Source organism: Aneurinibacillus sp. Ricciae_BoGa-3 (assembly GCF_028421645.1).
Classification (GTDB): domain Bacteria; phylum Bacillota; class Bacilli; order Aneurinibacillales; family Aneurinibacillaceae; genus Aneurinibacillus_B.
In genome coordinates this window covers 560001-675343 of the sequence record NZ_CP116887.1, presented here as the reverse complement: position 1 = coordinate 675343, position 115343 = coordinate 560001, and the positions used below count along the sequence as shown (strand labels likewise).

Annotated in this window: 106 protein-coding genes, 16 tRNA genes, 1 rRNA gene, 4 pseudogenes and 2 riboswitches (2 of these 129 cut by a window edge); of the genes and pseudogenes, 31 read left to right on the top strand and 96 right to left on the bottom strand. The window is 45.2% G+C overall.

The window, feature by feature from the left end:
• Positions 1 to 93, top strand: the 3' end of a protein-coding gene (locus tag PP175_RS03595) for a hypothetical protein (protein ID WP_272441478.1). 171 nt of this gene lie to the left of the window's left edge; 93 of the gene's 264 nt are visible here — the last part of the coding sequence; its start codon lies beyond the left edge, outside the window; its stop codon occupies positions 91 to 93.
• A gap of 585 nt (positions 94 to 678) precedes the next feature.
• On the opposite strand, the pseudogene PP175_RS03590 reads toward PP175_RS03595, so the two are convergent.
• Positions 679 to 1947: pseudogene (locus PP175_RS03590) on the bottom strand (IS110 family transposase).
• 487 nt (positions 1948 to 2434) lie between these two features.
• Here PP175_RS03590 and PP175_RS03585 point away from each other — a divergent pair.
• Positions 2435 to 2635, top strand: coding sequence for a cold-shock protein (locus PP175_RS03585; protein WP_272441477.1), 201 nt, complete (start codon positions 2435 to 2437; stop codon positions 2633 to 2635).
• 547 nt (positions 2636 to 3182) lie between these two features.
• Here the strand turns inward: PP175_RS03585 and PP175_RS03580 are convergent.
• From PP175_RS03580 to PP175_RS03555, 6 genes are all read right to left on the bottom strand, one after another.
• Positions 3183 to 4052, bottom strand: coding sequence for an SDR family oxidoreductase (locus tag PP175_RS03580; protein WP_272441476.1), 870 nt, complete (start codon positions 4050 to 4052; stop codon positions 3183 to 3185).
• A gap of 190 nt (positions 4053 to 4242) precedes the next feature.
• Positions 4243 to 4659, bottom strand: a complete 417-nt coding sequence (locus tag PP175_RS03575) for an Rrf2 family transcriptional regulator (RefSeq protein WP_272441475.1) — start codon at positions 4657 to 4659, stop codon at positions 4243 to 4245.
• Between the two features lie 89 nt (positions 4660 to 4748).
• Complete coding sequence (locus tag PP175_RS03570; RefSeq protein ID WP_272441474.1) at positions 4749 to 5381, bottom strand: MFS transporter; 633 nt, start codon at positions 5379 to 5381, stop codon at positions 4749 to 4751.
• 40 nt (positions 5382 to 5421) lie between these two features.
• Complete coding sequence (locus tag PP175_RS03565; RefSeq protein ID WP_272441473.1) at positions 5422 to 6183, bottom strand: SDR family NAD(P)-dependent oxidoreductase; 762 nt, start codon at positions 6181 to 6183, stop codon at positions 5422 to 5424.
• A gap of 157 nt (positions 6184 to 6340) precedes the next feature.
• A complete protein-coding gene (locus PP175_RS03560) occupies positions 6341 to 6754 on the bottom strand; it encodes a MarR family winged helix-turn-helix transcriptional regulator (protein ID WP_272443170.1) in 414 nt (137 codons plus the stop codon).
• Between the two features lie 173 nt (positions 6755 to 6927).
• Positions 6928 to 7593: a DJ-1/PfpI family protein gene (locus tag PP175_RS03555; RefSeq protein WP_272441472.1), complete on the bottom strand. Its 666-nt coding sequence runs from the start codon at positions 7591 to 7593 to the stop codon at positions 6928 to 6930.
• A 148-nt stretch (positions 7594 to 7741) separates the two neighbouring features.
• Here PP175_RS03555 and PP175_RS03550 point away from each other — a divergent pair, with 148 nt between their 5' ends.
• Positions 7742 to 8629, top strand: coding sequence for a LysR family transcriptional regulator (locus PP175_RS03550; protein WP_272441471.1), 888 nt, complete (start codon positions 7742 to 7744; stop codon positions 8627 to 8629).
• 143 nt (positions 8630 to 8772) lie between these two features.
• Here the strand turns inward: PP175_RS03550 and PP175_RS03545 are convergent, their stop codons facing one another.
• Both PP175_RS03545 and PP175_RS03540 read right to left on the bottom strand, forming a co-directional pair.
• Positions 8773 to 9393 carry an FMN-binding negative transcriptional regulator gene (locus tag PP175_RS03545; protein WP_272441470.1) on the bottom strand — a complete coding sequence of 207 codons (621 nt, stop codon included), beginning with the start codon at positions 9391 to 9393 and terminating at the stop codon, positions 8773 to 8775.
• A gap of 345 nt (positions 9394 to 9738) precedes the next feature.
• Positions 9739 to 9945, bottom strand: a pseudogene (locus tag PP175_RS03540) (GNAT family N-acetyltransferase); the annotation flags it as partial.
• Between the two features lie 570 nt (positions 9946 to 10515).
• On the opposite strand from PP175_RS03540, the gene PP175_RS03535 reads away from it, so the two are divergent.
• The 4 genes from PP175_RS03535 (at position 10516) to PP175_RS03520 (ending at position 12483) form a co-directional block, all read left to right on the top strand.
• Entirely contained in the window at positions 10516 to 10878 is a 363-nt protein-coding gene (locus tag PP175_RS03535) for a winged helix-turn-helix domain-containing protein (RefSeq protein ID WP_272443168.1), read from the top strand.
• A gap of 227 nt (positions 10879 to 11105) precedes the next feature.
• A complete protein-coding gene (locus PP175_RS03530) occupies positions 11106 to 11453 on the top strand; it encodes a LysE family translocator (RefSeq protein ID WP_272441469.1) in 348 nt (115 codons plus the stop codon).
• 212 nt (positions 11454 to 11665) lie between these two features.
• A complete protein-coding gene (locus PP175_RS03525; RefSeq protein ID WP_272441468.1) occupies positions 11666 to 12160 on the top strand; it encodes an MBL fold metallo-hydrolase in 495 nt (164 codons plus the stop codon).
• Complete coding sequence (locus PP175_RS03520) at positions 12130 to 12483, top strand: MBL fold metallo-hydrolase (protein WP_272441467.1); 354 nt, start codon at positions 12130 to 12132, stop codon at positions 12481 to 12483. Before PP175_RS03525 ends, PP175_RS03520 begins: the two co-directional genes overlap by 31 nt.
• A 239-nt stretch (positions 12484 to 12722) precedes the next feature.
• Here the strand turns inward: PP175_RS03520 and gatB are convergent, their stop codons facing one another.
• From gatB to PP175_RS03465, 11 genes are all read right to left on the bottom strand, one after another.
• Positions 12723 to 14159 (bottom strand): Asp-tRNA(Asn)/Glu-tRNA(Gln) amidotransferase subunit GatB, encoded by a 1437-nt coding sequence (gene gatB, locus PP175_RS03515; RefSeq protein WP_272441466.1) that lies wholly within the window; start codon positions 14157 to 14159, stop codon positions 12723 to 12725.
• Between the two features lie 9 nt (positions 14160 to 14168).
• Positions 14169 to 15629 (bottom strand): Asp-tRNA(Asn)/Glu-tRNA(Gln) amidotransferase subunit GatA, encoded by a 1461-nt coding sequence (gatA, locus tag PP175_RS03510; protein WP_272441465.1) that lies wholly within the window; start codon positions 15627 to 15629, stop codon positions 14169 to 14171.
• Positions 15630 to 15647: 18 nt separating this feature from the next.
• Entirely contained in the window at positions 15648 to 15938 is a 291-nt protein-coding gene (gene gatC, locus PP175_RS03505; RefSeq protein ID WP_272441464.1) for an Asp-tRNA(Asn)/Glu-tRNA(Gln) amidotransferase subunit GatC, read from the bottom strand.
• A gap of 87 nt (positions 15939 to 16025) precedes the next feature.
• Positions 16026 to 17858, bottom strand: a complete 1833-nt coding sequence (locus PP175_RS03500; protein ID WP_272441463.1) for an ATP-binding protein — start codon at positions 17856 to 17858, stop codon at positions 16026 to 16028.
• Positions 17859 to 18127: 269 nt separating this feature from the next.
• A complete protein-coding gene (locus PP175_RS03495; RefSeq protein WP_272441462.1) occupies positions 18128 to 18871 on the bottom strand; it encodes a transposase in 744 nt (247 codons plus the stop codon).
• A complete protein-coding gene (locus PP175_RS03490) occupies positions 18796 to 19086 on the bottom strand; it encodes a helix-turn-helix domain-containing protein (RefSeq protein WP_272441461.1) in 291 nt (96 codons plus the stop codon). Before PP175_RS03490 ends, PP175_RS03495 begins: the two co-directional genes overlap by 76 nt.
• A gap of 269 nt (positions 19087 to 19355) precedes the next feature.
• Positions 19356 to 21365 carry an NAD-dependent DNA ligase LigA gene (ligA, locus tag PP175_RS03485; RefSeq protein ID WP_272441460.1) on the bottom strand — a complete coding sequence of 670 codons (2010 nt, stop codon included), beginning with the start codon at positions 21363 to 21365 and terminating at the stop codon, positions 19356 to 19358.
• Between the two features lie 19 nt (positions 21366 to 21384).
• Complete coding sequence (pcrA, locus tag PP175_RS03480; RefSeq protein WP_272441459.1) at positions 21385 to 23700, bottom strand: DNA helicase PcrA; 2316 nt, start codon at positions 23698 to 23700, stop codon at positions 21385 to 21387.
• A gap of 179 nt (positions 23701 to 23879) precedes the next feature.
• A complete protein-coding gene (locus tag PP175_RS03475) occupies positions 23880 to 24572 on the bottom strand; it encodes a heptaprenylglyceryl phosphate synthase (protein ID WP_272441458.1) in 693 nt (230 codons plus the stop codon).
• 137 nt (positions 24573 to 24709) lie between these two features.
• Positions 24710 to 25015 (bottom strand): YerC/YecD family TrpR-related protein, encoded by a 306-nt coding sequence (locus PP175_RS03470; protein ID WP_272441457.1) that lies wholly within the window; start codon positions 25013 to 25015, stop codon positions 24710 to 24712.
• 134 nt (positions 25016 to 25149) lie between these two features.
• Positions 25150 to 26187 (bottom strand): DUF3048 domain-containing protein, encoded by a 1038-nt coding sequence (locus tag PP175_RS03465; protein ID WP_272441456.1) that lies wholly within the window; start codon positions 26185 to 26187, stop codon positions 25150 to 25152.
• A 136-nt stretch (positions 26188 to 26323) separates the two neighbouring features.
• Here PP175_RS03465 and PP175_RS03460 point away from each other — a divergent pair, with 136 nt between their 5' ends.
• Positions 26324 to 26494: a hypothetical protein gene (locus PP175_RS03460; RefSeq protein ID WP_272441455.1), complete on the top strand. Its 171-nt coding sequence runs from the start codon at positions 26324 to 26326 to the stop codon at positions 26492 to 26494.
• A gap of 119 nt (positions 26495 to 26613) precedes the next feature.
• Positions 26614 to 27300 (top strand): L,D-transpeptidase family protein, encoded by a 687-nt coding sequence (locus PP175_RS03455; RefSeq protein WP_272441454.1) that lies wholly within the window; start codon positions 26614 to 26616, stop codon positions 27298 to 27300.
• 26 nt (positions 27301 to 27326) lie between these two features.
• Here the strand turns inward: PP175_RS03455 and PP175_RS03450 are convergent, their stop codons facing one another.
• A complete protein-coding gene (locus tag PP175_RS03450) occupies positions 27327 to 28382 on the bottom strand; it encodes an acyl-CoA dehydrogenase family protein (RefSeq protein ID WP_272441453.1) in 1056 nt (351 codons plus the stop codon).
• Between the two features lie 367 nt (positions 28383 to 28749).
• On the opposite strand from PP175_RS03450, the gene PP175_RS03445 reads away from it, so the two are divergent.
• Positions 28750 to 29238: a hypothetical protein gene (locus tag PP175_RS03445; RefSeq protein WP_272441452.1), complete on the top strand. Its 489-nt coding sequence runs from the start codon at positions 28750 to 28752 to the stop codon at positions 29236 to 29238.
• 31 nt (positions 29239 to 29269) lie between these two features.
• Positions 29270 to 30187 carry a DMT family transporter gene (locus PP175_RS03440; protein ID WP_272441451.1) on the top strand — a complete coding sequence of 306 codons (918 nt, stop codon included), beginning with the start codon at positions 29270 to 29272 and terminating at the stop codon, positions 30185 to 30187.
• A gap of 590 nt (positions 30188 to 30777) precedes the next feature.
• Here the strand turns inward: PP175_RS03440 and PP175_RS03435 are convergent.
• The 3 genes from PP175_RS03435 to PP175_RS03425 all read right to left on the bottom strand — a co-directional run bounded on the left by PP175_RS03435 (position 30778) and on the right by PP175_RS03425 (position 33302).
• Complete coding sequence (locus PP175_RS03435) at positions 30778 to 31335, bottom strand: hydrolase (RefSeq protein WP_272441450.1); 558 nt, start codon at positions 31333 to 31335, stop codon at positions 30778 to 30780.
• A gap of 269 nt (positions 31336 to 31604) precedes the next feature.
• Positions 31605 to 32570, bottom strand: coding sequence for an aldolase catalytic domain-containing protein (locus PP175_RS03430; protein ID WP_272441449.1), 966 nt, complete (start codon positions 32568 to 32570; stop codon positions 31605 to 31607).
• Positions 32571 to 32774: 204 nt separating this feature from the next.
• Positions 32775 to 33302 carry a methyl-accepting chemotaxis protein gene (locus PP175_RS03425; RefSeq protein ID WP_442870448.1) on the bottom strand — a complete coding sequence of 176 codons (528 nt, stop codon included), beginning with the start codon at positions 33300 to 33302 and terminating at the stop codon, positions 32775 to 32777.
• A 519-nt stretch (positions 33303 to 33821) separates the two neighbouring features.
• Positions 33822 to 33909: riboswitch (cyclic di-GMP riboswitch) on the bottom strand.
• A 254-nt stretch (positions 33910 to 34163) separates the two neighbouring features.
• On the opposite strand from PP175_RS03425, the gene PP175_RS03420 reads away from it, so the two are divergent.
• The 3 genes from PP175_RS03420 (at position 34164) to PP175_RS03410 (ending at position 35271) form a co-directional block, all read left to right on the top strand.
• Complete coding sequence (locus PP175_RS03420; RefSeq protein WP_272441448.1) at positions 34164 to 34352, top strand: hypothetical protein; 189 nt, start codon at positions 34164 to 34166, stop codon at positions 34350 to 34352.
• A gap of 9 nt (positions 34353 to 34361) precedes the next feature.
• On the top strand, positions 34362 to 34940 hold the full coding sequence (locus PP175_RS03415) for a CsxC family protein (protein WP_442870447.1): 579 nt from the start codon (positions 34362 to 34364) through the stop codon (positions 34938 to 34940).
• A 166-nt stretch (positions 34941 to 35106) separates the two neighbouring features.
• Positions 35107 to 35271 (top strand): hypothetical protein, encoded by a 165-nt coding sequence (locus tag PP175_RS03410; RefSeq protein WP_272441446.1) that lies wholly within the window; start codon positions 35107 to 35109, stop codon positions 35269 to 35271.
• Between the two features lie 57 nt (positions 35272 to 35328).
• On the opposite strand, the gene PP175_RS03405 is transcribed toward PP175_RS03410, so the two are convergent.
• Entirely contained in the window at positions 35329 to 36222 is an 894-nt protein-coding gene (locus PP175_RS03405; protein ID WP_272441445.1) for a LysR family transcriptional regulator, read from the bottom strand.
• A gap of 124 nt (positions 36223 to 36346) precedes the next feature.
• Between PP175_RS03405 and PP175_RS03400 the strand changes: the two genes are divergently transcribed.
• The gene (locus PP175_RS03400) at positions 36347 to 37087 is read left to right on the top strand and encodes an SDR family NAD(P)-dependent oxidoreductase (RefSeq protein WP_272441444.1); all 741 of its coding nucleotides are present in this window, start codon (positions 36347 to 36349) and stop codon (positions 37085 to 37087) included.
• Between the two features lie 14 nt (positions 37088 to 37101).
• On the opposite strand, the pseudogene PP175_RS03395 reads toward PP175_RS03400, so the two are convergent.
• From PP175_RS03395 to PP175_RS03375, 5 genes and pseudogenes are all read right to left on the bottom strand, one after another.
• Positions 37102 to 37275, bottom strand: a pseudogene (locus PP175_RS03395) (CNNM domain-containing protein); the annotation flags it as partial.
• A gap of 99 nt (positions 37276 to 37374) precedes the next feature.
• The gene (locus PP175_RS03390; RefSeq protein WP_272441443.1) at positions 37375 to 37989 is read right to left on the bottom strand and encodes a M48 family metalloprotease; all 615 of its coding nucleotides are present in this window, start codon (positions 37987 to 37989) and stop codon (positions 37375 to 37377) included.
• Between the two features lie 202 nt (positions 37990 to 38191).
• Positions 38192 to 39067 carry a YitT family protein gene (locus PP175_RS03385; protein WP_272441442.1) on the bottom strand — a complete coding sequence of 292 codons (876 nt, stop codon included), beginning with the start codon at positions 39065 to 39067 and terminating at the stop codon, positions 38192 to 38194.
• Positions 39068 to 39327: 260 nt separating this feature from the next.
• Positions 39328 to 39630: a DUF2653 family protein gene (locus PP175_RS03380; protein ID WP_272441441.1), complete on the bottom strand. Its 303-nt coding sequence runs from the start codon at positions 39628 to 39630 to the stop codon at positions 39328 to 39330.
• A gap of 32 nt (positions 39631 to 39662) precedes the next feature.
• A complete protein-coding gene (locus PP175_RS03375) occupies positions 39663 to 40100 on the bottom strand; it encodes a hypothetical protein (protein WP_272441440.1) in 438 nt (145 codons plus the stop codon).
• A 554-nt stretch (positions 40101 to 40654) separates the two neighbouring features.
• On the opposite strand from PP175_RS03375, the gene PP175_RS03370 reads away from it, so the two are divergent.
• The 3 genes from PP175_RS03370 to PP175_RS03360 all read left to right on the top strand — a co-directional run bounded on the left by PP175_RS03370 (position 40655) and on the right by PP175_RS03360 (position 45841).
• Positions 40655 to 42202, top strand: coding sequence for an alkaline phosphatase family protein (locus tag PP175_RS03370; RefSeq protein WP_272441439.1), 1548 nt, complete (start codon positions 40655 to 40657; stop codon positions 42200 to 42202).
• A gap of 246 nt (positions 42203 to 42448) precedes the next feature.
• Positions 42449 to 43891, top strand: coding sequence for a DHA2 family efflux MFS transporter permease subunit (locus PP175_RS03365; protein WP_272441438.1), 1443 nt, complete (start codon positions 42449 to 42451; stop codon positions 43889 to 43891).
• Positions 43892 to 44296: 405 nt separating this feature from the next.
• Positions 44297 to 45841 carry a COG4705 family protein gene (locus PP175_RS03360; protein ID WP_272441437.1) on the top strand — a complete coding sequence of 515 codons (1545 nt, stop codon included), beginning with the start codon at positions 44297 to 44299 and terminating at the stop codon, positions 45839 to 45841.
• Positions 45842 to 46007: 166 nt separating this feature from the next.
• On the opposite strand, the gene PP175_RS03350 is transcribed toward PP175_RS03360, so the two are convergent.
• Both PP175_RS03350 and PP175_RS03345 read right to left on the bottom strand, forming a co-directional pair.
• Complete coding sequence (locus PP175_RS03350) at positions 46008 to 46991, bottom strand: aldo/keto reductase (protein WP_272441436.1); 984 nt, start codon at positions 46989 to 46991, stop codon at positions 46008 to 46010.
• 40 nt (positions 46992 to 47031) lie between these two features.
• Positions 47032 to 47244, bottom strand: a complete 213-nt coding sequence (locus PP175_RS03345; protein WP_272441435.1) for a carboxymuconolactone decarboxylase family protein — start codon at positions 47242 to 47244, stop codon at positions 47032 to 47034.
• 205 nt (positions 47245 to 47449) lie between these two features.
• Between PP175_RS03345 and PP175_RS03340 the strand changes: the two genes are divergently transcribed.
• Entirely contained in the window at positions 47450 to 47995 is a 546-nt protein-coding gene (locus PP175_RS03340; protein ID WP_272441434.1) for a TetR/AcrR family transcriptional regulator, read from the top strand.
• Positions 47996 to 48095: 100 nt separating this feature from the next.
• Here PP175_RS03340 and PP175_RS03335 read toward each other — a convergent pair whose 3' ends face one another.
• On the bottom strand, positions 48096 to 49151 hold the full coding sequence (locus PP175_RS03335) for an NAD(P)-dependent alcohol dehydrogenase (RefSeq protein ID WP_442870416.1): 1056 nt from the start codon (positions 49149 to 49151) through the stop codon (positions 48096 to 48098).
• 641 nt (positions 49152 to 49792) lie between these two features.
• Here PP175_RS03335 and PP175_RS03330 point away from each other — a divergent pair.
• On the top strand, positions 49793 to 50218 hold the full coding sequence (locus tag PP175_RS03330; RefSeq protein ID WP_272441432.1) for a VOC family protein: 426 nt from the start codon (positions 49793 to 49795) through the stop codon (positions 50216 to 50218).
• A 233-nt stretch (positions 50219 to 50451) separates the two neighbouring features.
• Here PP175_RS03330 and PP175_RS03325 read toward each other — a convergent pair whose 3' ends face one another.
• Positions 50452 to 51606, bottom strand: a complete 1155-nt coding sequence (locus PP175_RS03325) for an acyltransferase family protein (protein WP_272441431.1) — start codon at positions 51604 to 51606, stop codon at positions 50452 to 50454.
• Between the two features lie 305 nt (positions 51607 to 51911).
• On the opposite strand from PP175_RS03325, the gene PP175_RS03320 reads away from it, so the two are divergent.
• The 3 genes and pseudogenes from PP175_RS03320 to PP175_RS03310 all read left to right on the top strand — a co-directional run bounded on the left by PP175_RS03320 (position 51912) and on the right by PP175_RS03310 (position 55709).
• Positions 51912 to 54059 carry a BglG family transcription antiterminator gene (locus tag PP175_RS03320; protein ID WP_272441430.1) on the top strand — a complete coding sequence of 716 codons (2148 nt, stop codon included), beginning with the start codon at positions 51912 to 51914 and terminating at the stop codon, positions 54057 to 54059.
• Positions 54060 to 54070: 11 nt separating this feature from the next.
• Entirely contained in the window at positions 54071 to 54343 is a 273-nt protein-coding gene (locus PP175_RS03315; protein WP_272441429.1) for a PTS sugar transporter subunit IIB, read from the top strand.
• Positions 54344 to 54346: 3 nt separating this feature from the next.
• Positions 54347 to 55709: pseudogene (locus PP175_RS03310) on the top strand (PTS ascorbate transporter subunit IIC).
• A 46-nt stretch (positions 55710 to 55755) separates the two neighbouring features.
• Here the strand turns inward: PP175_RS03310 and PP175_RS03305 are convergent.
• On the bottom strand, positions 55756 to 56097 hold the full coding sequence (locus PP175_RS03305; protein ID WP_272441428.1) for a cupin domain-containing protein: 342 nt from the start codon (positions 56095 to 56097) through the stop codon (positions 55756 to 55758).
• Positions 56098 to 56288: 191 nt separating this feature from the next.
• On the opposite strand from PP175_RS03305, the gene PP175_RS03300 reads away from it, so the two are divergent.
• Positions 56289 to 57350, top strand: a complete 1062-nt coding sequence (locus PP175_RS03300) for a lactonase family protein (RefSeq protein ID WP_272443166.1) — start codon at positions 56289 to 56291, stop codon at positions 57348 to 57350.
• A gap of 66 nt (positions 57351 to 57416) precedes the next feature.
• Here the strand turns inward: PP175_RS03300 and PP175_RS03295 are convergent, their stop codons facing one another.
• The 3 genes from PP175_RS03295 to PP175_RS03285 form a co-directional block, all read right to left on the bottom strand.
• Positions 57417 to 58232, bottom strand: a complete 816-nt coding sequence (locus PP175_RS03295) for a hypothetical protein (protein ID WP_272441427.1) — start codon at positions 58230 to 58232, stop codon at positions 57417 to 57419.
• A gap of 220 nt (positions 58233 to 58452) precedes the next feature.
• Positions 58453 to 59382: a DMT family transporter gene (locus PP175_RS03290; RefSeq protein ID WP_272441426.1), complete on the bottom strand. Its 930-nt coding sequence runs from the start codon at positions 59380 to 59382 to the stop codon at positions 58453 to 58455.
• 220 nt (positions 59383 to 59602) lie between these two features.
• Positions 59603 to 60316, bottom strand: a complete 714-nt coding sequence (locus PP175_RS03285; RefSeq protein ID WP_272441425.1) for a 2OG-Fe(II) oxygenase — start codon at positions 60314 to 60316, stop codon at positions 59603 to 59605.
• A gap of 101 nt (positions 60317 to 60417) precedes the next feature.
• Here PP175_RS03285 and PP175_RS03280 point away from each other — a divergent pair, with 101 nt between their 5' ends.
• Entirely contained in the window at positions 60418 to 61374 is a 957-nt protein-coding gene (locus tag PP175_RS03280) for a DNA-3-methyladenine glycosylase family protein (protein ID WP_272443165.1), read from the top strand.
• Positions 61375 to 61452: 78 nt separating this feature from the next.
• Here the strand turns inward: PP175_RS03280 and PP175_RS03275 are convergent, their stop codons facing one another.
• From PP175_RS03275 to PP175_RS03250, 6 genes are all read right to left on the bottom strand, one after another.
• Positions 61453 to 62160, bottom strand: coding sequence for an ABC transporter ATP-binding protein (locus tag PP175_RS03275; protein ID WP_272441424.1), 708 nt, complete (start codon positions 62158 to 62160; stop codon positions 61453 to 61455).
• Between the two features lie 16 nt (positions 62161 to 62176).
• Positions 62177 to 62947, bottom strand: a complete 771-nt coding sequence (locus tag PP175_RS03270; protein ID WP_272441423.1) for an ABC transporter ATP-binding protein — start codon at positions 62945 to 62947, stop codon at positions 62177 to 62179.
• Entirely contained in the window at positions 62947 to 64233 is a 1287-nt protein-coding gene (locus PP175_RS03265; RefSeq protein WP_442870446.1) for a branched-chain amino acid ABC transporter permease, read from the bottom strand. Before PP175_RS03265 ends, PP175_RS03270 begins: the two co-directional genes overlap by 1 nt.
• A gap of 9 nt (positions 64234 to 64242) precedes the next feature.
• On the bottom strand, positions 64243 to 65196 hold the full coding sequence (locus PP175_RS03260; protein WP_272443163.1) for a branched-chain amino acid ABC transporter permease: 954 nt from the start codon (positions 65194 to 65196) through the stop codon (positions 64243 to 64245).
• A gap of 103 nt (positions 65197 to 65299) precedes the next feature.
• Positions 65300 to 66523 (bottom strand): branched-chain amino acid ABC transporter substrate-binding protein, encoded by a 1224-nt coding sequence (locus PP175_RS03255; RefSeq protein WP_272441422.1) that lies wholly within the window; start codon positions 66521 to 66523, stop codon positions 65300 to 65302.
• Positions 66524 to 66812: 289 nt separating this feature from the next.
• A complete protein-coding gene (locus PP175_RS03250; RefSeq protein ID WP_272441421.1) occupies positions 66813 to 68591 on the bottom strand; it encodes an adenine deaminase C-terminal domain-containing protein in 1779 nt (592 codons plus the stop codon).
• Between the two features lie 84 nt (positions 68592 to 68675).
• On the opposite strand from PP175_RS03250, the gene PP175_RS03245 reads away from it, so the two are divergent.
• Positions 68676 to 68942 carry a YgaP family membrane protein gene (locus tag PP175_RS03245; RefSeq protein ID WP_272441420.1) on the top strand — a complete coding sequence of 89 codons (267 nt, stop codon included), beginning with the start codon at positions 68676 to 68678 and terminating at the stop codon, positions 68940 to 68942.
• A 297-nt stretch (positions 68943 to 69239) separates the two neighbouring features.
• Positions 69240 to 69371 (top strand): EYxxD motif small membrane protein, encoded by a 132-nt coding sequence (locus PP175_RS03240; RefSeq protein WP_272441419.1) that lies wholly within the window; start codon positions 69240 to 69242, stop codon positions 69369 to 69371.
• A gap of 4 nt (positions 69372 to 69375) precedes the next feature.
• On the opposite strand, the gene purD is transcribed toward PP175_RS03240, so the two are convergent.
• The 12 genes from purD to purE form a co-directional block, all read right to left on the bottom strand.
• Positions 69376 to 70662 (bottom strand): phosphoribosylamine--glycine ligase, encoded by a 1287-nt coding sequence (gene purD / locus PP175_RS03235; protein WP_272441418.1) that lies wholly within the window; start codon positions 70660 to 70662, stop codon positions 69376 to 69378.
• 68 nt (positions 70663 to 70730) lie between these two features.
• Entirely contained in the window at positions 70731 to 72269 is a 1539-nt protein-coding gene (gene purH, locus PP175_RS03230) for a bifunctional phosphoribosylaminoimidazolecarboxamide formyltransferase/IMP cyclohydrolase (protein WP_272443162.1), read from the bottom strand.
• Positions 72270 to 72326: 57 nt separating this feature from the next.
• Positions 72327 to 72911 carry a phosphoribosylglycinamide formyltransferase gene (gene purN, locus PP175_RS03225; protein WP_272441417.1) on the bottom strand — a complete coding sequence of 195 codons (585 nt, stop codon included), beginning with the start codon at positions 72909 to 72911 and terminating at the stop codon, positions 72327 to 72329.
• Positions 72911 to 73951: a phosphoribosylformylglycinamidine cyclo-ligase gene (purM, locus tag PP175_RS03220; RefSeq protein ID WP_272441416.1), complete on the bottom strand. Its 1041-nt coding sequence runs from the start codon at positions 73949 to 73951 to the stop codon at positions 72911 to 72913. The genes purN and purM overlap by 1 nt, the downstream gene beginning before the upstream one ends.
• Positions 73952 to 73968: 17 nt before the next feature.
• Positions 73969 to 75399 carry an amidophosphoribosyltransferase gene (gene purF / locus PP175_RS03215; protein ID WP_272441415.1) on the bottom strand — a complete coding sequence of 477 codons (1431 nt, stop codon included), beginning with the start codon at positions 75397 to 75399 and terminating at the stop codon, positions 73969 to 73971.
• Entirely contained in the window at positions 75384 to 77612 is a 2229-nt protein-coding gene (purL, locus tag PP175_RS03210) for a phosphoribosylformylglycinamidine synthase subunit PurL (protein WP_442870415.1), read from the bottom strand. The genes purF and purL overlap by 16 nt, the downstream gene beginning before the upstream one ends.
• Entirely contained in the window at positions 77593 to 78285 is a 693-nt protein-coding gene (purQ, locus tag PP175_RS03205) for a phosphoribosylformylglycinamidine synthase subunit PurQ (protein ID WP_272441414.1), read from the bottom strand. The genes purL and purQ overlap by 20 nt, the downstream gene beginning before the upstream one ends.
• 3 nt (positions 78286 to 78288) lie before the next feature.
• Positions 78289 to 78537: a phosphoribosylformylglycinamidine synthase subunit PurS gene (gene purS / locus PP175_RS03200; RefSeq protein WP_272441413.1), complete on the bottom strand. Its 249-nt coding sequence runs from the start codon at positions 78535 to 78537 to the stop codon at positions 78289 to 78291.
• Entirely contained in the window at positions 78530 to 79249 is a 720-nt protein-coding gene (purC, locus tag PP175_RS03195) for a phosphoribosylaminoimidazolesuccinocarboxamide synthase (RefSeq protein ID WP_272441412.1), read from the bottom strand. Before purC ends, purS begins: the two co-directional genes overlap by 8 nt.
• Before the next feature lie 52 nt (positions 79250 to 79301).
• Positions 79302 to 80597, bottom strand: a complete 1296-nt coding sequence (gene purB, locus PP175_RS03190; RefSeq protein WP_272441411.1) for an adenylosuccinate lyase — start codon at positions 80595 to 80597, stop codon at positions 79302 to 79304.
• On the bottom strand, positions 80594 to 81730 hold the full coding sequence (gene purK / locus PP175_RS03185; protein ID WP_272441410.1) for a 5-(carboxyamino)imidazole ribonucleotide synthase: 1137 nt from the start codon (positions 81728 to 81730) through the stop codon (positions 80594 to 80596). The genes purB and purK overlap by 4 nt, the downstream gene beginning before the upstream one ends.
• A gap of 31 nt (positions 81731 to 81761) precedes the next feature.
• On the bottom strand, positions 81762 to 82250 hold the full coding sequence (purE, locus tag PP175_RS03180; RefSeq protein ID WP_272441409.1) for a 5-(carboxyamino)imidazole ribonucleotide mutase: 489 nt from the start codon (positions 82248 to 82250) through the stop codon (positions 81762 to 81764).
• 559 nt (positions 82251 to 82809) lie between these two features.
• Between purE and PP175_RS03175 the strand changes: the two genes are divergently transcribed.
• Complete coding sequence (locus PP175_RS03175; protein ID WP_272441408.1) at positions 82810 to 82995, top strand: hypothetical protein; 186 nt, start codon at positions 82810 to 82812, stop codon at positions 82993 to 82995.
• Between the two features lie 14 nt (positions 82996 to 83009).
• On the opposite strand, the gene PP175_RS03170 is transcribed toward PP175_RS03175, so the two are convergent.
• The 11 genes from PP175_RS03170 to PP175_RS03120 all read right to left on the bottom strand — a co-directional run bounded on the left by PP175_RS03170 (position 83010) and on the right by PP175_RS03120 (position 95994).
• Positions 83010 to 83099 carry a YjcZ family sporulation protein gene (locus PP175_RS03170; RefSeq protein WP_272441407.1) on the bottom strand — a complete coding sequence of 30 codons (90 nt, stop codon included), beginning with the start codon at positions 83097 to 83099 and terminating at the stop codon, positions 83010 to 83012.
• A gap of 154 nt (positions 83100 to 83253) precedes the next feature.
• Positions 83254 to 84387 carry a response regulator gene (locus tag PP175_RS03165; protein WP_272441406.1) on the bottom strand — a complete coding sequence of 378 codons (1134 nt, stop codon included), beginning with the start codon at positions 84385 to 84387 and terminating at the stop codon, positions 83254 to 83256.
• A gap of 5 nt (positions 84388 to 84392) precedes the next feature.
• The gene (locus PP175_RS03160; RefSeq protein ID WP_272441405.1) at positions 84393 to 86138 is read right to left on the bottom strand and encodes a GAF domain-containing sensor histidine kinase; all 1746 of its coding nucleotides are present in this window, start codon (positions 86136 to 86138) and stop codon (positions 84393 to 84395) included.
• A gap of 416 nt (positions 86139 to 86554) precedes the next feature.
• Complete coding sequence (locus tag PP175_RS03155) at positions 86555 to 87931, bottom strand: NCS2 family permease (RefSeq protein ID WP_272441404.1); 1377 nt, start codon at positions 87929 to 87931, stop codon at positions 86555 to 86557.
• Between the two features lie 265 nt (positions 87932 to 88196).
• Positions 88197 to 89735 carry a glutamine-hydrolyzing GMP synthase gene (gene guaA, locus PP175_RS03150; RefSeq protein WP_272441403.1) on the bottom strand — a complete coding sequence of 513 codons (1539 nt, stop codon included), beginning with the start codon at positions 89733 to 89735 and terminating at the stop codon, positions 88197 to 88199.
• A gap of 120 nt (positions 89736 to 89855) precedes the next feature.
• Positions 89856 to 89957: riboswitch (purine riboswitch) on the bottom strand.
• 134 nt (positions 89958 to 90091) lie between these two features.
• Positions 90092 to 91723 (bottom strand): chaperonin GroEL, encoded by a 1632-nt coding sequence (groL, locus tag PP175_RS03145; protein WP_272441402.1) that lies wholly within the window; start codon positions 91721 to 91723, stop codon positions 90092 to 90094.
• Positions 91724 to 91798: 75 nt separating this feature from the next.
• Positions 91799 to 92083 (bottom strand): co-chaperone GroES, encoded by a 285-nt coding sequence (gene groES / locus PP175_RS03140; protein WP_272441401.1) that lies wholly within the window; start codon positions 92081 to 92083, stop codon positions 91799 to 91801.
• Between the two features lie 472 nt (positions 92084 to 92555).
• A complete protein-coding gene (locus PP175_RS03135) occupies positions 92556 to 93707 on the bottom strand; it encodes a YsnF/AvaK domain-containing protein (protein WP_272441400.1) in 1152 nt (383 codons plus the stop codon).
• Between the two features lie 286 nt (positions 93708 to 93993).
• Positions 93994 to 94794, bottom strand: a complete 801-nt coding sequence (gene tatC / locus PP175_RS03130; RefSeq protein ID WP_272441399.1) for a twin-arginine translocase subunit TatC — start codon at positions 94792 to 94794, stop codon at positions 93994 to 93996.
• A 31-nt stretch (positions 94795 to 94825) separates the two neighbouring features.
• Positions 94826 to 95317, bottom strand: coding sequence for a MogA/MoaB family molybdenum cofactor biosynthesis protein (locus PP175_RS03125; RefSeq protein ID WP_272441398.1), 492 nt, complete (start codon positions 95315 to 95317; stop codon positions 94826 to 94828).
• 86 nt (positions 95318 to 95403) lie between these two features.
• A complete protein-coding gene (locus PP175_RS03120; protein WP_272441397.1) occupies positions 95404 to 95994 on the bottom strand; it encodes a 5-formyltetrahydrofolate cyclo-ligase in 591 nt (196 codons plus the stop codon).
• An 88-nt stretch (positions 95995 to 96082) separates the two neighbouring features.
• On the opposite strand from PP175_RS03120, the gene PP175_RS03115 reads away from it, so the two are divergent.
• The gene (locus tag PP175_RS03115; protein ID WP_272441396.1) at positions 96083 to 98017 is read left to right on the top strand and encodes an ABC-F family ATP-binding cassette domain-containing protein; all 1935 of its coding nucleotides are present in this window, start codon (positions 96083 to 96085) and stop codon (positions 98015 to 98017) included.
• A 33-nt stretch (positions 98018 to 98050) separates the two neighbouring features.
• Here the strand turns inward: PP175_RS03115 and PP175_RS03110 are convergent, their stop codons facing one another.
• From PP175_RS03110 to PP175_RS03080, 7 genes are all read right to left on the bottom strand, one after another.
• Positions 98051 to 100336: a hypothetical protein gene (locus PP175_RS03110; RefSeq protein WP_272441395.1), complete on the bottom strand. Its 2286-nt coding sequence runs from the start codon at positions 100334 to 100336 to the stop codon at positions 98051 to 98053.
• 278 nt (positions 100337 to 100614) lie between these two features.
• Positions 100615 to 101673: a tRNA (adenosine(37)-N6)-threonylcarbamoyltransferase complex transferase subunit TsaD gene (tsaD, locus tag PP175_RS03105; protein ID WP_442870445.1), complete on the bottom strand. Its 1059-nt coding sequence runs from the start codon at positions 101671 to 101673 to the stop codon at positions 100615 to 100617.
• Complete coding sequence (rimI, locus tag PP175_RS03100; RefSeq protein ID WP_272441393.1) at positions 101645 to 102130, bottom strand: ribosomal protein S18-alanine N-acetyltransferase; 486 nt, start codon at positions 102128 to 102130, stop codon at positions 101645 to 101647. The genes tsaD and rimI overlap by 29 nt, the downstream gene beginning before the upstream one ends.
• Before the next feature lie 11 nt (positions 102131 to 102141).
• On the bottom strand, positions 102142 to 102843 hold the full coding sequence (gene tsaB, locus PP175_RS03095; RefSeq protein ID WP_272441392.1) for a tRNA (adenosine(37)-N6)-threonylcarbamoyltransferase complex dimerization subunit type 1 TsaB: 702 nt from the start codon (positions 102841 to 102843) through the stop codon (positions 102142 to 102144).
• Positions 102824 to 103303 (bottom strand): tRNA (adenosine(37)-N6)-threonylcarbamoyltransferase complex ATPase subunit type 1 TsaE, encoded by a 480-nt coding sequence (gene tsaE, locus PP175_RS03090; protein WP_272441391.1) that lies wholly within the window; start codon positions 103301 to 103303, stop codon positions 102824 to 102826. Before tsaE ends, tsaB begins: the two co-directional genes overlap by 20 nt.
• Positions 103304 to 103307: 4 nt before the next feature.
• Positions 103308 to 104372 (bottom strand): thiamine-phosphate kinase, encoded by a 1065-nt coding sequence (gene thiL, locus PP175_RS03085; protein WP_272441390.1) that lies wholly within the window; start codon positions 104370 to 104372, stop codon positions 103308 to 103310.
• On the bottom strand, positions 104356 to 104835 hold the full coding sequence (locus PP175_RS03080; protein WP_272441389.1) for a SprT family protein: 480 nt from the start codon (positions 104833 to 104835) through the stop codon (positions 104356 to 104358). Before PP175_RS03080 ends, thiL begins: the two co-directional genes overlap by 17 nt.
• 89 nt (positions 104836 to 104924) lie before the next feature.
• Here PP175_RS03080 and cmpA point away from each other — a divergent pair, with 89 nt between their 5' ends.
• Positions 104925 to 105047, top strand: coding sequence for a cortex morphogenetic protein CmpA (gene cmpA / locus PP175_RS03075; protein WP_272441388.1), 123 nt, complete (start codon positions 104925 to 104927; stop codon positions 105045 to 105047).
• 24 nt (positions 105048 to 105071) lie between these two features.
• On the opposite strand, the gene PP175_RS03070 is transcribed toward cmpA, so the two are convergent.
• The 8 genes from PP175_RS03070 to PP175_RS03035 all read right to left on the bottom strand — a co-directional run bounded on the left by PP175_RS03070 (position 105072) and on the right by PP175_RS03035 (position 110462).
• Positions 105072 to 107231, bottom strand: a complete 2160-nt coding sequence (locus PP175_RS03070) for a Tex family protein (RefSeq protein ID WP_272441387.1) — start codon at positions 107229 to 107231, stop codon at positions 105072 to 105074.
• 197 nt (positions 107232 to 107428) lie between these two features.
• Complete coding sequence (gene ndoA / locus PP175_RS03065) at positions 107429 to 107779, bottom strand: type II toxin-antitoxin system endoribonuclease NdoA (protein WP_027416684.1); 351 nt, start codon at positions 107777 to 107779, stop codon at positions 107429 to 107431.
• A gap of 3 nt (positions 107780 to 107782) precedes the next feature.
• Entirely contained in the window at positions 107783 to 108067 is a 285-nt protein-coding gene (locus PP175_RS03060) for a CopG family ribbon-helix-helix protein (protein WP_442870414.1), read from the bottom strand.
• A 273-nt stretch (positions 108068 to 108340) separates the two neighbouring features.
• Positions 108341 to 109513, bottom strand: a complete 1173-nt coding sequence (gene alr / locus PP175_RS03055) for an alanine racemase (RefSeq protein WP_272441385.1) — start codon at positions 109511 to 109513, stop codon at positions 108341 to 108343.
• Positions 109514 to 109518: 5 nt separating this feature from the next.
• Complete coding sequence (locus PP175_RS03050) at positions 109519 to 109959, bottom strand: hypothetical protein (RefSeq protein WP_272441384.1); 441 nt, start codon at positions 109957 to 109959, stop codon at positions 109519 to 109521.
• 193 nt (positions 109960 to 110152) lie between these two features.
• Positions 110153 to 110229 (bottom strand) — tRNA-Ile (locus PP175_RS03045).
• Positions 110230 to 110303: 74 nt separating this feature from the next.
• A tRNA-Gly gene (locus PP175_RS03040) sits at positions 110304 to 110377 on the bottom strand.
• Between the two features lie 8 nt (positions 110378 to 110385).
• Positions 110386 to 110462, bottom strand: a tRNA-Pro gene (locus PP175_RS03035).
• A gap of 198 nt (positions 110463 to 110660) precedes the next feature.
• On the opposite strand from PP175_RS03035, the gene PP175_RS03030 reads away from it, so the two are divergent.
• On the top strand, positions 110661 to 111275 hold the full coding sequence (locus PP175_RS03030) for a hypothetical protein (RefSeq protein ID WP_272441383.1): 615 nt from the start codon (positions 110661 to 110663) through the stop codon (positions 111273 to 111275).
• A gap of 433 nt (positions 111276 to 111708) precedes the next feature.
• Here the strand turns inward: PP175_RS03030 and PP175_RS03025 are convergent.
• The 14 genes from PP175_RS03025 to PP175_RS02960 all read right to left on the bottom strand — a co-directional run.
• Positions 111709 to 111793: transfer RNA gene (locus PP175_RS03025), tRNA-Leu, on the bottom strand.
• 5 nt (positions 111794 to 111798) lie between these two features.
• Positions 111799 to 111875: transfer RNA gene (locus tag PP175_RS03020), tRNA-Arg, on the bottom strand.
• A 90-nt stretch (positions 111876 to 111965) separates the two neighbouring features.
• A tRNA-Gly gene (locus PP175_RS03015) sits at positions 111966 to 112041 on the bottom strand.
• Between the two features lie 152 nt (positions 112042 to 112193).
• Positions 112194 to 112276: transfer RNA gene (locus PP175_RS03010), tRNA-Leu, on the bottom strand.
• A 243-nt stretch (positions 112277 to 112519) separates the two neighbouring features.
• A tRNA-Lys gene (locus tag PP175_RS03005) sits at positions 112520 to 112595 on the bottom strand.
• Between the two features lie 12 nt (positions 112596 to 112607).
• Positions 112608 to 112682, bottom strand: a tRNA-Gln gene (locus tag PP175_RS03000).
• Positions 112683 to 112686: 4 nt separating this feature from the next.
• Positions 112687 to 112770 (bottom strand) — tRNA-Tyr (locus tag PP175_RS02995).
• Between the two features lie 8 nt (positions 112771 to 112778).
• A tRNA-Phe gene (locus PP175_RS02990) sits at positions 112779 to 112854 on the bottom strand.
• 177 nt (positions 112855 to 113031) lie between these two features.
• Positions 113032 to 113108, bottom strand: a tRNA-Asp gene (locus PP175_RS02985).
• A 119-nt stretch (positions 113109 to 113227) separates the two neighbouring features.
• Positions 113228 to 113303, bottom strand: a tRNA-Thr gene (locus PP175_RS02980).
• Positions 113304 to 113329: 26 nt separating this feature from the next.
• A tRNA-Val gene (locus PP175_RS02975) sits at positions 113330 to 113405 on the bottom strand.
• A 3-nt stretch (positions 113406 to 113408) separates the two neighbouring features.
• Positions 113409 to 113485, bottom strand: a tRNA-Glu gene (locus tag PP175_RS02970).
• A gap of 3 nt (positions 113486 to 113488) precedes the next feature.
• Positions 113489 to 113563: transfer RNA gene (locus PP175_RS02965), tRNA-Asn, on the bottom strand.
• 71 nt (positions 113564 to 113634) lie between these two features.
• A 23S ribosomal RNA gene (locus PP175_RS02960) occupies positions 113635 to 115343 on the bottom strand (it continues 1230 nt past the right edge of the window).

Here is a 115343-nt window from a genome sequence, read left to right as displayed (position 1 = left end):
TTAATGGGAAAGGGATATAACTTTCTAACAGCATGGCAAATTGTAGAGTCATGGTGGAAACGAGGAGGCTTCAGGGAGCAAGAGGAAAGTTAAAAAGCTCAGCAACTAAATGTGTTGATATATGATAAATGAGTTTAATTCCATGGTTTTTTATAACGGACATTATATCCTCCCTGTAACTAATCAAAAGAACAGAGTACCTGAATAAAGTCAGTTCCTTCTTGAACTAACGGGGATCAATAGTGCACTACGGCTGCTTCCGCAGCCTTTTTTCTTTGTTCAACTCCCTCACTCAAATAGAGATTGCTCACGAATGCTCGCTAATTCGCAGGATTTCATTCCACTTGATAGCATTAGAGAAGAGGAGTGAAGAGGGTTAGGACCGTTTTAGCAATATGAGGGCAGAGGAAACAGAGGATCGTGTTAAAATCCCATAATATTCCACATGATGCACGCATTCTCCACTCTGTCGCCAGAGGCTTTCCCTCCCATATCTCAACGGGTCATATTTATACGCCCTCTCATTGCTTCGTCATGCCTATCCAAGGGGTGGAGGCCGGTTTTGCTATCGGAACGGGTCACTGCCCTTTTGTTGAACACATCCAGTACTCCGTGCTTTCTTTGATATCCTGCGAATAAGCCAACCTTCGGAACAACAATGGTAATTTGATGACAATGTTAGACTGCTACTGGTGTAACCGGTAATACCCTTGCTGGGGTATAAGTTGATCCATTACGAGCTATTCCAACTAAGATACGGGCTAGTTTACCACACAATTTCATGATGGATTTCATTTTCTTTATTTTCTTCTCCTCTCATTGATAGCGTGTAAAGTCTTAAATTCAGGGTTATTCATAACCAGGCTCATCGTCGCTAAATAGAGAAAACGCTGGAGGCGTGACCTTCCTCGTTTAGAAATCACAACTTGTCCTTTCCACTTACCAGAGCTCGCCTCAACGAGATGCAAACCCGCATGGCGTAAGAGAGAGTTACCGTGAGCGAATCCACTTAAGTCTCCAGCTTCTCCTAAGATTCCAGCCAGTGTAATGTCACTAATCCCTTTAATGGCAAGCAATTGCTTGGCGAAAGGAATTTGTTTAAGCACGTCAGCCACTTCTTGTTCAACTCTTTCGAGTTGGGTTGTTGCCAGATCGTATTCCTCTAATAATTGCTGTAAATGAAGTTTATAAGCATCATGTGCTTGTTGGGTACCGATTGAATGTTTAGCCAAATCAATAAGTGAAAGAGCTTTTTTAATTCCCGGTTGTCGTTTCATCAGTGATATCCATTCCGTTAACGATATTTTGAGGCTGTAATGAACGCAACTCAAAAGGTGTGGGAAATAAGCGAAGGGTTGCGATTGCCCCTTTACCTGACGACGTCTTTAAACACTTCTCGGAGTTCAGGAAAAACAACATCCACCCAACGATTTAATTGGTTGATTGGACTGACGAGACGTTTGACAATTACGTCACGGTTAGACATAAGGACCCGAAGTTTTTGGAATGATTCCGAAGTTGAACGAACAAAAGCATAGTAGCCATTCTTAACCATATCGGCGATCACGAGAGCGTCTTTTTTATCACTTTTTGATTGGGTATTATCTCTATTTTCTTTATTCTTTTTTACAAGGTGGGATTGACTGTCACTACATCTATTTTTTGCTCTGATAGCCATTTTCAAAGGGCCATCCAGTAATGACCGGTAGGTTCCATTCCCACAATAGCGGTGTCAAGGCTGTTAGTACGTTTCAGTTTGTTGATCCAATCCGATAATCTAGTAAATCCTTCTTCATTATTTGTAAAAGTCAGAGGAGCACCTACCACTATGCCTCGATAATTTACAGCTCGGGCCACGTGAAAGTGTTGTGCAATGTCCACGCCGACAACAAGATGATGATCGGAAATTCTTTCAATAACTTCATAGTAGGGCTTCCTCCTTAAGATGAGTAGGTTGATTTGTGTGTACTCTCTTCATACTTAGGGGCTCTGTTTTTTTCAAAGCTGGTAATAACGCTCTACAGGAATGCTATAGAGGGAGGATAATCGAATAACAATATTAATTTAATTACCTACGTTCGATAATGTTTTATATGTCAGCTAGCAATCGAATTGGTTTTAAATCGGTTGCTTTGTTTGAAAATTCTAATGCAAATAGGAAGGCTTTAGAAATGGATCCCAAATCATAAAACTTCCGATAAGGTCTAAAATCCCACTCAATAAACTATACCAACCTATACTCATTCTCATTATCCAATCTATCTCATCCGAATCAATGGAACGAACTCTATCCCCGCTTCCTGATACATCAGAAGTAATATTTGTATCCTCTACAAAAGGTGTTTTGTTTAAAAATGCTACTCTTGGGTATAATAATGGAAGCAAGAATAACTTGTTATAATGTGAGATTTTTACACGCTAGGAGGCAATAAATTTGGAACGTGGTAAAGTAAAATGGTTCAACAGTGAAAAAGGCTTTGGATTCATTGAGGTTGAAGGTGGAGAGGACGTATTTGTTCACTTCTCAGCGATTCAAGGGGAAGGGTACAAATCGTTAGATGAAGGGCAAGAAGTTGAGTTTGAGATTGAACAAGGTCAGCGAGGACCACAAGCAACAAACGTCCGTAAAGTCTAAGGAATCAAGCGATAGACAGACTCTATTTTAGGGTCTGTTTTGTATTTTTGCCAATAAAGTAAAAAAACCTACTCGAGAAGAGAGTAGGGTATAAACAAGTAAAGTTAAATGGTTCCTATCAGTATCGCACTATTGTTGAAAATAAATACCTCTGTGTTATATCCAATTTTATTTTTTTAAACAGGTTCCTCTTCTTAGCTATATACAGCCACTCTCTTAGTAACTCCTTATACAATTTGTTTACTTTACCATTTAATAGAATAAAGCGTTATTTAAATATCAAATCCACTTGTTTAACGGGGATCCATAGCTCAATAACTAAAAGCGGATTTTTCTATGGATAGCTTTTGATTCGAAATGGATCATGATGGAACCTTATACACCGTTATACAGTTTGATTTTTAAATGTAGGGTTTTCGACAGCCTGAAAAATCCGATCTAAGAAACTCTTAAATCAGATTTTGGTTGTTGAGAAACCGTTAATAAATCACCTACAACTTAAAAACCGACCTTCCTATAAAGAAGGTCGGTTTTTAAGTGAGTTCAATTATTTTGTTGAGATTCCATTCACAATTTGAGTCAGTGCCTCGGTGATTGGTGTACCTGGACGACCTAGAAGTTTTTCGAAATCATTGCTCTCGATTTCTAGTGTGCCTTCTCGAATGTCTTTCTGGATGTCGACAAGCATAGGAATAAGGAAATCTGGTACGCCAGCACCTTTCATAATATCGGCATAAGTAGCGTCATCAACCTGCTGCACAGGTACTTCTTTACCCAATACAGTGCCAAGAGCAGATGCAAGTTCTTCATGAGTCAATAACTTACCAGAAAGCTCATAAATTGTGTTTTCGTGCCCGTTACCAGATAGTACCGCTGCAGCAGCCTTTGCGTAATCTTGTTGTAGTGCCCAGCCTACCTTGCCATTTCCTGCTGATGTCACCCAAGGAGCTTCTGCTAGGACACCTTGAATGCTTGAAATTTCATTCTCCAAGTACCAGTTGTTGCGTAAGAAGGAGTAAGGAATGCCTGTTTTCAAGATCGCTTTCTCTGTTGCCTGATGCGTTGGAGCAAGGAAGTTTTTACTTTCCTTTGCGTTCGCTAAGCTAGTATAAGCAATAAATTTAACTCCAGCACGCTCTGCCGCAGCAACCGCATTTGTGTGCTGTCGAATTCTTGTTTCATTGTCTCCATCCGCAGAAATAATTAATAAGCGATCGATACCTGCAAAAGCAGTATCCAATGTTTCTGTACGGTCGAAATCTCCTTGACGAACTTCTACTCCACGAGCCCGTAATCCTTCCGCTTTCTCTGGATTTCTAACACTGACAGCCAGTTGATTTGCCGGTACAGTTTTTAATAAGGTCTCCACAACTTTTGATCCCAATTTTCCTGTTGCACCTGTTACTAACATTTTCATTGCTTACTCCTCCAAATATGTTTTGTTTTAGTAATTATCGTTATAACAGACTTGGTTACAACAAGATTATTAGAAAACTTGGCTGACGCCAAGCCGCAGGCGAAGGTCGACAGCCTTAGTTGCCCTTATGTGTAAGGATACGCATATACTTTCCTATCCACTAAAATAAAAGCTCTTAAAGAGCTCTCATTTATTTGAACCTTGCCGTCAGTTGGCTCAAAGTCGTTTGTGCCAACCTTTGTTCCATAGCGGATTGAGCTTCTTTCAATTCAGATTGGAGAACCAACTCAATGTTTCGTCCGACTGGGCATTGATAATTGGGGTGTTCATGAATGCGAAATAATTGGTTCTCTTCAGTTACATTCACAGCCCGATAAACATCAAGAAGCGTAATTTGTTCAGGATTCTTGAGTAAAGAGGCGCCTCCTACTCCAGCACGTACTTCCAATAAACCCGCCTTCTTTAACATTCCCATAATTCTTCGAATGATGACAGGATTCGTATTTACGCTGCTCGCGATGAAGTCCCCGGTACAATCGTTCGAACTGACAGCAATCAAGGAAAGGATATGAACAGCTATAGAAAAGCGGGTGCTTATTTGTTTCACATGCACCACCACCGTTGTAACTATTATGGTTATATCCGTTGAAAAAGTCAAGTTCAATGACTATAGGAATTATTTTATTGATATTTTTTTTACCGTCGTCGAAGTGAAAAATTACGGGATGAAGGTTCTTTACCTGTATTGTCCGCTGGTATTACTGTATAAATGCCCAACACCAGAGCCATTCCTAAAAGCCCAATCGTCAAATATGTCCATCTCCACGAACTCACTTGGGCAAAATAACTTCCGAGCGGCACTCCTAAAATCGTAGAAGATGTCATAGCTGCCATAATAATCCCCATTACACGCCCTCGTTGTTCATACGAATAATGATCACTGATGTAAGCAAGTACATTTGGTTGAAGCATCCCTGCTCCCATTCCAGTAATAGCTCTTAGCAACAGCAGTGTGTTAAAGTCACGTCCTATTCCTAGTAGAGCGGTTCCGAGTCCAAGAAATAACATTCCCGAACAAATCATTTTTTTTCGTCCACATTGATCAGAAATTGTACCAAATAACGGAGCACATATCATATAAACAAAAGCATAAGCTGTAACCAACAACGCACCCATATTCATTGAGATATGAATAGATTCTGTCATCAGTGGAATTAGCGGAACCGTAATAATGGAGTCTAATCCGATAAAGAAAGAACAAAGTGCTAAAATAGAGAGAATAGGTTTTTTCTCTTTAACTGGATGCAGCTGATGCTCTATATCAGACATGTTTAATCCTCCTTCTATAATAGAGGCTGAAGCCCTTTCTTTATACTCTGATGGTTGCAAGCGTTAAACCTGCATCCACATTTAGTGTAGCTCCTGTAATGAAGCGGGCCTGCTCAGATGCGAGAAATAGGACCGCCTGTGCCACATCTTCGGGATTCCCTGTTGTGTCAAGAGCATTTAATCCTTCAGATAATTCATGCATTTTATTAGCAACTTCCACGGGCATTCCGGCAGTTACATTGAAATCGGACTCTATCACGCCAGGTTGAATCAGATTTACTCGAACACCACGTTTCCCCCAAGAAGCAGCCATTCCCTTTGTTAATGCTGCTACTGCTCCCTTACTCGCCATATAAACGAATTCATTTGCAAAGGGTCGACCCACTACTGCTGAACCCAGATTTACAATGTTTCCCGATGTCTTCTCTAAATGTGGTAATGCAAGTAATGAAAGCTTATAAACAGCCTTAACGTTGACATCAAATATTTGATTAAACTCTTGGTCTGTAGGTGTTCGGCCAAAAACTCCCATTCCAGCATTATTCACCAATACATCTAATTGACCACATGTACTGAGTAACTTTTCTAAGGCTAATTTCAATTCTTGATTGTTTGAAACATCTGCTTGGAGAGGAACAGCACGCCCCGGAAGAGGTTCAATTTGTTGAACAAGTGATTTAATCCGTTCCACACGGCGTGCGAGAAGACCAACAGTAGCCCCTTCATGAGCGAAAGCTAAGGCCGTACTTCTTCCTATCCCTGCACTTGCTCCCGTAATTAAAACAACTTTATTTCTAAACATTTATTTACCTCCTAATTGTTATGTCGTTTATAATTAACCAATTAACTAAACTAGATGAGGAGACCTTTGGATAATTTATCCAAAGGTACATTAATTAATAATTGAGTAGATATTGTGGAATATGTAGCGGTCTGTGTTCATTTTCTATTCCAAAACTCTAAAAATAATTTAGTTTTCGTAATAAAGTTAAAAACGTAGATTGCTCCTCTGTGGTTAATGGTTCTAGTGCAGTGGCTATAGTTTCTTCATAAATGGGCCATGCACGCTCAAGCACTTCTTTTCCTTTTGAGGTTAGATAGACTAATACACGGCGGCGGTTTGATAAATCAACTTCACGTCGGACCATATCTATAGACTCTAGTGCTTTTAACAACCCACTTATGTTGGCTCGTGTAACCGCCAAATCATCTCCCAGTTCAGAGGGGATTGCACAACCTCCAGCATCATGTAATGCAACTAAAAGACAAAGACGTCCTAATGTTAGATGTAATGGCTGAAGTTTCTCTTCGAGTTGACGGACTAATGTTGCGTTCGTCTTATATAAAGTTAAGAATAACTGAACTTGCTGAATAGGATTTGAAAATGGACCCCATTTTGGAATGATAGCTCACCACCCATATTATTAGCCGCTTAACTATTTATAAATGAATCTTACGCCATCATTTTCCTATTGTCAAGATCAAGACCTATTCAATTTGATAAATTCTACACCGTTAAAATACTAACAACTATTTCTGTGATGAATTATTGTTTGGCCTCAAAATATTCAATATCATTTCTATAATGGTCGTATGCCGCTTTGTATTCCATAACGCGGGCTACCTCAGAAATGAAGGTTTCGTTATAACCGGCTCTTCTCAACAGATGAAAGCCCATTTCCATACCAGAAGCGATACCACCTGCGGTTACTATTCTGCCAGTATCAACTATTCGGGCCCGACTTATTTTGCAAGCAGGTGCTATCTCAGCAAGTCGATCGATCGGCACTTTACCCATTTCCGAGGCTTCGAAATGATCGGGTTCTTTACGGTTTGTTGCGGGAATGCCATCCAAGAGTCCCATTCTGCCGTAAATCCATGAACCTGTACATACACTTGTAAGTAGAGTTGTTTCGGGAAGAGACCGGATGAATTGATGTAGCCGTTTATTATTTGTTTCTTGCCGTGTGCCAAAGCCGCCGGGTATTAGAAATGCATCCATATCAGGCATATCATTGAAACTGTAGTTGGGATATACAGTAAGACCCGCTTGCGTCTGAACAGGTTTCATTGCGTCTGCTAGAAGAAAAGCATCTAATTCTGGGTCAAATCTTCTTGCAACTGAAAATACTCCGTATGGACCTGTGTAATCAATAATTTCTGCATCCTTGAAAACGTACACACCTAATCTAAATCCCTGTTTTTTGCTCATGTTTTTTCCTCCTTTTGCATTCAACATAGCATAAAATATTTCTTTCTCCTCTACAGGAATTAAGATATCATGAATTTAATGATTTTACTTATGAATACATACGATATAATCTATTTCGATTCTCGATATCAAAGGGGTTGTTTACACTATGATTGAGTTATTAGAAGGGAGATTTTTTAAAACATTTATCGCGGTGATTGAAGAGAAAAACTTTAGTCGAGCCGCAGATAAATTAGGTTATGTTCAATCGACCGTAACCACTCATATTCAGTTATTGGAACAAGCTTGTAAGCAAAAATTATTCCATCGATTATCCAGGGGTGTAAAACCTACAGAAGCCGGTTTGAAACTTGCTAAATTCGCGTACCAATTTATTCATTTAGGTATGTCTTTAGAGGAAGCGTTGAACGAACTGGATCAGCCCCATGGAACCGTACATATTCGTATGCAAGAATCTTTTTTCTTAACACGAATGTCTTCGCTTATTCAAAAATTTATAGGTCACCATCCAAAGGTTAAATTAAGGCTAGAAACAGGATTTCAGCAAGATATTCTTAACCGAGTTTTAGAACATGCTGTTGATTTTGGTATTGTTCCTCGAAATCCGCAACGGAATGATCTCATTTTCTATCCTTTAATAGAGGAAAAATTAATTTTTATTGCCTCTAATACATTGGCACAAAAAGTTGAATCTAAAGGATTAGATACTCTAGATGATGAAATCGTAATAAGTTTCGGAACAAGCTGTTTATATCATACACAAGCTAGTAAGCTATTACAGGAAGCTGGAATTCAAAGAAACAGTGCACTTGAGTTTCCCAGTATTGAAATGATTAAACAGTCTGTGAAATGTGGAATTGGTTTTGCATTAATTCCAGAAATAGCTGTCAGAAAAGAACTTGAAGAAGAAGAATTTAAAGTGTTACCATTATGTCCGCCAATTTTCTCTACACACGGACTTATTGTCCATAAAGATAGAGAGTTAAGCTTTCCGGCAAAATTATTCAAATCCCAAGTAATCAACCATTTCGTCTAAATGTTTCCGAAGAAAAATCAACATTTGGTTAAATGCGTTTCTAGCTGATTCTTCGTTATATTCAGGTGAGAATGGATCGCAAAATCCATGTTGCCCATTAAACTTATTAACCACGACGTTATCTCATAACATTGTTCTTTTACTTAGATGCCAGTTTGTTCCAAATTCATCTTCATTAACTGTGCAATTTGCTTAGAATTTTCATCCCCTTGTAATTCTAAAGCATTTATAACTCTTTCTTGTCTTTCCTTTGAATGGTTTTGACTTAACTTCCATTTACCTTCCAGTTTTGTTATTTGAATTTTAAATCCCACAACCGCTTTAGATAGGTTGTCAATGAAAGAAGGATCAACCAGATCCATATTCCACGGATTAGGCATTGAAGATTCATATCGATTAACTGACTCAGCAAGAATTTTAGCTAGTTGGTTGTTATCCTCAACCAACTCTAACTTTCCATAAGCATGAACAGCTACATAATTCCAAGTAGGAACTGCTTGATTTGTTTCGTACCAGGAGGGTGAAATGTATGTATGAGCACCATTGAAAACTACTAAAATTTCATTTGTAATTTCTTTCCAGTGTGGATTTGCTTTTGCCATATGACCATATAAACACTCCTCTTTCCTGTCTAATAATAAAGGTAAGTGAGTAGCAAATGGAGTGTTATCTTTTTGAGAAAATACGATCGCAAAGCTATGCTTCTCCATAAAATCATAAATGGCTTCTTTTTCAGTAACCTCAAATGATGACGGGATATACATATATTGATTACCTCCTAAAAAGTTTATATGAATATATATACAATAACACAAATATTTAGACAGGTGTTTGATATTCATCCATCTTTACGTCGGAGTTGTTTTCAATCTTTAAATGTATCTTTCGTCCACCCACTCTATTTTGTTCTCTTCGTGTCCTCTACATCAAATACACAATACACACAATCCCCACAACAACAGGAATCAATAGAACTGATCCTACAAAAGGATAAGCCGCGAAGCAAAGCCCGCATGCAATTCTGGTTTCATCGCAACCAGTTTCGCTTGCTTCCCTGTTAATTCGATCGGTGCGATTAACAAAATCGGTCTCTCCTTTTCCTTTGATTATTAATGGATTTCATAGACCAACCAATCACTTAAATGTCCACCCAGTTTGTTATAGAGGGCTTGCGCCACAACATTATCCTTCGCTGTCTCCCATTGCATATAGGCAAAGGAATGCTCACGGATGTATTTCAAACAATGGAGGAACAGAGTTTCCCCAACCTTTTGACCTCGCGCTTCTGGATGGACAAACAAATCGTTCAGAATGGCTACCCTTTTAACTTTAAGAGTACTAAACGTAAAATATAAGGTTCATTCATTCTCCATTCATTCAAATTTTTCGATTTGGTGCATGGTACACAACGACACGCGCTTTCTCACCTGCAACAACCTTGCCAGGTCGCTCAACAGTACAGAAAATTCCCTTTCGTCCAAATTCGCAAGGTACAAAGCGTGTGGCGAGTTTCGGACTGTCCCTATACATTTCCTGAATCACTTCGCGAGATTGGCTACAAGGAAATTTTCTCCTTCACAAACCAAGCTAGCTCCACTCGGGAATAAAATGCAACTACCAGGTGGTAACAAAACTTTCGGGAGTGTTCCCAATACAAACGGATTCAACGATCACTTCATGCGATTTTCACATCCTATCACCCCTACATTCACTTTCTATTTTTGATAAAATGATTGTAATATGGAATTGACCTGATACGAAGTGTCAGTTTTGATGATGTGTATGGGGACAGATGGGGGACGGTTATGTTTGAAATCACACCTACATTATATGACTCTGCAAAGGAACCGATCTATTTGTAACTCTACCGATATTTTACGGGAGAGATTCATGCAGGCCGCATGGCTGCTGGCACTCAATTGCCATCCGTTCGCAAGTGTGCTGCTAATCTAAAAATTGCACGAAACACGGTCGAAACAGCATACCAACAATTACTTGCGGAAGGCTACGTGGAAAGTAAACCTCACAAAGGGTTGTATGTGATCGCATTGGAGGAGGAATTCAACAAAGCCTTCGGTGCAAATTCTTTTCCTGTTTCAAAACAAATCTTTCAAACATCCACAGAAATCATCTATGATTTTCGTCATGGAAATATCGAACTGGACGCATTGAGTGTCGTCAACGAAGCGAATCCTACGCCAGAACTCATCAATTGTTGCTGTATCCATTCATTCCTTAAAAAGCTTTAACCAGTGAGGGTGTTTATCATTTTCATAGACCCATACGATCCAAATATCAAACGATTTGCCAATTAAGTTATTGATTTATAAGCACCTTCCCAACCTTTATGATGTAAAAACTGAATTGAATATGAATACCGTTTGAATGGAGAATCTTTATGCTCTTTTTACATTTTTCAGAACACCTCTCATGAATAAGTACTGAACGTTTAATATATAGGAAATGGGGATGAATAATGACCTTTGAGATTTGGATTTCATTCGTTTTCGCTTCAATGCTGATTATTGCAACACCAGGACCAGTTGTAACTTTATTGATCACTACGAGTATCAGTAGGGGTAAAAGTGCTGCACTTTTTATGATTCCCGGTACTTTTTTAGGTGACTTAACAGCTATGCTTATGTCATTTGCTGACGTAGGTGCTATACTGCTGACCTCTCCAACCCTTTTTACTGCGATGAAACTAGTTGGAGCGGCCTATCTCATTTATCTAGGTGTACGTATTTGGTACGATTCTGACCGTAATTTAGCAACTAAAGAAAAACTCTACGCTAAAAAAAGTATCTGGCAGAATGCGCAATAAGCCAGTTGAAAAAGACAACTGTGATACTATAAAGCTATTATTTCAGGTGGGAGGAGAGGTAACACATTAAAAATCGAATTGAAACATTCACGGGCTCAAAGCATTTTCGGCTGAATCACGTCGCTGAGGGTGTATTTGCAGCAATCTCGGTCCCTGGTACCGGCTCTGTAGGGAATGCAGCAATCATTGATCTAGGTGATACAACGCTTGTGGTGGATACCTTCAACACAATATACGCTGCAGCGGATTTACATGCAGCTGCAATGTACCTCACGGAAAACCCAGTTTCCTATGTATTCAACACACATTGGCACAGTGACCATACGAGCGGGAATCAACTCTTTACCCCCCAGGCCCAAATAATTTCCACATCTATCACACATGAAATTATGGCCACATTCGGAAAAAACAGGTTAGCCCAGCAGTTGTCAAACCCGGAGCCGATTTATCAGGCTATCGATGAAGTCGAGGAGAAAATCAAACAAGAGACGGACGAAAAGTTAAAAAAAGAAATGCAATGGGAAAATGCTAGTAACCGTGAGTACATGAAAATACTCCCCAATTTGGTATATACACTACCAACGATTACCTTTGATCAACGGATGAGTATTATGGTAGTGATCGGACCGTACAGCTCATCACGTATGGCGGCGGTCACACGCAAAGTGATGCTTTCGTGTACCTGCCTGAAGAAAAAACTGCCGTAATGGGAGATCTGGTGCTCTCGAAGCATCACCCTGTAATGATGAATGCAAATCCCCAGGTATGGATAAATATTTTAGAGCGAGCCGAACTACTTGGTGTAGAAACTATCGTACCAGGACATGGCGAAGTTTGCTCAATAAAAGCACTTCATGAGGTGAAAGCTTACATAAACGATATCGTGGCATTGGTGGCGGAAGCCGTTCAAAGTAAGAAAAGCATTGATGAGATTTCAGTACCAAAAGCTTATCAAGACTGGTACTTTACTACATATTTTAAATCAAACTTGAAAAGAGTTTATGATTTGATCACTAAATCAGCGGATTAAAAAGGGGGTAAAGGACACAAGGCAAGCACAGCATCTTTGGGGAAGTTGTTTCTAACAGGGTGTCTCCTTTTACAATTTCGACTATAATGAGCATTTTTGGTTTATTTATGTTCCTACCTTTTTCAATCATGAAGCAATTAAGTTCCTAAAGGCTCTTTTTTGTTAGTTATATGGAAAGCCTCCCTAAAATCAAAGTCAGGGAGGCTTTTTCCATTTATTTAGTGAATCGGTATTTAATCTTACATCTCATCCAGTTTTTCTTTGAGTATTTTGTTTACGAGGCCGGGGTTCGCTTTTCCTTTGGAGGCCTTCATAATCTGGCCGACGAGGAATCCAATGGCCCGGTCTTTACCGGCTTTATAGTCGGCTACAGATTGCGGGTTGGCGTTCACGACTTCCTCCACCATTTTCTTCAGTTCGCCTTCATCGCTGATCTGGACAAGGCCTTTCTCTTGTACGATCTTCTCCGGAGACTTTCCGGTTTCAACCATTTCTTTAAAGACGGTCTTGGCGATTTTGCTGCTGATGGTGCCTTTTTCGATGAGTGTTACCATTTCGCCCAGCCCCTGCGGCGTAATTTTCACGTCTTTGAGTTCGAGCTGGTTGGCGTTCAGGTAGGCCATCAATTCGCCCATCATCCAGTTGGATACAACTTTTGCGTCTGCCCCGGTCTTCACCGCGGTATCGAAGAAGTCAGACACATCCTTCGACATCGTAATAACGCCCGCATCATAGGATGGGAGGCCATACTCGGAAACATAGCGGGCTTTACGGGCATCCGGCAGTTCCGGAATGGTTGCGCGGATTTCATCCACCCATTCGCGGCTTATTTTTAATTTAATCAGGTCCGGATCCGGGAAGTAGCGGTAATCGTGCGCTTCTTCTTTGCCCCGCATCGAAAGGGTACGCTGGTTGGCATCGTCCCAGCGGCGTGTCTCCTGTACCACTTCGCCGCCTTCACGCAGAATTTCCGCCTGACGGTATTCCTCATATTCGAGGCCCTTCTGCACGTTGCGGAACGAGTTCATATTTTTCAGCTCAGCGCGGATACCGAACTTCTCCTGGCCGACAGGGCGCAGGCTGATGTTGGCGTCACAGCGCAGTGAGCCTTCTTCCATTTTCACGTCAGACACTTCGCAGTACTGCAGAATCGCTTTGAGCTTCTCCAGGTACGCGCGCGCCTCTTCAGGAGAACGAAGATCCGGCTCGGATACAATCTCAATGAGTGGCGTTCCCACCCGATTGAAGTCCACCAAGGATGTACCGGCGCCTGCGTGGGTCAGTTTGCCCGCATCCTCTTCCAGGTGGAGGCGGGTAATCCCAATGCGTTTCGTTTCCCCGTTCACTTCGATTTCAATCCAGCCATGCTCGCCGATCGGCTGGTCGTACTGGGAAATCTGATAGGCCTTTGGCAGGTCCGGGTAGAAATAGTTCTTGCGATCAAACTTGCTTTCTTCTGCGATCTGGCAGTTGAGGGCCATCGCCGCTTTCATGGCGAACTCTACCGCTCTCTTGTTAAGAACAGGCAGAACACCCGGATGTCCCAGGCAGATCGGGCATGTATGTGTATTAGGCGGCGCACCGAATTCAGTCGAGCAGCCGCAGAAAATTTTACTATTGGTAGAAAGCTCGGAGTGGACCTCCAGGCCAATGACGGTTTCAAATTCCATTTTCATATCCCTCCCTTACAGCTCCGGGCGCGCCTTGTGATGCTCCGTGTTCTGCTCATATGCATGGGCCACACGAAGAATCGTCGTTTCATCAAAGGCTTTTCCCATAATCTGAAGCCCGACAGGCAGGCCATTGCTTGCGAATCCGCACGGAACACTGATTGCCGGAATGCCGGCCAGGTTCACCGGAATGGTGCAGATGTCTTCCAGGTACATCGTGAGCGGGTCATTGACCTTCTCCCCGATTTTGAAAGCAGTCGTTGGAGCAGTCGGCCCAATGATTACATCGTACTTGCCGAACACATCGTCAAAATCGCGCTTAATAAGCGTCCGTACCTGCTGCGCTTTCTTGTAGTACGCATCATAATAGCCCGAGCTTAACGCGTACGTACCCAGCATTATCCGGCGTTTTACTTCAGCGCCAAGCCCCTTGCTGCGTGATTCGCGGTACATCTCAATCAGGTTCTCCGCATTGTCAGCGCGCACGCCATAGCGCACTCCGTCATAGCGGGCCAGGTTGGAGGATGCTTCAGAAGGTGCAATAATGTAGTAAGTCGGCACGGCGTATTCCGTATGCGGCAGGGTCACTTCCTCCACGATCGCGCCGAGGTCCTCAAGAACTTTCAGAGCCTCTGTTACTTTCTCCTTCACTTCCGGATCAATACCTGTTCCCATCAGTTCTTTCGGCACGCCGATGCGAAGGCCCTTGACGTCTCCGGTCAAAGCCGAGATGTAATCAGGAATCTCCACATCCGCTGAAGTGGAGTCGAACGGGTCGTGAGCGGCAATCGCCTGCAGCACGAACGCGGAATCTTCAACGTTTTTCGTAATCGGCCCAATCTGGTCAAGCGACGAAGCGAACGCCACAAGCCCAAAACGGGAAACTAAGCCGTATGTTGGCTTTAAGCCGACTACCCCGCAGTATGCGGCTGGCTGGCGGATGGATCCGCCTGTATCAGAACCGAGCGCATAATACACTTCACCTGCTGCAACCGCCGCAGCAGAGCCGCCGCTTGATCCGCCCGGTACATAGTCCAGGTTCCACGGGTTATACGTGTTGAAGAATCCGGAGTTCTCATTGGATCCGCCCATGGCGAACTCATCCATATTCATCTTGCCGATCGTAACAGACTGGGCCGCATGGAGGCGGTCCATAACCGATGCATTGTAGATGGGATTGTAGTTAGAGAGAAGCTTGCTGGCGCATGTAGTGCGCAGATTTTCCGTTACAATGTTATCTTTAATCCCTGCAGGCAGGCCAAAAAGCAATCCTTTCTCCTCGCCGCGGGATTGCTGCTCGTCCAATTCCTTTGCCCTGGTGCGGGCGTTGTCCTCATCAAGGGTGATAAACGATTTTACTTTCCCGTCAACCTGTTTGATTCGCTCGAACGAAGTATCAACCAGATCATGCACGGTGATTTCGCCTTTATCAATCTCTGTATGTATTTCCATTAAACGTTTTTCAAACAAAGACACCTGTATGTATCCTCCCTTCTATTCCATAACTGCTGGTACTTTAAATTGGCCGTCTTCTTCATCCGGCGCATTGCGAAGGGCAAGCTCCCGCGATACTGAAGGACGTTCGATATCATCGCGCATTACGTTGTATACATCCAGCACATGGCTGGTGGGCTCTACATTCTGTGTATCAAGCTCATTCAGCTTTCCCGCAAACTCCAGGATTGCGTTCAGCTGCTCCGTATATTTAACCGCTTCTTCTTCTGTTAAGTCCAAGCGGGCCAGTTTTGCAACATATTCTACTTCCGTACGTGAAATGGCGCTCATTTTTCCACCTCCTGTTATGCATTACCATTAAAGACTCTGGAATGTCAATATACGTAACATGATACCAGAGAAGAAGGGGCGCCGCAACTAAGCGGCCCCTGTAAGCGGAAGAGCAATGCGGACACATGTTCCGTCGTTTTTCACGCTTTCGATTTCAATTTGCCCTCCATGCCGGAATACAATTTGGCGGGATACGGCCAGGCCAAGCCCCGTTCCGTTCACTTTGCGGGTAAAGAAAGGATCGAATGCTTTATCGATTTCATCGTGCTCGAATCCGCATCCGTTGTCGCGAATCTCGATGACTGCGTGATCCTTGTGCATACCGAGAGAAACCTGCACTTTTCTGTTACTTTCGAGACCGCCTACCGCATCAAACGCATTGGAGATTACATTGATCAAGACCTGGGTAATCTGTTCGCGGTCCATTTGGCAATGAAGCGCCATCGGTGCATGGTTAACAAAAGAAAGCGATACGTCTTTCAGAATGGCCTGCGGCGTCATAAAATCCACCGTATAATGGAGAAGCTCCAGCAGGTTGTCCTTCTTTAAAACAGGAAAAGCTGGCTTGCTCATCATCAGAAATTTGGTAATAATCTGATTGATCCGGCCGATTTCCGGAAGCAGGATTCGCTCTGTAATTTCTCTTTGGTCAAAATTGTGATCCTGCAGGCTCAGCTGTAGAAATCCCTTTAATGAAGTTAACGGATTGCGAATTTCGTGGGCAAACCCTGCGGCAAGCTCCCCGATTTGCTGGTACCTATCCATCAGTTCCATGTGGCTTTTTAAGCCGGTTATTTCCGTCTCGTCTCTTAGTATCATAAGAGCACCCATCACATTCCCGTTAAAATTGCGAATGAGACGTGTTGTGATAAGGAGGGTGCGCGGCTGTCCATTGATTGTGACTTGCAGCCTTCTTCTGAGTTGTTCTTCAGCGTTGTGCAGGGTGGATATCAGCAGGCTTTCTTTCAAATCGGTTTCGAAATGTTTATGGAAAATATGTTCATAGTCCTGCCCTATAAGAGAATATTGTGAGGTCTCAAGTAAGTCGGCCATTTTCTGGTTCAAATTGATAATTTGCCCTAGCTCATCGACCATTAAAATGGGATCTGATATATAGTCAAGCACCATGTTGGTCTGGACGCCGATAAACCAGTTGGCATTTATATCTTTGGCTGGCCACAAGATGGTCAGCATTTTATTTCGCGCGCCTTCTACACCAGATGAAATAGCAATCCGATTCAGAAAGATAAACTTCTTGTTTAAAACGCGCTGGCTGTCAATGTACATATCTTTAGGATCTTGCGGATCGGAATCAATGAGAAGCCTGGCATCCTCACCGTACAGTAATGTAAGGAGTTCGTGTCGGGGGATGCCAATAACGTCGCTGTGCGATAACTCGGCTGCTTGAAGGAAGGCCTTATTCACATATTCACAGTTCATGTCCTCATCAAATAAAATAATGGCATAAGGAAGTTGGTCTACGATTTCTGTGAAGAAAATAGAGGAAATATGCGGGTAAGTTGAACTCTTATAACGCGTATACACCGTATTCATTCTGGCAGCCAAATAGTCGGTGACCGGCAGGAGCCGCTGCATAAGATCATGGTATTGATGTACCGTACCTAGTTGATCCTTGATACATTCAAGCAGCTCTCTGCGAAAATGCGACACGGCAAGCATCGCTTGCGATAGGGTTCCTCCCCGCCCGAAAAATAATAGGGCGATCTGATCGATCTCATTGAGGAGCGCCGTCTCTTCTTCTGCTGAATAACTGAAATGCGTTTGCATTATTTTATTCAACATGGGTTGAATAAACGGAGAAAAGTCCAGTTTATCTCGATTATCTGTATGATAATTATGCTCATAAAAGTGAACCGATTGCCCCCACTCCATTAATCCTACCTCTTGGATGTCTTCCATAAAAATTGACAGCCTCCTAGCTTAAATGCTGTATATTTTTCGTGAACTACTCTCCATTAAAATGGAGAGCTTCTGCTGGGCAGACCGTATGGCCTGATTACAGATGACCAGCAGAACTTTTCACGCTTCAACGATGCTTGCCTTGCCGCCAAAAAGCGGTGTGGTCTGTTGTTCTCTATCGAACTCCCACGTTGCCGCAGCTCCAAGGTCTTATGGCATCTCGACATGCACACCCCGTCGTTCCAACGGTGAAAAATCGAATCGATCCGTTAGGCTCCGAGCTTTCGGAGTCCTTCCTGTTTGATATTGATGGCTGCGTTTTTATCTCTGTCATGCTTCTTTCCGCAGGACGGGCAGACCCATGTTCGTTCATCCAGGGTAAGGGAAGCTTTTTTCGCATCGCAGGCTGAGCGGATCCTGCTTGACGCATAAAAGCGGTCGATGACAACCAGGATGCGCCCTTTCTGTTTGGCTTTATAAGTCAAAAAGGTACGGAACTGGAACCATGCCGTATCCGCAATATGTTTCGCCAGCCTGCGGTTTTTAGACATTCCACGCACATGCAGATCTTCCATGCAGAGGACTTGGTTTTCGTCCGTCAGCTTGCCCGACCACTTATGCTGGAAGTCTTTTCGCTGGTTCGCCACTTTGGCATGCAGCCTTCCGATTTTCTTTTTCTGCCGCTCGTACTGGTTTGACCCTTTTCTCATACGGGAGAGCCGTTTCTGTTGGGTGCGCAGCTTCCTTTGCGCAGTGATCAAATACCGGGGGTTAGCAATCGCGGTTCCATCTGACAGGACGGCAAAGGTCTTGATCCCCATATCAATCCCCACGGCATCATCGTTCGTGTCATTCTTTTGTATAGCAGGCGCATCCATCTGTAAGCGGACAGACGCATAAAAACGACCGGCTTTTCTGCGAACAGTAGCAGCTTTGATCACGGCTCCCTTTTTAAAAAGACGACGCAGGCGGCGGGCAGACCCCTTGCATGCAACCCCACCGAGCTTGGGCAACTGAAGCGAAGAAAAATCACCATGGAAGCGAATATTTCCATTGACCGCATTGGAGGCCATGCTTTGGAGCGGTGGGTCAAAAAAAGGTTGTACAAAAACCGGCGACAGCCAAAGGACTTACGGATCAACACTTCCTGCTCTTTGGTTGGATAGAGCTGCACAATCAGTCCGAACGTTTGTTTGTCTTCCTGCTTGGACCGTTTCTTCCGTCCCATCCTGAGCCCTCCTTTCTCTGCCTCTAGCAAATGCGAACATACGTTTTATTCGATATTTTTTCTTGCATGAAAAAAAGAAAAAAGGGTGATTCATTTCCCCATTAAAATGCGGAAGGGATTCTTACTCATTTTTCCTAAATTATACACTTGTAAAGAATTAAATTAAATACTCGTCTTATAATTCAGTCGTATTTTGTCTAATTGTAGTATCGGAACAATCAAAAAAAATCCCATTCTTTTTTCGAATGGGATTCTAAAATCGGTACTTTTTATTCATTTATCCACGATATAAACGTATCTTCATCAATGACCTCTATGCCCAATTCCTCAGCCTTCGCAAGCTTGGACCCCGCATCCTCACCGGCTACGACCAGATCTGTTTTTTTGCTCACACTTCCCGAGACTTTTCCACCCCGTGCCTCAATTAACGCCTGCGCTTCCTTGCGGGAGAGCTGTTCCATCGCACCAGTTAACACGACCGTTTTTCCACTAAAGCGGGAATTCTGGTCAACATCCTGCGGACGCAGCCCTTTATATTCCATATTCAAACCAGCTTCCTTCAGGCGCCCAAGCAGTTCGTCCACTTCAGGCTTCTCGAAGTACTTGTGGATGCTTTCCGCGATTTTGGTGCCAATCTCGTGGATGCTCACGATTTCTTCTTCTGATGCCGATCGGATGGCGTCCATCGTCCCAAAATGCTGGGCAAGCAATTTTGCTGCCTTTTCGCCGACGAAGCGGATTCCCAGGCCAAAAATTAGGCGTTCGAGGGAATTCTCCCTGCTCTTCTCAATGGCGGCCAGCATATTGTCTACAGACTTCTCGCCCATCCTCTCCAGCGCTAGAAGTTCAGCGCGCTTGAGATAATAGAGATCCGCTACGCTGTGGATAAGCTGATGTTCATAAAGCTGCGATACAACCCGTTCACCGATGCCTTCAATGTTCATCGCGTTGCGGGAAACAAAGTGGATAATGCCTTCCTTAATCTGCGCCGGGCATTTCGGGTTAATACAGCGCAGCGCCACCTCCTCATCCAGGCGGACGAGTTCGCTGCCACACGCCGGACAATGGGTCGGCATCGCAAAAGGTTTCTCGTCACCGGTTCGCAGCTCTGCCTTCACCGCTACAACTTCCGGAATAATGTCGCCCGCCTTCTTAACGACCACATGGTCCCCAATCATAATGCCTTTCTCGCGGATAATGTCTTCATTATGCAGGGACGCCCGCTTCACGGTTGTACCGGCGAGACTTACTGCATCCAGCAGAGCGGTTGGCGTGACTGCACCTGTCCGGCCAACAGTCAGCTCGATATCCCGCAGAACAGTTACAGCCTCCTCTGCCGGAAACTTGTAGGCAATGGCCCAGCGTGGGCTCTTGGCTGTCGTTCCAAGTTCATCCTGATACGCAAAGCTATCAACTTTTACAACCATTCCATCTATATCGTAGGACAGCTCATTCCGCTTGTCCGTCCAGCCTTCGATAAACGCAATGACGCCTTCGATCCCGGTGAACTCCCTGCGTTCGGGATTGACTTTAAAGCCGAGTTCTTCCATTAAACGAAGCGCATCGCTGTGGGCAGCGACAGGCAGCACTTCTTCGCTTACCATTGAATAAAGAAAAATGTCGAGGGATCTCTCGTCGGCTATCTTCGGATCCAGCTGGCGCAGCGATCCCGCTGCCGCGTTGCGGGGGTTCGCAAACAGCGCCTCCCCCCGCTCAGCCCGAATTTCATTAAGCTTCGCAAACGCCCGGCGCGGCATAAAGGCCTCGCCCCGCACTTCCACTGTGTAGGGCTTCTTGAGCAAAAGGGGCAGTGAGCGGATAGTCCGCAGGTTCTGGGTAATATCCTCACCTGTTGTGCCGTCGCCGCGTGTGGCCCCTCGGACAAACCGGCCGTTCTCATACTGCAGCGAAACCGCAAGCCCGTCGATCTTTAGCTCGCACACGTAGTGCACCGGAGCGTCGGTTCCGATACCCTGGCGAACGCGCCGGTCAAAATCACGCAGATCCTCTGCATTGAATGCATTGGCAAGGCTGAGCATCGGAATGGCATGCTGTACTTTAACGAAACCCTCAAGTGGGGTACCGCCAACCCGCTGAGTTGGTGAATCAGGGGTGAGCAGTTCCGGAAATTCGGTTTCCAGAGCAATCAGCTCACGGATCAGCTGGTCATACTCCTGATCCGATATTGTTGGATTGTCTTTTACATAATAGTTGAAATTATGTTCTTCAATGATGCTGCGAAGTTCTTCCACGCGTGCAGTAGCTTGCGAAAGATCCATACAGTGTCGCTCCTATTCGTTAGACTTTCTCAACCGGTGCAAATTTCGCCAGCAGTTTCTTGACACCGACCGGATCGGGGAACGCAATCGTTAATTCAAGATCTGCTCCTTCCCCCTTGGCCATAACAACCGTGCCAATCCCCCACTTCTTATGGGTAACCTTATCGCCGGCTTTCCAATCAAGCGACAGGTCGGCTCCTTTAGCAGGTGTTCCGCGCAGCGCCGCATGGCCGGCACCGGATGATGAATAGCCAGCAGATACTGCGGGCGTCCCCATTGCTCCGGTTCGCTGCCCTATAGAAGGTGAGTAGCCTGTCCTGCCGTTTCCACCAGCCCCGCTGCCAAATGCGCCCCGGGAGCCGCTTCCCCACCTGTCCTGCACGCCGCCTTCCGCTTCGATCAGGTGTGGCGGAATCTCATCGATAAAGCGAGATGGGGGATTGGCCTTCGTCTGGCCGTACAGCGTGCGCATCATGGCCCGGGTTAAAAACAACTGCTGTTCAGCCCGGGTAATCCCGACATAAGCAAGGCGGCGCTCCTCTTCCATTTCAACCTCTTCGAAAAGAGCACGCGAATGCGGAAAAATGCCTTCTTCCATCCCCACAAGGAACACGACCGGAAATTCAAGGCCTTTGGCGCTGTGGAGCGTCATCAGCACGACCGAATTATCTTTATCCTCTTCCACATCTCCAAGCGAGTCGATATCCGCCACAAGCGCAAGATCCGTCAGGAAAGCAACGAGCGATTTATCTTCGCTTTTGCGCTCAAATTCCATCGTAACAGACAGAAACTCTTCGATATTCTCCATGCGTGTCCGGGCTTCTATCGTCCCTTCCTTGAGCAGTTCTTCTTTATAGCCTGTCCTTTTAATAATTTCTTCCGCCAATTCGGTCACACTCAGGTATTCCTGCATCTGTTCAAGACTTGTAATAAGCTTTGCAAATTCCGTAACGGCTCCTGCTGCGCGGGATGTGAGCCCAATCTCATCCACTTCCTGGATTGCCCGGTACATCGACAGGCCCTGTGATGCTGCATAGGCGGCGATTTTCTCCACCGTTGTGGCCCCGATGCTCCGCTTGGGCACATTAATAATGCGCGTCAGGCTGATATCATCATCCGGGTTGGAAATGAGGCGCAAATAGGCCAGCATGTCTTTGATTTCCCGTCTGTCATAGAATTTCGTGCCGCCGACAATCGTATAAGGAATGTTGGATTTAACGAGCACATCCTCCACCACGCGCGATTGTGCATTCGTTCTGTACAGAATGGCGTAATCCTGGTAGTTGCGGTCTTCCCGGGTTCCTTTCTGTATTTCACCAACAATATAGTAAGCTTCCGTATGTTCACTGTCCGCTGTGTAGAAGCGAATCGGATTCCCTTCGCTATTTTCCGTCCATAAATTCTTCGGTTTGCGGCTGAGATTGCGGGAGATAACCTGGTTCGCCGCCTCAAGAATCCGTTTGGTGGAGCGGTAGTTCTGTTCAAGCAGGATGGATTTAGCGCTTGGATAGTCCTTTTCAAAATTCAGGATGTTCGTAATGTCGGCGCCGCGCCAGCGGTAAATAGACTGGTCGGAGTCCCCCACTACGCATATATTTTGCGAACCCGCCGCCATCATCTTCACGAGCAGATACTGGGCCCGGTTTGTATCCTGATACTCATCCACGTGAATATATTTGAACTTCTTCTGATAAAACTCTAGTACCTCCGGAAACTGGTTAAAGAGATCAATGGTCTTCATAATCAGATCGTCAAAATCCAGCGCATTGTTGCTTTTCAGTTTCTTCTGGTACGATACATACACCCGGTGTGCTACCTGTTCAATCGGCCCTAAGAGGCCCTGGCCAAAACGTTCCGGATCTTTCAGCTCATTCTTAGCGCCGCTGATCAAACCCAGGATGGCACGCGGGTCGAATTTTTTCGGGTCGATATTCATGTCTTTTAGCGCCTGCTTCACGACCGTTAACTGGTCGCCTGAATCCAGGATGGTGAAATTGCGGCTGTACCCGATCCGGTCAATATCCCGGCGCAGAATCCGTACGCACATCGAGTGAAACGTGGATATCCAGATATCTTCGGCATCCGGGCCAACAATGGCTGCGATCCTGTCCTTCATCTCACGGGCCGCTTTATTCGTAAACGTGAGGGCCAGTATGCTCCATGGTACAACACGCTTTTCTTTAAGAAGATAGGCGATGCGCTGGGTAAGCACACGCGTCTTACCGCTCCCTGCGCCCGCAAGGATAAGCAGCGGGCCTTCCGTTGTAAGCACCGCTTCCCTTTGCTGGGGATTGAGACCCTTCAGCACATCATCTGTATTCATAAAAATCGTCATCACAGGGCTCCTTTCCCGTTTGGTTCTGTTCTCTATTATATAAGAAAAAAGCGAACAAACGTATGCTTTTTTGCATTCTCTTTGTAAAACTGGCAAAACCGCGGTGTCCTATCTCCCGCGGTTTTTTTGCGTCTATTTATTATATCGTACATTGTAGGGCAATTCAAAAGCCGGCCGTCCTATTCTTTAATTTTTTTAACGGCCTCAACTGTGGCGAGAGCTGCTTCCAGATCGGTATACAGGCTGTTTCCGACAACGATGGTGTCAGCCCACTGTGCCATCTCAGCCGCCTGTTCGGCGGTCCGGATGCCGCCCCCATAAAAAATCCGGCTGTTATGCACAACCTGCTGGGCCGCTTTTACAAGCGCAGCGTCTCCGTATGTACCACTGTATTCAATATAGAAAATGGGAAGTTTGAGCATCTGATCCGCCATACGGGCGTACGCCTTCATTCGGCCCTCGTCTAGCTGCGTGTCAGCCGCCGTCAATCTCGCAGCCGCCGATTCAGGGTTGCCAATTACATACCCTTCCACCATGACTTCATCCCAGCGTATAAATGGTCCGTGCTCCTCCAGCCCCCGAGCGTGCGCCCCAAGTATCCATTCCGGATTCTGCGCATTTAAGACAAGCGGGATAAAATAGCCGTCAAAACCTGGCACGACAGCCTCTATATTCGATACTTCAAGCATACAAGGCAGCGCATACCGGCGTACCCGGCCCAGCAGCTCAATCGTATTGTCAAACGTTACGTTCAACGTACCGCCAATGATAATGGCATCCGTTCCCGATTCACAGACTGACTCAAGAGCCTGGTCACTGAGTTCTTTCTCAGGATCCAGTTTAAAGACGTGGCTCCATTTCTCGATTTCCAACGAATATCCTCCTCCGGTAAAGGTTCATTCTTTACTCCATTAAAAAAGCCTCCAGATGGAGACTATAGACTGCCCACTTGCTTATCTTCATGCCTGCCTGCAGATGCGTCATCAGCAAATAGCAAAGATAGGCCGGATCATTTATTTTCATTAAGCTCCTGTATGCGTTCAAGGGACATCAGGTAACCGCCATTCCCATAATTCAAACAGCGCTTCACACGCGAAATGGTAGCTGTGCTCGCCCCTGTTTCCTGTTCAATCGTGCTGTATGTCTGTTTATCCCTCAACATCCTGGCCACTTCCAGGCGCTGTGCCATGGATTTCATCTCATTAACCGTGCAGAGATCATCAAAGAAAAGATAGCATTCTTCCATAGAATCCAGCGATAAAATGGCTTCGAACAACTGCTCCAGTTCTTTTCCCTTAATTTTATCAAGCTGCATATGGATCCATTCCCCTCCAGTATAGCCCGGCAATATCCTTTACCTCAGCAATACTTTGCAATTTTTACGAACTAAAGTGTTTCTCACTTTCTATCATAGGGGAAAGGTATCCATTTGACAAGGAATACGTATTCTTAGTGAAAAGAAAGGTGTGCAGCAAGAGTTGGGTTGTTGGGTACAATATTGACCCACGTATGGCCGGGATATAGCGACACCTCCTGGCCATTTCGGTAGGCACGAATGATTCCATGCTTTTGTTCCCACGTTACTTTTACCGCTTTACCCCGTTGAAATAAATAGCCTTCCCCCGGACCGGTGGTATTCACCTCCAGCCTACCGTCACTGTCAACAACTTTATGCATCGTACCCACCACAAGCACATTGGTAGCGCTCAACTGTCGCCCTGTTTCCTTATCGATATGCGGCTTGCCATCCGTCGTGCGCAAATACTGCTTGCTGCCAGGATCGTATTCGTAGCCGCAGTGATTCGTGCTTGAGTAGGTGATCGCGATGGAAGAGCCGGGTGCTCCTGAGGCTTCTTCCGTATCCTTTTTAAACGTAAAAGTGGGGACTGCAGCCTCAGTCGGATAACCTTTTTTCACTGCGCCTTCCCGCAATTTACGGATACTTGTGTACAAGTTGTGGGGAGCTTTGCGGAAATCGACCCGCCAGTATGCCTTTGGGTAGCTATAAATCTCATCCATATCGGCATAACCGCCGCTGCGCAGCATGTGCAGAGCAGCTACACTGCCGCCAGCATGCGAGATAATCGGGTCAAATCCGCTGGAGAGATTGATATTATAAGGGCGGATGCTTCTTACAGGTCCTACAACATCGGGAGTTTCGCTCTGGTAAAAAGCCATGAAGCGGCTGATGTAGCCTTCTTCAAGTGTTTCATACACCATATCCGCTTTATCCAGCCCGGACTGCGGCCTGGCCTTGGAAAAATTATTCACCATCACCACGATAACGCGATCTCTATTGACAGACGCCACGGGAAGGCCCGTCAACGGCGCTGTATGCTGCACTGCGCCTTGTTTTACACCGGACTGGACCGGAACAGCAGGTTCGGCTTGGCCTCGCGGGGATATGCTGGCGCCGCAGCCTGTAAGAGCACTGCCAAGAGTGGCCGCCAATGAAGCGGACAGCAGGATGCCGGTTATACGGTTCATCGATTACCTCCTGGGTTTTGAATTTGATCAGTAATCCTTCAACTCTAGGATATCTCTGTCACCTTTTTTGTAACCGTTTTCCATGCTCTGTGATATAATTATTGAATATTTAAATAATACGGGACAGGGGGATTTTATGACACGGAGGAAGGCAAGCGCATTGTCAGGGAGCAGCCGGATCTGCTGGAATAAAGAGAAAAAAGAAGACTTCGATTCTGGAAGTCTTCTTTTTGTGTACAAAATAACGGTTCCAGGCATCACTCAATTCACGCCTACCGACATGAGCATTTCTTTCCCGAATAATTAGCATACTGAAAGACACAATAATTTTATTGAATGCTTTCGTTCAAGTTTCCCGCTTTATGCTGTTCAACGGTACCAGTAAATAAAAAAACTTGGCTAACGCCGGGGCGAAGGTGAAAGTCGATGAGGTTACTAATCTGCCTTTTTTTAGTTGGCGTTTTATTTTGCGTTTGTTCGCAGCCAGCATTAGCTAAAAACGAAATATACATTAATCTATGGGATAGAACATTGAAGGTACAGGACAAAGGTAAGGTAATCAAGACCTATCGTATCAACCCAGACGCACAAAATATTCGAGCAATAAAACAATACCGGATCGGCCCTGGAACCAAGGACACACCAACTCCTGTTGGCATTTTCACCATAGTGGTTAAGAAGAAAAATTGGTATAACGGTTTTGGATCAAGATGGATGCAGCTGAGTGTCCCGTGGGGAACGTTCGGCATCCACGGGACAAATAAGCCGTATTCTATTGGTGGGTATGTTAGCGAAGGTTGTATCCGTATGTATGATCAGCAGGTTGAGGAACTATATGAGCTTGTGGATATCGGTACGAAGGTAACAATTGATGGCCCATTAACCGGACATCCAGATGTAACATACCGTGTCCTTGTATGCGGTTCGAGAGGAGCACTCGTAAAACTTGTGCAGCACCACCTTCAAGCAGCGGGTTTCTATAAGGGCGAATGCAACGGTATATTCGATCAATTAACTGAGAAAGCCGTTGTGCTTTATCAAAAACAACAAAAACTTCCTGTTACCGCCCAAATACACTATGAAGATTTGCTTCGTATGGGAATAATTGAATAAATGTTGAGATATTGGGTTCCTGATCATTATCTCAAAACTTTTTCAAGATGCTTAATCGTTGGTGTAATTGAACCAAAGAAAACAGCTTCCCTATAGCGTCGGGAGGGATCACTACTTTTTACATATCCGGCAGCACCAGCATGCATCATCTCGGCATTTGTTGTTTGCATCGCCAGATATGTGCTTTGAAGTCTTAAACGAAATACATCCTTCATTTTCTCACCAAGAGTATACGGATTTTTTGCTAACCGGTACAATTTCTCATCAATCACTTTAAGTTTCTGTTTAAGATCGTCTAAATTTACAGGTAAATACTGATTTATTTCGCTTTCGTTCCTAAACAATTCTATGGACCGCAATGACGCTTGTATTAACCCCAGGAGAATCGCTGCTTGCTTTAAAACAAATTCCGGTCTTACTTGATTTATATAGTCCCTGGCATGTTGGGTTATTATCCATTCAGATGGGATCATAACTTCATGAAATTTACAAGCATAAGTTGCTGTTCCGTTCATCCCTAATAAATTCTTGCGTTCTACTAAACTAAGTCCCGAAATGGTACAGGGCACAAAAGCCATGACCTGGTTCTTGTCATTAGTCTCCGCAACTATGGCGAACCAATTATTGGAGCCTAAATTTGAAACAAACGGCAATTCACCAGAAACCTTATAGCCACTAGTTGTTTCCCTGCCTTTTAAAAGGATCGGTCCCATTCCCGCAAAAGACTTCATCGCATTTGATAATCCAGTGCTTCCAAAGATTGTACCGTTTGTTAAGCCGTGCAGCATCTTTTGTTTAAGATACTCATTATCACATTGTGCAACTAATTGGACAGCAACAGTATGGCACCAGACGACAAAGGCTGTTGTCGCGCACCTTTTCCCAACACTTTCAATTAATTGAATCGCATGGAACAGATTATCGTTTGCGTCGTTGTTGTTTAGTGTAAAAGCGCCGACATCCCCTAATATTCGCAACATATCTCCAGGATAAAGCCCTTCTTGATCAATGCTTGTGACTTGTGGAAGTAGATGTTCATCTAATACATTTTCTATATCTGCTTGGTTAAATGGCAAATCCATTAATATGTTTCACATCCATCTGTAGATATCTTTCTTTACATTGTATCAAAAAGAAAAACAGCAAACGACTCTCCTGATCTTATTCAATGTTTTGCTGGTTTATTAGTTCGATCTTATCGTCGTGCCGAAGCGTTTCGTTATGGCTATAAACTTGTTTTATTGAAAAAGAAGCGTATAATCGGTTTGGGATATTAAATTTATCTAAGTGGAATGCAATCAAAAGGTTCTTTTGTTTGCATGCTACTTATATTTTTTTGATGGAATGACCTGTTGGTATGTATGCTAATCGATTACTCCATCACAGCAGACACCTGAAGTGTTTGTTTGTGATGGAGTTTTTTATATCATTTTATTTTCGGGGGAACTCATGGTAAAAAAAGATCAACTTATTTGCCTTATGGATATTCCGGATGACATTCGCGCCAAATATAACAGCTTTACGTTTCCATCGGCCACAGAAACAAAGAAAGCAGCTGATTATCTAGGAGTTGATCCATCTCATTTATATTTTAATCCGTATGGGCTACATGCACCTTTTGTCTATTACAAATCGGTTGTACTCGTGGAATTGCCGCAAGCACTGACCATTAAAGACTTAGAACTGAGCAAAATGAAAACAAAAATTAGGCAGACTCACGCAAGCCTGCAAAAATTTATCGACCGCAATGAGTGGAAACGGTTATTTTTGTTTATGGATCATCGAATCGTGTGTTCCGTTTTTGAGGAGTTATTTTATCAAATTCCAGATGATCAAAAGAAAGAAGTCTATTTAGCTATAAAAAATCGGATAGGAGCTTTTCCTCTGACGAACAAGGAAATCGAGCTGCAAATGGCATCCTTGCCTGGCGTTCAGTAGAGAAGTTTTGTATCAAAGGAGTGATTTATCTGTGAAACAACTTTCTAGAATGCAGACAGGGCTGCTCATCGTTTTTCTCGTAATCATGTGGGGGGTTAATTGGCCCTTATCAAAATTTGCACTCTCTTACACGCCGCCGGTTCTGTTTGCAGGAATGAGAACATTTATAGGCGGAATTCTTTTGCTATTTATTGCCTTGCCTAAATACAAACAGATACGTTTCAAACAAACCTGGCCCATGTATGTTATTTCGGCCATTTTCAATATCATTTTATTTTATGGCCTTCAGACTGTAGGGCTCGTTTATCTGCCTGCCGGGCTGTTTTCTGTCATCGTATTCCTTCAGCCAGTATTGCTTGGCATTTTCGCCTGGCTTTGGCTTGGTGAGTCCATGTTCGGGCTGAAAGTTCTTGGCCTGTTTCTTGGATTTGCCGGAGTCGCCACGGTCAGCGCTAAGGGATTGTCTGGCCATATCTCCATTATAGGAATTGTGCTCGCCCTTGGCTGTGCATTAAGCTGGGCCATTGGAACCGTATATGTGAAGAAGATAGGCAGCCTTGTAGATTCAATCTGGCTTACCACCCTTCAACTTATCATTGGAGGCCTGTTCTTGATGGGTACTGGTTCGGTCACGGAGAGTTGGTCGAGCATTGTCTGGAATGTGCCTTATACCGTAGACCTGCTTTTCATTTCTATTTTTGTTATTGCCGCAGGCTGGTTGGTATTTTTCAAACTTGTTGGTTCAGGAGAGGCAAGCAAAGTTGCCTCCTATACCTTTTTAATTCCACTGGTTGCACTGATAACAGGTATCCTCTTCTTTAACGAACCATTTACGATTTATATTGTAATCGGACTTATTTTAATTGCAATCAGCATTGGCCTTGTTAATTCAAAACCCCGGTCGCGGTATGCAGCAAACAGGCTCCAACCAAAAGAAGAAACCGTATAACATTCATATGCTTGGAGATGCCAATGCATGTAACAGGTGATTTGACATCGTAATACCTGGTCAGCCAGTTTTTCTGGTTGGCCATTTTTTATTTGGATGTTAAAAAGGGACCCACCCAAAATCAGGTGACTCCCTTTTCTACTCAACTTATAGCCCTGTTTGGCCTTGTTTGCTTAGCTCACCGTTCTGTTGTTTGCGTTTGAAAATCCCATCGATTGAAAGCATAAAGCTTCCGTTCAAAGCCAGGTAAAGTGCTGTCGCTGCCATCGATAAATCAAGTTCATATTTATTAGCGTTACGATTTTCAACCGCAACTCCTTTGTAACTTACTTTACGTGAGTATAATATCGTATATAACTTATGTTAGTCAAGTATCTAATTAAAATATAGTATATTGAGATTGTTGAAAGTAACTGGTGTATGTTTGGATCATAGGTAATTGTTCACTTATGCGCGTTTAGTCGGAATTGAAACCTCGCCATTTTTTGTTAGCCGTTCATAGGAATCGATTCAAAAACAAAAGGAGCTCATCCGAAAGGTCATTCACCTTGACGGACAGCTCCTTTTGTTGTATTAAGGTTTACATTAATCTACCCCATAATGGCTTTCATAATGTCTTCTGTTTTTCGAATTCTGCCTATACGCGGGAAAATGTATTCAATAGAATAGCGGTGCTCTTCCAATGATGAAGCTGTCATGGCATCCTCAATAAAAATTTGTTGATAGCCAAGCTGAAAGGCTTCCCGTGCAGTAGTGTCAACACCGATACTTGTCGAAATGCCACATAAAATGATGGTATCAACCCCTCTCCTTCGAAGTTGCAGATCAAGTTCTGTCCCATAGAAAGCTCCCCACTGCCGTTTCGTTATCAACACACTTTTAAATTTGTTGATTTCAGGAACGATTTCAGCCCAATTTTGTGGGGGGTGTGTACTCCGCGGGGCTTGATCGATAATAGGACGCAATGGAACTTGTCCAAAATCCACGTTGACAGCGACAACAAAAGCTCCTTTGGACGCAAAAGCTTGAGCAATTTTCGCAGCATTCTCAACAACTAATGAACCACTGTGTGGTGCAGTTTGCATCCCTACGATTCCTTTTTGCAGATCAATAATGACCAGGGCTGTCTTGTTTAGGTTTATTTCCATAATGAATCACTCCTTAAAATAAAATCAACGTACATTCTTAGGCGGGTGAAATGTATTTGTTAACTTTGCTCCATTTACATCATTGCCTGCCTTTTCAAAACATAAATTAACAGTTTGTTCATTTCAACGTGTCCGATCAAAAAAACACCCCTGAAGAAGTTTCAGGGGTTATAGCAAGTTAGTATTACAGGTAAACGGTTTGTCATTGTCACTATACTTGTTGTATATGTCAGCAATAAGTCAGACAAAAAACCAATAAATTTTTTATTCTACTTTTTTGCAGTAGCCGCGTTTGTTGTTTCCGGGGATGTGAGCTTGTCGTAGAACTCGGTGAATTTATCCCGATCCTCACTATCTCGCAGCGCCATCGCTACCCGTGGATGCTCGTTCAATACACCAGAAATCATATAAGGAATAATATAGCCCCACTCCCATTTTTCGCGCATGGCAATCATGTGGTTCTCAATAAGGCCGAGTACTGGCTTCAACTCGTAACGCGGATTTTTGAGATAGCTGACAAGAAGTTCTGTATTGCAATTACCTGCTGCGCGTCCCATGCCATACACGGAGGAATCAAGGAAGGTCACACCGTTTTGCACACCGACTAATGTGTTTGCGAACGCAAGCTGCATATTATTGTGCATATGCATACCAAGCTGTTTATTCGGCAAATGAGTTCGGAACTTATTTACAAGGCGCTCGGTGTTTTTTGGATCAAGGCTGCCGTAGGAATCGACAACATAAACGACATCAACCGGACTCCGGTTAATTTCTTCGAACGCATCAAGTAATTCCTGCTCATGTACATTTGAAAGCGCCATGATATTAAGGGAAGTCTCATAACCCATGTCATGAAATTTTTGAACCAGATTTAAACCCTTTTCTACATCCCGTATGTAGCAAGCCACACGAATCATATCCAATACACTTTCCTCGCGCGGCAATATATCATTCTCATCCACTCGTCCAATATCGCACAGGGCAGACATTTTTGTGTATTTCTTTTGTGGGAAAATCTCTTTTAGGAATCGGTCATCCAGGAAACGCCACGGATTGGGTTCCGTTGCATTTAACAGCTTTGGTGAATTCTTATAGCCTAACTCCATATATTCTACACCGGCAGCGCTTAACCCATCATATAGATCTTGAACAAATTCAACGCTAAAATCCCAATTATTCACGAGGCCGCCGTCCCGTATGGTACAGTCTAAAATTTTATTATTGTTAACAGACATTTCGATTCCTCCTCCTACATCACTTTAACACTTTTATGCTTTTATGCGCTAAATAAATTATACACAGATTGTTCCGTTCCAAACAAGTATAAGTTTTTTCTTACGTGACAAATGCCCATTACTGGAACAAAAAAAGCTGCCGAGGCAGCGTTATTTAATGATGGATTTAGCTTAATAACAAATTCGTCCTTTTGCTTTCACTGACTACATTTGTTTAGCAATTTCAGTTAGATTATCAGTAGAAGTCGCCACAGTGCTTACACCATTTGTAATTTCTTCGATGACAGTGACAAGCGACTGCAACTCATTGTCAATTCGAATGCTTCCGTGTTTGATTTCTCCCATGGACTTAATCACCTGATCAAAGAATTTATTCAGTTGACTTATCCCCTCAACTCCATTTAATACCAAACTATTGGCTTGAGCTACTGACTCATTGACTCCTTCGATTCCCTTGTTGGTTTCAGAAATGAGTGTAGTTACATTATCTAAACTGCGTTTCGTTTGTTCTGCTAGTTTTCTGACTTCATCGGCGACAACCGCAAACCCTCTTCCGTGTTCGCCAGCCCGAGCCGCTTCAATGGCAGCATTCAGAGCTAATAGATTGGTTTGGTCAGCAATGGACGAAACGATTACAGTCACATCTTGAATTTTTGCAGATGTTACTTTCAGTGTTTCTATCTGTTCATTGACTTCGTTCATCCTTAGTTCAATCTTGCTCATAGCTTCCATCTGCTCACTGAGACGTTGTTGGGCATCTAAAGATTGTTGCTCCGTTTCTTGTGCAGACGTAGAACCAACTTGTGCGAAGGAGACTACTTGTGCAGATTGTGCCGACACTTGTTGCAATGAAGCACTTGCCTGTTGTGTGATAGCAGCAAGTTATCTTCTATGTATGGCTGCAATAATTGAACAGCTGATAAATCATAAGTTGTAAACTTAGTCATTTGCAAAATTTTGCTGACATTGCTGTTTGACTCTATAGAAATGGCAACATTTCTTTCATTTTGCTTGATTCGATCAAGTAGGTTTTCGTAACTGTTTTCATTATTTCTTAACAACTTGAACATGATTATCCCCCGATTAACAATATTTCTTCTACTTCTTAAGCGTGTACTTATCATTGAGTTAACACTTCGTTATTTACAATGCTCTGCCTTATCCATAAAAATTTCTGGTGGTATCGTGTTTCAGCACTGCCAATAAAAAAAGCCATTCCACCAGCGGAATAGCCTTCTAACTTCATAACTATTCGGCAACCTGGCAATCATAGTCCTTTAGAACAGTAGACCCACGGCTTTGCGTCCCTGCCTTTCGGACAGGTTTGCCTTTATCAATATGCATATAGTAATAAACTAAATACGATAATACTAATTTAATCTGTATTGGAATGCAATTGTTTTTTTGTTAATTATTTGCTAAAAGGTGGATGGACTTTTTACCCTCAACCTTTCGCTTTTCGTTCAGATCGGAGGAGCGGCGGGCTAGCGTATTCGCTGAATTTTATTTCACTTCCTAAAATTAGATATATGTCCAAGCTGAATAATCCTTTGTACATAATATGGAGCATCAAGAGTAAGGAGGAATAAATAAATGTCATCAACCCCATTTAACGCACAAAACACCGCAATTGGTGAATGTGTGGCAACCCCTGTAACACCCACACCCGTTATTACTACCGGCACGCCAACGGTTAAAGTGCCAGTCGTTTTAGCGGAAGTATCCGTGCAAGTACCCATGCACGCTTTAATCACTTTTCCGATTGGTCAAAATATTCTGTAAGTAAAAACAATTAAAAAACGTACGAAAGTAACGCAAGCTCGTCTTATTCAACCTAGAACAGGAATCGGTACACCAAAACTATTTCTTTCTGGATTTGTACGTAAAAATATTCAGTACGCTGCGAATCCAATGGTTGAACTTCCCCCTACGCCATTAACCATGACTACTGAACTCTTATCGACTATAAACTCTTTAACCGTAGATGTTCCTTTTGACTGCGTGGCTCCTATTACCAGTTTCTTAACTCCACCAGTTGGCCCGTTTTTAAATACCCGCAATGAATTTGACTTCCTGGTTTCCAGACCTCTTGGCACGGGATTCCCTGAAAAAGATACCTTAATGTCAACAGATCTTTCCCAGTTCCACCAGGAAAAAAGTACAGAGTTTTTTAATGAACAGGTATTTGTAGAACTTATCAGTGCTGATATTACTGAATGGGATGAATCATTGAACCGTGTGCCTATACCAGGTCTGTCAGGGGCCCAAGCAGTAGAAGAAGGAACCTTTACGCAGATGTCAGAAAAAATGGTTCTTATCGAAGTAAAGATCCCCTGTTATTCAAAGGGAGCCTCGTTTAATTTCCCTTGAAAAACTGTTAATGCTTGACCAGTCATCAACACCGATCTTCTACAAGTTTGATTTTAATGGTTCATCCACGTTTAGAAGCCTGATATGCGGTCAAATTGTCTTTCCTATGAATAAGCCATTGTAATCCGATGAATACTACTTTTATCCAATGTGAAAGGAGCTAAAAATGGACGTACAAAAAAAGCAATTCGTACATAACCCGACAACAGGAGAAATGATGGAAGCCAGCACGTATTCTGGTAAAGAGTTGTTTTGGAAAGAAGATATATTCTGGAAAGAAGAGTTAAACGAAAATATAGTTAACAAGGATACATCGGATCGTCAAAAATGAAACAGAAAACTTCTCGTATCAATCAAAGGGCTTCCATTTTGGACAGCCTTTTTCAGTTTAGAGAACCGATCGTTCATAAAGTTCATGCTTGAAAAATTGATAAAGCTTTGAGTTCGCCAGATTCAATGGATAATCTGATGTTTTGACGAGGATGCCGGAAATCATGTCTATGGGACTGCCGCTGATCGTCCGTACTGTAGTTCCTATAGGAACAGTCTTCAATAGAATATTGGGCACAAGGGCAATACCTAATCCGCTTTCGACATAATATTTCAACGCCATCATACTCCCTATCTCCATTGTATCTAATGAAATGTTCCCTGATTCCTGCAACATCATCTCCAGCTTTTTGCGGTACGGACAGGTTGCTGAAGTAATGAGCAGACGATGTCCCCGAATATCTTCCGGTGCAATTGCCGCTTTTTGAGCAAGCGGATGGTTCTCTGGCATCAAGACAACAAACTTTTCTTTAAATAAAGGTTCAAAATAAAGAACAGAGTCCAGATTAGGAGCCGAGCAAAGAGCTATATCAATATCCCCTTTGAGAAGTTGTTCACTCAACGTTGGCGTATTTGCGATGTTCACGGAGATACGGATTTTCGGGTAGCGGAATAAAAACCTCTTCAAGATATCAGGTAATCGATAGCTGGCAGTTGGCTCCGTCACCCCCAAACGGATATTTCCAGATTCACCTAATCGAAAATCAGACAAATTTGTTTGCAGTTGCTCCATATTCTTTACAATTTGCAAACTTTGTTCGTGAAATAGTCTTCCGGCTTCTGTTAACCGAATTTTTTTCCCGCGTTCGATCAACTGAACACCCAAGTCGGATTCAAGTTTTTGGATTTGTATCGTGACTGTGGACTGAGCATAATTCATTTCTTCGGCTACTCGGATAAAGCTGCCGTAATTCGCTAACAGTTGAAACGTTTTTAATAGTTTAAGATCCATCTTCGCACCTCAGTTCCACAGTTCAAAAATTTTGAACACAAACTTTAATTAATTCAATTATACAAATTTTGAAGAGCAGTATACAATTTCTTTATATCATAGTGCAACAGAAGGAGATGACTGTATGGATTTAAAAAACAAAGTGGCTCTCGTTACCGGCGGCGGCACTGGGATCGGCAGGGCTACATGCCTCGCCCTGGCTAAACGGGGTGCAGCCGTTGCAGTGAACTACTCGCGTTCTAAAGCCGAGGCGGAAGAAACGGCACAAATCATCAATTCCGAAGGTGGGCACGCAATAGCCATACGAGCCGATGTTTCCCAAGACAAGCAAGTAAGGGAAATGGTGGATACCATTGTGCAACGATTCAGGACTATCGACTTTCTCGTAAATAACGCCAGTATTACACAGCATATTTCGTTTGACGATTTAGAAGCGGCAACGGAGGAAGTATGGGATGAGCTTTATGATGTTAATGTGAAAGGAATGTTTTACTGCGCGCGAGCCGTTTCCCCTTTCATGAAAAATAATAAACAAGGAGCGATAGTCAATGTCGGCAGCATAGCGGGACAAACAGGGTTAGGCTCCTCGCTTCCATACGCCGTATCCAAAGCGGCAGTTCATGGTCTTACTAAATCGTTAGCACATGCTCTAGCTCCAGACATCAGAGTCTCCTGCGTTGTACCAGGAGCCGTCGCGACAAGATGGTGGGCTGGAAAGGAAGAACAAATGAAGAGGTTAGCCCCTAATCTTCTGTTGCAGCGTATTTCAACACCCGAAGATATTGCTCAATTTATCTGTGCAGCCTTGGAACAAGAAGCGATGACGGGGCAAATCATTACTATAGATAGCGGACAAACGTTGTAACAAAGGTGGAACTCGCCAAACCGAAGAAATAGTGGATGCAACAGACTGTGAACTGTGGGTTCTCCAGGCCATCCAAGTCCTAATGCAGTAACAGTAATTCCCAGCTGACATGCCGATAAATGCCCATCTAAGTTATCGAGGATGCGCTGTACGGCAATAGCGGATCTATTGCCTTCCATTGCCAATTGAAAAGGATATAGAGTGAGTAAAAGTCCTTATATGTGCCTATGCATGGGCATAATAGGGCTGCTGACAAATGTCAGTAGCCCTTATTTCATCTTCTTTTTTTACCTTCCGGACTGTAAACGTTGAATACGATCCTCTAAATCAGGATGACTTGCAAATAAAGCTAACCATCCTTTCTTACCGTTAATTTTTAACGCGGCAAGAGATCGCTGTTCTGTGTCAACAAGTGTCATTGTCACCATATCTCCGTTTGCGATGTGGGCGACTTCATGAGCTAATACACCCGTCACAGCGTCATCATCCATTCTTTCCAGAAGTCCACGTGACACAGCAACAAGAGAACGATTTTGGGTCGGACCAGTCGCAAAAGCATTAACTTCCATTGAATTATAGATACCAACTTCAGGCATTACCTTTAGCCCTGCTTTACGAGACAATTCATATACTACATCCAAAAGCGCACGCTCATACGGATGTAGTGGTCCGTTCAGATCAACAACATGAACGCCCATAACCCATTTAGCCATCACCCGTGAAAGAGCAAGGGAGATAAACGCCCCGGAGCAACCAACCACAGCGCTAAACACTAACAATGCGTTAAAGTTCATTCCTTTTGAGGTAATATAATTCTGGACACCAAGGAGACTAGTCACAATACTAATTGTGACAATAACAAGCACATTGACCAGTAAAAACAATCCAATTCGTTTAAACATGTTTCTCCCTTCCCCTTATATCTTCTATATCTACTTGTTAGAAGTAGTAAAATATATACTTAAACACCTACAATTTCCTTTGAAATGCGCCGTTTACGTACCTGCCAAATGACAAGACAAGAAAGTATACAGTTTAAGGATCAATCAAATCTACCGATCGGTTTGAAAAGAATGCTAAGCACCCCTTTTCCGGATTGATTTTTTAGTGAATATTTTTCTTTTTAAAATTTGCACCTTTAACATCATTAATCGAACCAACAGCGAGAAATGCCGTTTCATCAACATCATCAATAATTGATCTTAATTTTGCTTCCTCCAGCCGAGTAATTACACAGAAAATAACTTTTTTATCATCTCCTGTATACGCTCCTTCTCCGTTTAAATAAGTAACACCACGCCCCAAACGGGCAAGTATGGCATCTCCAATCTGTTTGGGTTTATCACTAATAATCCAAATAGAACGAGATTGATTAAGCCCCTCAATGGTTATGTCAATCATTTTAAAAGCAATATAATAAGCTATTAACGAATACATCGCATGATTCCAACCAAAGATAAAGCCGGCACTTCCAAGAATAAAAATATTGAGAAACAATACCGTTTCACCCACAGAAAATGGGCTTTTTTTATCAAATAAAATTGCTAAAATTTCAGTTCCATCTAATGAACCACCATTACGAATAACCATCCCTACCCCAATTCCTAGTATAATACCGCCGAATACGGCAGCTAAAAGTGGGTCTGTGGTTAATCCAGGCACTGGTTTAAGAAGAGTAGTTCCAATGGACATGATGACAATTCCGAACAAAGTAGAAAGAGCAAATGTTTTCCCGATTTGTTTGTAGCCTATAAAGAGAAAGGGAAGATTAAGAAAGAAGAGGAAGAATCCTAAACCGAACCCAGTAAGGTGGGATAACATGATAGAGATACCCGTGATACCTCCATCGATAATGTGGTTAGGAATCAAAAAAATTTCAAGTCCTACTGAAAACAGCAGAGAGCCTAAAAGGATACCGACCAATCTTTTGCCTAGTTTTAGCCTCCCTCTTTTTTTTCGCTGTATCTGTGCATATTCCATTGTATGTTTTACCTCCAAATCAATGTGAAGTTAATATGTTAGTGGCGTCTGACAACCTCATAATCTAAATTGACAAAGAATTGTTCGATACCTCCACGGATAGGCCAATGTCATTTTAGTGCCATGAGAGATGGGCTAACAGCGAGTTTGCGGTCGATACCCTCTGGCTACTACTTCCTTCTCCATTGGGGAATTGTAATGCCCATGCCGAGGCATCAAAAAAGGTTGTGGAATCTCTCCCCAACCTTTTACCTTTTGTGTTATACGACCATAATATCAGCTTCTATCCCTGTTTGCTGATTAAACTGCAGATCAATCCGAAGTCGATCAGGAATAAAATTATGGTATTCCGCAAGGTAAGTTGCTATACCATCAATTATATTCTGCTGGGTTAAATGAATATTTTCAAGCCCTTTTCTTACATCTCTAGCATCAGCCAGAAATCCGGTGGTTGGGTTAAACTGAAGGTCTACGTCCATATCTTGAGGGTCTGTATTAACTCGCTGTGCAGCAAACACACAACAGGCATCAATTACATCCTGTTCAGTGAAGTGTATATTCATTTTATACTTCTCCTTTTATATATGTTATATAATCAAGCGCGCTTAAAGAAAAGTTTGCGTGCAATGAAGAAGATGACAGCAATTATTAGAATATCCATTAATAACCCAAAGAATGAGGTGCCCATACCTCCTCCGCCTCCACCAAACGGATGAAACATACTTCCGAGCAATGCACCGGCACCAAATGCTGCCGCATGTGATAAGATTCCACGAGTCTTGCTAGGTGCTGGTGCAGAATTATAGGCTTGTGACCGATTTACGTTTGAAGACGGACTTTTATAACCGGAATGATAGGTTTGAGCGTTTGACGGTGTATGTGAAAAACTCCCGTTGGAATGAGAACTTTTTGAAAGTGAAATACCTGAATGTGAACCACTTGAATGTCCTCCGCCAAAACTGCCTGCATATGCAGTTATAGGGCTGATCACAATCATTGCGGATACTAAGAATGGAATAATTTTTCCTCTCACGTAAAAAACCTCTTTCTTTTGTAGTAATGATTCAATAGTTACTACGTATGGAATATCAAAAAGATTCTTTAATACTGGTGTAGATGTGAATTTTTAGTGAACACAGTGCCAATTAAAAACTGAACGTGATAATCCCAAATGGTACTAAGCTATATTGCTCGTTAGTTTAATAAAACACTATAGAAATTACCACAGTTCAATTCGTTTGCATTTGAAGCTTTAAGCGCGTTATTTAACTAATGAATTAATGATGCTCTCAAATTATTAACGCCATTTTCCAAATAACCCTTTAAACAAGTTAACACATATACCCAGCCTTCTTTTTCCCCTATCATTTTGTTTACTATTTCGGGGTCATCTTTTTTCAAACCTGATTCGTTTACTTCAATTTTATTTACACTATTGGGTAACAACGAAAGCATACTTATTTTGTTAACAATATCAGCTAATTTCGGACTTACGATTCTGAAATCTTAACACGGTGGCAACAAGAACTTAATCGTTTAGTAGTAATGTAAGTATGTGTTTTAAAATACATATATTGAGGTGTTCTCATGAAGAAAAAAGGCTTATCTTTGTTAGTTCCAGTCGCTCTTGCTTCCTCACTCCTTGTTTCACCAGTGTCTGGTTTTGCATCTCCTGCGGCTGATGCAGTTCATAATACTCATCATGCCGTACAACGTGTTCTATTAATCAGTGTCGATGGAATGCATGCAAGTGACCTTACAAACTATGTGAAAAACAATCCTCATTCGAATTTGGCTGCTTTAAGCAACCATGGAATTACGTATACGAATGCATCGACTTCAAAGCCATCTGACTCATTCCCTGGCTTGCTCTCTATGGTAACCGGTGGTTCTCCTAACTCAACAGGCGTATTTTATGACAACAGCTATGACCGAAAACTTCTTCCTCCTGTTGTAAGTAAAGCAGGGGACACCCCTGGAACGAACGTTTTATATGACGAAACAATTGACAAGGATTTAAACAAAATTGACGGCGGTGGCGGCATTAATCCCGATATGCTCCCGCGTGACCCCGTGACAAAACAGCCGGTTTACCCACATAACTATGTGCGTGTAAATAATATTTTCGAAGTCATTAATGCTTCCGGGAAACATACGGCCTGGGCAGATAAACATCTTGCGTATGATCTATTAAACGGACCATCCGGTAAAGGTGTTAATGATTTGTTCACACCTGAAATCGCTGCCAACGGAGATGCTACAAAAAGCATTGCTACAACGGAAGCAAACGATGATTTAAAAGTGAAGGCCATAGAAAATGAAATTGATGGAAAAGATCATACGGGAACCAAATCAGCTCCGGTTCCTACCTTGTTCGGAATGAACTTCCAAGAAGTAAGTGTTGCCCAAAAGCTTCCTGGAAACGGCTATACCGATAGCAAAGGAACAATGAGCAAGGGTCTGGCAGGGGCGATGCAGCACACAGATGAATCCATTGGAAAAATCGTAAACGAATTAAAGAAGCAGCATCTTTATGATTCTACAACGATTATGATAACTGCTAAGCATGGTCAAGCTCCAATGGACCCGGCTAAACTGAAAATAACAGATGAAAATTTGATTACAGAAGGTGTCCCTTCTGACGAAATTGTTCAAATGACGACCGATGATATTGCAATGATTTGGTTAAAGGATCAATCGAAGACAGCTTCTGTAGTAGCGACGATCGAAAAAAATAAACAAAAGGCGAACATCAAAGATGTATATTCGTATGTAACATCTCCTTCCCAGTGGCTCTTTAATAATCCGACTAAAGATTCCAGAGTACCGGATATCGTTGTTCGTCCTAACGAGGGTGTAATTTACACAAAACCGGGCAAAAAAATTGCGGAACATGGTGGTTTCAGCAAAGATGATACCAATGTAGCGTTATTAGTGTCATCTGCGGGTACGGAAAAAGCTAAGCAAGATACCGCTCCAGTTCAAACCACTCAAATCGCACCGACGATTTTAAAAGTACTGGGATTGAACCCTAACTCACTTCAAGCTGTAAAGAAAGAAAACACGCAAATTTTGCCTGGAGTTGTTACTTCAACTACTGGCAAGGATGATGAAAAGAGAAACAATCAACAATAATACACTTTAACCAAGAAACAAATTCCATCGATATGGTATAATTAATTCCGCGCTTTTGACAAGTTAACCCTTATTTAATGATAGGGGATCCATTTTTGAAGAGCAGTGTCTTAACACTGCTCTGTCTTTTGTTTTCCAACGAATAAGATTTACAAAATTTGAATCTGGAGAGGACAGATACAAAGGGGAAAGCAGAGGCGTCGATGGCGCATAAAAAAATACACATCTTTCAGCAGGGGGAAAGGAATGGAAATAAAGAAAGAATACAACACACGAGCGATCATGGCATCGTTGCTCATCTGCGGTTTCGTGGGAATGTTCAGTGAGACGGCTCTGAATATAGCGATTAGTAATTTAATGCACGTGTTCAAAATTTCGGCCGCAACCGCACAGTGGTTGACGACAGGGTTCTTGCTGACTCTTGGTATTTTGATGCCGGTAAGTGGATTGCTGCTACAGAGGTTTACGACGAGGCAGTTGTTCATAGGTTCGCTAGCAAGCTCAATTTTCGGTACATTGATTGCGGCACTGGCGTTCAATTTCGAAATGTTGATGGTCGCTCGGGTTCTACAAGCCTTAGGTATGGGATTATTGATTCCGCTCATGTTCAATACGATCCTCGTCGTGTATCCACCGGATAAGCGAGGGGCCGCCATGGGCTTCGTAGGACTTGTCATCATGTTTGCGCCAGCAACCGGCCCGACCGTGGCAGGTTTATTGATACAATATTTAACATGGCACTATATCTTTTGGCTGTCGCTGCCATTTTTGGTCATTGGGTTGTTGGTAGGACTAAAGTATTTGGAAAACGTCACCGATGTCACGAAGCCCCGTATCGATCTACTGTCCGTGTTATTGTCAACAATCGGATTTGGAGGAGTTGTCTTCGGCTTCAGCAAGGCGGGCGAAGGCGCGCAAGGCTGGAGCAACGCGGTCGTGCTCACTTCGATCGTCATTGGGCTAGTCGCGCTCGTGCTGTTCACTCTGCGGCAGGCTTTTATGCGCGATCCGATGATGAATCTGCGCGTGTTTAAGTATCCTATGTACATTGTGGGGCTGCTTATCGTGCTATCGTGTATGATCATCATCTTATCGAGCATGATTATTCTGCCAATGTTTCTGCAAAACGGTATGAGACTGTCCGTGTTCGCTACCGGGCTCATGTTGTTACCGGGTAGCGCGCTGAACGGCATCCTATCGCCTCGCATGGGGCGTTTGTTCGACAGATATGGACCGAAGTGGCTCGTTATTCCAGGCCTCGTTATCGTAGCAGTAATGTTATGGTTTTTCTCCAACATATCGCCGGTATCTTCAATGGCTTTTATCGTAGTGCTGCATATCGGACTAATGGTTGGCATTTCCATGGTGTGGATGCCTGCTCAAACGAACGGTCTAAACCAATTGCCGCCGGAGCTATATCCGCACGGCACGGCAGTGATTAACACGCTGCAGCAGGTTGCAGGCGCAATCGGTACAGCAATCGCGATAAGTATCCTTACAGGCCACATGCAAAACTACTTGCACAACACCTCTCAGCCGACCAAGCCGGCCGCATTAGCAAACGCAATGACGTTCGGATCACAAAACGTGTTCTTGTTTGCGATGATCGTCACACTAATCAGTCTGGCCATAGCGTTCTTCATACGCCGCGTCGTAGTCAACCGCGCAGCGATGAACTCGACTCATTGATGTTCCTACGGGAGCCTGTAGGCTCTCTTGTCTTAGCCTAAACAATTTCACCTTACAATTCTGCATATCCGCGGAAGCGCCACTACCGGGGATCTTCTTGTCTAACGGGGTCCGTTTTGAGGTGCAAAATTAAAATTCACATGGAAAATGGAGTGCAAATTGGCAACAATTTGACGCTTCATTTTTTCTTTATACACTGGGCTTTTGGAGTATTTTTCGGGTAAATGGATTTATTGTAAATTCGTTAGGTCTAAGAAGAAAATAGTGAACCTTATCATGGTTTTTTCATCTTACTATTTTAATCTTACTATAACGTGTTTTAAAAAAAACATGGATCTTTTTAAAGATTGAGAGAGAAATAAAAAAAATAAGTTGTGAGAAACAACTATAAAGAAAGGAAATTGTATGGAAGCCAACCAAAATAAATTTTTACTTAGCAAGGTACCAGAGGTTACTATTTTCTTCTGGATAATCAAGGTTTTGTGCACAACTGTCGGTGAAACATTTGCTGATTTCCTAAATTTCAGCCTTGGATTTGGTTTAACTCTCACTACAATAATTATGGGAGTAGCGTTTTTCGTTGTATTGATTCTTCAATTCAGAGCAACTAAATATGTTCCAGGCATTTATTGGCTAACGGTTGTACTTATAAGCGTATTCGGAACGTTGGTAACTGATAATTTGACAGACAGTATGGGAGTACCTCTTGAGCGTAGTACAGTAGTTTTCTCCGTGCTGCTAGGATTAACTTTTCTTTTTTGGTATCTTAGTGAAAAAACACTGTCGATACACTCGATTTATACAAGAAAAAGAGAAGTTTTCTATTGGCTTACCATTCTTTTCACATTTGCACTTGGAACAGCAGTCGGCGATTTATTTTCCGAACAACTCGGTCTTGGTTATCTTTACACAGGAATAACAGTGGTTGTTATAATAGCTTGCGTATTTTTGGCATGGAAATTGAAACTTGATGGGGTATTAGCGTTTTGGGTTGCGTACATTCTTACTCGTCCACTCGGAGCGTCATTAGGAGATTACCTATCTCAACCAAAAATTAATGGCGCGTTAGGTTTGGGGACAACAGTTACGAGTGTAATTTTTCTCATAGCTATTTTAGCGATAATCATTTTCCTTGCTGTTACAAAAATTGATATAACAGCAAAAAGTGAAACAGTAGAAACAAACCGAGCAAATGGAAACAAGAAAAATGTTTTGACGCAAACCGTTGTGGTACTCTGTATTTTCTTAGTTGTTGGTATTGGCGGTTATGTTCGGTTAAATAATATAGCATCGCCAACAGATTCTCCACAAGCTACATCAGCTTCTGCACAAGCTAAATTAGCTGGGCAATTAACAGATTTTATTAAAATTGAAAGTGATATGCTAAGCCATGTAAACTCAAAGGACTTTGCTTCAGCGAAAAAAGGAGCTGACGATTTGGAACATCAATGGGACACATCGGAGCCTAAGCTTAGAAAAATAGATGGCACAACATGGACCAAAATTGATGGAACTATTGACGTTGTATTAGCAACAGTTCGTTCAGGCAACCCTGATGCCAGTCAGTGCAAATCTGCACTTAACAATTCGCTTAGTGTCTTAAACGGAGCAAATAAATTAGCATCGAAAACCGCTTCTCCAAAAACCACATTAAACGGAGCAAATAAATTAGCTGGACAATTAACGGAGTTTGTTAAAATTGAAAATGATATGCTAAACTATGTAAACTCAAAAGACTTTGCTTCAGCGAATAAAGGGGCTGACGATTTGGAACATCAATGGGACACATCGGAGCCTAAGCTTAGAAAAATGGATGGCACAACATGGACCAAAATTGATGGAACTATTGACGTTGTATTGGCAGCAGTTCGTTCAGGAAACCCTGATGCCAGCCATTGTAAATCTGCACTTAATAATTCGCTTAGTGTCTTAAACGAAGCAAATAAATAAAAATGGAAAACGTTCGTCTGAAAACAGACGAACGTTTTTAGGTTGTCCAGAATACCTGCAATGACATACTCCGATGTACTGACCACGAAGCTCATGAAAGCCAGCATGTAAATTTTCCAGGTGTTTCTCATATTTTTACTATTTCCCTCCTCTACAATAGGGGGAGTTATGTCCACATGGGTAAATGCGTTTCTCCACGGTCCGTTGCAGGTGCAGGAGTAACAGAAAGTGAAGATATTTCATTACGCCATTCTGGAGTCATCTCCACATTGATAGCAGCGAGTGAATACTCAAGTTGTTCTAAATATCTTGCCCCGATAATCGGTGCTGTTATGGCAGGATTGGACATAACCCAGGCAACTGCAAGCGTTGCGGGGTGTATGCCATGTTCGGCAGCATATGCATTAAATCGGTCAGCTACAACAAAATTCATTTCATCCCCATAGCGATCTGAATATCTTTTTTCTTCAACTAATCTTCCTTGCTCTGGTCGTTTATTCACTCCATATTTTCCTGTAAGAAGTCCAGCTCCTAAAGGACTGTAGGATATAACGCCAATTTGTTCGGAAACGGCGAGAGGCAAAATTTCGACCTCAGCTTGACGTTTAACCAGATTATACATGGGTTGTATTAATTCAAAACGGGCAAGTTGTTCTTTTGAAGAAATTCCCAATGCCTTAGTAATTTGCCACGCCGCCCAATTGCTGACCGCCGGATAAAGAATCTTACCTTGTGCTTGAAGGTCATCGAGGGCACGAAGTGTTTCTTCCATAGGAGTATTCTCATCAAACATATGCACAAAGTAAAAATCAATACGGTCAGTTTTTAAACGTTGCAAGCTATTTTCAACTTCAAGCATGATATGACGACGGGATAGTCCCCCGGCATTAATGTCTTTTCCCATGGGATAAAAAACTTTTGTAGCAAGTACAATTTCATCCCTGCAATCAGCCATACACTCCCCTAGTATTTCTTCAGACCGCCCTTGGCTATAAACGTTTGCCGTATCAAAAAAGTTAATACCAGCTTCACGACAACGCTTAAATATAGCTTTAGATGTTTCTTCATCAGCATTTCCGCCAAAAGACATCGTACCAAAACATAAACTTGAAACCTGAATTCCTGTTTTCCCTACTGTGCGATATTTCATAATAAACCCTCCTTATGCAATAATATTTACCAACATAGCGTTATTTTTTGAAAACTTCTTTTGCAACCATAATGGCAGACATCGCCTTTGTCCAACCAGCATAAAAAGCAAGGTGAGTAATTACTTCAATAAGCTCTTCTTCTGAAAGATCCCATACATCTCCAAATAAAACATCATCATTTAATTGTACAAGTTTTGGTGCAACATCTCCGATCATTTTCTGTGCCGGAGTAAGTTCTTTTGAATTTGACATTTCTATTCCTTCTTTCATTTTAATTTACTTGGATTCAGCTAAATTTGATGCCTGTAAAAAATCAATATTGATTGATTAATCAACATCTGTCTATAATTTATAAAAAGAAACAGGATGCTTGCAATCGTTAAATCAACGCGATTTGTTGACTAATGAACAAATCATTCTAAAGTGTTGATTATTTAAGGGAGTTGGTGACCCAACAATGTCTAAAGTCGATCGAAGAATACTCAAATCTCAAGAAGCGATAAAAAAAGCTCTTATTGAACTGATGTCTGAAAAACATTTTGACAACATTACCATTCAGGATATTTCCGAAAAGGCAAATGTAAACCGAGGGACCATCTATCTACATTACTTGGATAAATATGATTTGCTGGATAAGCTAATTGAAGAACATATTAACGAACTACGGAAAATGTGCGAATCGGCATGTGAATTGGATTGGATAGATGCGACTCTGATCTTCTGCGAACACTTTGAACGTAATTATTCATTCTTTTCGATGATGTTAGCGAGTAAAGGAGCCCCTTATTTTCGTAACCGATTTCTTGGCTTTCTTCTCGAGGAGTTTAGGAAAGAGGTGGATGTAACCAAAGGAAAAAACCAGGGATTAAATGAAGATGTTATCGTTAGGTTTGTTTCTTCAGCTTACGTAGAGGTAGTGGAATGGTGGTTCATGAATGGAAAGCCTTTCCCTCATCAAGTCTTGGCAGAACAACTGGGGACATTGTTAGAAAGGAATCTATAGATTCTCCTACAGCCTCTTTTGTTCCAATAAGAAACAAATAATGGGTTAACCAATTGAATTGGCTAACCCATCTTTTATCAGAACCGTTTCAAGATGATAGTTACAAGGTAGATATGTCAATTACAAATCGATAACGCACATCACTACGGAGAACACGCTCATACGCTTCGTCTACTTGGTCAGCACGGATCACCTCAATTTTAGGGGCAATGCCCTGTTGAGCGGCGAAATCGAGCATCTCTTGTGTTTCCCGAATTCCCCCAACGAGTGAACCTGCAATGCTACGACGACCCATGATTAAGGAAAATACCTGGTAGTTATCTGGCTCAGGTGGTGCCCCGACATTTACAAGTGTTCCATCTACGCGAAGCATCGATAAATAGGCATCAACGTTAAGATTTGCAGACACTGTGTTTAAGATGAGGTCAAAACGACCAGCCAACTCAGTGAATGTAGCGGGATCACTGGTTGCAAAGTAATCATCTGCGCCAAAACTCAGTGCTTCACTTTTCTTATTCATAGACCGACTCAAGACAGTTACTTCAGCACCCATGGCATGCGCAAATTGGATCGCTACGTGGCCAAGACCTCCCATTCCCACAATGGCAACCTTCTTACCTGGGCCGGCGTTCCAGTGTTTCAAAGGAGAGTACGTGGTAATGCCTGCACACAATAGTGGACTTGCCACATCCATACCCAGACCGTCTGGAATACGGACAACAAACCTTTCCGTTACAACTATTTTTTGGCTATATCCACCGTATGTTGGATTACCATCGTAGTCCAATGAATTATATGTCGATATAACTCCTTTTGTACAAAATTGCTCCTCACCACTGAGGCAGTATTCGCATTCTCCGCAGGAGTCAACAAAGCAACCAACGCCAACGCGATCACCAACAGCAAATTTTGTAACTTCTGTACCTACCGCTGCCACAACTCCGGCGATTTCGTGACCAGGAACCATTGGGAAGATTCCGCCACCCCATTCATCGAATGCACTATGAATGTCGGAGTGGCAAATACCGCTAAACTTAATATCTATTAAGATGTCATGTGGTCGTAATTCTCTCCGCTGAATCGTGGTCTGTTCAAATGGTGTTTTTGCACTTGGGACACTTAGAACACGAGTGCTAGTCATGTTTTTTTGACACATAAGAGACAACACAATCCTTTCTTATTAAAACTGAAAAATTGGGATGAACATTATCGATTTTCGCATATCCAGTTACCTATACATAATAACATTGATACAATAACGAACATCTGTCTATAATTTTAAACAGAAACAGAATGCTTACAATGGTCAAATGAACACCATTTGTTGATTATTGAACAAACCAATTAAAATTGTTGATTATCTGTAGGGAAGTGTTGCATCATGAATTCGTTCAATTTCCACCTTCCACTATCCAGGCTTTATTGAAGTGGTGTAATTACGGTAGCCGGGGTAGAACGGTCGATTCCCTGGGACACCATCCCGTCGCTAAAACTGTTCACCCCCTACTTGTAGAAACCATGTTTTGGCTGGTTGGGACAAGGATCTCGCATCACTAGCGATGCTGTGGAACTGCAAGCAGTACATAGGGGTTACCGGCAAATAAAAGATCTAGACGCCTACTATCATCTTCGAATCAACGGGGCATTATCAGGCTGCTGTGTTCACGCCCCTTGTTATACGATGGAATTATGGGAATAATGGTAAACGTGGTTGCTTCGATATAAAGATGTTAAACGGCGGGCTGGACTGGGAAAGGAACAAACGGATAAAAAATAATAGTATGGAGTTGACTAATAATGACATTGCGATTGAACCCTTATTTAATGATGAATGGAAATGCAAAGGAAGCTATCGAATTTTACGAAAAAGCATTAGGTGGCAAAGTCCTCTTTAGCCAAACTTTCGGAGAAATGCCGGAAAACCCCGACTATCCTTTACCGCCAGATGCAAAGCAACTTGTGGCACATGCAACGATAAAAGTCGGTGAAACGGAACTTATGTTTTCTGATACGTTTCCAGGGCAATCTCATCAAAGTGGAAATCAAGTTACAATCTGTATTTCCACTAACGACTTGGAAAAATCGAAGCAGATTTATGAATCCTTGCAACAAGACGGTCAAGTGAACATGCCACTGCAAGAAACACATTTTAGTCCTGCATACGGAATTGTCACGGACAAGTTCGGTGTAACCTTCCAAATTTACACTGAGAGCCAAAAATAAATTATTGTTACTGACTCTGTTCTGTCTGTACTTGGCACTTTATTCTAAATTGCCATATTGCGTACATTTTATCGACTTTGATGGTTGAATCTACATTATCAATACTAAGTATCCCCTACCCACTACGGCTACGGCACTGTTCCCATTGTTTGCAACAGTGCCGTTCTGCATTTATGTGGGGTATCCCGTACTATTAAAGGACAAGGACTTTCATATGCCCATCTAGTTCGTTTTCACAACACATTTTTGGCATATGGAATCTTACAAATCACAAAAGCAACGAGGCAACAAGTAACCACACCGGCTGGAGCAACAATCAAAAATTTCACTATCTCGGGAAGCCTGACTATGTGAAGTAGCATCGTCCAGGCGATGACGATTGGTGGGTGAATGATGTAAACCGTATAAGCTGTGCTTGATAGTGCTTGCGTAAGTGTGTTACTAAAATTCCAACGTCTCTGAAAATAGAGCAGCAACGATAAACAGATGCCAAAACAGGCGAACGGCTCCCACATTGCATAAATAAGCGCTTGTACGTTCATTCCACCGTTTATGGCCAAAGTCCCATTGAGAGCCCCTGTTAAAATCAGCCCTATCGGCAACAAGGGAATAACACAAATAGCGACCCACTTCCAGACTCTTGCAGTCCTCTCGGGGATTTGGTCTAGCCAATGATTTCTATAAGTAACAATACCAATCACCATCATTAAAATATATAAAGGAAAATAGCCAAGTTGTAATTCAAGTGGACCCGTACCTGTCGGATACTTTAAACGCACGACAAATGCAATCAGTCCAAAGAGAATGGCGGTCAATAATAGTATCTTCCCGCTTGGAAAAGCAAATTGGAGTCTGCCGTTCCTGCGTGGTTTGATTAACTGGCAGATTAACGTATAGATTACCGCAAAGTAAATCAATGTCTCAATAAACCACGTAGGTCCAAAAAATGCCTTTTTGAAGCCAAACACAACCTGTTCATAGAACACGGACAGAGTCTCGCTATTTTTGAAATACAGATACCAAATTATAGGTGGATCAATGGCAAAGTAAAAGATTAAGAGCGGAATTCCGAGACGAATTAAGCGGTCTACTATAAACTTGAGTGGTCCTTTGCGTTCGTAGGAACCCGGCGTAAAGTATGCAGACAAAAAGAAAAATAAGCTCATGAAAAAAGCTTGACATACAGCGGTAAATATCGTCAAAACTACCATTGTTGGAGTTACACCGAGACTTTTGCTAAAGTCTTCGTAATACCATGAACCTGCCCCTCCATAGGCAATCGACGTGTGAAAAACGATAACTAACATCGTTAAAAATATACGTAAGTTATCAAGATAATATAGCCGCTTCAGAACTGTTCCCCCAATCGATGTTGAACTCGTTACCACGTGTCGTTACACTTATAGTCATATTTCTCAAAATGGTACCATGTACCGGTGGGGTGATTTTTTGCTGTTCCCATCAAATCTCCCAACATAAGAATACCATAAAATAAATGACGACCATTGACCAAGAAACTCACCACACATAAAAAAACAAAGCGTTCAAAATTGCACAATTCTTTGTACGCAATTTGAACGGTGAAACCTCTTACATATTTTATTTTCAAGGTGTAAAGTGAATAGTAACCGAAGACTTCCATCTGATTTGATGCACCAACCGTATAATTTTGCACATTCAACAAAAGGGGTCCATGATGTTACTAGACGAACGCAGCACCCTCATTCTATCTCAATTCATTAACTCTTCATCGTTTATACCGATTAATGAGATCACCGAGAAACTTCACATCTCTAAACGAACGGTGTACTACGATATTGAAAAAATTGATTACTGGTTAAAAGAACAGGGCTTCCCACCTGTGCAGTACGTCCGCGGAATGGGATTTTATGTAACGGAAGAGACAAAAAAACAAGTGTCTTCCATCATTCAAGTCGTTAGACGAAGTCAATATTATTATTCAGACCAAGAACGCAAGGCCCTTCTCGCTATCTATCTTCTTTCAGGAACAAAGGGGCTTTTTCTTAAGGAATTAGCTGAAAAAATAGGGGTCAGTCGTGGCACCACGAACACGGTCTTAAACAAAGTGAAGGAGGAACTTCACAACTTTCAATTGTGGGTATCCTTTCATCGTAAGCATGGGTATCTAATTGAAGGCGATGAAAGTAATAAGCGAAAAGCGTTGGTTCATTATTTATCTCAGGTATTATCAAAACAAGGATGGAAAACATTGTTGACAGAGATTCACCAACTCTTAGATATGAAACTATCGAAACCACTTTCTTTGCAAGATCCGATGACACCGATGCTACAAGAAGAACAAGTTTCGTTTGTTTATCAGAAGATAGATAAACTTGTTCAAGAGGTAGGAAGACACATCACAGACGAAATGCTTCTCCAGCTCTCTGTTCGTCTTATCATCTTCAGCAAACGGTTCAAGCACGGAAGACGCGTAACGATGGATGAAGATGAAAAAAATATACTCCAATCAACACCGGAATATAAGGCAGCTAAGAAAATCAGTGTGGAATTAGAATCCATGTTTTGTACCGAGTTTCCAGAAGATGAAATTTGTTATATCACTATGAATCTTTTGGCAGCCAAAGTCAACTATTTCAACCCGGATTTGCGTAACCCTGAGGATGATATGACGCATTTGAAAGCCATTATTCGCAAAATGGTGGATGATTTTCAAAAATACGCTTGCGTCTTTTTTCGTCATCGAGACGAGTTTGAGCAAAAAATGCTCATTCATATAAAACCCGCCTATTACAGAATTAAATATGGGTTAGAGATTGAAAACCCACTTATCGAGACCATTCAAGATAAATATAAAGAAATCTTTGAAATCACAAAAAAGGTGATGCATTATTTCGAAGATTTCATCGGGAAAACCGTCAGCGAAAAAGAAATCGCCTACATTGCCATGCATTTTGGCGGGTGGATGAAAAGAGAAGGCACTAATATGATGCACCGTAAAAAGGCGATGATTGTATGTGGGAATGGTATTTCAACGTCGCGCATATTACAAGGCCAATTGGAGAGCTTGTTTTCTACCATAGATATTGTTTCCACTGTTTCGCTTAGAGAGTACGAATCACAAGAGTTTGAGGTGGACTTTATTTTTTCAACGGCTCCCATCCAAAAAAAGCATTTACCAGTCTTCATCGTTAGTCCTATTTTAACGGATACAGAGAAAGAAAAACTTCTGAGTCAAGTGAACCATTTGGTGCAGAAAAAGAATAGAAAAACGCATTCACCATCCGTTAAAACTTTACTAGATATTATAAAAAAACATGCAAATATCCTAGATGAAAGGAGATTAAGTGACGAACTGTCCGAATATTTCTCGGCTGAAAGACAGTGGATAAAGGAGAATCGAAAACCAATGTTAAATGAACTACTTACCAATGAGATGATCCAATTTAAAACGGAAATTAAGCAGTGGCCAGATGCCATCCGCATAGCTGCAGAACCGCTGTTAAAGCAAGGATTTATTAAACCACAATACGTAACGTCTATGATTCAAAATGTGGAGGAATTAGGTCCCTACATTGTGCTCGCACCAAAGATTGCTATTCCACATTCAAGACCTGAATTTGGAGTGAATCAATTAGGAATGAGTCTTCTTTGTTTAGAGAATCCTGTTGCTTTTTCAGATGACCCAAAACATCAAGTACATTTAGTGATTGTCCTAGCTGCGATTGACAATGAAACGCATTTAAAAGCTTTGTCACAGTTATCTGCCTTGCTAGGAAACGAAGATAATATAAACAAAATTTTAAACACTAAATCAAAAAACCAAATTCTAACGTTAATCAATCAGTACTCATCTAATTAGGAGGCATTAAAATGAAAATTTTAGTAGTATGCGGCAATGGATTAGGTAGCAGCTTTATCATTGAAATGAACGTAAAAAAAGCCTTACAAGAATTAGGCATTGAGGCTGATGTGTCTCACACAGATTTGACCACAGCTAAATCCGAAGTCGCCGATTATTTTATCGGTTCCCCTGAAATTATGGAACAACTCAACGATGGAAAGCGTGTGTTAATTAGTCTTAAAAATTTATTGAATTCAAATGAGATTAAGCAAGCACTGCAAGATAATATTAAGGAGGGTTAACACATGTACATTCTTCATGTCATTATGAACGACATTTTAGGTACACCTGCTATTTTGGTTGGTTTGTTTGCCCTTATTGGTCTTCTTCTTCAGAAAAAAGGCATTGCTGATGTCGTAGCGGGGACACTTAAAACGATTATGGGTTTTATTATTTTAGGAGCGGGTGCTGGTGTACTTACAACCGCCCTGGGTTTTTTCGAAAAAATGTTTGAAAAGGGTTTTCACATTCAAGGGGTCATTCCAAATAATGAAGCGATTGTAGCCCTAGCCCAAAAATCCTTCGGTTCTGAAACCGCGATGATCATGTTATTTGGTATGATTGCGAATATTTTACTTGCTCGTTTTACCAAATTTATACATTTTCCTCACCGGTCACCATACGATGTTTATGGCTTGTATGATTGGGGTTATTCTTTCCACAGGTGGTTTGTCTGGCGTAAGTCTAGTTGTCGTGGGTTCTATTCTATTAGGGCTTTTAATGGTGTTTATGCCAGCCCTCCTTCAACCTTATACCCGTCAAATTACAGGTTCAAATGATATCGCACTCGGTCATTTTGGTTCCCTGGGTTATTTCGTCTCAGGTACCGTAGGAAAATTCTTTGGAGATAAAACCAAATCCACTGAAGATATTAAAGTACCAAAGTCTCTCGGATTTCTTCGGGATACTTCAGTTGCAGTTTCTCTCACCATGACGATTATGTTTTTAATCGTATCCTTCGCTGCTGGTCCTTCTTACATTGAAAAAGAATTAAGCGGAGGTAGCAACTTCCTTGTATTCGCTCTGACGCAAGCCATTACGTTCGCTGCTGGTGTATACATCGTACTTGCAGGTGTTCGCATGCTGTTAGCAGAGATTGTACCTGCATTTAAGGGGATTGCAGATAAAGTGGTGCCTAATGCGATTCCAGCTCTTGATTGCCCAGCGGTATTCCCATTTGCTCCAAATGCTGTGATTGTAGGATTCTTATTTAGTTTTATCGCAGGCATTATAAGCATGCCTATCTTAGCCCTGTTAGGTCTTAAAGTTATCGTACCAGGTCTTGTTCCTCACTTCTTCACAGGAGCTGCGGCCGGGGTTTTTGGTAATGCAACCGGCGGACGTCGTGGTGCTATTTTAGGTTCAATGGCTAATGGGTTCATGATCAGTTTTCTACCTGCTCTCCTTCTCCCTGTGCTCGGTTCACTAGGATTTGAAGGAACTACATTCGGTGATGCAGACTTCGGAATGATTGGTCTCATCCTAGGAAATCTAATTAAAACAAGTACCATCATAATTTACGTCCTTCCGATCATTCTCATTCTATTCGCCTTCCTAAGTGGAGGAAAGAACAATATAGCTAATAAAGGGATCAATAAAGCATCATAAAACTGAATACAACACCTCCTCGTGATCCACCAAGAGGGGGTGTTTTTTAGTCCACTAAAACCCTGTCACCCTTACTTGTCGGTTGGGAAATTACCAAAAACTCAACATTATCATTTGACTTGTTAAACATTTGATGTGGCATTAAAGGAGGAACTTCTACTCCCTCTTGCGGATGTAAAATAATCTCTTTACCATCTACCTCAATGGTTGCTGTACCTGATAAAGCAAAGAAAAATTGGCGTGCGTGTTGATGATAATGTCTTGTTTCCGAAGTATTAGGTGGCATACATTCATGAATGACACTTACATCCTGATTTTTCACTAAATGCCACCCATCACAATTACCTCCCCATATATAATGTTCAGCACTGTGTTTGCTTATTTTCATTTCCATATCTCCCATCAAATAAAATCCGGGCTTTCCCAGACATCATCATAATACTTGAATTATACTGCAATCTTATTACGCTAGCCTATAACACCATGGTACCCTATTTCAAAGGTGGGGTTGGAATAATTATTAAGGTTTATGATAAACTAAATTTGGAATGGAAATTGTTTCAAAGAGGAGCAAAGATAATGACAAACCGCAGTAAATTCATTGGTTATGTTGGTACTTACACCAAAGGTGAAAGCAAGGGCATATATTGTTTTACTTTAGATTCTACGGAAGAAAAAATAAAAGATATTAAGGTCGCTGCAGAGTTGGAAAATCCTACATACTTAAATCTAAGCAAAGACAATCGTTATCTTTACTCTGTAGCAAAACAAGGGGATGCTGGTGGTGTGGCCGCTTTTTCTCTTGATGATTCAACAGGAGAGCTTAAGGCCATCAATAGCCAGATGCAAGCAGGATCGCCGCCATGCCATGTAAGCGTGGACAGTGAAAATCGATATGTTTTTAGTGCGAATTACCATAAAGGATCTGTTGAATCCCACTTAATTGACCAAAAGGATGGATCCGTTGAACCTGCTGTTTCTGTAATCAAACATGAAGGTTCTGGCCCGGATCCAAGGCAGGAAAAACCTCATACTCATTTTGCCGGGGTCACACCCAACGAAAAATACGTTGCGGTTGTCGAATTAGGCACGGACTCGCTTATTACGTATGAGGTAAACGAAGAGGGCAAATTAAAAGAAGTTAGCCGTTTAGCCACCCACCCAGGGAGCGGTCCAAGGCATCTCGCTTTTCATCCAAATCATAAATTTGCCTATATCATGACAGAGTTCAGTTCTGAGGTTATCGTTCTAACTTATGATGCTCAAGATGGCCATTTCACAGAACAGCAATATATTTCTACCCTTCCTGCAGATTTCAAAGAAAATAATCAGGGCAGCGCCATTCACATTTCTGCTGACGGCCGCTTCGTCTATGCCGGAAACCGTGGCCATAATAGTATCGCCGTATTCCGTGTTAATCAAGAAACTGGTGAACTTACCTTTGTGGAGCATACTTCCACTCAAGGTGACTGGCCAAGAGATTTTTCTTTAGATCCAACCGAAAAATTCATAGTGGCTTCCAATCAAGAATCCAGCAGCCTTGTATTGTACGCGAGAGATGAACATAGTGGGAAATTAACGCTGTTGCAATCGGATATAAAGGTTCCGCACCCTGTTTGTGTAAAATTCTTAAACGCATAATCGGATTGGACGGAGAGCGATAAAAGCCCGGGAGATATCAGATGTGGTAGCTCCCGGGCTTTCTTCTTATTTTGATCTCGCTTCACGTTGAACCTGTTTAGCCGCTTCGTTTTTCAACTGAGTTTGATTGGCGGTTTTTTTGTGGCTGTTAGGGATAATGTTCTGCGTTGCATATATCTGACCATTTTTGTCATATAAGGCTCCATCTTTGTATACCCATTTTTCATGATTCTGATCCGTTATATAGACAATATCCTTCTTGTCATCGTAGCTAAGCTGGGAGATTTTGATGTCTTGAACAGGCAGCGGATTGAGCCCTGTTGAAAAGGTATACTTGTACAGCTCAATATTTTGCCCGTCTCTCATTTCGACATAGAAAAATTCCAGGTAAGGGGAGAAGAATATTTTCATTACTTTGCGATCTACACCCGGCCAATTATAGATAAGCTGTGGCTCTTTATGTTGCGCCTGGAATAAATACATTTCCTGGCCATTATTTCTCTCTACCATATACACCAGTGTATTTGACTGGCCCAACCATTCCATATAGATATTCCCTTTTATCGTTTCTTGATAAAGAATTCCTTTGGCGTCCTTGATCACGAGCGCCTCTTCATGGCTATTAGGAGGGCTTGTAATGTAGGCAACGGCTTTGTGATTCGGTGTAAATACATAGTGCGTAACGCCCTTTGGAATTTGCACTGTTTGAGAAAGAGCATCCCCAGCTGTTACGGTTTGTGCATTTGCCCTCTCGAAAGCAGGGGGTTTTAAGAAACTATCAATCTGCTGCAATACGAGAAACTGTAAAGCACTAGCACCTATAATTGATCCAGCCCAGATCATTACCTTTTTGTACTTTAATAGAAATCGTTTACTGTCCATTTTGCGCTCCTCTTGAAAACATGTTGTAACGTCAACAACAGCTATACCTTCTAATCTTTCTATTCATTCGCTATCGGGCATAAAAAAACCACACAATACACCTTTAAGAGTGAATGTGCGGTACTTCACTATGCGCAGAAAAGAATTTTTCCTAATACCTTGCGTAACATTATAACACAATCACAGAATATTGACAATGCGCATGCAAGAGGGCGACTGTTTATGGGTTCCTTTGTTTATCTTTAGCAATAGATAAAATAGCGATGGTAGTTAGAATGCATAGTGTCCCTAACCAATCAGCCAAACCAAAGGGGACATGGAGCCATATCACAGATAAAAAGGCCGCTGATAACGGCTCGACACAAGCTAACAAACTAGTTTCAGAAGCACTGATATATTTTAGACTTTCTAAATAACAATAAAAGGCAATAAGTGTTCCAAATACTACGATAAATAGGACGGCAAAAATTGAAGGAACGGACCAATGCCCCTCAAACTTCCAGGGGGGATGGATAAAGCTAAAACCGACGCCTCCTATTAACATCCCCCACCCCACGACAAGGGTTGAACCCCATTTTGCAAGAAGTTTATGGGGCTGCAGTGTGTAGAAAGCAAGTGAAACCGCAGAGGCAAGCCCCCAGAATAAGGCCCATCCGGAAATAGATAGACTGTGGAAACTTCCATGGGTCACAAGAAAAAATGTACCAACCACCGCTAACAGAACAGCTGCTATTTCTTTTACGCTAGGCAATCGTTTCAAACGTACGGCTACATAACACGTAATGAGCACAGGTCCTAAATATTGAAGGATGGTGGCTGTGGCTGCATTTCCATATTTGATGGCCGCAAAATATGTATATTGGACGGCAAGCATTCCGAGGATACTAAATAGAACAAGACTTATTCGTTCTTTTTTCTGTTTCCAAATGACCCATATACTTTGCTCTTTTTGTTTTCGATAGGCTAGTGCCAATAAAATAATGCCTGATAATAATAAGCGGACCACGACCAGCCACTCCGGACTAAACCCCTGCTGCTGAAACAAGAACTGAGCCACAGTCCCTGATATTCCCCATAACACAGCTCCTGTGAGTACGAGAACAATTCCATTTGTTCTTGAATAAGACATCGCTATATTTTGAGAACCCATCTCTTCTCCCCGCTAACGTAACGGATTCGTACAGCCTGACAGAAATACTTCAAGGAAGTTCCTGCTACTTGGTTACTGGTTACGTTTATTTTCAATACTTCTGTTACTCACGGAAATTATTATACCGTATTGTTGCTTAGATTTGTGTAACTATTCTGTCCGTTCGTAGAATTAAAAAACCGGCCGAGGCAGCTGAAATGACTTGTGTTTCGCCAAGAGCTCACTGTGCGTCGTGAAAAATAATACCGAGACTGTACCTTCTTCCTGAAGTAATCGTGCTAACGCCGTGGCGCAGCATTGTCTTATAGTAACCGCGTGCGCCCGGTACTGGCCGGTAATTTGTAGGAAAGATAAGCCCAGCGCCTTGATCAATGGTAACCACATGCCCTCTGCTTTGGGCTCGCGGGCGTTGTTCCATCAGCAGAAACTCGCCTCCGGTGTAATCCCTATCTTTTTGATTTAAGACGAATACCACTTGAAACGGAAAGAACACTTCGCCGTACAAGTCCTGATGCAGGCAATTGTATCCCCCGGTTTCATACTTTAAAATTAACGGTGTCGAGCGTAATTGGCCCTGCTGATGGCACTGGTCAAGAAACTGCGAAAGCGAAGCCGGATACACAGCATCCCGCCCAAGTTGTTCCAGCCAGTGATTAGCCGTTTCAGCAAGTTCGGGATAAAAACCTTCACGAAGCTGCTGCAGCAGATCCGGAAGAGGAGCTTGATAATATTTGTACTCGCCGATCCCGAAACGATATCTGGCCATATCAACCGTATTTCTAAAAAGGGATTCCTCCTCATACGTCTGGATGATTTCACTGCATTGATCAGCATCCAATAAAGTTGGAATCAGCGCATACCCCTGCTCGTGTAAGGTGTGCTGCAGTGAAGTCCAGTCAAGGGCAGCCATTCGCTGTGCAAGGCCATTAGGCATATCGTAAACTCCTTTTGCAGTAGATGCTTGAGATATCGGAACTGGATACGTCCGTTTTTATGTTAAAACTAAATACATACGGTGTTGATGAATGGAGGATCATGATGAAAGCGACTAGAAACTGCGGGATCTGCGTTGGTGATGTATCCTGGGAAGATGACGGGCAAGAATTAAGGTTGTTTCTGCCGACAGAATTTAGCTTTGCCGAAAATATTAAATACTTATCCAATGCCCCAAACGAGTGCTTATGGCGCATTAAGGATGGGCGGATTTATAAAGCGCTGGCGATTGGAGACGAAACGCCTGTAATTGAACTGAGCTCAAAAGAAGAAAATGTGATGGCCATTCACTTCATCGGGGATACAACACCTTCCAGTAAATCAGTACGGGCAGCGGTCGTTCAGTATGTCTGGGAATGGTTCGATTTAGATACCAACCTTCTGCCGTTTTATCATCTGGCAAAAACCGATCTGCTGCTGCACAAAGCCGTCGACTCATTCTATGGGTTGCGCAATATGGGCATACCTGATTTATTTGAGGCGATCTGTTGGGGGATTATTGGCCAACAAATTAACCTGGCGTTTGCCTACACGTTAAAAAGACGCCTGGTGGAAACATTCGGCCGCCATGTGGAATGTGACGGGCAGCAGTACTGGCTATTCCCCACCCCGCACGATATCGCAGCATTGAAGGTGGAAGACCTGGTTGCATTACGAATGACAGTAAAGAAGTGTGAGTATATCATTGGCGTTGCACGGTTGATGGTTGAAGGCAAGCTATCCAAAGAGCTATTGGTGGGTGCAGGTGATTATAAAAAAGCCGAAAAGATGCTACTACAAATTCGCGGCATTGGGCCATGGACAGCAAATTATGTTTTGATGCGCTGCATAAGAATTCCTTCGGCCTTTCCCATTGATGATGTCGGTTTGCACAATGCGATTAAGCATGTAATGGGTACTAAAACTAAACCGACGAAAGAAGAAATCATACAGTTGTCCGCCAGATGGACAAACTGGGAATCGTATGCCACTTTTTATTTATGGAGATTGCTCTATTGAGGACAGCTTCCAGGCCATGACCGCTGTTTCCTGCATAATAAAATGCCTGCCCCTCATGGTAAAGAGGGCAGGCTTTTGTTATGAAAGATAAGCTTCTTTGATTTGGGCGTTGGACAACAGCAGGCTTGCATCGTCTTCCAGGATGATTTGGCCTGTCTGAATGACATAACCCCGGTGGGCAATATGCAGCGCCTGGTTCGCGTTCTGCTCAACGAGAAGAACGGTCATACCCTCGCTGTTCAATTCCTGGATAATATCAAAAATCTGCCGAACAAGAATGGGAGCCAGCCCCATTGAAGGCTCATCCAGCATCAAAATTTTCGGTCGTGACATAAGCCCGCGTGCAATGGCCAGCATTTGCTGTTCTCCCCCGCTCATGGTTCCGCCTTTCTGGTCGATCCGTTCCTTAAGGCGCGGAAAATACCTGAAACACCGATCCATCTCCGATTTAATCCACTCTTTATCCTTTATGCTAAAAGCGCCCATTTCAAGATTTTCCCGCACGGTTAGTTTTGGAAAAATCCGCCGGCCTTCCGGCACATGGGCGATCCCCATCGCAGCGGTCAGGTGCGGTTTCGTATTCGTTATAGGCTGTCCGTTAAACTCGACTATGCCTTCCTTGGCCGTTACCTGCCCGCAAATTGCTTTGAGTGTTGTGGACTTCCCGGCGCCATTGGAACCGATAAGTGTAACAATTTCACCTTCGTTAATTTCCAGAGAAATGCCCTTTAAAGCATGAATCCCGCCATAATAGGTGTTGATATTGTGCAGCCTCAGCAATGCCATTATTCCTTGTCCCCCCCTACGATGCTTCACCAGGTCCCAAATACGCCTCAATTACCCGCTGGTTGTTGCGGATTTCTTCCGGTGAGCCTTCTGCGATTTTTTGCCCGTAATCAAGCACATGAATATGCTCGCTTAAGTCCATGACCAGCTTCATATCGTGCTCGATTAAAACGATGGTCAGATTCAGTTCGCTGCGCATTCTGCGGATAAATTCCGTTAATTCCACAGTTTCGCGGGGATTCATGCCTGCGGCAGGCTCATCCAGCAACAGGATTTTCGGATTCATGGCAAGTGACCTCGCAATCTCCAGCCGCCGCTGCACCCCATAAGGGAGACTTGCTGCCTCCGTGTTGGCAATGTCTTCAATGCCCACATATTTTAAGAGACGGTACGCTTCTGCCTTTACCCTCTCCTCTTCCCTTTTTACGTGGGGAAGATTAAACAGGATGCCAAACAGCCCTGAACGAAGCTTCGTATCCATCCCAATCATCACATTCTCAATGGCTGTCATCTCTTTAAACAGCCGGATATTTTGAAACGTCCGTGCAATGCCTTTAGCTGCCACCTGGTCGGGCCTATTGCCTCTGATTGATTTTCCATCTAATAGAATGTCGCCTTCATCCGGAGTATAAAAGCCGGTAATCATATTAAAAAACGTGGTCTTTCCAGCCCCGTTCGGGCCGATGACAGCCGTTATGGTCTGCCCTTCGATCGCTACGCTCACGTCCTTGATAGCGGTCAGACCTCCGAAACGCTTGGTTATGTTCGTTACCTCAAGCAGCGCCATCAGCCTGCCACCTCCTGTGGATCTTTACTGTCGGCCAATACCGCTTCACTAGCACCGCTCTGTTTTGAAATTTTATCTATGTCAAGCTTTTTCCGTTTAGCCGGAATGAGTCCATTCGGCCTGTAAAGCGCAAAGAGGATCAGCAGGATGCCGAAAACCAGGCGCTGGAATTTTGACGGGTCCAGCTGGTTTGGAATGTTAATAAGGCCAGCCACACGCAGTTCATTTAGCCAGTTGGAGAATTCCTTAAGAACCTGAACCTGAAGGACGGTCACGAGAGCGGCTCCCAATATTACCCCGGGAATGCTGCCGCTGCCCCCCAGAATAACCATTACAAGAATACCGATGGACTCCATCATCGTAAAACTGGTCGGGTCAATAAACGTCTGCTTGGCCGCAAAGATTACCCCCACGATACCTGCGAACGACGCACCCGTTGCAAATGCAAGCAGCTTCGTGCGAACGAGTGGAATTCCCATCGCCTGGGCCGCCAGCTCATCCTCGCGAATGGCAATCCACGACCTGCCAAGCCGGGAGTTTTCCAGTCTTTTATTCACAATAACAATGATCGCTATCACAACGAGAACTATAAAGTAAAAATAAAATGGGCTATCCATTTTCACACCGAAAAGTTCAGGTGCCGTAATTGGGGTAATCCCCTGCGGTCCGTTTGTGATATTGATCGGTTTATCCAAATTGTTGAATACAATCCGAATGATTTCCCCGAAACCTAACGTAACGATCGCCAGATAGTCGCCTTTTACCTTAAGCACTGGAAGTCCTAACAGAATCCCGAAGACAGCTGCAATCAACAGGCCTACAATGAGGAAGGGCCAGAACCAGACGCCTGAAAGCGGAAAGTGAATCAGGGAAGCAGGTATAAAATGACTGGCCTGCGTGGTAGAAAAGATGGCGTACACATAAGCGCCTGAAGCAAAAAACGCTACATATCCGAGGTCAAGCAGCCCAGCGAACCCTACCACGATATTGAGGCCAAGAGCCATGGCAACATAGATCCCGACCTGCGTGGCAACCTCCATGTAGTACCGGTTGTCACCAGCGACCATTGGAAGGAGCACAACCATGGCAATAACCCCAATAAGAAGTTTCACCTTCCCAGGTACCCGTGAGGCATAATAAAGAAGCAGAAGTGAGAAGAGAAGCATCAGAAACGGGGTTACAGACCGATCCGAATAATAGAGCCAGCCGGTTGCAACTGCTATATAGAGTAGAATTCCCCCATACTGGACAGGTGCGTGTGAAAACAATTGTTTGATGGGTCCCATGGTCATCACCTACACTTTCTCTTTCACTGCTTCACCGAAGAGACCTTCAGGTTTAAACAGCAGCACGATTATTAAGATGGCAAATGCAAACACGTCCTTGTATTCGGCCCCGAAATTACCGTGTGTCAGCGGCCCCATGAACGCCGCACTCAGCGATTCAAACAGGCCAAGCAGAATACCGCCAAACATTGCGCCTTTCAGGTTGCCTATCCCTCCGAGCACGGCAGCGGTAAAAGCTTTTAATCCCAGCAGAAACCCGATATAAGGGTCGATTGTCCCATAATATTGGGCATATAACACGCCTGTGGCGCCGCCAAGGCCGGAGCCAATAAAGAACGTAAGCGCGATGACGCGGTTCACATTAATGGTCATCAACGAGGCGGTTTGCTGATCCTGCGCCACAGCCCTCATCGCGATGCCCCATTTGGTTTTGTTGACAAACAGCGATAAGCCTATCATCATGACGATGGTAAGGACCATAATGATAATGGATTTTTCCTGAATGGTGATGGTGCTTGATATTTTGTATGCTTTCTTAAATAGTGTAGGGCCTGTCAGGTAGAAAGCGTTTCGGGCCATCCCTTCTGTAAACCGCACCAAATCCTGCAGCAGAAAAGAGACACCAATAGCAGATATAAGAACAACCAGCCTGGGTGCGTTGCGGAGCGGCCGGTATGCAACGCGCTCGATGCTTACTCCCAGTCCACCGGTCAAAATAATAGCCGTTATGAGCGCTATCGCCAGCGACACAAATGGATTAATTCCACCAAGTATGCCTGCTGACTGCAGCAGCAGTAAAAGTTCCGTTCCGATAAAAGCTCCCACCATAAAAATTTCTCCGTGGGCAAAGTTAATCAATTCAAGTATCCCGTAAACCATCGTATAGCCGAGCGCCACAACCGCATACAAAAACCCTAGTGTTAATCCATCGACTAACACCTGGGGAAGCATGGAGGCAAACATTCCGTAATCCATATCTTTCCCTCTCTTCTCTGAGGAGCTGGTCTATTTTAAAAGAAGGGGCGACCCGCATGTAATCGCCCCTTCCCCCTATTTGATTAATCATTTACTTAATAGCGCTTGCCGAGATCGTTTTCACATATTTGCCTGGATACGTTCCATCAGCAAAGCTGTAGATGAACACATCGGCCTTTTCGTTATCCCCTTTGGAATCAAATGTTACCGTTGTGAACACACCTTTGAGATCTTTTGTTTCAGAGATGGCTTTGTTCAGCTGTTCGCGTGTTGGCTTTTTGCCGCCATTTTCTTTCGTAGCCTTCTCAAGGGCCGCCAGCACAACTTGTGCAGCGTCGTAACCATAAGAAGAATAAGTGGCAGCGTCGATGTTGAATTTCTTTTTATAATCAGCGGCAAACTTTTTGCCTGGCTCTGTCTTGGTTGCGTCACCTGCTACAGAAGTGATAATCGTTTTCTTCACATTCTCCACGCCCGCGATTTTCAGAAGTTCCGGGTTGTCTGTTCCGTCACCGGAAAGTGTGTATCCCGTATAGTTCTTTTCCGCTAATTTTTTAATTAAAAGACCGGTTTGGCTGTACATGCCGCCAAAGTATACGGCATCTGGTTTCTTAGCCATAACTTCGATAGAGATCGGGCCGAATTCTTTTTCTTTTGCGTCAATTCCTTCATACCCTACTACTTGAATGCCTTTTTTCTCGGCAGCTGCTTTGAAAGCATCCGCGAGGCCCTGACCGTATTTGGTTTTATCGTGAATAACAAACACAGTTTTGACTTTGAGGTTTGTAGCCGCATATTCTGCACCTGCTGGCCCCTGTACACTGTCGCGTGCGCAGATGCGGTGGAAAGTCTTCCATCCCTGCTCTGTTAAGTCAATGGCTGTATTAGCCGGCGACACGACCGCAAGCTGGCCGTTTTCGTATTTCGGGCCACATGCAGCCGCAACACCTGAATTCAAGTGGCCGACCACAGCAAGAACGGTCGGATCAGATACAAGCATTTCCGCATTGGATACCCCAATTTTCGGATCGCCCTGGTCATCCTGCGGGAATAATTGAATATCAAGCCCCATTTTCTTGAATTTATCCTTCTGTTCAGAAACAGCGAGTTCTGCTCCCATCTTGATGGAATCGCCCATTGCTGCATAGTCACCTGACAGCGGGCTTTGCGTTGCAATTTTGACCACGTTGCCTCCATCAGAAGAACCGGATTGGGCGTTGCCCGCCGTAGCCGCATCCTTCTTGCCGCAGCCGCTGAGCGCTACTGTGAGCACAAGCAGCACAGCTGCCAGCATCATGAGTGAACGATACTTCATAAATTAACCCCCTCTTAAATTGGTTTGATGTTTGTCTGTCTACAATCTATTATGAAAAATTTTTTCAATTTTTTCAATATAAAAAATAATTTTATTAATAAAGTTTCATTTGATCATATTAGTGCAAATTTTGCACATCAATACGTATAAAAAAAGCACATTGATCATCCGATTGACGAATGAAAAAAGTGCTCTTTTTGTCGCTTAGAGATGGTGTAACCGGGCAACCTTAGTTTGATCAATATTTTATGCGTGTATATGTGCTTAGTTTCGATAATGCATAAAAGCATTAAAGCGGAGTTAATTCTTTCGCCGGAAAAATAATTTCACCTGTTTTTACGTCCATCACTCCCTCTGCAGCCAGCCGTACAGCCGGCAGATGGAATGCGGTCATAAAGAGCAGGGAATAAATCGGATCGATATGTTTGTGCCCCCTCTCACGAAGCAGGGCGACGAGTTGTTTGGATTCCCGAATCACCTGATTCATCGGATAATCGGTCATAAATCCACCCAGAGGAAGGGAAAGAGCATACAAAACCTCGCCGTTTTCTACCATCACAATCCCGCCGCCTATCTTGATTGCCTGGTTTACTGCTTGCGCCATTTCCTCCGGATGATCACCAATAACAAGAATATCTCCTGAAGCTGTGTAGGTGCTGGCAATGGCGCCAATTGTGCGGGCAAACCCACGGACAACCCCGGAGCTCACCCTCTTGCCGCTCCTGTCGATAGCAGCTACATACTGGTAAAACTCTTTATCCTTTATGTCAATGTTACCGTTGGAAACCGGTAGTATCTCATTATTACATTTAGTAATAACCGCATTCAGCATGCGAATGACCGGAAACCCTTCTTCTTCTGCTTCTGCCTTAATTTGAAACCAACCTGCATCTGCATGCCAACTGCCGTCAATCGATGATAGCCCCCAACTCTCCCAGTCTGCTTCTGGAAAAGGATGCACTAGCTTTCCTTCTTCACTATGTATTTCACCGTTAACCATTACCTTTACCGGTGTGGGATCCTTAAGATCGCGGAGAAACAAAATATCCGCAATTCTACCGGGGGCGATTCCGCCTATTTCATCATCCAGCCCGTAATAGACAGCCGGATTGAGCGTAGCCAGTCGGTAAGCGACTGCCGGATCAAGCCCTTCGTCCATGGCCAGCTTTAACAAGTAATCCGTTACGCCGTGCTCCAGAAAGGGCGGCGTTGAACCATCCGTTGTGAACATAATGCGCTCCCATGAGCGAATATCTTCTTTGAGCAAATCAGAGACTAGCTTTGGAACATCAGGCCGGATGGAAGAATGGCGCAAGTGTGCGTACAATCCAAGACGCAGCCGCCGCACCACCTCTTCGCCGGTCATGGCTTCATGACAGGCGGTTACGCCAGCAGCTGTAACCGCATTCAACGTTTCCGTCGATGCTCCAGGGTGATGCCCCTCTACCCGCAGACCGTATTCTTTTGCCAGGCGCATCCCTTCAACCTGCACATCATCTCCCTCAAGCAATGGTACCCAATCGGTCAGCTCGCCCGCCTGAATGGTTCTTGGGTGCTCCATGATGGCCCGGATATTATCAACTGTGTAGCGTTTAATCAGTTCCGGGTTTCTGGATTGGGGATCAAGCTTGGCCCACCAGAAATTTTTCACAGGTAGCTGCATACTGTAATCCATTATTTTCAATACATGTTCTAACTTGAGCGTATTATGAAAAACCATCGTGTCCATCATAATGGAAGTTGTTCCGCGGGTTAATGCATATTCTCCGAGCGTTTTGACATTATAAAACTGAAAAGGATGGGAGTGTGGTTCGATGTATCCGGGAACAAGAACATACGGCTCGGCTTCAATGATAAGTGTGTTCTCGTCTATAAGCGGTTCCTTTTCGCCGACATAGGCGATTCGATCGTTATATAAAGAAACCTGCTGCCTTAGAACCTCCCCAGTGTACACGTTTAATACACGTGCGTCTTTAATCCATGTTGTTGCCGGCTGCAGCCTGCGTGATACATCCATTAACATTCTGATGCCTTCCGAACCAAGCGGGCGAAGCGGTTTTCGTATCATGCCTGAGTCTCTCCTTTTTATTTAATCGTAACATTGTGAAAAAATTTTGTCATCTTATCTAGCTTAATGCAGGGAGGAACACTTATGAGAAAAAACGTTGGAACGATTGATGCCATGATTAGAATTGTAATCGGATTAGCTGGCCTGGCCTGGGTAACAGCCCGCATTGTACGGAAACCACAGAACATATCCCCTATTATGTGGGCCGTCCTATTCGCCATGAAGGTGGCCGAAGGTATTGTGAGATATTGCCCGATGCTTGCCGTATTGCAGATCGATACGCGAATTGACTCGTATAATCCGGGTAAAAAGCCGTACCGCATTGCAAGATATGCACGGAATCGTTCATGAGAAAAACATCGCAGGCCATACCGCCCTCTCCTTTCCCCTCATAAGGTTTTTACGGCCGCTGCGTCTCACGATGTTTTTCTTGGGTGATTCGGGACCGAAGGTCCCATTTAAAAAATCGCTCAAGGCACTGCAACACTGTGAAGCACATAAACTTTCCATATCAAAAGAGAAAGGGACCTATCGGTCCCAGCAGAAAAGAAGTTTAATCCTTTGAAGCCAAATATACTATGTATACCAGAACTAAAAACAGGCATGCTCGCGAGTACACGAGTATGCCTGTAAAAAGGAGGTCGCAGTATGAACCGATTGCTGTGGGAAGTTTTTAGCGACAGATTCTATGTTATCCTAACGGTTGCGGCTACGATTGCCATCGTCGCATACCTGTGGGCTAAGTATAAAGATAAATCACGCAGCCGCTATAAATCATGATCGGCTAAACTCTTTTGTTTTTTGCCTGACGCAGCGCCTTATCTCCAATATCGCTGCGATAATGCGCCCCGTCAAAAGAAATCGAACGGATGGCCGTATAAGCCCGGTCCTGGGCCTCATATAAATCGCTGCCTATTGCCGTAACGCCAAGCACGCGCCCGCCTGCCGTTACGATCTCACCATCTTTGGAGGCGGTGCCAGCATGAAAAACCGTTACGGTATCCGTGTTATTCGGCAGACCTTGAATGACGTGGCCCTTGTCGTAAGGGCCCGGGTAACCGCCTGAAGCCATGACGACGCAAACGGCCGCTTCCTCCCGCCACTCTATTGTCGGAAGCTTGTCAAGGTTGCCTTCGATTACAGCGAGAAAGATTTCAGCCAGGTCGCTTTTCAGCCGCGGCAGCACCACCTGTGTTTCCGGGTCGCCAAAACGTGCGTTGTATTCGATAACCATAGGGCCTTTTTCGGTAATCATCAATCCGGTATATAAGATACCCCGAAAAGGCCGCCCTTCTTGCACCATAGCCCGGGCAGTGGGCTTGACAATCGTTTCCACTGCCTTTTGAACCACTTGTTCATCAATATGGGGAACCGGGGAATACGTGCCCATTCCACCTGTGTTCGGGCCTTTATCGCCGTTGAAGACCGGCTTGTGATCCTGGGAAGGCACCATAGGGATAACCGTTGTGCCATCCACAAAGGAAAGAATCGTCATCTCTTCCCCTTGCAGGAATTCTTCCACCACCACTTGAGAACCTGCCTGGCCAAATGCGCCGTCCTGTAGCATATACCGGATAGCATCCACTGCTTCTTCAAGCGTTGCAGCAACCACTACGCCTTTACCTGCAGCCAGTCCATCAGCCTTGATGACGATTGGTGCCCCTTGCTGTTTGATGTAGGCGAGCGCTTCTTCATAGTCTGTAAAAGATTGGTATGCACCTGTTGGGATGCCGTATTTCTTCATTAAATCCTTGGCAAATGTCTTGCTGCCCTCAATGAGTGCGGCATTTTTGCGCGGCCCAAACACAGGCAGCCCGCGCTCCTCGAAATAATCAACAATGCCATCAAGAAGAGGATTTTCCGGACCGATAACGGTCATTCCAATGTCTTCGCGATTTACCAAATCAGCCAGCCCCGCGAAATCTTCTGTGTCGATAGCTTCACACCGCGCGATGGACGCAATGCCAGCATTGCCTGGCGCACAGTATACTTCGCTAACAAGCGGGCTCTGGTTAAGCTTCCATACGAGGGCGTGTTCGCGCCCGCCGCTTCCAACTACGAGCACCTTCATCCAGTTCTCCTCCTTCTCACTACCATAAATAAGCGATGTTTTGCCACCCGCGAGTCTTGAGTTTTTTGTCAGTGTTTAAAATGCCGTACCCCTGTAAACACCATGGCGATGCCGTGTTCATTCGCCACTTTAATGGAATCTTCATCCCGAATGGAGCCGCCAGGCTGGATAATCGCGGTAATACCGGCTTTAACCGCTTCCTCCAGCGTATCAGGCATTGGGAAGAACGCATCCGAAGCCATCACACTTCCCTTCGCTTTGTCGCCAGCCTGTTCAATCGCAATGCGCGCCGATCCGACACGGTTCATCTGGCCTGCTCCGACACCGATTGTCATATTGTCCCGGCACAAAACAATCGCATTGGATTTCACATGCTTTACAATTTTCCAGGAGAAAAGAAGCTGCTCGATTTCCTCTGCCGTCGGCTTGCGGTCAGTTACAACGGTTAAGTCCTGCTCCGTAATCTGCTTCACATCTTCCGACTGGATCAGCATGCCGCCTTCAACGCTCGTTAGCTTATAGTCCGCGCTGTGTTTCGCACTAACATCTCCGAGCTCAAGCAGACGCAGATTTTTCTTTGCTTGCAGAATTTCAAGCGCTTCATCGGTAAATCCAGGGGCCATAATAATCTCAAGGAAAATTTCTTTTAAGGCAAGAGCTGTTTCCCTGTCAATCGTCCGATTGGCTGCAATAATTCCGCCAAAAATCGAGACCGGATCAGACTCATACGCTTTCTGGTACGCTTCATAAATGGTTTCGCCAATGCCGACACCGCACGGATTCGTATGCTTAACCGCTACGACTGCCGGCTGGTTGAATTCTTTTACAATGCCAAGGGCTGCATTGCCGTCATTAATATTGTTGTAGGAAAGCTCCTTGCCATGAAGTTGCTTTGCCGTAGCCATGTTGCCTTCCACTGCCAGCGGAGCGCGGTAAAAGGCAGCTTCCTGGTGCGGATTTTCTCCATAGCGTAAATCCTGGACTTTCTCGTATGTAACGGTATAAGTCTCCGGCATATCTTCGCCCGCGTGCTCGGATAAGTATTGCGAAATTAAAGCATCATATGCTGCGGTATGCCGGAAAACTTTTGCTGCTAATTTGCGCCGCGTCTCATCACGCACACCGCCTGCCTGTATTTCCTCAAGTACCGTACCGTAATCGGCAGCGTCAACAACCACCGTTACAAATGCATGGTTCTTAGCCGCGGAGCGTAGCATCGTCGGCCCACCGATATCAATGTTTTCAATAGCTTCTGCAAAGTCAGTTCCCGGCTTGCTGATGGTTTGTTTAAAGGGATACAGGTTCACCACTACGAGTTCAATCGGAGTGATTTGATGCTCGGCTAGCTGCTGCATATGTTTTTCATTATCGCGAACGGCTAGAAGCCCGCCATGAATGTTCGGGTGCAGGGTTTTTACACGCCCGTCCATAATCTCCGGAAAACCGGTTACCTCAGATATGCCTATGACATTCACACCGGCTTCCTTTAGCAGCTTGGAAGTGCCGCCTGTTGAAACAATCTCTATCCCTAACTTATCCAGCTGTTGTGCGAATTCAACAACACCTGTTTTATCTGATACGCTAATGAGCGCGCGTTTCACTGGAATCATGATTTTTCCGCTCTCCTCTGTTCGTGAAATATGTCGCAACGTGTAAGAACCCTCTTATACGCCAAGACGCACATGGCCGCTTGCAATGGACTGGATCACTTCAGGCAGCAGCCTGTGTTCCTCTTCGTGGATCCGGGCTGCAAGCAGCTGGTCTGTATCGCCAGGTTGTACCGGAATTGGGCGCTGAGCAATAATCGGGCCGCTATCCAATCCTTCATCTACAAAATGAACCGTTATCCCAGTTATTTTAACACCGGCACGCAGCGCCTGCCCAATTGCATCTTTTCCCGGGAAAGCTGGAAGCAGGGAGGGATGAAGGTTAATAATGCGCCCGCCATAAGCTTGTAGCAGCGTATCCCCGATCAAGCGCATATACCCCGCAAGCACGACGAGCTCAATGCCACGCTCCTCTAACCGCGTTAGGATTTCCACTTCATAGGCGGCCTTATCCGCATATTCTTTCGGGTTAAACGCGAAGAACGGAATACCGTAGCCGGCGGCTCGATTGGTAACATGGGCGCCGGGCTTGTCACATACGAGGAGCGCCACTTCCACATCTGTTAGAGTTTGCTTGCGAATCGCCTCCACGATCTCAGCAAAATTGGAGCCGCTGCCTGAAGCAAACACTGCAATTTTCATTATGGGGCCACCCCGCCTACCTCAACGCTGCGACGCCCTGGCACAATGCGCCCAAGCAGGTATGCTTTCTCGCCCGCTGCTTCAAGAATCCGAATCGCTTCCACCGTATCCTCATTCTTAACCACAGCAATCATGCCTATACCCATATTAAATGTGCGAAACATATCAGCCATAGAAATGCTTCCTTTATCCTGAATAAGTGAAAATACAGGGGGGACCGGCCATGACCCAAACTCTACTCTGGCCGAAACATCGGCAGGAAGAACACGCGGAATGTTGTCGTAGAAGCCGCCGCCTGTAATATGGACGAAGCCTTTCACCTTGACTTGTTCCATCAGCTTTAAACAAGCTTTTACGTAAATGCGAGTCGGAGTCAGTAGCACATCCCCCAGCCTGCTCTCAAGCTGTTCTACTTCATCTTCCAGCGACAACCCGGCATCTTCGAGCAGAACTTTTCGCACAAGGGAGAAGCCATTGCTGTGGATTCCGCTGGATGCCATCCCGATCAGTACATCTCCCGGCTCAATTGTTTTCCCGTCAATGATTTGATCCCGATCCGCCGCGCCTACACTAAAGCCCGCGATGTCATATTCATCCGTCTGGTACATTCCCGGCATTTCTGCCGTCTCACCGCCAATTAATGCGCAGCCAGCCTGTTCGCAGCCATCTGCGATCCCTTTTACAATCGCTTCAATGCGCTCTGGCACAACCTTGCCGCACGCAAGGTAATCGAGGAAAAACAGCGGTTCCGCACCTTGCACAACAATATCATTCACACACATGGCGACCGCATCGATCCCGATTGTATCGTGCTTGTCCATGCTAAAGGCAATCTTGAGCTTCGTGCCAACTCCATCTGTTCCGGATACAAGCACGGGATTCTTATATTTCTTACTGTCCAGCCCAAATAAAGCCCCGAATCCGCCCAAGTCTGTGAGCACCTCCGGGCGGAAGGTACGCTTGACATGCTTCTTCATCCGCTCTACGGCTTCATTGCCGGCGTCAATATCGACACCCGCCTTTTTGTAAGCTTCGCTCATGAGATTTCCTCCCCAGGCTATTTAGCCACACAGTTCTTTGTGTCTTCGTAGATTTCAGTCGGGTAGCATCCGTTAAAACAGGCCAGGCAGTGCCCGCGATTGGGCTCATTATCAGGGCGGCCAATCGCTTCTATCATGCCCTCCGGCGATAGAAAGTATAGCGAATCTGCGCCGATGAACTCGCGGATTTCCTCAACGGTTTTATCAGCGGCAATCAATTCTTCCCGGCTGGACGTATCAATTCCGTAGAAACATGGATTTTTTACCGGCGGAGAGCTAATGCGAACGTGCACTTCTTTGGCGCCCGCCTCCCGCAGCATGCTGACAATGCGCCCGCTTGTTGTGCCGCGCACAATGGAATCATCAATCATGACGACGCGCTTGCCTTCCACAACTTTTCGAACGGCGCTAAGTTTCATGCGCACGCCCCGTGCCCTCATTTCCTGATTAGGCTGGATAAAAGTCCGCCCAACATACCGGTTTTTAACCAGGCCCAGTTCATAAGGAAGCCCCGCTGCTTCTGCATAGCCGATGGCCGCAGAAATGCTTGAATCTGGAACGCCCGTTACCACATCGGCTTCTATAGGCGCTTCCTTCTGAAGCATACGGCCAAGCTCTTTACGTGCCTGGTGTACGTTAATGCCGTCGATATCGCTGTCAGGGCGCGCGAAATAAATGTATTCAAAAGAACAGATGGAACGCTGCGTCTGGCCGCTGAAACGTTCAGAGCGAATCCCATTCTCGTCAATGATAATCATTTCGCCCGGCTCTACTTCGCGCAGGTAGGAAGCCCCTACTACTTCAAATGCACATGTTTCCGACGCGAGCACATACCCATCACCCAGTTTTCCAAGCGAAAGTGGACGAAGCCCGTTTGGATCAAGTGCTGCAATAAGTTTATCTTCCGTCATAATCAAAAGAGCATACGCTCCTTTAATCATCCGCAGAGATTCTCTAACCGCTTCTTCTATTTCATAGCCCGATCGTGCAATGAGATGGGCTATTACTTCCGTATCACTTGTCGTCTGAAAAATTGATCCCTGTCTTTCCAATTGATGCCTGACCTGTTCTGCGTTTACCAGGTTACCATTGTGTGCTAACGCGAGGCTGCCGTTGTTGTATTTAAACACAAGCGGCTGGGCATTTTCAATTCGGCTGTCTCCCGCAGTCGTATAGCGGACATGGCCGATCGCAGTCCTGCCAAATATCTTGCTAAGCTCATCATTGCTGAACGCTTCTGTCACGAGTCCCATCCCTCTGTGATACGTGAACCTTTCACCATCTGAAGCGCAAATACCTGCGCTTTCCTGGCCACGGTGCTGAAGCGCATGGATGCCATAATAGGTTAACTGGGGAGAATCAGGGTGGTTATACACCCCGAAAACCCCACATTCTTCATTTAACTTATCCCACAAATCGTCGTGCTCTCTGTTCATGCCATCTGACATGCGATCGCATCCTTCCACGCCTTTTTGAAATCAGATACCGGTGCGCTAATAACCTCTTGTCCATTGATCGCGATGTGTGTCCCATTTCCGCCGACCTGTCCGAGCTGTGTGCACATCATGCCGTTGGCCTGTGCAAGGGCAGCAAGCCCGGAGGCGTGCTCCGGCTTCACGCTGACAAGAATACGGGACTGCGATTCGCTAAAAAGGGCAAAATCCGGCCGCAGATCAATGGTCCAGTCAATCTTGGCGCCAAGCCCATGTTCACTCGATTCAACAAGGGCAGAGGCCAGGCCGCCTTCCGCCAAGTCATGGGCTGAAGCCACCCATCCGTTCTGGATGGCGGTTAAAACTGTGTGCTGAAGAGCGTGCTCTATTTCGAGATTAATCTGTGGCGGACGGCCGCTGATCGAGCCCGTCACGTATTTCTGATACTCCGAACCGCCAATTTCCGCTTTTGTTTCACCCAGCAGGAAAATAACATCACCGGCATTCTTGAAATTCTGTGTGGTGATATGGTCCGTATCATGAACTAATCCAACCATCCCGACGACAGGCGTTGGATAAATCGCCTCGCCGACTGTTTCATTATAAAGGCTCACGTTTCCGCCAATAACCGGCGTGCCCAGTTTCAGGCAGGCTTCACTCATTCCATCCACAGCTTTCTCAAACTGCCAGAAGATTTCAGGTTTTTCCGGGCTGCCAAAGTTGAGGCAATCGGTAATCGCGAGCGGCTCCGCGCCTGAGCAGACGACATTGCGGGCCGATTCAGCTACTGCGATCGCTCCGCCAACCTGCGGATCCAGGTAAACGTAACGCCCGTTGCAGTCGATGCTCATCGCTAAGGCTTTGCGTGTGCCCCGAATCGCTATAACAGCAGCATCCGAACCAGGCCGAACAGCCGTATTCGTCCGAACCATGTAATCATACTGCGAATATACCCATTCTTTGCTTGCCACTGTAGGTGCAGAAAGTACGCCCAGCAGAGCTTCTTTGTAATCTGCAGGCTCTTCAATAGCTAACGTGTCGGTTTCTGCAAACTCTCCGTAGTAGGAAGGTTCCGCTGATGGCTTGTGATACACAGGCGCATCTTCAGCCAGGCTGTCTACTGGAACTTCAGCGGCCACTTGACCTTCATGAAGAAGGCGAAGTTTGCCATCATCGGTCACACGGCCAATCACCACGGCATGCAGGCCCCATTTCGTAAATACCGCTTCCACTTCCGCCTCGCGTCCCTTTTCCACGACGACCAGCATCCGCTCCTGCGATTCAGAAAGCATCATTTCATACGGCGTCATGCCTTTTTCCCGCTGCGGCAAGAGATCCAGATTCAGTTCAATCCCGTTTCCTGCTTTACTGGCCATCTCTGCACTGGAAGATGTAAGGCCTGCTGCGCCCATATCCTGAATGCCGGCAACTGCACCCGTCTCAATTAACTCCAGGCAGGCTTCCAGAAGCAGCTTCTCCATAAATGGATCGCCTACCTGTACAGCCGGACGTTTGGCCTCCGACTCTTCGCTTAACTCTTCAGAAGCAAATGTGGCGCCGTGAATGCCGTCCCGGCCTGTTGCAGCGCCTACATACATGACAGGATTTCCGATTCCCTTAGCCACGCCTTTTTGGATTTTGTCGTGATCAATAAGGCCTACACACATCGCGTTCACGAGCGGATTGCCCTCATAACACGGATCAAATACGACTTCACCGCCAACGGTTGGAATACCCATACAGTTGCCATACCCAGCAATTCCTGCTACTACATGCTCAAATAAATATTTGACCCGCGCGTTATCTAATTCACCGAAACGCAGGGAGTTAAGCATGGCAATTGGACGTGCTCCCATTGAAAATACATCGCGGATAATACCGCCAACACCGGTTGCGGCGCCCTGGTACGGTTCTACAGCCGATGGATGGTTGTGGCTTTCAACTTTAAATACAACCGCTTGATTGTCGCCGATGTCCACAATGCCAGCGCCTTCTCCAGGACCCTGCAGGACGCGCGGGCCTTTCGTTGGAAAACGGCGCAATACAGGCTTGGAGTTCTTGTAGCTGCAATGCTCGGACCACATAACACTGAACAACCCGGTTTCCGTATAATTCGGTTTACGTCCGAGTATTTCAATGACTTTGTCAAACTCTGCATCGGTGAGTCCCATCTGGCGGTAAATTTTCTCCTCAGCTATCTGCTGTGCATTAGGCTCTTTGTGCTGCACCGTTTTTCTCCCTCCAGTTGTGTAAAATCGAAGCAAACATCCGCTTGCCATCATCAGAACCCAGCCATTCGTGCACCGCGCGCTCCGGATGCGGCATCATCCCCAGTACGTTGCCCTCTTTATTTATAATTCCGGCAATATTGTCAACAGATCCATTTGGGTTTTCTTCTGCATAGCGAAAAACAATCTGGTTATTTGCGCTCAGTTCAGACAACGTCTGTTCATCGCAATAATAATTCCCGTCGCCGTGGGCAATCGGAATATTGATGATTTCATCTTCCTCATATTCAGATGTAAAGATGGTGCCGCTGTTTTCTACGCGAAGCCTGGTGATTTCACAGCGGAACTTCAAATGGTCATTGCGGCGCAGCGCTCCCGGAAGCAGGCGGGCTTCCGTTAGCATCTGAAAACCGTTGCATATTCCCATCACAAGTTTGCCTTCACTAGCAGCTTTTTTAATGCCATCCATAGCTGGAGCAAGACTTGCCATCGCGCCTGGACGAAGATAATCCCCATAAGAAAATCCGCCCGGAAGAAAAATACAATCAAACTTCGAAAAATCAGAATTGGTATACCAGACATATTCAACCGGCTGCTGCAGGCAGTCTTCTACTGCTTTGTACATGTCAATATCACAATTCGAACCCGGAAAGACGACTACTGCACAATTCATGGCTTATCCCTCCGTCACCGTAAAGTGATAATCTTCGATAACTGTATTGGCAAGCAGCTTCTCACACATTTCTGTTAGCCTTTCCTCTGCGGCTTCCTTATTGGCGGCCTCCAGTTCCACTTCCATGTAACGGCCAACTCTAACATCGCGTACTTCGTCAAAGCCCAGGGAATGCAGGGAGCCTTGAACGGCGTTTCCCTGCGGATCTAATACAGATTCTTTCAGCGTGACATATACAACAGCCTTAAACATGCATTTCTCCTCCTAAGCGTTTTAAAATTTCTTTATAAGCATCTTCCACGCCCCCAAGGTCGCGGCGGAAGCGGTCTTTATCGAGTTTTTCATTAGTGGTGGCATCCCAGAACCGACACGTATCCGGAGAAATTTCATCAGCAAGTAGAATCTCGCCCTCAGGTGTGCGGCCAAACTCCAGTTTAAAATCGATCAGCAGAATGCTGCGCTCCTTCATGTACGCGTTCAGTACCTCGTTAACCTCAAGGGCCATCTGCCGCAGCTGTTTCCTGTCAGACTCGGAAGCTATGCCCAACACGTCAACGTGTGAATCATTGATCAGCGGGTCTCCTAATTCATCGTTTTTGAAATAAAATTCAACAACCGGACGGGAAAGAGGCGTTCCCTCTTCCATTCCAAGGCGCTTTGCGAGTGATCCGGCAGCTACATTGCGGACGACGACCTCGATCGGAATAATCTCTACCTGGCGGACAAGCTGTTCAGTGTCAGACAACTCCTGGATAAAGTGGTTTTGGATACCCTTTTCCTTCAGCATGCGGAAGAAAATGGAGGTGATCCGGTTGTTAAGCTTCCCTTTACCTGTTATCTGCGCTTTCTTCTGGCCGTTAAATGCAGTTGCGTCATCCTTATATTCCACCAAATATACGCCTGGCTCCGACGTGCGGTAAATCCGTTTCGCCTTTCCTTCATAAAGCATCTCCTGCTTGTTCACCTTGTGTTCCTCCCCGTTCGGTTGTTTTGTTTATTTCAACTCACCTATTAACTTACAGACCAAGACGATCAAAAATGGTATCTACATGCTTTAAATGCCAGCTGTAATCAAAGCATTCAGCGATCTCTTCCGCTGTGAGAAGCTGCTTAACCTTCGGATCCGCTTCAATAATGCCGCGGAACGAACGCTGTTCTTCCCAAGCCTGCATCGCACGCGGCTGAACCGTATCGTACGCTTCTTCGCGGCTTAATCCTTTATCGATCAGCTTAAGAAGAACGCGCTGTGAGTAGATAAGGCCGAACGTCCGATCCATGTTCCGCTTCATATTTTCCGGGAATACGGTTAGGTTTTTAATGATGTTGCCGAAGCGATTCAGCATGTAATTAATAAGCTGGGTGGCATCCGGCAGAATAACCCGCTCAACAGATGAATGGGAGATATCCCGTTCGTGCCAGAGCGGCACATTTTCGTACGCGGAGAGCATATGTCCCCGCAGCACGCGGGCAAGCCCGGAAATATTCTCGCTCCCGATTGGGTTGCGCTTGTGCGGCATCGCAGATGAACCTTTCTGTCCTTTCGCAAAAGCCTCTTCTACTTCCCGCGTCTCACTCTTCTGCAGTCCGCGCACCTCTACAGCAAACTTATCAAGGGAGGTTGCGATAAGGGCGAGCGTCGCCATATATTCCGCGTGGCGGTCGCGCTGCAGCGTCTGGGTGGAGATAGGAGCTGCTTCAAGCCCAAGTTTCTCGCAGACATACGCCTCAACAAACGGATCGATGTTGGCGTATGTGCCAACTGCGCCGGAGATCTTTCCGAACGCAATATTTTTCTTCGCGTGGCGGAATCGGTCAAGGTTGCGCTTCATCTCTTCATGCCAGAGCGCCATTTTTAAGCCGAATGTAGTGGGTTCTGCGTGAACGCCGTGTGTGCGGCCCATCATGACGGTATATTTGTGCTCCTGTGCTTTTGACTTGAGAATATCGATAAAGCGTTCCAGGTCTTTTTCAATGATTTCGTTCGCCTGCAGGAGCAGATAGGAAAGCGCCGTATCGACAACATCCGTGGAAGTCAGACCGTAGTGCACCCATTTCTTCTCATCGCCCTTAATCGTCTCGGAAACCGCGCGCGTAAAAGCAACCACATCATGGCGCGTCTCCTGTTCAATTTCGTAAATGCGTTCGATGTCAAATCGGGCATTTTGCCATAGTTTCTTAACATCCTCTTTCGGAATGACACCCAGTTCTGCCCATGCCTCACAAGCATAAATCTCAACTTTTAACCAGGCTTGAAATTTGTTTTCTTCCGTCCAAATGGCCGCCATTTCTGGGCGTGTATACCGTTGAATCATTGTCCAACCTCCGTCGTCGTCCAAATTTCTAAAGTGTCGATTATTTGCAGCGCTTCTTCAACCGACTGGGCCGGTACGTTGAGATGGCCCATTTTCCGCTGCGGTTTGCTTTCTTTCTTCCCGTATAAATGAAGCTTTACCATATCAGGTAGTTCGTTAACCCTCTCCAATAGCGGTTGGAGGTGCTCACCAAGCACATTTACCATTACCACAGGTGTAAGCAGCCGTGTCGATCCCAGGGGCAATCCGCAAATGGCACGGATATGCTGTTCAAACTGTGAGGTCACACAGGCGTCCATCGTGTAGTGTCCCGAGTTATGCGGTCGGGGCGCCAGTTCATTCACCAATAGGTGACCCTCTTGCGTCACGAACATCTCCACAGCAATCAGCCCGATAACATCTAATTTGTCCGCAATTTCTTCCGCAAGCCGCTTTGCATCCGCTTCTAATGTATCAGGTATGCGGGCAGGTACAATTGACAGATGAAGAATATTGCGGCGATGGACATTTTCCGCTGCCGGAAACGTGCGAATCTCACCGGACAGGCTTCGGGCCGCAATAACCGAAATTTCTTTTGTAAACGGGATAAACTTCTCTAGGATTAAATCGGCTTTAAAGACAGAAAGTTGCTCAAAAGCATTACGGACTTCCTGCAGGGTGTCAATAACCTTCTGCCCTTTGCCATCGTAGCCGCCCGTGGCCGTTTTCATTACCAGAGGCAAGCCAAGTTCGTGCGCGGCCTGTTCCGCTTCTTCCACGCTGTTTATCACCTGAAAAGGTGCCACAGGAATGCCGATCGAATTTAATGTTGTTTTCTCCCGGATGCGATTCTGCGTTATCCGCAGCAGCTCGCTCCCCTGGGGTACAAAAGATTCTTTTTCGAGGATCGCGGCTGTACCTGCATCTACGTTTTCAAACTCATACGTAATGACGTTGCTGTGGGCGGCCAAATCTGCTGCGCCTGTTCTATCATCATAATTGGCTACAATCTGGTGGTCTGATACCTGTCCACCTGGCGAATCTTCCGTCGGGTCCAGCGTAATGAAGCGGTACCCCATTGTTCTGCCCGCCAGCGCCATCATTCTTCCCAGCTGCCCTCCGCCAAGAATGCCAATTGCAGCACCCGGCGGCATAATGCGGCTGGCCGTATCCTTTTTTTGTTTTTCATATGAGCGGGTCCGCCTCCAGCACCTTTTGTTTTACCGCTTCCCGTCTGTTCTCCAAATTCGCGCGAACCGCCGGGTATTTAATCCCTAGTATCTGCGCAGCCAGCAGGCCTGCATTCACAGCACCCGCCTTGCCAATTGCGACGGTGGCCACCGGCACACCGCCTGGCATCTGTACAATAGAGAGAAGCGAATCGAGCCCATTCAATGTTGAAGATTTAACCGGCACGCCAATAACAGGCAGCATGGTTTTTGCGGCTACCATACCTGGCAGATGAGCGGCACCGCCTGCTCCCGCTATAATAACCTCAATGCCCCGTTCGGCTGCCGTTTCCGCATAACTAAACATTAAATCAGGTGTTCGGTGGGCGGATACGACTTGTTTTTCATAGGGGATTTCTAACTCATCAAGAATCGCACAGGCCTCTTTCATCGTCTCCCAGTCCGAGACGCTGCCCATAATGACGCCTACAATCGGATTCGCCATGATCCCTGTCCTCCTTTATGACACTCATAAAAAGCTCTTATTTGAATAGCAACCCATATGCTGTCCTATTCATAAAAAAAGCCCAAACGGTAGATTTCCCCTTGCGGCGTGAGAAACCTACCGCCTGGGCTTTTCCCCCTACGGTGTAGCGCTAATTTGCACCTGGCTCGCTTGGACCTGCCGGCTTAGCTGCCGCGGAACCCTAGAGCCACTTTCTACTTACTATTGAATTGCCTGCATATCCCCTGATTTCACCTTTAGTGTACCAAGGGTGCACGCAAACTGTCAATATCATTTCCGAACATTATATATAAAATTTTGATTAACATTCGCCTTTAATCTGTAAAACAAACATCCCAGCCCCTATTACAGGTAGCCGGGATGATTTGATAACCCCGATTGTCGTTTATCAGTCACATGCGCAGGCGATGATTACGAGCAGGATGAAGAGTACGAGAATTACCGCGATCTCTCTGCCTTCACCGAAGAAACTCATGCTGGTCAGCTCCCTTCTTATCAAATGTGGTACAGACTATTGAATCAATCGCAGGAGCACGCTATGATTACAAGCAGGATGAAAAGAACCAAAATTACCCCAATTTCTCTTCTGTCACCGAAAAAACTCATGCCAATCTCTCCTTTCGCTGATTACCCATTTATTTACGAGGTTGTATCGCTTACGCTATCACTGTATGCCCTATCCCGGCGTTACGCCTGTGCTCCTGCCCATGCCGTGGTAAGTTGATGCGGGTGCACCTATCAATCACAGGAGCAAGCAATGACAACAAGCAGGATGAACAACACCAGAATGACCCCGATTTCTCCAATTCCATTGCCGCCACAGCTCATGTAACACACCTCTTTCTTGGTTTTTAATGTTTCCTTTTGCGAATAAAGAATTTTGAGTGATGCTCATGCTTTACCATATGCCCTGCGCCCCTCCGCTGTTTGGACGAATGCCTATAATTGACATAAAAAAAAAGACGCCCACCTATTTGGCGGGCTATCCTTCTCTATCCTGGTATGTTTTTTGTATAGACTCAATCTCAGGAAGAACATCGAAAAACAAGTTGACCATATTCGGATCAAAGTGAGTTCCGCTGCCTTTGCGAATGATACTATAGGCAGTTTCATTAGAAAAGGGTTCCTTATATGGCCTGCTGCTCGTAAGGGCATCGAACACATCCACAACCGCTACGATTCTACCGCTCAACGGAATATCTCTGCCGGACATTCCATTAGGATAACCGGTTCCGTCGTATTTCTCATGATGTGTCAGCGCAATCTCACTTGCCAGTCGCAGAAGCGGAAATTCCGTATCCGATAAAATTTTATATCCGATGGTTGTATGCTCCTTCATGATTTCAAATTCCTCGGCTGTGAGCTTCCCCGGCTTCAAAAGAATATGGTCCGGTACACCTATTTTGCCGATGTCATGCATCGGGCTTGCATCCACTAGCAAATCAACTTCCGCGGGGTGCAACCCATAAGCCCGGGCAAGCACACCTGTGTAATGGCTGATCCGTTGAATGTGGGCGGCTGTTTCAGGATCTTTAAATTCAGCGGCAGAGGAAAGGTGCTGTACAATTTTGCGGCTGCTTCTGGCTAATGTTGCGTTTAAGTTCTTTAAGTTCTTAAAAGCTTTCTCCAATTCCGCTGTCCTCTTCTTTACCTCCACCTCAAGCCGCTGGTTCGCTGAAACAAGCTGTTTATAAAAATGTCTGGTCTGCAGCAAGGTTTTAACTCTTGCAAAAAGCTCGACTCTATCAATCGGCTTCGTTAAGAAATCATCGCTGCCATATTCAAGAGCCAGAAGCCTGTCGTCCCGGCTATCCAGGGCGGTAACCATAATAACCGGGATAAACCTATCTGTCCGGCTCTTTATTTTCCTGAGTACTTCATAACCATTCATATCTGGCATCATAATATCCAACAGAACTAGATCGATATCGTTCTCTTCAATGATTTTCAGCGCCTCCCTGCCGCTCAAAGCCGTATAGGTATTATAATGCTGAGCCGAAAGCAGCTGATCTAGGATATCAAGGTTGAATAATTCATCGTCTACCAGCAGAATGGTAGACTTCTCAATGTCCGGTTTCATCAGTAATGACCCGGATGCCGTTATCTCTAATCTCATATGAGTTACTCCCCCTCCATGGCATGCACCGCCATTACATAGCCTCTGTCCCCTTTTTCTACTGGACTTTCTATTTCAACCGGAATTTTAACCGTAAAACACGATCCCTTCCCTGGATTACTTTTAACCGTTAGGCTGCCGCCCAACACATCGGTAAGCCCCTTCGTAATCGCTAGCCCAAGACCTGTTCCACTGTATTTGCGGGAAAGGGAGCCATCCAACTGTTTGAATGGTTGAAAGATTTCATCGATTTTCTCCTCAGGTATGCCTATTCCCGTATCTTGTACTGTAATCTGCAACAAGCCCTTATCACTGGAAACATCTATCGTTATGCATCCCTCTTCTGTAAACTTAACCGCGTTTGACAGAAGGTTCATCATCACCTGTTTAATTTTCTGTTCATCACTGTATAGGAAAAGGTGTTCCTCACCAGTAACCGTAAAAGTAACGGGCTTGCCGCGGAGCAGGCCGGACGTATTATGGATACAGAACTGGATCACCGAATGAAGCGAAAAACGCCGCTTCTCCAGCGGTATGCTTCCAGAATCCATTTTGGAGAAAGAAAGAATATCGTTAATAAGGGCCTGCAAATGGGAACCGCTTTCCTTTATTCTCTCCAAGTTTGCCATCTGTTTGTTCGTTAGCGTGTCTTTCAATGAATCGATTAAAATTTCGGAGTAACCAATAATCGCATGAAGCGGAGTCCGAAGTTCATGGCTGGTCGTGGATAAAATCTGGCTTTTTAGTCTTGCGGCTTCCTGAGCGGCCTTATGTTCCCCTATCAATTCCTGGACGTACTGGCTATTTTTTATTGCGATGCCAAGCGAACGGCTGAACAACTCTACCATCTCTTCATCTTCTTTAGTAAACTGAACCGCACCGACTTTATTCGTTAAATAAAAGCTTCCGATTACGTTGCCTTCATACAGAATTGGCACCCCAAGAAATGATTCCATCAACGGGTGGCCGTCCGGGGCGCCGGCAGCTTTGGGGTGCCGGGCAACAGAAGAAGTGCGCACCGGGTGCTTCACATTTGCAAGGTGGCCCAGGAGACCTCTGCCCTCTGGCAGACTCATCCCTGGCATGCCATCCCAGCCTGCGTAAATAAAACGAGCTATTTTCCTTTCTTCCGTAAAAAGGGCCAGAGCCGCATATTTGGCCCCAATGACGTCTCTAACGGTTACGACGACATCCTTTAAGAAGTCATCTTCCAAGTCGAGATTCTTATACAGCTTTTCTGACACCTCCTGCAGAGACCGAAGCTGGATTTGCTTCTGCTTGAGCTGTTGAAAATAGAAGCGGCGGATCGTCATAATTAATAGAATAACCGGGACGCCGATAATGAAACTGACAGTGACCGCCCGGTTTAGTACATCGGTAAGCGTAATCGCATTCCCTATTGTTTTAGCGATGATATACACAAACAGTGTGGTCGTGACAAAAATGCCTGAAAGGGCGATAGTGATCGAGATAGCTGCGCTGCGCGACCACGCTGCCAGATTCATATACACCGCTGAACCATGCCGGTACGAATACTTATAGACCTGAACAAGAATTCCAAAATAGAAGGGTGAATACGTTGTCATGACAACACCAATACAGGTAAAAAAGGAGAATAGGGCCAGCTCAGACGTCCTGAAGAGCTGGTAGGATAGAAGCACAGAAATAACGATAAAGAATGACGCACTCCAAACAATAAAGCCGCGGGAAAACCAGCGCAGTGCTTTTTTTCCCTTGATCCATGTCCACATCTGCTATGATTACATCCAGCATTCTATTAAACCGGCGAAAAAACAGGAGGCTGAAACCACTAATCAACAGCAGAAAGAGAAAAGATACATAAGGCTGGATAAAAACGTTTATCAATAATTTAACGGTTAATAAGTTAGCTGAAAGCGCAAACATAAAACTGAAAAATAAAGGTACAGCGAGACTCGCAGCAAGCCAATTACACAACTTTTTTCTCATAGCTATCCCTCAGTTTTGGCTTCGTTCTATTACATTATGGCTAATTATAAAATGAATTGAATAATAAGTACATTATTTGTCAGAAAAAGGGGTGTGCAAATTTTGCCTTTGTCAGAGTTTGTTAATATTTAGGGCCAGCTCGTGTAATAGATACACAGCAAAAAAGCCCGCTCTCTTAGAACGGGCCCTTACTATGGAACTACACGTTTAAATCCGTATAAATGAATCGTATTAGGATAAGCACGGTTAATACCCACATCATCCAGTGAACTTTATTTTTGCCGCCTGCAAAATTGCTAGCTGTGGCCAGCACCACATAGAAGATAATGCCAAAGGAGATTCCATTTGCAATCGAATAAGTGAGCGGCATCATGATAATAGTTAGGAATGCGGGAATAGCGTGTACCATGTTATCCCAATCAATATGACGAACCGCACCCATCATCAACACACCGACGATAATAAGAGCTGGCGCAGTAGCCTGTGCCGGAACGATCAGGGCCAGCGGTGCCAGGAAAAGGGCTAAGATAAACAGGATTCCGGTGGTTACTGATGTAAGACCGGTCCGTCCACCCTGCGCAACGCCGGCTGCGCTCTCAACAAAAGCGGTAATGGTACTTGTACCAAGCAATGCACCCAGACTCACACCGCCAGCATCGACGAGCATAGCCTGGCCAATTTTTTTGCGGGAGTCGGGTTTGTCCAGAAGACCTGCTTTTGCGGCTGTACCTGTAAGCGTCCCAAAGGTATCAAACAACTCAACAAACGTGAAGGTAAAGATAAGCGTCAACAGTCCAGTGCTGAATGCACCCTTAAAATCGAGCTGGCCGATAGCCAGGTGGCTGAAGCTTGGAATCCAGTGGGCCTTGCTCAATGAAGCCAGATCGGTAACTCCCATTGGTATTCCAATTATTGTCGTTACAATAATACCGATTAAAATGGCGGCTTGCACACGAGTTACCATAAGCACGCCGGTAATTAAAAGACCAATTAAAGTTAGTAGAATTGCCTTATCCTGTGCAAAATTCCCGAGTTGGAGAAGCCAGTCATTGCTGTTAATGAGGGACAGCGGTTTTGCCGCATCCTTTCCTATATAAAAGACACCGATTATGCCACTTGTTTTAAATCCGATAATGGTGATAAAAAGGCCAATGCCCACTGTGATGGAATTTCGGATGGATTCAGGAACAGCATCAAGCAAAATCTGGCGAATTTTCGTTAAGGTTAAAATGATAAAAATAATGCCTGAAATAAAGACAGCTGCCAGTCCGACTTGCCAGGTGATATGCCCGCCGGAACCTAAAACTACAGCAGCAAAATACGCGTTCAAGCCCATTCCGGGCGCTAAAGCCAGCGGATAATTCACCAGAAGACCCATTAATAGCGTAACCAATCCTGCACCAACCGCGGTTGCTACAAATACAGCATTGAAATCCATGCCAGTCGCCCCGCCTGCTGTCAGGGTAATAGGGTTAACGATCAGGATATACGCCATCGCAATAAATGTCGTGATACCTGCCAGTATTTCTGTTCTTACATTCGTTTTGTTCTCACGCAGCTGAAAGAACTTATCCATTGTGTCTCCCTTTCTTTCCAAGTAACTATTTGTTAGCCATTGGTCAAACGTTCGGCTTCTTCCTTGCTTCAATCGTTTGACCACAATCTGATAAGGCCATGACTTTCTATAGATAACCGTGTAAAAACAAAGGATGATAAGACTTTAATCACTATCACTTCTCTGTAACACAGGTAACAGTTTATCAAGCCTTTCATCCTATGTCAATAACAAATCCGAACAATATGTTTATATCAAACTTATTCGTTCGGTTATTATTCAGCTTTTACTCCCACTCAATGGTTGCGGGCGGCTTAGACGTAATGTCATACACGACCCGGTTAACATGGGGCACTTCATTTACAATGCGCACCGATATTTTCTCAAGTACTTCGTACGGAATACGGGCCCAATCGGCTGTCATGCCGTCAATGGAGGTTACCGCACGAATCCCAATCGTGTAGTCATACGTCCGGTAGTCCCCCATCACACCCACACTGCGGATATCAGGCAAAACGGTGAAGTACTGCCAGATCTCCTTTTCCAGTCCATTCTTTTTTACCTCGTCCCGCAGAATATAATCGGATTCCCGGACAATCTCCAGCTTTTCTTCTGTGACTTCGCCCAGCACCCGGATGCCTAAGCCCGGACCCGGGAATGGCTGGCGCCAAACGATGTCATGCGGAAGCCCGAGCTCTTCCCCCACTTTACGCACTTCATCTTTGAACAATTTATTTAACGGTTCAATCAGTTTCAGCTTCATGTCTTCCGGCAGTCCGCCAACATTATGATGAGACTTAATCGTCTGTGCAGTCGCCGTACCGCTCTCCACGATGTCAGTATACAACGTTCCCTGAGCCAGAAAATCCATATCCTTTAATTTTCCTGCCTCTTCCTCAAAAATGTAAATAAATTCATTGCCGATGATTTTTCTTTTTTTCTCCGGATCAGCCACACCTTTTAATTTGGTTAGAAAACGTTCGGCTGCAGCGATTTTTATTACGTTCATGTGGAAGCCCTGGGAGAATGTTTCCATGACACTTTCCGCTTCGCCTTTGCGCAGAAGTCCATGGTCGACAAACATGCAGGTTAACTGATCCCCAATCGCTTTATGAATCAGCACAGCTACAACAGATGAATCCACACCGCCGCTTAGTGCACACAGCACTTTTTTATCGCCAACGTTCTCTCGAATCTCGCTGACCATCATTTCAATGTAGTTTTCCATCGACCAGGTTTTTTCGCATCCGCAGACATCAAACAGAAAATTCTTTAGCATCTCATTGCCGCGAACGGAATGGCGCACTTCTGGATGGAACTGCACGCCGTAAAAATTCTTTCCAGGGTGGCTGATAGCCGCTACCGGGCATGACTCATTGCTTGCATCAATCTTGAACCCTTCCGGCACTTCAATAACCTTGTCGGTGTGGCTCATTAACACCGTTTCTATATCATCCATGCCTGTAAAGAAAGGCGTCTTATTGTGGATGTTGATAGTGGACTTTCCGTATTCACGAATGTTCGCCCTTTCAACCTTACCCTTAAGATGATGGGACATCAACTGCATCCCATAGCATATACCGAGGATCGGCACCCCCATATCGTAAATACGCGTGTCCGAATGAGGTGCATTTTCTTCATATACACTTGCCGGACCACCTGAAAAGATGATGCCTTTGGGATTAAGTTCCCGAAGTTTTTCTACCGTTATATTATAGGGCACCAGTTCACTAAATACCCCGAGATCACGCACGCGGCGTGCGATAAGTTGATTGTACTGGCCGCCAAAATCCAGTACCACGATCAGGTCGTTCGGCTTGTCCATTTCGTAATTCCCCTCCAAAGTGTGATTCTCTACCTCTATTGTTAACAATTATCACCCATAAAAACCAAAAGCCGGCATACTGTCTCCCTGAAACAGGGACAGAATACCGGCGTGATAGACTTAGGCAGGTTCTGATCCCGTAGTCGAACAATTTACGGTTGTTCGGTAGAAACTTCCAGGCCATATTCCTGACATTATACGAGTAGATTGAGTACCAATTTGTTGAATTGTGACGAAAATAGTTTACCAGAAGAATTAAGCTTCTACAACCCTAACCGTTGTCGAGACGAAAAAAGGACCCCCCGCTTTTGCAGGAAGTCCTTTTGATGAAAGGGTTGATGCCATCCCCAGAGGGATTACATCATGCCCATGCCGCCCATTCCGCCCATGTCAGGCATCCCGGCGCCAGCGCCTTCTTTTTCCGGCTTATCAGCTACAACTGCTTCAGTGGTGAGGAACATAGCCGCTACAGAAGCTGCATTTTGCAGAGCTGAACGGGTTACTTTAGCAGGGTCAACGATACCAGCTTCGATCATGTTCACCCACTGCGCAGTAGCAGCGTTGAAACCGATGCCGATTTCTTCTTTCTTAAGGCGCTCAACAATAACGGAACCTTCAAGGCCAGCATTCGTTGCGATCTGGCGAACCGGCTCTTCGAGGGCACGGAGCACAAGGCGTACGCCTGTTGCTTCATCGCCTTCAACTTCAAGGCTTGCAACTGTGTTGTATACGGATACGAGGGCAGTACCACCGCCGGCAACGATCCCTTCTTCAACTGCTGCGCGAGTCGCGTTAAGAGCATCTTCAATGCGAAGTTTTTTCTCTTTTAATTCTGTTTCAGTAGCAGCCCCTACTTTAACAACGGCTACACCGCCGGCTAATTTAGCAAGGCGCTCCTGCAGTTTTTCTTTATCGAAATCAGAAGTAGTTGTTTCGATGTTAGCGCGAATTTGATTGATGCGAGCTTCGATGTTTGCACGTTCTCCAGCACCCTCAACAATTGTTGTGTTCTCTTTCGTTACAACAACTTTGCCAGCCTGGCCGAGCATTTGCAGTGTAGCGGATTTCAGATCAAGTCCAAGATCTTCGGTAATTACCTGGCCGCCAGTTAAAGCTGCAATGTCTTCCAGCATTGCTTTGCGACGGTCGCCGAATCCAGGAGCTTTTACAGCTACAGCATTGAACGTGCCGCGAAGTTTGTTGACAACGAGAGTAGCAAGTGCTTCGCCTTCCACATCTTCAGCAATGATAAGAAGAGCTTTACCCTGTTGTACCACTTTTTCAAGAACAGGAAGCATCTCTTGGATGCTGCTGATTTTCTTGTCAGTAATTAGAATGTAAGGACTGTCGAGAACAGCTTCCATTTTGTCTGTATCTGTAATCATGTAAGGAGATGCATAACCGCGGTCGAACTGCATACCTTCTACTACATCAAGTTCAGTCGTGAATCCTTTAGATTCTTCAACGGTGATAACGCCGTCTTTGCCTACTTTTTCCATAGCTTCTGCAATTAGCTTACCGATTTCTTCATCAGAAGCAGAGATGGCAGCAACTTGAGCGATAGATTCCTTACCTTCGATTGGCTTAGAAATTGCTTGGATTTCTTCAACTGCTCTGCGAATAGCTTTTTCAATACCTTTGCGCATTACCATCGGGTTAGCGCCAGCTGTTACGTTTTTCAAGCCTTCACGGATCATAGCCTGTGCAAGAACAGTTGCAGTTGTTGTACCGTCACCAGCAACATCGTTTGTTTTGGTTGCAACTTCTTTAACAAGCTGTGCACCCATATTTTCAAATGCATCTTCCAGCTCGATTTCTTTGGCGATGGTTACACCGTCGTTAGTAATAAGCGGAGATCCGAATTTTTTCTCTAGAACCACGTTCCGGCCTTTAGGCCCGAGTGTTACTTTAACTGCATCTGCAAGCACATCCACACCGCGAAGCATTGCGCGGCGAGCGTCTTCGCTAAAACGAATATCTTTTGCCATCTTGAATTTCGCCCTCCTAATTATGTAGGTTTTTTACTCTTGGACGTTCATCTATTAAATGTAGTTCTCAGTGGATTAGTCAATAATCGCGAGAATATCGCTTTCGCGCATAATGAGAAGTTCTTTTTCATTGTATTTAATTTCAGTTCCAGCATATTTAGAGTAAATAACTTTGCTGCCTTCTTTAACTTCAAGAGCAATGCGCTCGCCGTTGTCATTAACACGGCCGCTGCCAACTGCAACAATTTTACCTTCCTGTGGCTTTTCCTTAGCCGTATCCGGTAAAACGATACCGCTTGCAGTTGTTTCTTCCTTTGCGATAGGTTCAATAATTACACGATCACCTAGTGGCTTTAACACTGAAAACAACCTCCCTGTAACATGTTTGATTGTTTGTTAGCACTCATTCGATTCGAGTGCTAACACAATTATTATAATATCCACTTTGTTTCCATTTTGCAAGCCCTAGGCTGCAAAAAAATTTCCTTTTCCATTATGACCCCTCCCATGCATGTTCTATACACGGCAAACACTTTGTTATGAAGCGCGGCATCCATATAGAAATTTCTATTTGTCCCATTTAATGAGCGCCTCATTTAAATCGGAAAGGGAAGTTTTTCAGGCGACAATTGAGACAAGCGAGGTCCGTTTAAAGTAGCCAATTGATCGAGAAAAGCTTTTGCTTGCGGATCCAATGCCAATTTGTTTTCCTCCTCAAACGTTTTATCAAGATCTAGAAAAAAAAGGCCGCCAGTAAACTTTGGCAGCATGTCCCATGTGATTAAAACCGTTGTGTATTTTGTTGTGTGTTACACAAGGCTATACCCGACAGTTATTTCTTCTTCTTGTTGGCTGAAGCTGCATTTCTATCTTCTTCTCCAGTACCCGATTCAGAAAGCTTGGCGTGATTTTCCTGGTTTTTATTAACTGCTGAAACGCCGATACTTTTATCCTTTTCAACAGCAGGAGACATCGAATGCTCGGTCTGGGTTTCCTGTTTCTTGTTCATTGGTGAAACAGCGATGCTTTTATCCTTCTCAACAGCAGGAGACATCGAATTGGTGATCTGGGTTTCCTGTTTCTTGTTCATTGGTGAAACGGCAATACTTTTATCTTTTTCAACAGCAGGAAGGCCAGAGTGCTCAAGATGAACATGTGGCATTGAATCTGTTCGGAACGTGTTGTTGCTTATCTCTTCCACAACAACAGGCGCGTTGGAACGTTCAATTCGAGCTTCTTCCTTCCTCACGATGTCCTCTACCTGCTTTGTTTCCTCAACGATGCGTTTTCCAATAATCACTTCCTCAACCACTACAGGCTTTTTCGAGACCTCAATCCGTTCCTCAATAATTGGAACACGTATGATTTCGCTCTCCGACGTAATCGGGCTTCCATCGAAATTATCATTGAACACAGGATGCCGCTCCACATACACCTCTTCACGGGTCACCGGAACATGAACGGTTCTTTTTTCCTCCTTCACTTCTTTTCGCACTTGGAGTTCACCGACCATCACGCGCTCTTTCGTGATATCGATGCGTTCCTCATGGAGGCGAAGCGCTCTCTGCTCTTCGGCCCCGAACCGTGCCCCAGAAATGCTGCTGTATACTGGGCTTGTACCGCCATGATCCGTATCAAGCATTACAAGAATTTTTCCTTGATCGATTTCAGATTCACACTGTTTCGCCGTAAATTCCGGCACTCCCATATTGACGAGTTTGTTTGTGAGGCTAACGGAATGGCTGCCCATTATCCCTCCTGTCATAATGGTCAGAAAGCTGTCCATCATAACGTCGGTTACGGTACTTGCAGGCATGCCGGCTTCAACCTTTGCTCCTGTTTTAGCTGCCACCATTGGGAGGTTTCTTCTGTTTTTTGACATTACCAGGATATCTGTTGTATCATACCCCTGACTCTTCAAACCATCAATGGCCTCAATAGCTTCGGGCTCAGAGTTAAAAGTTCCCACAATAGCTTTTCCCATTTCCATTACCTCCTAAGATTATTGATCTTATAATAGTAATTTTGGAAATAAACTTTATATTTATCCCCTCTCATCTCTACCTCCTTATTTCATTTTTAAATCCCAGGAAAAGTTAAAAAAATGTAAATATTTAAATTATGATCATTGGAAAACTTAAGGTAGCCAAGCCGCAGGCGAAGGTCGACAGCCTTAGGTGCGCTTATGTGTAAGGATACGCATACTTTCCAATCCACTAAAAAAAGTGCACCGCTTATGCGGAGCACTCTTAATCACAATTTCCAATCTGCTATTCTTCATTGCTGGAGCCGGGCATTTTACGCCCATCATCTACAGCATCCAATTCCTTGTCCAACTCCAGATCTTCCTTTAACTGTTTATCATAGACAACCCGTGACAGCATGACGCTTAGTTCGTAAAGGATGATAAGCGGGATGAATACACTGAGATGGCTGATCAGATCCGGTGGTGAAATCATCGACGCCACAATAATAAGCACAATATAGGCGTATCCGCGAACTTTTCGCAGGCGGATAGGATTGAGGATCCTCAGCCTCGTCAGAAACATAACTACAATAGGAAGCTCAAACAACAGCGCAAACGGGAGAATGATGTTAAACATAAAACTAAAATACTGAGCAATGCCATATGTCGTATTGGCACCAAGATCGACTGCGAATTTCTTCATAAAGCCGACGATCATAGGAAACAGCACATAATAACCCATGAGGAGCCCAGCTATGAATAGCAGGAACGCCGGGATGATGAAAGCTCCTGCAGCTTTCCTTTCCTCCGGGCGAAGGCCCGGTGAGACAAACCGCCAGATATGATACATCATAAACGGGGACGTAATCACGATCGCAATCACAAAAGCAAATTGCATGTATACGCGAAGTCCGTCGCCAAGCCCAAAAACGTTCCAGGTGAATCCGGCCGCAATGGGGGCCCGTTTAAAATATTGGATCACAGGGCCTGCGACAATAAAACCGGCGACAAGGGCTGCCACAAAAACTGCAAGAACCCATATAATACGCCTGCGCAGTTCCGATAAATGTTCAACCACCCGTAATTCTGGTCCCTGCTCGCTCATCGATGGCACAACCTCTTTTCGTCAAAAAACGTTAAATATTAATATTTTCGTTTTTTCCCTGAATGATGTTAAGAGCGGTTGGAATCTGGTCAACTATAGCAAGGAAGCATTCTTCCACTGCGGGAAGGCTCCCAGGGAGATTAATGACAAGCGCATTGCTGCGTGTTCCAACAATTGCGCGTGTTAGAAGCGCGCGGCGTGAATTCTGCATGGCACAGCGGCGCATCTCCTCAGCCAGGCCCGGTACATGACGATCAACAACTAGAGCTGTTGCCTCCGGTGTGACATCCTCTGGACTTAATCCTGTACCGCCAATTGTAATTAAGAGGTCTACCCTCTGGCGATCCACCATTTCAATCATGTTTTCCTTTAGAAACTCTATATTATCCGGACATAGCCGATGGTCGCTGACTTCCGCATTGAGATTGTTTTTTAGAAGCGTTTCCAATATTGGGAAGCAGTCGTTCTTTCTCTGTCCTTTATAAACGGAATCGCTGGAAGTAATAACCCCAATTTTCCACATTTATTAAACCCTCCGCTCAACTCTGTATTCAATAGATAGTAATCTATATTGTACAATAATGCTGGGCATCTGTCTGTCCTTCCTGCCTAAATGCCGTGTCGAAATTTTGAACAATTATACACCGTTTTTTCCGTGACAAGGTGGTTAACCACTATATCATGCGTTTCAACCGGAAGCCTACCGACTATTTGCATTTCAAAGCAGGGAGCGATGCGATCAGGCAAGTCCTTTAGTCCCTCCAAAAACCTGTCGTAGAAACCTCCGCCATACCCCAACCGTTCCCCGTTTCGCGTAAAAGCGACACCAGGTACAATCATAACATCGATAGGCTCACCCTGCCACATCTCAGCATGGGCCGGATCCGGTTCCCTGATGCCGTAGGGGCCCGGTATAAGCCGATCCCATCCGGTAAAACGAAACAGGCGCATTCGTTTTTCATTTATGTATGTCTTGGGGACGTATATTTTTTTTCCAGCTTCCGCACATGTGCTAATGAACCGGTCAATATCGACTTCACCATTAAAAGGGAGAAAAACAAATACGCTGCCGGCGCACGTAACCTGTTTGAGGCTAAGCAGCGTGTCAACGATGGCCTCTGAACGACTTGCTCGTTCATCTGCTGTGAGCGCTTCCCGTTCTTCTATTATTCTGGTTCGAATCTGCTGTTTTGTATCCATGGATTATCCGTCTCCGATTGGGTTGGTTTCTTATTTTCACTATATAGGATACACTGAAATTGGACTATATGACGAGGTGAAACCTAAAATGATTTTATTACAGGCATTAAACATAGGAAAATCATTCAGCGCTAACCCGGTGCTGTCAAATATAAATCTAGTACTTCAAACAGGTGAAAGAGTAGGCTTAGTCGGCGTGAATGGAGCCGGCAAATCCACATTGCTAAAGATCATTACAGGCCAGATGCTGGCGGATACAGGAGAAATCGTAAAAGCGAAGGACGTCACACTTGGCTACCTCGCGCAGGACAGCGGGCTTGTTTCGGATCGGACGATCTGGCAGGAACTTATCACCGTATTTGAGCATTTTAAAGCGCGGGAAAATGAGCTCAGAGATCTGGAGAAACGCATTGCAGATCCAGCTGTGATAGCCAATGAAGCCCTGCATGAGAAATTAATGAACACGTACTCACACCTCATGGAGGATTTCAAAAATAAAGGCGGTTATCAGTATGAAGCGACAACACGGTCGATTCTCCACGGGATGCGTTTCTACCCTGCGGATTATGACACGCCAATCAACCAGTTAAGCGGCGGCCAGAAAACCAGGCTAGCGCTGGCTAAGCTACTGCTGATGGAACCGAATGTTCTTGTACTGGATGAGCCGACCAACTATCTCGACATTGAAACACTAGGCTGGCTGGAAAAGTATCTGCAGGGCTATCCCGGTGCGGTGCTCGTTGTCTCACACGACCGTTTCTTCCTCGACGCACTTGTCAATGTGATTTATGAGTTAGAGCGCACCCATGTTACCCGTTATACCGGGAACTATTCCAATTATCTTCTGCTTAAAGGCGAGCGGCTGGAACAACAGATTCGGCAGTTCGAGAAACAGCAAAGCGAAATTTCACGAATCGAAGAATTCATCCAGCGCAATATTGTCCGTGCCTCCACAACCAAGAGGGCGCAAAGCCGGAGAAAAATGCTGGACAAAATGGATGTGATGGATAAGCCGCCCAGCGGCTTAAAAAAAGCATCTTTTCAGTTTGACATCGATAAGGTGAGCGGCAATCAGGTCATCACTCTTCAGGATGTGGCCGTCGGTTATGAGAATAAGGTGCTTGCACAGGGTTTATCGTTTCAAATTGCCCGCGGTGAACGGGTGGCATTGCTCGGGCCAAACGGACTTGGAAAGTCAACGCTGCTAAAAACGATTGTAGGGCAGATCCCACCACTGTCAGGAGCGATCCAATTTGGAAGCAGTGTAACGCCAGGCTTCTATGACCAGGAACAGGACAATTTAAGCCGCGGCAAACAAGTTTTACATGAATTATGGGATGACTATCCAACGATGCCGGAAAAGGACGTACGCACCGTTCTGGGTAATTTTCTGTTCAGCGGCGATGACGTGCTGAAGAAAGTCGGGGAATTGAGCGGTGGCGAACGCGCGCGCGTATCCCTTGCCAAGCTGATGCTCCAGAAAGCAAACCTGCTCATTCTGGATGAGCCTACCAACCATCTCGATTTGTTCAGCAAAGAAATTCTTGAGGAAGCGCTTGAGGATTACCCAGGCACCATTCTATTTGTATCCCATGACCGTTATTTCCTCAACAAAATATCGACCCGCGTGCTGGAGATGACGCCATCCGGCGTTGTATCCTACCTTGGCAATTACGATTATTATCTGGAGAAAAAACAAGAGCTAGAAGAAAGTGAATCCTCCAGTTCCGTTGTTGAGAATGCTGGCGCACCTGCTGGGGATTCCGATAAAGTAACGAATAAAGAGAAGTTTCAGCATGGTAAAGAACAGAAGAAGCTTGAAAGGCAGCAGAAACGCCGCATTGAGGAACTTGAGAAGCAGATCGAACAAATGGAAACTCGTATCGAAGAAATAGAAGCGGAGCTGTGCAAGCCGGAAGTATTTCAGGACCATGAACAGGCCCTACTGCTTAATCAGCAGCTTGAGGAAACCAGAGCCTCACTTGATGAACGGTTCGAGGAATGGACGGAACTTCAGGAATAAAGCACCAGGTATCGACCCCTAACTATTAAACAGCTATGGTGTCGTTAATGGCGTGCTTATTCTTTTGTCGCCATGCCCCGCTACTAAAAAGTACAGTAACGGAATGACCGCGTACATGATCGCAAGCGCGGCAGCAATGATCCCCGAATCATTTGTGAATACAGCCGTTAAAGCGCCAAGTCCAATGCCCCTCACCCCGTTCGTTAAATCCGGCTTCGTCTCTGCTATCCTCCTAATGCTGCTGGCCTGCTTAACCAGCAGCCACAGAATGACGCCAATAGCTACAAGAAAAACTTTGCTCCAAGGAGAATGCAGGGTGAGCCTGAGGTTCATGTGTATTTTACGCTTCACTATCCTGCCAATTTCTGCCCAATTTCCTCCTGTAAGTTCGTGAACAGCCCGCCCGACATGGGACTGCCGCTCAGCGGAGACGATATCATTCACCATAAACAATAGAACCGAAAGGACAACGATCCCGCCCGCAACAATGAGTTTCCGCTTAACGTTCGCGCTGGCTGGCGCATTCCCTGCATAGCGCAACATAACGTACGTGTAGGAAATGAGAAGGACAATGATGCCGCCTGCCTTTGCACCGCCTTCTGGCCAGGCCATATACAATATTTGGATTAAAAATACACCTGCCGCCACCGCCCGAAACAAAGCCCCCTTTTGCTCCCGCTTATTCCGTAAACGGTGAAATTCTGCTGCCAGCGATACACTCAATAGAGTAGCTCCGACGAGCACCCCCATGTACTCATTTCCGATGCCGTAATACCTGGCGCCAATCACCGGGTCAAAACCAAGGTAGGATCGCTTAATTAACGTCCCTTCCCCCACCCCATCGATAAGCAGCGGAACCCAATTTAATAGGCCAATCCAGAAGAAGCAAACAGTAAAATCAGCCTTCCTCAGCAGGTAAGCCATCAGCATGGAGACTCCGGCCACTAACAGGAGGGTAACAAATGAACCGGATGGTATAAAAACCAGCGGCAGAAGGAGAAATACAAAAGGTACCAGCAATAGAGCGGGCATGCACAGCAACAAAAAGGGCTTTAGCCTAGAACAGAGACTGCTGAGCCTTCTGTTATTGACCGCAAGCAAATAAAAGGCAGCGGCCAATATAACGAGCAGGACTAATGCTGTGTACGGATATAACACATTGGATCGGTTTGCGTAAACCCTGTCTGTTCGCTCTGATTCCATCCAGAAGCTATGGTGGCTAACTGACACAGATTGACGAATGGGCTGCCCTTTCATTTCAGCCGGAATTGCCACGTGCAGCCATTCCAGCACGGACGGGGCTATGTCAATATTAGCCAGTAAGCCCGGCTGGCGTGTGGTTGCCGATAAAAGCACGCCAGCCCTCCTGTTTGGGTGGTCAAGCAGGACCACAGGCCCCATTAGTTTCTTGCTCTGAATGGCCTCTTTTGGCAGTGAAGAAGAGAAAAAAAGGACTTTGCGCGGAAAGGCCTGATTGCCAGCTATCCTGTTCACAAACTGCATCATTTCATCCACACACTGGTCGCGAAGCTGTTCGTATCTCTGGCTGTTCACTTTGTCCCGAAACATTTCAAGCCGGGTTAAATCGCCCAGCTCAACGGCAATTACTCCAATCCCCTGAGCAGACCACTTATCAATCTGCTGTTCAATCTGTGCATAGCCCGTCTTTTTTCCGCCGGGGAAAAAAGGGGCAGGCTGCAAAACCTGCTCACCCACTTTTCCTTCAGGCACTTGCCCTTGCCGATCCATTACAAGGATGGGCGCGAGCCGGCTTATCCGGCTATCACTGTCCCCGTTTCCGATAGCGGCAGTTTTCACACCGCTGCGCTTTAACGTTTCACCCAATAAGCCAGGGATAGCCCCGGTATCGTCGTCCCTGTTTCTTTTGAGCAACGCTTCTATATAAGGAAGCAGGACACCCGATGAGGCTACTTCTGTGGATAACATGTTAATGCCGGATAATTGCTGGTATAAAGCTAACCCCATATTGTCCTGCTTATTTGTGCCGTATGCCTGCCGGGCCCATTCAGAACCCGCCGCCCTGGAACCTGCACTGATCGTGACAGCATTATGTATATCCTGCAGACCCGCCTGGGTTTTCATATTCATTTCGCCAATGAATGCTGTGCAAAAGCTGGATTGATTTTGCTTGCGGTTTTCCGCCCTGTGGATATCTTCAAGTGAGACCTGCCCGCTCATGATGAGAATAACTTGTGGAGGGGTACTTTTTTTCGAATAAACTGTCGATTGGCATAAAAAACTGGTCAAAAAAGAAAAGGCAAGAAAAAACAAAACCATTTTTCGATATCTCTTATTCACTCCGTTCTCTCCCTTTTCCACAAATCCACACCTTTATCCACAACAAAAAGTGTATGATGTCAAGATATCCACTGTTTTATCCACATTATCCACATATTGTTGATAACTTTATTCACTTATTGCCCACAGCATTCCCCAGCAATCGACATAAAAGATCTGCTTTTTTGGTTTGTGGGTAAATCACGGCTAGTTTTCCCCTTGTTTCACGAGCCTATTCTTTCTCAAAAACAAAAAACCCGCCTTCCAGAGGGAAAGCAGGCTTGCATGCTACGTTTTTCTTAGCTAAGAGGCAGGCCCGGAACACCGTTTAAATCCAGGTCAGCCAGGTTTCCTTGTTGATATTCGATAAAACCCGCAGCCGCAATCATGGCCGCGTTGTCTGTGCAAAGGGAAAGCGGAGGAATAATTAAATCAATGCCTTCCTTGCCTGCGCGGTCTGTTAAAACTTGCCGAAGCCCCTTGTTAGCTGCAACGCCCCCGGCAAGGAGAAGCTGCTTCACCGGCCGCTCATGGATCAGGCGGAATGTTTTTTCCACCAGCACCTCAATCACGGAAGCCTGAAAACTGGCAGCCAGATCAGCAGGATTAACCATTTCACCCCTCTGTTCCGCGTTGTGCAAGACATTGAGGACGGCAGATTTTAAGCCGCTAAAACTAAAATCATACGTACCTTCCATCCAGGCGCGCGGCAGGGGAATAATGGGATTTCCTTCGTGTGCCAGCCGGTCGATATGAGGTCCGCCAGGATACGGCATTTTTAAGGAGCGTGCCACTTTATCATAGGCTTCACCTACAGCATCATCGCGCGTTTGCCCGAGAATTTCATAGGAACCGTGTTCTTTCATATAGACCAGTTCCGTATGGCCACCCGAAACGACCAGAGCAACCAGCGGAAACTCCAGTTCTTTTACGAAACGGTTGGCGTATATATGACCTGCGATATGATGGACACCTATCAATGGCAGCCCACGCGAAAAGGCAACGGCCTTCGCTGCCGCAACGCCTACCAGCAGCGCCCCCACCAGCCCGGGACCGTATGTAACGGCTATCGCCGAAATATCTTGAAGCGTACAATCTGCCGTACGCAGCGCCTCATCAATAATCGCTGTAATGTTTTCCACATGATGGCGAGAAGCGACTTCCGGTACAACGCCGCCGAACCTTCTGTGGCTTTCGATCTGCGAGGAAATGATGTTCGACCGTATGAGGCGCCCGTCCTCTATTACAGCAGCAGATGTCTCATCACAGCTTGTTTCAATACCAAGGATGAGAGCAGGCTTGCCGGCCGCCAAATCTTCCTCCCTGCGCTTACGAGCTTTTTGATTCCAGATACTCATTGTCATGTAAATTCACCCACATTATAATTGCGTCTTCATTGTTATCCGTGTAGTAGCCGCGCCTGACCCCGCCAGCTTCAAACCCCAGCTTCTGGTAGAGATTCTGCGCCACCGTGTTGCTCTTCCTGACTTCCAGCGTCATGGCCTGTGCTCCCTGCCTGCGCGCAAAAAGCATCATTTCCCGCATAAGACGCTCGCCCAGGTGGTGGCCGCGAAAATCAGGGTGAATCGCCACATTCGTAACATGCGCCTCATCAATCACCAGCCACATGCCGGCGTACCCGATAACCATTCCTTCATATTCAACAACCTTATATTGCGCAAACAAATTCGTATGCAGTTCGTTGTAGAAAGACTCATACGACCACGGGATGGTAAACGACAGAACTTCAAGTTCATATACCTGCTCCAGATCCCTGCTTTCCATTTTGCGGATTATCGTTTTCTCCTGCTCCATTCGGGTGCCTCCTACTTCCGGCTGGCAAGCCACTTGGCCTCAGCCTCTGCCATCTGCAGATAAGACGGGATGAAAGCCTGTGTATCTTCTACGCGTCCTTCCCGGTACGCTTTAAGCCCCGCTTGTGCCAGATGGGCGGCCCGGGGCAATTGGTAGGATGCAGGGGCAAAAACAGCTTGATCGCCTAATGCAGCCACTGCTGCTTCCCGGTGAATGGCTAAGTCATCGCCAAGGAAAAGCACCTTTTCTCCCGTTTCCTTAAGCTCACTTAGCATGTCTGTAAACAGAACAATTCGATCGGGCGATACGCTCTGAATGGAGCCATTTATCCATCTGTAAGCACCGGTAAACACCTGTCCCCTTCGCGCGTCAAAAAGCGGTACAATGAGTCCCTGAAAAAAAGTTCCGTTATATGCCAGCGTTTCCAGGCTGGATACTCCAACAAGCGGAATCCCGAGTGACCAGGCCATGCTTTTCGCTGTTGAAACACCAATCCGGACACCTGTGTATGAACCAGGACCTCTTGCGGCCACAATTGCCGACAGCCCGGACGGTTCCAGCTCAATTTCATCGAGCAGCTGGCTAATCATCGGCATGAGTCTAACGCTGTGATTTTTTTTCAAGTTGGTCGCAAATTCGCCCAGTACTGCATCTTCTGTGATGACGGAAACGGCTAGCACCAGATTAGACGTATCAATCGCCAGTATATTCATTTTTTATCGCCTCGCATAATTTTTCATAGCGTGCCCCGATTGGCAGGAAGGCAATTTCCCGCTGATCTCCGTCCAGGCGCAGAATGGTAATTTCACATCTGTCAGGGGGAAGCTGTTCCTGAATCATCTGGGGCCACTCCACCACGGTCACGCCTTCACCGTAGAAATATTCGTCAAATCCAAGATCCTCGAACGAATCTTCCATCCGGTATACATCCATGTGGTAAAGAGGCAGCTTGCCCTGGTATTCTTTAATAATCGTGAAGGTTGGGCTGTTTACAACCCGCTCAATGCCGAGCCCGCGGGCCAGCCCCTGCGTAAAACTTGTTTTGCCCGCTCCGAGATCCCCTGTCAGGGTAAGGACATCTCTAGGCTGCATGAGGGTTCCTACCTTCTCTGCCAGACGCTGGGTTTCTTCCACCGATTCTGTGATCACGCTGTATTCTTTCTCTTTTTTCACCCGATCACGCCTCCTCGCCGTACGATTCCTTAAAATGATTATACCCTTTTTTTGCAAGGGCGGATCGGCTCCCGTCTGAATGCCTCATTTCTACCTGAGGAGCCTGATTGTCAGCCGCCAATTGTTCCACAAAGCCTATCCAGTAAAGAGGCAGACCCGCTTCCCTAAAAATTCGATCCATTTCGGACTTTTCATCTGCTGATAGGCATCCAATTAACTGATAATCTTCTCCGCCATAGAGCGCCCAGTGCAGCACATCTTGCGCTTTGGATTCTGCATACACACGTGCAGGTACACTGAGCGGAATGCTTTGCCGATCCAGGACCATTCTAACGCTGCTCGCTTCGGCTATTTCCCAGGCTTCGCTGGCCAACCCGTCACTAATATCATTAAGAGCAGCCCGGATGCCCAGACTGGCTAGCAGGCGGCCTGCCTGAACCTGTGGGTACGGACGGCAGTGCCTTTCGACAAGAGGCTGAACCGCTTCAGGTACATGGGAAGGGAAGCAATCTTGTTCCAGCAAATAACCCAAGCCAGCAGCTGAATCTCCCACTGTTCCTGTTAAAAAAACCAGGTCCCCGGGTTTAGCCTGGGAACGCAAAAGCGTTCGGCCTGACTCGACCTCACCCATCGCTGTAATGGAAACAGTAAGCCCGCCGGGTGAGGCTGAAGTGTCCCCGCCGATTAACTTCATGCCGAAGGCTTCAGCAAGTGCCGCCATTCCGCTATACATCTCCCCCAGCTCTTGTTCGCTCCAGCCGGAAGACACACCGAGCGAAACCAGGTAGAACAGCGGCAGTCCACCCATGGCAGCAATGTCACTGACATTAGAAGCCAGGGCCTTGTATCCAATATCGAAAGGCTTCATCGTATTCCTTTTAAAATGAATGTCCTCTACCATCATGTCACAGCAGACCACCCAGTCAAATTGGTCCCGTGCGCTGACAATGGCGGCATCATCCCCTATGCCTGTCCGGATTCTCCTCTCAATCGCGCTTCCACGCGGACCGCCGGAGGGCTGGCGAGAGGCGAGATACGAGATTAGCGCAAATTCATCCCTGCGTTCCATTGGCTTCCTCCATTTTATACAGTTTCAAGGGACCTTTACATCTGCCGCATACGTATTTGGACGTATCCATCCGCCTCTTGCGCATATATTTCATCCCGCAGTTCTGGCAAAGCATCATATAACGTGCCGGTGTCCGCACCGGTTCAGGCTTCACCGAGCGGCAGTAGCGCGATCCCCCCACTGTCCGAAGCAGGTTTTTGAAATCAGCGTCCGCATGCTTATACCCTCTGCCGCCGATGTGAAGGTGATAATGGCAAAGCTCATGTTTAATAATGCCATCCAACTCATCCAGACCATACATCTCGTAGTGCTTCGGATTAAACTCAATATTATGCGTTTTTAACACGTACCTGCCTCCTGTTGTTCGTAGGCGGTTGTTAAAATACGCTTTATGAATAAATGGTTTTTTGAAGAAGTCATGCGAAATTTGTTCAACTCTTATCTGTAATTGTTCATTTGTCACTAGCTTTCCCCCTCGCAATCAAATGTAGCATTTTTTCCTCTGTCACATAGAATATAGAGAGGGGATTCGGTGACAGGAGGGAAACAGTTATGCCGCACTGGCTTCAACGACAAATCATGAAGGCCTTTCTTGCAAGAAACAGGCGGCAGGTACTGCTGCTTAATGATTGCTGGTTTTTATATCTTGAAAAACAGGGAAAGCGCACATCATAACGCTTCCCTGTTTTTTACCTTTTTTTATTGGGCTTCCGGTCCCAGCATGGTTAAACCTACGCGGCCTTTCTGGATATCTACGTCTTTGACCCATACTGTTACAATATCGCCAACCGATACAACATTCAGCGGATGCTTGACATAGCTTCGGCTTAACTGTGAGATGTGGACAAGTCCGTCATTTTTTAAGCCGATATCCACAAAAGCGCCAAAGTCTACAACATTGCGCACAGTACCTTCCAGCTCCATGCCTTTGGCCAAATCTTCAATATGCAGGACGTCCTTCTTTAGCACCGGCTTGGCCAGCTCCTCACGCGGGTCCCTTCCCGGGCGAAGCAGGCTCTCCACAATATCCGTCAAGGTTGGCACGCCGATGTCTAACCGTTGCGCCATTTCTTCTATATTAATATGGGACAGTTTATCCTTTGCCTCTGGAGTCGTAATGCCAGTAGCCTCAATGGCAAGTTCTTTAAGCAGCACGGCTACTTTATCATAAGACTCTGGGTGTATCGGCGTGGTATCCAGTGGATTATCACCGTCCGGAACCCGTAAAAAGCCGATGCACTGCTCATATGTTTTTGAGCCCAGCCGCGGAACATGTTTTAATTGATCCCGGGTTGTATACTTTCCGATTTCTTCTCTTTTTAACACGATATTTTTAGCCACCTGTTTCGAGACACCGGAAACATATTGCAGCAGGGAAGGCGAAGCCGTGTTTACATCTACACCTACATAGTTTACAGCAGATTCTACGACAAACTGCAGGCTGCTGGATAGTTTGTTCTGCGATACGTCATGCTGGTATTGCCCGACACCGATTGATTTTGGATCAATTTTAACAAGTTCCGCCAGCGGGTCCTGGAGTCGGCGGGCGATAGAGACTGCGCTCCGCTCAGATACATCCAGGTCAGGAAACTCTTCGCCCGCGAGCTTGGATGCCGAGTATACACTGGCCCCCGCTTCATTCACGATAATGTAGGAGACTTCCACATCGATTTCCTTGAGAAGATCGGCTGTAAACTGCTCCGACTCCCTTGAGGCCGTTCCATTGCCAATCGCAATGATTCCAACCCGATACTGGTTAATGAGCCGCTTCATTTCAGCTTTTGCTTCTGCAATCTTATTCTGCGGCGGAGTAGGGTATATCACGCGCACCTCAAGCAGCTTGCCTGTTTCATCCACGACCGCAAGCTTGCAGCCGGTCCGGAATGCGGGATCAAGTCCCAGAACAGTTTGTCCGCGCAGCGGGGATTGAAGCAGAAGTTGGCGAAGATTCTCCGCAAAAATATGTATCGCCTGCTCCTCCGCCTTTTCTGTTAAAACGTTGCGAACCTCCCGTTCAACGGCGGGGGCTATCAGGCGTTTATAGCTGTCTTCCAAAATGTTCTTAATGACAGCCGACGCAACAGGTTCGCGGCGCAGGTATTTTCGTTCCATGTACTGCAGAATAGGCTGCGCGTCCATGTCAATTTTTACCCGAAGAATGCCTTCTCTCTCCGCACGGTTAATGGCGAGTGTCCTGTGGGGCGCCACTTTCGCAACAGGCTCTGCATACTCATAATACATTTCATAAACTTTCTTGCCATCAGGCTCTTCTTCCTTTTTCAAGGTGACAAGCTGACCACGTTTTAACGTGAGTTCACGGATCCAGCTGCGGATCTGCGGGTCATCGGCTACCTGTTCGGCAATAATATCTCCCGCTCCCTCGGTGGCCTCCACCGCGTCTGTAACACCTTTCTCTGGGTTCACATACTTAAGCGCTTCGTGCTGCACGTCACCTTTTCGGGCTGTGAGAATAAACTGGGCAAGAGGCTCAAGCCCCTTCTCCTTCGCTACAGTAGCTCTCGTTCGGCGTTTTTGTTTGAATGGCCTGTAAAGGTCTTCTACCTGCTGCAATTTTACTGTAGCATTGATTTGCCGGGTTAATTCATCCGTCAGTTTATCCTGTTCAGCAATGAGGCGCAGTACTTCTTCTTTTCTCTGTTCGAGCTGGCGCAGGTAATCCATGCGTTCCTGAATATCCCGAATCTGGTTTTCGTCCAGCATACCGGTTGCTTCTTTACGGTAGCGTGCGATAAAAGGCACAGTGCTCCCCTCATCCAGAAGCTGAACCGTTTGTTTTGCCTGGCTCAGGCTAATATGCAGTTCATCAGCAATGATGGCTATCATCTTATCTAACTCCATTGGCTAACCTCCCCAAAGATCAATTCCCTGCTTACAAAGCGAAAAATACATTGGCCAGCACCAGGCTCCAGGCGCTTCCACTTGCCCTGGTTGCCCTCATGTAGATAAGAAAGTTAAACATTCTTATTTACATGAGGGCAAGAAAAAAAGCCACCGTATTACACAGCAGCCATGGTATATTACGCTATAAAAATGCTCTAAAAATCAATAAGTCCTAGACTAATTTGTAACGCTTCGTTAACCCGCTCCATCATTTCCTCATCAAGATGGGTGATCTTATCGGTCAGCCTCTGCTTATCTATCGTACGAATTTGTTCCAATAGAATCACAGAGTCACGGTCGAATGCATATGCCTTTGCGTCTATTTCTACATGGGTGGGCAGCTTAGCCTTCTGAATCTGTGCCGTAATGGCTGCGACGATTACGGTCGGGCTAAATCGGTTTCCTATATCATTTTGAATGACGAGAACCGGCCTTACCCCTCCTTGTTCAGATCCTACAACAGGAGACAAGTCCGCAAAGTATACGTCGCCACGCTTTACGATCACATACTACACCCCGCTAACTAAACGTCCCAAAGTCAAATCAGCTTCCTCTTCCGCCTGGAAAGCCTCGCAGCAAAGATTTAGATTAATGTTAGCCATTTCCATGTATCCACGCTGCATCGTTTCACGGATCTGGCGTTTCTTACGCTCCTTCAGATAAAGCCTCATCGCCTGTCTGATGAATTCACTGCGATTCGATTTTTCCTTTTCCACTAATCCATCCACTTCCTGTAAAAGATGATCCGGCAAGCTGATCATGATACGCTTTGTATCCATTTTAGACAAGCCCATCGCACCTCCAACAACACTGTCACAAACATTTTCTTTTTTGTGCCATTACCGCGTTTGAGATATTACCATTATGTCGTAAGCCATGGAAAATTATACTTTCCATTCAATCACTTACAAATGGTAATTCGACTTTCTCTTTAAATATTCGAGCAAACCCGGCAAATTCCTGCCAACCGCCTCTTTTTTAAGAGAAAATTATTCTTACTGATTGTAACATGATTACTAAACCGTAACAACTGATTGATAGGCAAATTTTTATGGCTATTCTTTACATCATCCAAGCAGGATGCGGTTGGAGAGAGATATCTGCTTGCCATTCTCATAATAAACCCGGGGAATTCGTTTGCTGACCATACAGGTCACTTCATAGTTGATTGTCGAAAGCCAATCAGCCATTTCGTCTACAGATATCATACTATCGCCCTGCTTGCCAATCAGCACCACCTCATCGCCAGGCTCGACACCCGGAACTTCTGTTACATCAATCATAAACTGGTCCATGCATACCCGCCCGATGACTTTTGCCCGCGTTCCTTTGATAAGAACTTCACCCCGGTTTGAGAGAAGCCTGTTGTAACCATCCGCGTAACCTACCGGCACGGTGGCCACTACTGTTTCCTTCTCAGCCGTAAACACAGCTCCGTAGCTTACGCTTTCTCCAGCTTTAATGCATTTAACGTGTGTCACGTTGGCTTTCCAAGAAAAAGCCGGCGATAACCTCATTCCAGTGCTTTTCGTATAAGGCGACGGATATTGGCCGTATAAACTGATTCCAAGACGTATCATATGCCGGCTTTCTTGTGGATAGAACATAGCAGCAGCACTATTGTTGCAGTGAATGAGTGGTATGTGCCACTTTAACTGATCAATCCGGTTCAAAAACGCGTTAAAACGTTCCTGCTGGACTCTAAAATAGCTTGTATCTTCTTCATCAGCCGTTGCAAAATGGGTAAACAGCCCATCCACTTCTATACAGGGCGCAGCCTTGACTATCTCATACAGCTCCACAAGCTCCTCTTCATCGCGGATTCCGATGCGCCCCATTCCCGTATCCAGCTTAATATGCAGGCGGGCCTTCCTGTTAAGCGAGTTCGCCACCTGTACAATACTGTTTAGGCTATCCTTCCGGTAGACCGTCATTGATATATTGTTTTCGACCGCTACTTTAATGGCGCGCTCAGGAATCGAACTTAATATGAGTATAGGCGCGTCAATTCCACGCGCCCGAAGCTCCAGGGCTTCATCGAGAAGCGCGACCCCCAGATAGGCTGCTCCTTGCTCCAGGGCTTTAGAGGCCACCTCATACGCCCCATGCCCATAGCCGTCCGCCTTCACAACGGCCATTATCTTTACATGTTCACCTATATGCCTGCGGAAAATACGCAGATTTTCGCCAATGGCATCCAGATCAATTTCAGCCCACGCGTCCCTGTAAAACTGCTCCATCACCTTTACCTTCTTCCACCTTTTTGCCGTTTAGCTATTTGCTCATCCAGCTCATTCATAAAACGCCTGGATGCCATAATCGTATGCTTTTTGCCTTGTGCCGTATAAACTGAACTCCACATATTTTTCCTTTCCAAATCTTGAAGTGGCAGCCGGATCTCCTTATTGAACATCCGAATGACAAGTTCAGTACGGGTGATCTGGTATACCGGGTGAAGCACCGCCTTATAAATGGCAGGTGCAAACCCTACAATAGCCAGTGCGGCCGCCGTTGCCGCGACAATCCCTGTTGTTCTATCTGACCTGAATAGCTGAAGCAGTCCGAGCATGACAACAATATAAACCGCACTTTCCACCAGCTTTAAAACAAAAGGCCGGCGCAGATAAATATCCCGGTAGCCCGCTTCTTCCGTCAGAATGATATTCTTGTTTTTATTCTTCTCCATTTGGCCACCTCACTTTCCTTACATTATATAAAGAAAACATAGGGTAGCCAAGCCGTAGGTTCAGCAGATTAAATGAGCTGCACGGTTGTCGATACATCATTTGCGGCTTTTATGTTAAAATGCGGCAAATAGTGCTATATAGCAAAAAAACAGCCCAATACGGCTGTTAGATGTCGATGTATATGGTTGTATATGGTGGGCCTAGGCTGACTCGAACAGCCGACCTCACGCTTATCAGGCGTGCGCTCTAACCAACTGAGCTATAGGCCCCTAATTTTTTAACGGGCCCCGCAAAAGTATTCTGAAGTAGCTACGAAGCATCTACTTCACTTTTGTGGATTATGTGGAGCGGGTGATGGGAATCGAACCCACGTATTCAGCTTGGAAGGCTGATGTTCTACCATTGAACTACACCCGCAATAAAGATGGTCGGGAAAACAGGATTTGAACCTGCGACCTCCTCGTCCCGAACGAGGCGCTCTACCAAGCTGAGCCACTTCCCGATAAGAATAAATTAACGCAACGAAATTATTATATCACTTACTCATTTATTCGTCTACACCAATTAACTTGTTTACATAAATTCCCATCGCAGTCTGTCCACTAAAGATAGATGACTATATTTAGGTACATGCCCATTCCCGGCTTTATATCCTCTCATACTATAGCATAGGGAAGCTAAAAAGGAGATGTTTTGCTGAATGGCTAAAAAAAAATCAAATAAAAGGAGACCGGTACCCCCTGCGACTTTAATTAAACTAGGCCAAATCGAAAATTCTATTCTGAACCTTGAATCCTCCCTGCAGCAGACATTGGATAGACTGGATGCCCTGCAGCACATTTCTGATGATATAGAGATAATTAAACAAAATACCACTAGAAAGAAACGAGAAAAAAAAGGCCTTTTCTTTCATTTAAAAGGGAGAGAGGACGCTGACAAGGAATCTCGTACTGAACGCAGAGAAAAACGGAGAAAAAGGGACGTGGCAGAACCTATTGAGGAATCGAATGATGTATCTTCACTTCTGCAGAGTCCAAAAGTTAAATCCCTGCTCAATAACAGCGGCTCTGGAACAGATTTAAGCAGCCTGCTTGAAAAAATTGATCTCTCTAAATTAGGCAAACTCCTTCTGCAAGAAGAGCAGCCTAAAAAGCCGATTAAAGCTGGGCCAAAGAATTCAATGATGCCACCAGTGAAAAAGAAGGCTGCCAGTGTTCCAGAAGACAAAGAAGCTGACCTGGGTTTAGACCTCGGGAATATTATGGAATTGATGCAAAATCCGATGATCCAATCGATGATTAAAAAGGTGCTCTGAATGAGAAAAACATCGTGGGCCATGCCGCTCTCTCCTTTCCCTTCATAGAAGTTTTTACGGCCGCTTTGCGTAACGGCGGGCGGACCGGCATTAGGGAATCTTGGTCAGTGGCAAGCGTAGCGCAGACAATGGCCTTAGATTCCTTTATACCGTTTAGGTGCAACATCTGGGTATCTCAATGACAGGGGGAAAGAAAGGTGCGGACATGCGCCTCACGATGTTTTTCTTGGGTGTTTCGGGACCGGAGATCCCATTAAAAAAATCGCTCACGGTACTTCAACACTGTAAAGGACATAAACTCCATATTAACAAAAACGAAAGGGACTTAATGTTCCCAACTCAAAACACTTTATCACTTTAAGGTGACATATACTTCCTTTACCCACAAGCAAAAAGCGCTTATTCTGTAGAATAAGCGCTTAATTTCTGTGAATGGTACCGATGGTCGGGGTCGAACCGACACTCCCGAAGGAACACGATTTTGAGTCGTGCGCGTCTGCCAATTCCGCCACATCGGCACATATGGCGTGCCCGGAGAGACTCGAACTCCCAACCTTCTGATTCGTAGTCAGACACTCTATCCGATTGAGCTACGGGCACATATTTGATTTCACATGAATTCTTTATATTATATCATTCTTTTAGTGCTTTGCCAAGCAGTTTATTCGACGTCGTTAGAATGAATAAAAATGGAGCGGACAACGAGACTCGAACTCGCGACCCCGACCTTGGCAAGGTCGTGCTCTACCAACTGAGCTATGTCCGCATACAGCGCACTCTGTCGGGTACTACTGATTCGAATTCAACTGAGAAGATAATTCGACGTAGATGAATTCGATATTAATGGTGCACCCTCCGGGTACTACTGATTCGAATTCAACTGAGAAGATAACTCGACGTAGATGAATTCGATATTAATGGTGCGGGTGGAGGGACTTGAACCCCCACGCCGAAGCGCTAGATCCTAAGTCTAGTGCGTCTGCCAATTCCGCCACACCCGCACATGTTGTTGCCCTTTTTCTTTTGGGCCCCATAAAAGTATTCGGACCTACATCATAGCGTATGCTTCACTTTTATGGGTATAGTAGTGGTGAGCCATACTGGACTCCGATGCACAGGATGTGCGAGGTTCTGCGTTGCAACACGACGTTGCGCTTTTAGCAGAACTTCCTCTCTGGTGAGAGTCCTGTTTGCATTATTTACAAAGTATGCAGATGATCATACTCATCACCTTTAATTGAATGTGGTGAGCCATACTGGACTCGAACCAGTGACACCCTGATTAAAAGTCAGGTGCTCTACCAACTGAGCTAATGGCTCTTCGTTAAAAAATGGCTGGGGTACCTGGATTCGAACCAGGGCATGACGGAGTCAAAGTCCGTTGCCTTACCGCTTGGCTATACCCCAAAAGTGGTGGAGGGGGACGGATTCGAACCGCCGAACCCAAGGGAGCGGATTTACAGTCCGCCGCGTTTAGCCACTTCGCTACCCCTCCAAAATACATGGTGGCTCGGGACGGAATCGAACCGCCGACACGAGGATTTTCAGTCCTCTGCTCTACCGACTGAGCTACCGAGCCAACTTTGTATGTAGTTTTTCCTCTCGGGTGAGAGGACCGTCTACTTCTTAAACTAATGGCGGAGCCGACGGGACTCCGATGTACAGGATGTGCAAGGCTCTGCGTTGCAACAGGACGTTGCGGTTTTAGCAGAGCTTCCTCTCGGGTGAGAGTGCCGTCTACATTATTATTTATTAATGGCGGAGCCGACGGGACTCGAACCCGCGACCTCCGGAGTGACAGTCCAGCGTGAACTCCAACTTCACCACGGCTCCATAACTAATTCCATTCAGATACATCGCAGGTAAATTCGATATTATGGTGCACCCTAACGGGTACTACTGATTTGATTTTAACTCCGAGGCTTATTCGACGTAGTTAAAATCAACATTAATGGTGCCGGCGAAAGGACTTGAACCCTCAACCCCCTGATTACAAGTCAGGTGCTCTACCAGTTGAGCTACACCGGCCCATATAAAATCATTTTTATGATAAATGGTGGAGGATGACGGGATCGAACCGCCGACCCTCTGCTTGTAAGGCAGATGCTCTCCCAGCTGAGCTAATCCTCCAAATGGTGACCCGTAGGGGATTCGAACCCCTGAATGCATGCGTGAAAGGCATGTGAGTTAAGCCGCTTCTCCAACGGGCCAAATGGCTCCGCAGGCCGGACTCGAACCAGCGACCGATCGGTTAACAGCCGATTGCTCTACCACTGAGCTACTGCGGAATAAATTGAAGATAAATTACACCTTCAAAACTGAACTGGAAGTTACAATGCGTTAGGAATTTCTTAAAAATTGGGTTAAGCCCTCGACCGATTAGTATTCGTCAGCTCCATGCGTTGCCGCACTTCTACCCCGAACCTATCTACCTCATCATCTATAAGGGGTCTTACCAGCTTATGCTGTGGGAAATCTCATCTTGAGGGGGGCTTCACGCTTAGATGCTTTCAGCGCTTATCCCGGCCGCACATAGCTACCCAGCGATGCTCCTGGCGGAACAACTGGTGCACCAGCGGTGCGTCCATCCCGGTCCTCTCGTACTAAGGACAGCTCCTCTCAAATTTCCTGCGCCCACGACAGATAGGGACCGAACTGTCTCACGACGTTCTGAACCCAGCTCGCGTACCGCTTTAATGGGCGAACAGCCCAACCCTTGGGACCTACTTCAGCCCCAGGATGCGATGAGCCGACATCGAGGTGCCAAACCTCCCCGTCGATGTGGACTCTTGGGGGAGATAAGCCTGTTATCCCCAGGGTAGCTTTTATCCGTTGAGCGATGGCCCTTCCATGCGGAACCACCGGATCACTAAGCCCGACTTTCGTCCCTGCTCGACTTGTAGGTCTCGCAGTCAAGCTCCCTTGTGCCTTTACACTCTGCGAATGATTTCCAACCATTCTGAGGGAACCTTTGGGCGCCTCCGTTACACTTTAGGAGGCGACCGCCCCAGTCAAACTGCCCACCTGACACGGTCCTCCATCCCGATAAGGGATGCGAGTGAGAAGGCCGGCATAATCAGGGTGGTATCCCAAGGATGCCTCCACCGAACCTGGCGGTCCGGGTTCAAAGGCTCCCACCTATCCTGTACAAATCATACCAGCATTCAATATCAAGCTGCAGTAAAGCTCCATGGGGTCTTTCCGTCTTGTCGCGGGTAACCTGCATCTTCACAGGTAGTATGATTTCACCGAGTCTCTTGCCGAGACAGTGCCCAAGTCGTTACGCCTTTCGTGCGGGTCGGAACTTACCCGACAAGGAATTTCGCTACCTTAGGACCGTTATAGTTACGGCCGCCGTTTACTGGGGCTTCGGTTCACAGCTTCGCGCTTGCGCGCTAACCGCTCCCCTTAACCTTCCAGCACCGGGCAGGCGTCAGCCCCTATACTTCGCCTTGCGGCTTCGCAGAGACCTGTGTTTTTGCTAAACAGTCGCTTGGGCCTTTTCACTGCGGCCCCCTCACGCTTATCACGCTAGCGGGGCACCCCTTCTCCCGAAGTTACGGGGTCATTTTGCCGAGTTCCTTAGCAAGAGTTTTCTCGCGCGCCTTAGGATTCTCTCCTCGCCTACCTGTGTCGGTTTGCGGTACGGGTACCTTACTTCTCGCTAGAAGCTTTTCTTGGCAGTGTGAGATCAGGAACTTCGGTACTTAAATTTCCCTCGCCATCACAACCCGGCGTTACAGTGTACGGATTTGCCTATACACACGCCTCATTGCTTGGACAGACATAACCAGCAGTCTGCTTGCCTTACCCTCCTGCGTCCCTCCATCGCTCAAATGAAGTAGAGGTAGTACAGGAATTTCCACCTGTTGTCCATCGCCTACGCCTTTCGGCCTCGGCTTAGGTCCCGACTAACCCTGAGAGGACGAGCCTTCCTCAGGAACCCTTAGGCTTTCGGCGGAAGGGATTCTCACCCTTCTTTTCGCTACTTACACCGGCATTCTCACTTCCTGCCGCTCCACCCGTCCTTCCGGTCGAGCTTCACCGCTGCAGGAACGCTCCCCTACC

What these genes read in the sequence shown, in the direction of transcription:
- PP175_RS03580 (WP_272441476.1), bottom strand. Translation starts at nt 4,052, where the DNA reads ATGAAAATGTTAGTAACAGGTGCAACAGGAAAATTGGGATCAAAAGTT.
- PP175_RS03570 (WP_272441474.1), bottom strand. Translation starts at nt 5,381, where the DNA reads ATGTCTGATATAGAGCATCAGCTGCATCCAGTTAAAGAGAAAAAACCT.
- PP175_RS03565 (WP_272441473.1), bottom strand. Translation starts at nt 6,183, where the DNA reads ATGTTTAGAAATAAAGTTGTTTTAATTACGGGAGCAAGTGCAGGGATA.
- PP175_RS03555 (WP_272441472.1), bottom strand. Translation starts at nt 7,593, where the DNA reads ATGAGCAAAAAACAGGGATTTAGATTAGGTGTGTACGTTTTCAAGGAT.
- PP175_RS03550 (WP_272441471.1), top strand. Translation starts at nt 7,742, where the DNA reads ATGATTGAGTTATTAGAAGGGAGATTTTTTAAAACATTTATCGCGGTG.
- PP175_RS03545 (WP_272441470.1), bottom strand. Translation starts at nt 9,393, where the DNA reads ATGTATATCCCGTCATCATTTGAGGTTACTGAAAAAGAAGCCATTTAT.
- PP175_RS03530 (WP_272441469.1), top strand. Translation starts at nt 11,106, where the DNA reads ATGACCTTTGAGATTTGGATTTCATTCGTTTTCGCTTCAATGCTGATT.
- gatB (WP_272441466.1), bottom strand. Translation starts at nt 14,159, where the DNA reads ATGAAAATGGAATTTGAAACCGTCATTGGCCTGGAGGTCCACTCCGAG.
- gatC (WP_272441464.1), bottom strand. Translation starts at nt 15,938, where the DNA reads ATGAGCGCCATTTCACGTACGGAAGTAGAATATGTTGCAAAACTGGCC.
- PP175_RS03500 (WP_272441463.1), bottom strand. Translation starts at nt 17,858, where the DNA reads ATGGAAGACATCCAAGAGGTAGGATTAATGGAGTGGGGGCAATCGGTT.
- PP175_RS03490 (WP_272441461.1), bottom strand. Translation starts at nt 19,086, where the DNA reads ATGGGACGGAAGAAACGGTCCAAGCAGGAAGACAAACAAACGTTCGGA.
- ligA (WP_272441460.1), bottom strand. Translation starts at nt 21,365, where the DNA reads ATGGATCTTTCGCAAGCTACTGCACGCGTGGAAGAACTTCGCAGCATC.
- pcrA (WP_272441459.1), bottom strand. Translation starts at nt 23,700, where the DNA reads ATGACGATTTTTATGAATACAGATGATGTGCTGAAGGGTCTCAATCCC.
- PP175_RS03470 (WP_272441457.1), bottom strand. Translation starts at nt 25,015, where the DNA reads ATGCAGCTTGATAAAATTAAGGGAAAAGAACTGGAGCAGTTGTTCGAA.
- PP175_RS03465 (WP_272441456.1), bottom strand. Translation starts at nt 26,187, where the DNA reads ATGAACCGTATAACCGGCATCCTGCTGTCCGCTTCATTGGCGGCCACT.
- PP175_RS03460 (WP_272441455.1), top strand. Translation starts at nt 26,324, where the DNA reads ATGACACGGAGGAAGGCAAGCGCATTGTCAGGGAGCAGCCGGATCTGC.
- PP175_RS03455 (WP_272441454.1), top strand. Translation starts at nt 26,614, where the DNA reads ATGAGGTTACTAATCTGCCTTTTTTTAGTTGGCGTTTTATTTTGCGTT.
- PP175_RS03450 (WP_272441453.1), bottom strand. Translation starts at nt 28,382, where the DNA reads ATGGATTTGCCATTTAACCAAGCAGATATAGAAAATGTATTAGATGAA.
- PP175_RS03445 (WP_272441452.1), top strand. Translation starts at nt 28,750, where the DNA reads ATGGTAAAAAAAGATCAACTTATTTGCCTTATGGATATTCCGGATGAC.
- PP175_RS03435 (WP_272441450.1), bottom strand. Translation starts at nt 31,335, where the DNA reads ATGGAAATAAACCTAAACAAGACAGCCCTGGTCATTATTGATCTGCAA.
- PP175_RS03430 (WP_272441449.1), bottom strand. Translation starts at nt 32,570, where the DNA reads ATGTCTGTTAACAATAATAAAATTTTAGACTGTACCATACGGGACGGC.
- PP175_RS03425 (WP_442870448.1), bottom strand. Translation starts at nt 33,302, where the DNA reads ATGGAAGCTATGAGCAAGATTGAACTAAGGATGAACGAAGTCAATGAA.
- PP175_RS03420 (WP_272441448.1), top strand. Translation starts at nt 34,164, where the DNA reads ATGTCATCAACCCCATTTAACGCACAAAACACCGCAATTGGTGAATGT.
- PP175_RS03410 (WP_272441446.1), top strand. Translation starts at nt 35,107, where the DNA reads ATGGACGTACAAAAAAAGCAATTCGTACATAACCCGACAACAGGAGAA.
- PP175_RS03405 (WP_272441445.1), bottom strand. Translation starts at nt 36,222, where the DNA reads ATGGATCTTAAACTATTAAAAACGTTTCAACTGTTAGCGAATTACGGC.
- PP175_RS03400 (WP_272441444.1), top strand. Translation starts at nt 36,347, where the DNA reads ATGGATTTAAAAAACAAAGTGGCTCTCGTTACCGGCGGCGGCACTGGG.
- PP175_RS03390 (WP_272441443.1), bottom strand. Translation starts at nt 37,989, where the DNA reads ATGTTTAAACGAATTGGATTGTTTTTACTGGTCAATGTGCTTGTTATT.
- PP175_RS03385 (WP_272441442.1), bottom strand. Translation starts at nt 39,067, where the DNA reads ATGGAATATGCACAGATACAGCGAAAAAAAAGAGGGAGGCTAAAACTA.
- PP175_RS03380 (WP_272441441.1), bottom strand. Translation starts at nt 39,630, where the DNA reads ATGAATATACACTTCACTGAACAGGATGTAATTGATGCCTGTTGTGTG.
- PP175_RS03370 (WP_272441439.1), top strand. Translation starts at nt 40,655, where the DNA reads ATGAAGAAAAAAGGCTTATCTTTGTTAGTTCCAGTCGCTCTTGCTTCC.
- PP175_RS03365 (WP_272441438.1), top strand. Translation starts at nt 42,449, where the DNA reads ATGGAAATAAAGAAAGAATACAACACACGAGCGATCATGGCATCGTTG.
- PP175_RS03360 (WP_272441437.1), top strand. Translation starts at nt 44,297, where the DNA reads ATGGAAGCCAACCAAAATAAATTTTTACTTAGCAAGGTACCAGAGGTT.
- PP175_RS03350 (WP_272441436.1), bottom strand. Translation starts at nt 46,991, where the DNA reads ATGAAATATCGCACAGTAGGGAAAACAGGAATTCAGGTTTCAAGTTTA.
- PP175_RS03345 (WP_272441435.1), bottom strand. Translation starts at nt 47,244, where the DNA reads ATGTCAAATTCAAAAGAACTTACTCCGGCACAGAAAATGATCGGAGAT.
- PP175_RS03340 (WP_272441434.1), top strand. Translation starts at nt 47,450, where the DNA reads ATGTCTAAAGTCGATCGAAGAATACTCAAATCTCAAGAAGCGATAAAA.
- PP175_RS03335 (WP_442870416.1), bottom strand. Translation starts at nt 49,151, where the DNA reads ATGTGTCAAAAAAACATGACTAGCACTCGTGTTCTAAGTGTCCCAAGT.
- PP175_RS03330 (WP_272441432.1), top strand. Translation starts at nt 49,793, where the DNA reads ATGACATTGCGATTGAACCCTTATTTAATGATGAATGGAAATGCAAAG.
- PP175_RS03320 (WP_272441430.1), top strand. Translation starts at nt 51,912, where the DNA reads ATGATGTTACTAGACGAACGCAGCACCCTCATTCTATCTCAATTCATT.
- PP175_RS03315 (WP_272441429.1), top strand. Translation starts at nt 54,071, where the DNA reads ATGAAAATTTTAGTAGTATGCGGCAATGGATTAGGTAGCAGCTTTATC.
- PP175_RS03305 (WP_272441428.1), bottom strand. Translation starts at nt 56,097, where the DNA reads ATGAAAATAAGCAAACACAGTGCTGAACATTATATATGGGGAGGTAAT.
- PP175_RS03300 (WP_272443166.1), top strand. Translation starts at nt 56,289, where the DNA reads ATGACAAACCGCAGTAAATTCATTGGTTATGTTGGTACTTACACCAAA.
- PP175_RS03295 (WP_272441427.1), bottom strand. Translation starts at nt 58,232, where the DNA reads ATGGACAGTAAACGATTTCTATTAAAGTACAAAAAGGTAATGATCTGG.
- PP175_RS03290 (WP_272441426.1), bottom strand. Translation starts at nt 59,382, where the DNA reads ATGGGTTCTCAAAATATAGCGATGTCTTATTCAAGAACAAATGGAATT.
- PP175_RS03285 (WP_272441425.1), bottom strand. Translation starts at nt 60,316, where the DNA reads ATGCCTAATGGCCTTGCACAGCGAATGGCTGCCCTTGACTGGACTTCA.
- PP175_RS03280 (WP_272443165.1), top strand. Translation starts at nt 60,418, where the DNA reads ATGATGAAAGCGACTAGAAACTGCGGGATCTGCGTTGGTGATGTATCC.
- PP175_RS03275 (WP_272441424.1), bottom strand. Translation starts at nt 62,160, where the DNA reads ATGGCATTGCTGAGGCTGCACAATATCAACACCTATTATGGCGGGATT.
- PP175_RS03270 (WP_272441423.1), bottom strand. Translation starts at nt 62,947, where the DNA reads ATGGCGCTGCTTGAGGTAACGAACATAACCAAGCGTTTCGGAGGTCTG.
- PP175_RS03265 (WP_442870446.1), bottom strand. Translation starts at nt 64,233, where the DNA reads ATGGGACCCATCAAACAATTGTTTTCACACGCACCTGTCCAGTATGGG.
- PP175_RS03260 (WP_272443163.1), bottom strand. Translation starts at nt 65,196, where the DNA reads ATGTTTGCCTCCATGCTTCCCCAGGTGTTAGTCGATGGATTAACACTA.
- PP175_RS03255 (WP_272441422.1), bottom strand. Translation starts at nt 66,523, where the DNA reads ATGAAGTATCGTTCACTCATGATGCTGGCAGCTGTGCTGCTTGTGCTC.
- PP175_RS03250 (WP_272441421.1), bottom strand. Translation starts at nt 68,591, where the DNA reads ATGATACGAAAACCGCTTCGCCCGCTTGGTTCGGAAGGCATCAGAATG.
- PP175_RS03245 (WP_272441420.1), top strand. Translation starts at nt 68,676, where the DNA reads ATGAGAAAAAACGTTGGAACGATTGATGCCATGATTAGAATTGTAATC.
- PP175_RS03240 (WP_272441419.1), top strand. Translation starts at nt 69,240, where the DNA reads ATGAACCGATTGCTGTGGGAAGTTTTTAGCGACAGATTCTATGTTATC.
- purD (WP_272441418.1), bottom strand. Translation starts at nt 70,662, where the DNA reads ATGAAGGTGCTCGTAGTTGGAAGCGGCGGGCGCGAACACGCCCTCGTA.
- purN (WP_272441417.1), bottom strand. Translation starts at nt 72,911, where the DNA reads ATGAAAATTGCAGTGTTTGCTTCAGGCAGCGGCTCCAATTTTGCTGAG.
- purM (WP_272441416.1), bottom strand. Translation starts at nt 73,951, where the DNA reads ATGAGCGAAGCTTACAAAAAGGCGGGTGTCGATATTGACGCCGGCAAT.
- purF (WP_272441415.1), bottom strand. Translation starts at nt 75,399, where the DNA reads ATGTCAGATGGCATGAACAGAGAGCACGACGATTTGTGGGATAAGTTA.
- purQ (WP_272441414.1), bottom strand. Translation starts at nt 78,285, where the DNA reads ATGAATTGTGCAGTAGTCGTCTTTCCGGGTTCGAATTGTGATATTGAC.
- purS (WP_272441413.1), bottom strand. Translation starts at nt 78,537, where the DNA reads ATGTTTAAGGCTGTTGTATATGTCACGCTGAAAGAATCTGTATTAGAT.
- purB (WP_272441411.1), bottom strand. Translation starts at nt 80,597, where the DNA reads ATGATTCAACGGTATACACGCCCAGAAATGGCGGCCATTTGGACGGAA.
- purK (WP_272441410.1), bottom strand. Translation starts at nt 81,730, where the DNA reads ATGCCGCCGGGTGCTGCAATTGGCATTCTTGGCGGAGGGCAGCTGGGA.
- purE (WP_272441409.1), bottom strand. Translation starts at nt 82,250, where the DNA reads ATGGCGAATCCGATTGTAGGCGTCATTATGGGCAGCGTCTCGGACTGG.
- PP175_RS03175 (WP_272441408.1), top strand. Translation starts at nt 82,810, where the DNA reads ATGATTACAAGCAGGATGAAAAGAACCAAAATTACCCCAATTTCTCTT.
- PP175_RS03170 (WP_272441407.1), bottom strand. Translation starts at nt 83,099, where the DNA reads ATGAGCTGTGGCGGCAATGGAATTGGAGAAATCGGGGTCATTCTGGTG.
- PP175_RS03165 (WP_272441406.1), bottom strand. Translation starts at nt 84,387, where the DNA reads ATGAGATTAGAGATAACGGCATCCGGGTCATTACTGATGAAACCGGAC.
- PP175_RS03160 (WP_272441405.1), bottom strand. Translation starts at nt 86,138, where the DNA reads ATGTGGACATGGATCAAGGGAAAAAAAGCACTGCGCTGGTTTTCCCGC.
- PP175_RS03155 (WP_272441404.1), bottom strand. Translation starts at nt 87,931, where the DNA reads ATGGATAAGTTCTTTCAGCTGCGTGAGAACAAAACGAATGTAAGAACA.
- guaA (WP_272441403.1), bottom strand. Translation starts at nt 89,735, where the DNA reads ATGGACAAGCCGAACGACCTGATCGTGGTACTGGATTTTGGCGGCCAG.
- groL (WP_272441402.1), bottom strand. Translation starts at nt 91,723, where the DNA reads ATGGCAAAAGATATTCGTTTTAGCGAAGACGCTCGCCGCGCAATGCTT.
- PP175_RS03135 (WP_272441400.1), bottom strand. Translation starts at nt 93,707, where the DNA reads ATGGGAAAAGCTATTGTGGGAACTTTTAACTCTGAGCCCGAAGCTATT.
- tatC (WP_272441399.1), bottom strand. Translation starts at nt 94,794, where the DNA reads ATGAGCGAGCAGGGACCAGAATTACGGGTGGTTGAACATTTATCGGAA.
- PP175_RS03125 (WP_272441398.1), bottom strand. Translation starts at nt 95,317, where the DNA reads ATGTGGAAAATTGGGGTTATTACTTCCAGCGATTCCGTTTATAAAGGA.
- PP175_RS03120 (WP_272441397.1), bottom strand. Translation starts at nt 95,994, where the DNA reads ATGGATACAAAACAGCAGATTCGAACCAGAATAATAGAAGAACGGGAA.
- PP175_RS03115 (WP_272441396.1), top strand. Translation starts at nt 96,083, where the DNA reads ATGATTTTATTACAGGCATTAAACATAGGAAAATCATTCAGCGCTAAC.
- tsaD (WP_442870445.1), bottom strand. Translation starts at nt 101,673, where the DNA reads ATGAGTATCTGGAATCAAAAAGCTCGTAAGCGCAGGGAGGAAGATTTG.
- rimI (WP_272441393.1), bottom strand. Translation starts at nt 102,130, where the DNA reads ATGGAGCAGGAGAAAACGATAATCCGCAAAATGGAAAGCAGGGATCTG.
- tsaB (WP_272441392.1), bottom strand. Translation starts at nt 102,843, where the DNA reads ATGAATATACTGGCGATTGATACGTCTAATCTGGTGCTAGCCGTTTCC.
- thiL (WP_272441390.1), bottom strand. Translation starts at nt 104,372, where the DNA reads ATGGAACGCAGGGATGAATTTGCGCTAATCTCGTATCTCGCCTCTCGC.
- cmpA (WP_272441388.1), top strand. Translation starts at nt 104,925, where the DNA reads ATGCCGCACTGGCTTCAACGACAAATCATGAAGGCCTTTCTTGCAAGA.
- PP175_RS03070 (WP_272441387.1), bottom strand. Translation starts at nt 107,231, where the DNA reads ATGGAGTTAGATAAGATGATAGCCATCATTGCTGATGAACTGCATATT.
- PP175_RS03060 (WP_442870414.1), bottom strand. Translation starts at nt 108,067, where the DNA reads ATGGGCTTGTCTAAAATGGATACAAAGCGTATCATGATCAGCTTGCCG.
- alr (WP_272441385.1), bottom strand. Translation starts at nt 109,513, where the DNA reads ATGGAGCAGTTTTACAGGGACGCGTGGGCTGAAATTGATCTGGATGCC.
- PP175_RS03050 (WP_272441384.1), bottom strand. Translation starts at nt 109,959, where the DNA reads ATGGAGAAGAATAAAAACAAGAATATCATTCTGACGGAAGAAGCGGGC.
- PP175_RS03030 (WP_272441383.1), top strand. Translation starts at nt 110,661, where the DNA reads ATGGCTAAAAAAAAATCAAATAAAAGGAGACCGGTACCCCCTGCGACT.